At 61.2% G+C, this 113,892-nt stretch carries 102 protein-coding genes, 1 other RNA gene and 1 pseudogene (2 of these 104 cut by a window edge); 24 read left to right on the top strand and 80 right to left on the bottom strand.

The annotated features are described in order from the left end of the window. On the top strand, positions 1 to 471 hold the 3' portion of the coding sequence (locus tag ACZZZU_RS22810; RefSeq protein ID WP_122497040.1) for an RNA polymerase factor sigma-70. The gene continues 63 nt to the left of window position 1, outside the view; 471 of the gene's 534 nt are visible here — the last part of the coding sequence; the start codon falls outside the window, past its left edge; it ends in the stop codon at positions 469 to 471. Positions 472 to 532: 61 nt separating this feature from the next. On the opposite strand, the gene ACZZZU_RS22805 is transcribed toward ACZZZU_RS22810, so the two are convergent. Continuing rightward, a complete protein-coding gene (locus tag ACZZZU_RS22805; RefSeq protein WP_463551882.1) occupies positions 533 to 1,519 on the bottom strand; it encodes a GNAT family N-acetyltransferase in 987 nt (328 codons plus the stop codon). A 141-nt stretch (positions 1,520 to 1,660) separates the two neighbouring features. Here ACZZZU_RS22805 and ACZZZU_RS22800 point away from each other — a divergent pair, with 141 nt between their 5' ends. Then, entirely contained in the window at positions 1,661 to 2,176 is a 516-nt protein-coding gene (locus ACZZZU_RS22800; RefSeq protein ID WP_463551881.1) for a DUF1993 domain-containing protein, read from the top strand. A gap of 198 nt (positions 2,177 to 2,374) precedes the next feature. On the opposite strand, the gene ACZZZU_RS22795 is transcribed toward ACZZZU_RS22800, so the two are convergent. The 5 genes from ACZZZU_RS22795 to tpx all read right to left on the bottom strand — a co-directional run bounded on the left by ACZZZU_RS22795 (position 2,375) and on the right by tpx (position 12,115). Then, on the bottom strand, positions 2,375 to 3,832 hold the full coding sequence (locus ACZZZU_RS22795) for an efflux transporter outer membrane subunit (RefSeq protein WP_463551880.1): 1,458 nt from the start codon (positions 3,830 to 3,832) through the stop codon (positions 2,375 to 2,377). Next, positions 3,829 to 6,939, bottom strand: a complete 3,111-nt coding sequence (locus ACZZZU_RS22790; RefSeq protein ID WP_463551879.1) for a multidrug efflux RND transporter permease subunit — start codon at positions 6,937 to 6,939, stop codon at positions 3,829 to 3,831. The genes ACZZZU_RS22795 and ACZZZU_RS22790 overlap by 4 nt, the downstream gene beginning before the upstream one ends. A gap of 139 nt (positions 6,940 to 7,078) precedes the next feature. After that, complete coding sequence (locus ACZZZU_RS22785; RefSeq protein ID WP_463551878.1) at positions 7,079 to 10,186, bottom strand: MdtB/MuxB family multidrug efflux RND transporter permease subunit; 3,108 nt, start codon at positions 10,184 to 10,186, stop codon at positions 7,079 to 7,081. Continuing rightward, positions 10,183 to 11,460, bottom strand: a complete 1,278-nt coding sequence (locus ACZZZU_RS22780; protein ID WP_463551877.1) for an MdtA/MuxA family multidrug efflux RND transporter periplasmic adaptor subunit — start codon at positions 11,458 to 11,460, stop codon at positions 10,183 to 10,185. Before ACZZZU_RS22780 ends, ACZZZU_RS22785 begins: the two co-directional genes overlap by 4 nt. Positions 11,461 to 11,614: 154 nt before the next feature. Next, entirely contained in the window at positions 11,615 to 12,115 is a 501-nt protein-coding gene (gene tpx / locus ACZZZU_RS22775; RefSeq protein WP_122497025.1) for a thiol peroxidase, read from the bottom strand. A gap of 454 nt (positions 12,116 to 12,569) precedes the next feature. Between tpx and ACZZZU_RS22770 the strand changes: the two genes are divergently transcribed. From ACZZZU_RS22770 to ACZZZU_RS22760, 3 genes are all read left to right on the top strand, one after another. Next, positions 12,570 to 13,739, top strand: a complete 1,170-nt coding sequence (locus ACZZZU_RS22770; protein WP_463549367.1) for an integrase core domain-containing protein — start codon at positions 12,570 to 12,572, stop codon at positions 13,737 to 13,739. Positions 13,740 to 14,118: 379 nt separating this feature from the next. After that, complete coding sequence (locus ACZZZU_RS22765) at positions 14,119 to 14,502, top strand: DUF4124 domain-containing protein (RefSeq protein WP_463551876.1); 384 nt, start codon at positions 14,119 to 14,121, stop codon at positions 14,500 to 14,502. A 99-nt stretch (positions 14,503 to 14,601) separates the two neighbouring features. Beyond that, the gene (locus tag ACZZZU_RS22760; RefSeq protein WP_463382297.1) at positions 14,602 to 16,218 is read left to right on the top strand and encodes an NAD(P)/FAD-dependent oxidoreductase; all 1,617 of its coding nucleotides are present in this window, start codon (positions 14,602 to 14,604) and stop codon (positions 16,216 to 16,218) included. 267 nt (positions 16,219 to 16,485) lie between these two features. Here the strand turns inward: ACZZZU_RS22760 and ACZZZU_RS22755 are convergent, their stop codons facing one another. Next, positions 16,486 to 17,427, bottom strand: a complete 942-nt coding sequence (locus tag ACZZZU_RS22755; protein ID WP_463382296.1) for a LysR family transcriptional regulator — start codon at positions 17,425 to 17,427, stop codon at positions 16,486 to 16,488. A 124-nt stretch (positions 17,428 to 17,551) separates the two neighbouring features. Between ACZZZU_RS22755 and ACZZZU_RS22750 the strand changes: the two genes are divergently transcribed. Then, a complete protein-coding gene (locus ACZZZU_RS22750) occupies positions 17,552 to 18,301 on the top strand; it encodes a 3-oxoacyl-ACP reductase family protein (RefSeq protein WP_463551875.1) in 750 nt (249 codons plus the stop codon). 90 nt (positions 18,302 to 18,391) lie between these two features. Here the strand turns inward: ACZZZU_RS22750 and ACZZZU_RS22745 are convergent, their stop codons facing one another. From ACZZZU_RS22745 to ACZZZU_RS22735, 3 genes are read right to left on the bottom strand one after another with little or no spacing between them, the layout of a single operon-like run. Then, positions 18,392 to 18,910 carry an N-acetyltransferase family protein gene (locus tag ACZZZU_RS22745; RefSeq protein WP_463551874.1) on the bottom strand — a complete coding sequence of 173 codons (519 nt, stop codon included), beginning with the start codon at positions 18,908 to 18,910 and terminating at the stop codon, positions 18,392 to 18,394. Positions 18,911 to 18,913: 3 nt separating this feature from the next. After that, positions 18,914 to 20,038 (bottom strand): PLP-dependent cysteine synthase family protein, encoded by a 1,125-nt coding sequence (locus ACZZZU_RS22740; RefSeq protein ID WP_463551873.1) that lies wholly within the window; start codon positions 20,036 to 20,038, stop codon positions 18,914 to 18,916. Between the two features lie 9 nt (positions 20,039 to 20,047). Continuing rightward, entirely contained in the window at positions 20,048 to 20,911 is an 864-nt protein-coding gene (locus ACZZZU_RS22735; RefSeq protein ID WP_463552177.1) for a DMT family transporter, read from the bottom strand. Positions 20,912 to 21,087: 176 nt separating this feature from the next. Here ACZZZU_RS22735 and nhaA point away from each other — a divergent pair, with 176 nt between their 5' ends. Further along, positions 21,088 to 22,257, top strand: coding sequence for a Na+/H+ antiporter NhaA (nhaA, locus tag ACZZZU_RS22730; protein WP_463551872.1), 1,170 nt, complete (start codon positions 21,088 to 21,090; stop codon positions 22,255 to 22,257). A gap of 254 nt (positions 22,258 to 22,511) precedes the next feature. On the opposite strand, the gene ACZZZU_RS22725 is transcribed toward nhaA, so the two are convergent. From ACZZZU_RS22725 to ccmA, 10 genes are read right to left on the bottom strand one after another with little or no spacing between them, the layout of a single operon-like run. Then, complete coding sequence (locus ACZZZU_RS22725; RefSeq protein ID WP_463382291.1) at positions 22,512 to 22,928, bottom strand: hypothetical protein; 417 nt, start codon at positions 22,926 to 22,928, stop codon at positions 22,512 to 22,514. After that, positions 22,925 to 24,139: a c-type cytochrome biogenesis protein CcmI gene (ccmI, locus tag ACZZZU_RS22720; protein WP_463551871.1), complete on the bottom strand. Its 1,215-nt coding sequence runs from the start codon at positions 24,137 to 24,139 to the stop codon at positions 22,925 to 22,927. Before ccmI ends, ACZZZU_RS22725 begins: the two co-directional genes overlap by 4 nt. After that, positions 24,136 to 24,636 (bottom strand): cytochrome c-type biogenesis protein, encoded by a 501-nt coding sequence (locus ACZZZU_RS22715; RefSeq protein ID WP_463551870.1) that lies wholly within the window; start codon positions 24,634 to 24,636, stop codon positions 24,136 to 24,138. Before ACZZZU_RS22715 ends, ccmI begins: the two co-directional genes overlap by 4 nt. After that, entirely contained in the window at positions 24,633 to 25,169 is a 537-nt protein-coding gene (locus ACZZZU_RS22710) for a DsbE family thiol:disulfide interchange protein (protein WP_463551869.1), read from the bottom strand. Before ACZZZU_RS22710 ends, ACZZZU_RS22715 begins: the two co-directional genes overlap by 4 nt. Beyond that, positions 25,166 to 27,139 carry a heme lyase CcmF/NrfE family subunit gene (locus ACZZZU_RS22705; protein ID WP_463552176.1) on the bottom strand — a complete coding sequence of 658 codons (1,974 nt, stop codon included), beginning with the start codon at positions 27,137 to 27,139 and terminating at the stop codon, positions 25,166 to 25,168. Before ACZZZU_RS22705 ends, ACZZZU_RS22710 begins: the two co-directional genes overlap by 4 nt. Positions 27,140 to 27,150: 11 nt before the next feature. Beyond that, complete coding sequence (gene ccmE / locus ACZZZU_RS22700; protein ID WP_122497000.1) at positions 27,151 to 27,633, bottom strand: cytochrome c maturation protein CcmE; 483 nt, start codon at positions 27,631 to 27,633, stop codon at positions 27,151 to 27,153. Then, positions 27,630 to 27,806, bottom strand: a complete 177-nt coding sequence (gene ccmD, locus ACZZZU_RS22695) for a heme exporter protein CcmD (protein ID WP_122451116.1) — start codon at positions 27,804 to 27,806, stop codon at positions 27,630 to 27,632. Before ccmD ends, ccmE begins: the two co-directional genes overlap by 4 nt. Further along, the gene (locus ACZZZU_RS22690; protein ID WP_162998634.1) at positions 27,803 to 28,567 is read right to left on the bottom strand and encodes a heme ABC transporter permease; all 765 of its coding nucleotides are present in this window, start codon (positions 28,565 to 28,567) and stop codon (positions 27,803 to 27,805) included. Before ACZZZU_RS22690 ends, ccmD begins: the two co-directional genes overlap by 4 nt. 16 nt (positions 28,568 to 28,583) lie before the next feature. Continuing rightward, a complete protein-coding gene (gene ccmB, locus ACZZZU_RS22685) occupies positions 28,584 to 29,255 on the bottom strand; it encodes a heme exporter protein CcmB (protein WP_122496998.1) in 672 nt (223 codons plus the stop codon). After that, positions 29,252 to 29,887 carry a cytochrome c biogenesis heme-transporting ATPase CcmA gene (gene ccmA, locus ACZZZU_RS22680; protein WP_122496996.1) on the bottom strand — a complete coding sequence of 212 codons (636 nt, stop codon included), beginning with the start codon at positions 29,885 to 29,887 and terminating at the stop codon, positions 29,252 to 29,254. The genes ccmB and ccmA overlap by 4 nt, the downstream gene beginning before the upstream one ends. A gap of 201 nt (positions 29,888 to 30,088) precedes the next feature. Here ccmA and fliK point away from each other — a divergent pair, with 201 nt between their 5' ends. Next, positions 30,089 to 31,660 (top strand): flagellar hook-length control protein FliK, encoded by a 1,572-nt coding sequence (gene fliK / locus ACZZZU_RS22675; protein ID WP_463551868.1) that lies wholly within the window; start codon positions 30,089 to 30,091, stop codon positions 31,658 to 31,660. After that, a complete protein-coding gene (locus ACZZZU_RS22670) occupies positions 31,657 to 31,980 on the top strand; it encodes an EscU/YscU/HrcU family type III secretion system export apparatus switch protein (RefSeq protein ID WP_122496992.1) in 324 nt (107 codons plus the stop codon). The genes fliK and ACZZZU_RS22670 overlap by 4 nt, the downstream gene beginning before the upstream one ends. A gap of 102 nt (positions 31,981 to 32,082) precedes the next feature. On the opposite strand, the gene ACZZZU_RS22665 is transcribed toward ACZZZU_RS22670, so the two are convergent. The 40 genes from ACZZZU_RS22665 to ACZZZU_RS22470 form a co-directional block, all read right to left on the bottom strand. Then, positions 32,083 to 32,487, bottom strand: a complete 405-nt coding sequence (locus ACZZZU_RS22665; protein WP_122451110.1) for a DUF2802 domain-containing protein — start codon at positions 32,485 to 32,487, stop codon at positions 32,083 to 32,085. A gap of 3 nt (positions 32,488 to 32,490) precedes the next feature. Next, on the bottom strand, positions 32,491 to 32,970 hold the full coding sequence (locus ACZZZU_RS22660) for a chemotaxis protein CheW (protein WP_122451109.1): 480 nt from the start codon (positions 32,968 to 32,970) through the stop codon (positions 32,491 to 32,493). Positions 32,971 to 33,060: 90 nt separating this feature from the next. Then, the gene (locus ACZZZU_RS22655) at positions 33,061 to 34,095 is read right to left on the bottom strand and encodes a CheW domain-containing protein (protein ID WP_463551867.1); all 1,035 of its coding nucleotides are present in this window, start codon (positions 34,093 to 34,095) and stop codon (positions 33,061 to 33,063) included. A gap of 87 nt (positions 34,096 to 34,182) precedes the next feature. Then, positions 34,183 to 34,971 carry a ParA family protein gene (locus ACZZZU_RS22650; protein WP_122496990.1) on the bottom strand — a complete coding sequence of 263 codons (789 nt, stop codon included), beginning with the start codon at positions 34,969 to 34,971 and terminating at the stop codon, positions 34,183 to 34,185. 50 nt (positions 34,972 to 35,021) lie between these two features. Next, entirely contained in the window at positions 35,022 to 35,894 is an 873-nt protein-coding gene (motD, locus tag ACZZZU_RS22645) for a flagellar motor protein MotD (protein WP_463382286.1), read from the bottom strand. Between the two features lie 14 nt (positions 35,895 to 35,908). Beyond that, positions 35,909 to 36,649: a flagellar motor protein gene (locus ACZZZU_RS22640; protein ID WP_463551866.1), complete on the bottom strand. Its 741-nt coding sequence runs from the start codon at positions 36,647 to 36,649 to the stop codon at positions 35,909 to 35,911. After that, the gene (locus tag ACZZZU_RS22635) at positions 36,649 to 37,794 is read right to left on the bottom strand and encodes a protein-glutamate methylesterase/protein-glutamine glutaminase (protein ID WP_463551865.1); all 1,146 of its coding nucleotides are present in this window, start codon (positions 37,792 to 37,794) and stop codon (positions 36,649 to 36,651) included. Before ACZZZU_RS22635 ends, ACZZZU_RS22640 begins: the two co-directional genes overlap by 1 nt. A gap of 132 nt (positions 37,795 to 37,926) precedes the next feature. Next, positions 37,927 to 40,182 carry a chemotaxis protein CheA gene (locus ACZZZU_RS22630; protein ID WP_463551864.1) on the bottom strand — a complete coding sequence of 752 codons (2,256 nt, stop codon included), beginning with the start codon at positions 40,180 to 40,182 and terminating at the stop codon, positions 37,927 to 37,929. A gap of 11 nt (positions 40,183 to 40,193) precedes the next feature. Continuing rightward, a complete protein-coding gene (locus ACZZZU_RS22625) occupies positions 40,194 to 40,982 on the bottom strand; it encodes a protein phosphatase CheZ (protein ID WP_122496980.1) in 789 nt (262 codons plus the stop codon). A gap of 19 nt (positions 40,983 to 41,001) precedes the next feature. After that, the gene (locus tag ACZZZU_RS22620) at positions 41,002 to 41,376 is read right to left on the bottom strand and encodes a chemotaxis response regulator CheY (protein WP_176947307.1); all 375 of its coding nucleotides are present in this window, start codon (positions 41,374 to 41,376) and stop codon (positions 41,002 to 41,004) included. Between the two features lie 84 nt (positions 41,377 to 41,460). Beyond that, a complete protein-coding gene (gene fliA / locus ACZZZU_RS22615) occupies positions 41,461 to 42,207 on the bottom strand; it encodes an RNA polymerase sigma factor FliA (protein ID WP_162998629.1) in 747 nt (248 codons plus the stop codon). Next, positions 42,204 to 43,034: a flagellar synthesis regulator FleN gene (fleN, locus tag ACZZZU_RS22610; protein WP_108097029.1), complete on the bottom strand. Its 831-nt coding sequence runs from the start codon at positions 43,032 to 43,034 to the stop codon at positions 42,204 to 42,206. The genes fliA and fleN overlap by 4 nt, the downstream gene beginning before the upstream one ends. A 114-nt stretch (positions 43,035 to 43,148) precedes the next feature. Beyond that, entirely contained in the window at positions 43,149 to 44,480 is a 1,332-nt protein-coding gene (gene flhF, locus ACZZZU_RS22605; RefSeq protein WP_463382283.1) for a flagellar biosynthesis protein FlhF, read from the bottom strand. Between the two features lie 15 nt (positions 44,481 to 44,495). Continuing rightward, complete coding sequence (gene flhA / locus ACZZZU_RS22600; RefSeq protein ID WP_122497295.1) at positions 44,496 to 46,613, bottom strand: flagellar biosynthesis protein FlhA; 2,118 nt, start codon at positions 46,611 to 46,613, stop codon at positions 44,496 to 44,498. Between the two features lie 407 nt (positions 46,614 to 47,020). Next, positions 47,021 to 48,157, bottom strand: a complete 1,137-nt coding sequence (gene flhB / locus ACZZZU_RS22595; protein WP_463382282.1) for a flagellar biosynthesis protein FlhB — start codon at positions 48,155 to 48,157, stop codon at positions 47,021 to 47,023. A gap of 3 nt (positions 48,158 to 48,160) precedes the next feature. After that, the gene (gene fliR, locus ACZZZU_RS22590) at positions 48,161 to 48,937 is read right to left on the bottom strand and encodes a flagellar biosynthetic protein FliR (protein WP_463551863.1); all 777 of its coding nucleotides are present in this window, start codon (positions 48,935 to 48,937) and stop codon (positions 48,161 to 48,163) included. Between the two features lie 3 nt (positions 48,938 to 48,940). After that, positions 48,941 to 49,210 (bottom strand): flagellar biosynthesis protein FliQ, encoded by a 270-nt coding sequence (gene fliQ / locus ACZZZU_RS22585; RefSeq protein ID WP_110618444.1) that lies wholly within the window; start codon positions 49,208 to 49,210, stop codon positions 48,941 to 48,943. A gap of 24 nt (positions 49,211 to 49,234) precedes the next feature. Then, positions 49,235 to 49,987 (bottom strand): flagellar type III secretion system pore protein FliP, encoded by a 753-nt coding sequence (fliP, locus tag ACZZZU_RS22580; protein ID WP_122496971.1) that lies wholly within the window; start codon positions 49,985 to 49,987, stop codon positions 49,235 to 49,237. Next, entirely contained in the window at positions 49,987 to 50,436 is a 450-nt protein-coding gene (gene fliO, locus ACZZZU_RS22575; RefSeq protein WP_122496969.1) for a flagellar biosynthetic protein FliO, read from the bottom strand. The genes fliP and fliO overlap by 1 nt, the downstream gene beginning before the upstream one ends. A 3-nt stretch (positions 50,437 to 50,439) precedes the next feature. Continuing rightward, positions 50,440 to 50,901: a flagellar motor switch protein FliN gene (fliN, locus tag ACZZZU_RS22570; RefSeq protein WP_122496968.1), complete on the bottom strand. Its 462-nt coding sequence runs from the start codon at positions 50,899 to 50,901 to the stop codon at positions 50,440 to 50,442. Between the two features lie 58 nt (positions 50,902 to 50,959). Next, a complete protein-coding gene (fliM, locus tag ACZZZU_RS22565) occupies positions 50,960 to 51,925 on the bottom strand; it encodes a flagellar motor switch protein FliM (protein WP_122496966.1) in 966 nt (321 codons plus the stop codon). 39 nt (positions 51,926 to 51,964) lie between these two features. Further along, the gene (gene fliL, locus ACZZZU_RS22560) at positions 51,965 to 52,522 is read right to left on the bottom strand and encodes a flagellar basal body-associated protein FliL (protein WP_122496964.1); all 558 of its coding nucleotides are present in this window, start codon (positions 52,520 to 52,522) and stop codon (positions 51,965 to 51,967) included. A 380-nt stretch (positions 52,523 to 52,902) separates the two neighbouring features. Next, positions 52,903 to 54,204 (bottom strand): flagellar hook-length control protein FliK, encoded by a 1,302-nt coding sequence (locus ACZZZU_RS22555; RefSeq protein WP_122496962.1) that lies wholly within the window; start codon positions 54,202 to 54,204, stop codon positions 52,903 to 52,905. Between the two features lie 154 nt (positions 54,205 to 54,358). Continuing rightward, positions 54,359 to 54,718 (bottom strand): Hpt domain-containing protein, encoded by a 360-nt coding sequence (locus ACZZZU_RS22550; protein WP_122496960.1) that lies wholly within the window; start codon positions 54,716 to 54,718, stop codon positions 54,359 to 54,361. Between the two features lie 30 nt (positions 54,719 to 54,748). After that, positions 54,749 to 56,452 (bottom strand): SpoIIE family protein phosphatase, encoded by a 1,704-nt coding sequence (locus tag ACZZZU_RS22545; protein WP_463551862.1) that lies wholly within the window; start codon positions 56,450 to 56,452, stop codon positions 54,749 to 54,751. A 4-nt stretch (positions 56,453 to 56,456) separates the two neighbouring features. Beyond that, on the bottom strand, positions 56,457 to 56,762 hold the full coding sequence (locus ACZZZU_RS22540; protein ID WP_122496958.1) for an STAS domain-containing protein: 306 nt from the start codon (positions 56,760 to 56,762) through the stop codon (positions 56,457 to 56,459). 89 nt (positions 56,763 to 56,851) lie between these two features. After that, the gene (gene fliJ / locus ACZZZU_RS22535) at positions 56,852 to 57,304 is read right to left on the bottom strand and encodes a flagellar export protein FliJ (protein WP_463382277.1); all 453 of its coding nucleotides are present in this window, start codon (positions 57,302 to 57,304) and stop codon (positions 56,852 to 56,854) included. 25 nt (positions 57,305 to 57,329) lie between these two features. Beyond that, a complete protein-coding gene (gene fliI / locus ACZZZU_RS22530; protein ID WP_122496954.1) occupies positions 57,330 to 58,688 on the bottom strand; it encodes a flagellar protein export ATPase FliI in 1,359 nt (452 codons plus the stop codon). Beyond that, on the bottom strand, positions 58,678 to 59,496 hold the full coding sequence (fliH, locus tag ACZZZU_RS22525; protein WP_463551861.1) for a flagellar assembly protein FliH: 819 nt from the start codon (positions 59,494 to 59,496) through the stop codon (positions 58,678 to 58,680). The genes fliI and fliH overlap by 11 nt, the downstream gene beginning before the upstream one ends. Positions 59,497 to 59,504: 8 nt before the next feature. After that, the gene (fliG, locus tag ACZZZU_RS22520; protein WP_122496950.1) at positions 59,505 to 60,521 is read right to left on the bottom strand and encodes a flagellar motor switch protein FliG; all 1,017 of its coding nucleotides are present in this window, start codon (positions 60,519 to 60,521) and stop codon (positions 59,505 to 59,507) included. Further along, positions 60,514 to 62,310, bottom strand: coding sequence for a flagellar basal-body MS-ring/collar protein FliF (gene fliF, locus ACZZZU_RS22515; RefSeq protein WP_463382275.1), 1,797 nt, complete (start codon positions 62,308 to 62,310; stop codon positions 60,514 to 60,516). The genes fliG and fliF overlap by 8 nt, the downstream gene beginning before the upstream one ends. A 70-nt stretch (positions 62,311 to 62,380) precedes the next feature. Further along, entirely contained in the window at positions 62,381 to 62,710 is a 330-nt protein-coding gene (gene fliE, locus ACZZZU_RS22510; RefSeq protein WP_122496946.1) for a flagellar hook-basal body complex protein FliE, read from the bottom strand. 936 nt (positions 62,711 to 63,646) lie between these two features. Next, entirely contained in the window at positions 63,647 to 64,795 is a 1,149-nt protein-coding gene (locus tag ACZZZU_RS22505) for an acyl-CoA dehydrogenase family protein (protein ID WP_463551860.1), read from the bottom strand. A gap of 131 nt (positions 64,796 to 64,926) precedes the next feature. Continuing rightward, positions 64,927 to 67,425 (bottom strand): TonB-dependent siderophore receptor, encoded by a 2,499-nt coding sequence (locus tag ACZZZU_RS22500; protein ID WP_463551859.1) that lies wholly within the window; start codon positions 67,423 to 67,425, stop codon positions 64,927 to 64,929. 113 nt (positions 67,426 to 67,538) lie between these two features. Continuing rightward, positions 67,539 to 68,492 carry a FecR domain-containing protein gene (locus ACZZZU_RS22495; RefSeq protein WP_463551858.1) on the bottom strand — a complete coding sequence of 318 codons (954 nt, stop codon included), beginning with the start codon at positions 68,490 to 68,492 and terminating at the stop codon, positions 67,539 to 67,541. Beyond that, complete coding sequence (locus ACZZZU_RS22490) at positions 68,489 to 68,998, bottom strand: sigma-70 family RNA polymerase sigma factor (protein WP_277342763.1); 510 nt, start codon at positions 68,996 to 68,998, stop codon at positions 68,489 to 68,491. Before ACZZZU_RS22490 ends, ACZZZU_RS22495 begins: the two co-directional genes overlap by 4 nt. A gap of 87 nt (positions 68,999 to 69,085) precedes the next feature. Continuing rightward, positions 69,086 to 69,685: a recombination mediator RecR gene (gene recR / locus ACZZZU_RS22485; protein WP_122451451.1), complete on the bottom strand. Its 600-nt coding sequence runs from the start codon at positions 69,683 to 69,685 to the stop codon at positions 69,086 to 69,088. A gap of 228 nt (positions 69,686 to 69,913) precedes the next feature. Beyond that, entirely contained in the window at positions 69,914 to 70,240 is a 327-nt protein-coding gene (locus ACZZZU_RS22480; RefSeq protein WP_122451450.1) for a YbaB/EbfC family nucleoid-associated protein, read from the bottom strand. Positions 70,241 to 70,267: 27 nt separating this feature from the next. Continuing rightward, the gene (gene dnaX, locus ACZZZU_RS22475) at positions 70,268 to 72,331 is read right to left on the bottom strand and encodes a DNA polymerase III subunit gamma/tau (RefSeq protein WP_463551857.1); all 2,064 of its coding nucleotides are present in this window, start codon (positions 72,329 to 72,331) and stop codon (positions 70,268 to 70,270) included. A 193-nt stretch (positions 72,332 to 72,524) separates the two neighbouring features. Continuing rightward, on the bottom strand, positions 72,525 to 73,070 hold the full coding sequence (locus ACZZZU_RS22470; RefSeq protein WP_463551856.1) for a WG repeat-containing protein: 546 nt from the start codon (positions 73,068 to 73,070) through the stop codon (positions 72,525 to 72,527). A 114-nt stretch (positions 73,071 to 73,184) separates the two neighbouring features. On the opposite strand from ACZZZU_RS22470, the gene ACZZZU_RS22465 reads away from it, so the two are divergent. Next, positions 73,185 to 74,579 (top strand): DUF1254 domain-containing protein, encoded by a 1,395-nt coding sequence (locus tag ACZZZU_RS22465; RefSeq protein ID WP_122496929.1) that lies wholly within the window; start codon positions 73,185 to 73,187, stop codon positions 74,577 to 74,579. Between the two features lie 308 nt (positions 74,580 to 74,887). After that, on the top strand, positions 74,888 to 76,171 hold the full coding sequence (locus ACZZZU_RS22460; RefSeq protein ID WP_122496927.1) for an arsenic transporter: 1,284 nt from the start codon (positions 74,888 to 74,890) through the stop codon (positions 76,169 to 76,171). 17 nt (positions 76,172 to 76,188) lie between these two features. Here ACZZZU_RS22460 and ACZZZU_RS22455 read toward each other — a convergent pair whose 3' ends face one another. From ACZZZU_RS22455 to ACZZZU_RS22435, 5 genes and pseudogenes are all read right to left on the bottom strand, one after another. Then, on the bottom strand, positions 76,189 to 76,881 hold the full coding sequence (locus ACZZZU_RS22455) for an endonuclease (RefSeq protein WP_463551855.1): 693 nt from the start codon (positions 76,879 to 76,881) through the stop codon (positions 76,189 to 76,191). Between the two features lie 225 nt (positions 76,882 to 77,106). Beyond that, positions 77,107 to 77,203, bottom strand: an RNA gene (gene ffs / locus ACZZZU_RS22450) — signal recognition particle sRNA small type. 123 nt (positions 77,204 to 77,326) lie between these two features. After that, positions 77,327 to 78,760, bottom strand: a complete 1,434-nt coding sequence (locus ACZZZU_RS22445) for a PAN domain-containing protein (protein WP_463551854.1) — start codon at positions 78,758 to 78,760, stop codon at positions 77,327 to 77,329. Between the two features lie 208 nt (positions 78,761 to 78,968). Next, entirely contained in the window at positions 78,969 to 79,673 is a 705-nt protein-coding gene (locus tag ACZZZU_RS22440; protein ID WP_463384668.1) for a methyl-accepting chemotaxis protein, read from the bottom strand. A 201-nt stretch (positions 79,674 to 79,874) separates the two neighbouring features. Next, positions 79,875 to 80,603, bottom strand: a pseudogene (locus tag ACZZZU_RS22435) (MCP four helix bundle domain-containing protein); the annotation flags it as partial. Positions 80,604 to 80,851: 248 nt separating this feature from the next. Between ACZZZU_RS22435 and ACZZZU_RS22430 the strand changes: the two are divergent. Beyond that, positions 80,852 to 81,130 carry an HU family DNA-binding protein gene (locus tag ACZZZU_RS22430; protein WP_122496919.1) on the top strand — a complete coding sequence of 93 codons (279 nt, stop codon included), beginning with the start codon at positions 80,852 to 80,854 and terminating at the stop codon, positions 81,128 to 81,130. A gap of 86 nt (positions 81,131 to 81,216) precedes the next feature. Here ACZZZU_RS22430 and ligA read toward each other — a convergent pair whose 3' ends face one another. The 4 genes from ligA to ACZZZU_RS22410 all read right to left on the bottom strand — a co-directional run bounded on the left by ligA (position 81,217) and on the right by ACZZZU_RS22410 (position 88,938). Further along, the gene (ligA, locus tag ACZZZU_RS22425; RefSeq protein ID WP_463551853.1) at positions 81,217 to 83,589 is read right to left on the bottom strand and encodes an NAD-dependent DNA ligase LigA; all 2,373 of its coding nucleotides are present in this window, start codon (positions 83,587 to 83,589) and stop codon (positions 81,217 to 81,219) included. A 135-nt stretch (positions 83,590 to 83,724) separates the two neighbouring features. Then, entirely contained in the window at positions 83,725 to 84,558 is an 834-nt protein-coding gene (gene zipA, locus ACZZZU_RS22420) for a cell division protein ZipA (RefSeq protein WP_463551852.1), read from the bottom strand. Positions 84,559 to 84,757: 199 nt separating this feature from the next. Further along, positions 84,758 to 88,255 (bottom strand): chromosome segregation protein SMC, encoded by a 3,498-nt coding sequence (gene smc / locus ACZZZU_RS22415; protein ID WP_463551851.1) that lies wholly within the window; start codon positions 88,253 to 88,255, stop codon positions 84,758 to 84,760. Between the two features lie 26 nt (positions 88,256 to 88,281). Next, positions 88,282 to 88,938: a GntR family transcriptional regulator gene (locus ACZZZU_RS22410; RefSeq protein ID WP_463551850.1), complete on the bottom strand. Its 657-nt coding sequence runs from the start codon at positions 88,936 to 88,938 to the stop codon at positions 88,282 to 88,284. 313 nt (positions 88,939 to 89,251) lie between these two features. Here ACZZZU_RS22410 and ACZZZU_RS22405 point away from each other — a divergent pair, with 313 nt between their 5' ends. Further along, positions 89,252 to 90,385 carry an alkane 1-monooxygenase gene (locus ACZZZU_RS22405; protein ID WP_463551849.1) on the top strand — a complete coding sequence of 378 codons (1,134 nt, stop codon included), beginning with the start codon at positions 89,252 to 89,254 and terminating at the stop codon, positions 90,383 to 90,385. A 400-nt stretch (positions 90,386 to 90,785) separates the two neighbouring features. Here ACZZZU_RS22405 and ACZZZU_RS22400 read toward each other — a convergent pair whose 3' ends face one another. Continuing rightward, entirely contained in the window at positions 90,786 to 92,405 is a 1,620-nt protein-coding gene (locus ACZZZU_RS22400) for a phosphoethanolamine transferase (protein WP_463552175.1), read from the bottom strand. Positions 92,406 to 92,772: 367 nt separating this feature from the next. On the opposite strand from ACZZZU_RS22400, the gene xdhA reads away from it, so the two are divergent. The 4 genes from xdhA (at position 92,773) to guaD (ending at position 99,102) form a co-directional block, all read left to right on the top strand. Then, positions 92,773 to 94,224: a xanthine dehydrogenase small subunit gene (gene xdhA / locus ACZZZU_RS22395; protein WP_463382253.1), complete on the top strand. Its 1,452-nt coding sequence runs from the start codon at positions 92,773 to 92,775 to the stop codon at positions 94,222 to 94,224. Then, a complete protein-coding gene (xdhB, locus tag ACZZZU_RS22390) occupies positions 94,217 to 96,613 on the top strand; it encodes a xanthine dehydrogenase molybdopterin binding subunit (protein ID WP_463551848.1) in 2,397 nt (798 codons plus the stop codon). The genes xdhA and xdhB overlap by 8 nt, the downstream gene beginning before the upstream one ends. 277 nt (positions 96,614 to 96,890) lie before the next feature. Next, entirely contained in the window at positions 96,891 to 97,724 is an 834-nt protein-coding gene (gene xdhC, locus ACZZZU_RS22385; RefSeq protein ID WP_122496903.1) for a xanthine dehydrogenase accessory protein XdhC, read from the top strand. Between the two features lie 76 nt (positions 97,725 to 97,800). Beyond that, positions 97,801 to 99,102 (top strand): guanine deaminase, encoded by a 1,302-nt coding sequence (gene guaD / locus ACZZZU_RS22380; RefSeq protein WP_463551847.1) that lies wholly within the window; start codon positions 97,801 to 97,803, stop codon positions 99,100 to 99,102. 517 nt (positions 99,103 to 99,619) lie between these two features. Here guaD and ACZZZU_RS22375 read toward each other — a convergent pair. Beyond that, complete coding sequence (locus ACZZZU_RS22375; protein ID WP_122496898.1) at positions 99,620 to 100,387, bottom strand: GntR family transcriptional regulator; 768 nt, start codon at positions 100,385 to 100,387, stop codon at positions 99,620 to 99,622. 611 nt (positions 100,388 to 100,998) lie between these two features. On the opposite strand from ACZZZU_RS22375, the gene ACZZZU_RS22370 reads away from it, so the two are divergent. Further along, entirely contained in the window at positions 100,999 to 102,342 is a 1,344-nt protein-coding gene (locus tag ACZZZU_RS22370) for an NCS2 family permease (protein ID WP_122496896.1), read from the top strand. A gap of 79 nt (positions 102,343 to 102,421) precedes the next feature. Next, positions 102,422 to 103,051 (top strand): LysE family translocator, encoded by a 630-nt coding sequence (locus tag ACZZZU_RS22365; protein ID WP_122496894.1) that lies wholly within the window; start codon positions 102,422 to 102,424, stop codon positions 103,049 to 103,051. 156 nt (positions 103,052 to 103,207) lie between these two features. On the opposite strand, the gene uraH is transcribed toward ACZZZU_RS22365, so the two are convergent. Beyond that, positions 103,208 to 103,561, bottom strand: coding sequence for a hydroxyisourate hydrolase (gene uraH / locus ACZZZU_RS22360; RefSeq protein ID WP_463541673.1), 354 nt, complete (start codon positions 103,559 to 103,561; stop codon positions 103,208 to 103,210). A gap of 405 nt (positions 103,562 to 103,966) precedes the next feature. Between uraH and puuE the strand changes: the two genes are divergently transcribed. The 5 genes from puuE to ACZZZU_RS22335 all read left to right on the top strand — a co-directional run bounded on the left by puuE (position 103,967) and on the right by ACZZZU_RS22335 (position 108,494). Beyond that, positions 103,967 to 104,896 carry an allantoinase PuuE gene (gene puuE / locus ACZZZU_RS22355; RefSeq protein WP_122451423.1) on the top strand — a complete coding sequence of 310 codons (930 nt, stop codon included), beginning with the start codon at positions 103,967 to 103,969 and terminating at the stop codon, positions 104,894 to 104,896. Continuing rightward, positions 104,893 to 105,408, top strand: coding sequence for a 2-oxo-4-hydroxy-4-carboxy-5-ureidoimidazoline decarboxylase (uraD, locus tag ACZZZU_RS22350; RefSeq protein WP_463551846.1), 516 nt, complete (start codon positions 104,893 to 104,895; stop codon positions 105,406 to 105,408). Before puuE ends, uraD begins: the two co-directional genes overlap by 4 nt. 56 nt (positions 105,409 to 105,464) lie before the next feature. Continuing rightward, the gene (gene alc / locus ACZZZU_RS22345) at positions 105,465 to 106,460 is read left to right on the top strand and encodes an allantoicase (protein WP_122451421.1); all 996 of its coding nucleotides are present in this window, start codon (positions 105,465 to 105,467) and stop codon (positions 106,458 to 106,460) included. 157 nt (positions 106,461 to 106,617) lie between these two features. Next, the gene (locus ACZZZU_RS22340; protein WP_463551845.1) at positions 106,618 to 107,121 is read left to right on the top strand and encodes an ureidoglycolate lyase; all 504 of its coding nucleotides are present in this window, start codon (positions 106,618 to 106,620) and stop codon (positions 107,119 to 107,121) included. Between the two features lie 47 nt (positions 107,122 to 107,168). Continuing rightward, the gene (locus ACZZZU_RS22335; RefSeq protein ID WP_463551844.1) at positions 107,169 to 108,494 is read left to right on the top strand and encodes a urate hydroxylase PuuD; all 1,326 of its coding nucleotides are present in this window, start codon (positions 107,169 to 107,171) and stop codon (positions 108,492 to 108,494) included. 161 nt (positions 108,495 to 108,655) lie between these two features. Here the strand turns inward: ACZZZU_RS22335 and murB are convergent, their stop codons facing one another. The 8 genes from murB to ACZZZU_RS22295 all read right to left on the bottom strand — a co-directional run. Beyond that, positions 108,656 to 109,666, bottom strand: coding sequence for a UDP-N-acetylmuramate dehydrogenase (gene murB, locus ACZZZU_RS22330; RefSeq protein ID WP_463551843.1), 1,011 nt, complete (start codon positions 109,664 to 109,666; stop codon positions 108,656 to 108,658). Continuing rightward, positions 109,663 to 110,127: a low molecular weight protein-tyrosine-phosphatase gene (locus ACZZZU_RS22325; RefSeq protein ID WP_463551842.1), complete on the bottom strand. Its 465-nt coding sequence runs from the start codon at positions 110,125 to 110,127 to the stop codon at positions 109,663 to 109,665. The genes murB and ACZZZU_RS22325 overlap by 4 nt, the downstream gene beginning before the upstream one ends. Continuing rightward, positions 110,127 to 110,891, bottom strand: coding sequence for a 3-deoxy-manno-octulosonate cytidylyltransferase (gene kdsB, locus ACZZZU_RS22320; RefSeq protein ID WP_122496878.1), 765 nt, complete (start codon positions 110,889 to 110,891; stop codon positions 110,127 to 110,129). Before kdsB ends, ACZZZU_RS22325 begins: the two co-directional genes overlap by 1 nt. Continuing rightward, on the bottom strand, positions 110,892 to 111,077 hold the full coding sequence (locus ACZZZU_RS22315) for a Trm112 family protein (RefSeq protein ID WP_108097092.1): 186 nt from the start codon (positions 111,075 to 111,077) through the stop codon (positions 110,892 to 110,894). 45 nt (positions 111,078 to 111,122) lie between these two features. Then, a complete protein-coding gene (gene lpxK / locus ACZZZU_RS22310) occupies positions 111,123 to 112,124 on the bottom strand; it encodes a tetraacyldisaccharide 4'-kinase (RefSeq protein WP_463551841.1) in 1,002 nt (333 codons plus the stop codon). A gap of 13 nt (positions 112,125 to 112,137) precedes the next feature. Then, a complete protein-coding gene (locus ACZZZU_RS22305; protein WP_122496874.1) occupies positions 112,138 to 112,578 on the bottom strand; it encodes an ExbD/TolR family protein in 441 nt (146 codons plus the stop codon). Continuing rightward, the gene (locus ACZZZU_RS22300; protein ID WP_463382241.1) at positions 112,575 to 113,210 is read right to left on the bottom strand and encodes a MotA/TolQ/ExbB proton channel family protein; all 636 of its coding nucleotides are present in this window, start codon (positions 113,208 to 113,210) and stop codon (positions 112,575 to 112,577) included. The genes ACZZZU_RS22305 and ACZZZU_RS22300 overlap by 4 nt, the downstream gene beginning before the upstream one ends. A 125-nt stretch (positions 113,211 to 113,335) precedes the next feature. Next, positions 113,336 to 113,892: the 3' portion of a DNA internalization-related competence protein ComEC/Rec2 gene (locus tag ACZZZU_RS22295; RefSeq protein WP_463551840.1), read on the bottom strand. Its footprint extends 1,669 nt past the window's final position; the window shows 557 of its 2,226 coding nt (coding positions 1,670-2,226); its start codon lies off the right edge, out of view; it ends in the stop codon at positions 113,336 to 113,338.

Here is a 113,892-nt window from a genome sequence, read left to right as displayed (position 1 = left end):
CGCTCGATTTTGGTCAAGGTGGCCACGCGCATTACGGGCTGTCGTTCACGCGCAGAAGATGTGGTGCAAGACGCCTATTTCAGGCTGCATTCGGCACCACAGATCACCTCGTCATTCAAAGCTCAGTTGAGCTATCTTTTCCAGATCGTGCGCAATCTGGCCATCGACCATTACCGCAAAAACGCGCTCGAACAGCGCTACGCCGGCAGCGAAGAAGAAGGCATGAATGTGGTCAACCACAACGCCTCGCCCGAAGCTCTGCACATCAACTACGCAACCCTGGAACACATCGCCGACGCCCTCGGCCAGTTGCCCAGCCGCACCCGTTACGCCTTCGAAATGTACCGCCTGCACGGCGTGCCGCAGAAAGACATCGCCAAGGAATTGGGCGTGTCGCCGACGTTAGTGAATTTCATGATTCGCGATGCGTTGGTGCATTGCCGCAAAGTCAGCAAAGACGCGGCGGCCTGATCCGGCTTCGTTGGGCTTCGCTGCGCTAAGCGAAGCCCTTCGCGATCAACGCACCACCGCTTCAGCGCAACACACACCGATCAAAAAACCGCTCGCGCTCGATACTCATCAGGGCGGCGCGTTTGTGTGGGAAATCGAATTCCTTTTCGCAGTGAAATCCGGCGCTGTGCATGTGGCCGATCATGCGGGCGTTGTCGGCGCGCGGTTCGGCGACGATGCGCTGGGTGCGTGGGTCGTCGAGGAATAGAAAGTGCGTGAGCGCGGTTAACCAGCTCGCCACTTTGTGCGGCCCGCGATGGTTTTCCTCGCCCACCAGCATGTGGATGCCACGGTCGTAATCGCCGGCCGAATAGAAGGGCGCGATGCGATCTTCCTTGGCCCAATAGGCTTCGAAATAGGCGAACGGTTGGTCGTCAAAACTGCCGATCAGCGTCAGCGTGTGCGGGTCGCGGTCGAGCTTTTCCAGGTACTGGCGATGCTGCTCCAGCGTGCCGCTTTCCTGCCAGAATTCAGCTACGCGCGGGCTGTTCTGCCAGCGGCTGAAGCGCGCAAGGTCGGTTTCAATATCCAGCGCGCGCAGGGAAATCCAACTGCCCAAGCGCGCGTCGAAACGCCGGTACAAATCGCCTGTCGGCTTTGGCGGTCGACGTGGGTGGCGTTTGCCGTCGCTGATGATCATCTGCTGCGGATACGCGGCGCCTTGCCCGCTCAGTAGCCACGGTTCAGCCAGTTGCCAAAACGTGGTGCGCGCGGTGGTAAGCGCGCCATCGGCCGCGCGAATCAGCAGGCCGCTGTGCAGCGCGTCCATCGGCGCTGCGGGGAGTACCCAGCTCACTGACTGGCACGCCTCGTCGCGGGCAAACAGCCAATAGCTGACCCACCACAACGCCGGCGCTGACAAGGCTTCACAGGCGCTTACCTGCAACCGCTCACCAGGGCGAACGCGCACGCGAATCGGCTCATGTAAATCCAGCTGCAGATGCAACGAGCCGGTGCTTTCGTCGCCGTGCAGGCATTGGCCGTTGGGGAGTGGCAGGGTGTGCATCATGGGAGGCTCGCGCAGAGGGGTGGTGACTGTGTGACGTCGAAACGCGCAGGAAATTTAGGTGAAGTGCACGCACGGCCTGCATCAGCCCACGCAACAAAGCCGGCGCGCGTATACTCGCGCCACCTTCAACCGGAGACTGCCATGACCATTTCTCTGTACGCCGCATCCGTTCCCGTTTTCAAGCAAATGCTCACCAGCCTCAGCGCCGTGCTGAGCAAGGCTGAAGCCCACGCTAGCGCCAAAAATATCGACCCGGCTGCCCTCCTCCAGGCCCGCCTGTTCCCCGACATGTTTCCCCTGACCCGCCAAGTGCAAATCGCCTGCGACTTCGCCCGTGGCGTGCCGTCGCGTTTGGCAGGTGTGGATGTGCCCAAGCATGACGACGTGGAAACCACGTTCGAGCAGCTGCAAGCCTTGTTGAAAGAAACCCTCGAGTACCTGGGCACGTTCACCTCGGCTCAGGTCGATGGCAATGAAGAGCGCGAAATCGTGACGCGCCCGGGCACGCCGAAAGAGCGCAAGTTCACTGGCCAGTCGTATTTGCTGACGTACGGGCTGCAACACTTCTTCTTCCACGTGACCACCGCGTACGCGCTGCTGCGTCATAACGGCGTTGAGGTGGGCAAGATGGATTATGTGGGTCAACCGCAGGCATAAATCGCACCCTGAGATCGTCCGCTTTTGTAGGAGCCACCTTGGTGGCGAACCCTGGAAACGAAGGTCGAGAATTTCGTTTCCAGGGTTCGCTAGCAAGCTAGCTCCTACGGGGCGGTGTGCTGGTTTGTGATCTGGGTACGCAGGCTCGGCCAATCGCGGCTAAAGCCGCTCCCACAGGTGCACACAACGAGGGAGCTGTTACTCCTTCTCCCCCAACTGCTGCACATTCCACCCCCCGCCCATCGCAGCAATCAGCTGCACACTCGCGATCAGACGACTGCCCTGCAACGTCAGCACCGTGCGCTCGTTCGACAGCGCGGTGGTTTGCACGGTAACCACATCCGAGAAGTCCACGGTTCCCGCTTTGTATTGGTTGAGCATCAACCGCAGCGATTCACGCGCGGAGTCGAGCGCTTCCTGCTGCACCACGTTCTCTTCTTTGAGCACGTCGAGCTGAACCAGGTAGTCCTCCACTTCGCGAAAACCAGTCAGCACGCTCAGGCGGTACGCCGCCACGGTGGCGTCGTAGCTGGCTTCGGCCTGTTCCACGCGCGAGCTGATAAGGCCACCGTCGAATAAGGTCATCGCAAAGTCGGGGCCGATGGACCAGTAGCGGTTCGGCGTGGTCAGTAGTTGCGAGAGGCTGTCGTTGCGATAGCCGCCGCTGGCGCTAAGGGTGATGTCCGGGTAGTACGCGGCTTTGTTCACGCCGATAAGCGCGTTGGCGGCGACCACGTCACGCTCGGCCGAGGCAATGTCGGGACGGCGTTGTAGCAGTTGTGAGGGCACGCTGGCAGGAATAGCCGGCAAGCCTGGAATGTCGTTTGTCTCGGCCAGTTGGAAGCTCGACGGCGGTTCACCCACCAGCACGGCGATGGCGTTTTCCAGTTGCGCGCGTTGGTATTTCAGGTCGATGGCTTGGGCCTGGGTGGTTTTCACCTGAGTGCGAGCCTGGGCCACGTCGGCCTTGGTGACGATGCCGGCGCGGTATTGGTTTTCGGCAAGCTTGAAGGCTTTTTCGTAGGCCGAGACGGTGTCGTCGAGCAGGCGTTTCTGCGCGTCGATCACCCGCAGTTGCAGGTAGTTCTGCGCCAGTTCCGACTGCTGGCTGAGTTTGGTTGCAGCCAGGGTGGCTTGGCTGGCAGCGGCACTGGCGCTGTCCGATTCCAGTTGGCGGCGCAGTTTGCCCCACAGGTCGAGTTCCCAACTCACGCCCAGGCTGGCCTGGTAGCTGTCGCTGATGCCGCCGGAGCTGCCGCTGCTCACCGTCGAGCCGTCAGACAACGACACCGTGCCGCCCCCGCCCGTGGCCTGGCCCGAGCGAGTTTTGCTGAAGGCGGCGCTCAGGCTTGGAAAGAACGAAGCGCGCGCGCCGCGTGCCAGGGCTTGAGCCTGGCGATACTGGGCTTCGGCCTGCGCCAGGGTCTGGTTGGAGGTTTCCAGGCGCTGTTGCAGCTGGTTCAGCGTAGGGTCGCCGTACAGCTCCCACCAGGCGCCACGGTTCAAGGCATCGCTGGGCGCGGCCTGGGTCCACCCGGCCTGGTATTTGAAGCCAGCAGGCACGGCCACTTCTGGCTGCTCATAGTCCGGGCCTACGGCACAACCGGCCACAGCCACAGCCACCGCGAGCAACAGGCTGCGCGAATACAGGCTCATAACGAAGTCTCCAACGAAGCATCAGTGCGCACGCCTCTGCGGCGGTTAACCCAGTGGCGCAAACGATCCAGGTACAGGTACACCACGGGCGTGGTGTACAGGGTGAGCAATTGGCTGGCGATCAGGCCGCCGACGATGGTGATGCCCAGCGGCCGGCGCAAACCGGCGTCGCCGCCGATGCCGAAAATCAGCGGCAGCGCGCCCAGCAGGGCCGCCAGCGTGGTCATCATGATCGGCCGGAAGCGTTTGACGCAGGCTTCCAGAATCGCTTCGCGCGGACTCATGCCCAGGCGCCGCTCGGCTTCCAGGGCAAAATCGATCATCAGAATGGCGTTTTTCTTGACGATGCCGATCAGCAAAATAATGCCGATCAAGGCGATCAAACTCAGCTCGCTGCGGCACAAAATCAGCGCCAGCAACGCGCCAACGCCAGCCGACGGCAACGTCGACAAAATGGTCAGCGGGTGCACATAGCTCTCGTACAAAATGCCCAGCACGATGTACACCGCCACCAGCGCCAGCAGGATCAGCCAGGGCATGCTGTTTTGCGTGTCTTGCACGGCGCCGGCATTGCCTTCGAAGCTGGCTTGCACGTCGAGCGGCAATTGCAGCGGTTCGATGGCGGCCATGATCGCTTCGCGGGTCGGGCCGATCTGCGCGCCGGGCGCCAGGTTGAACGACAGCGTGATCGCCGCGAACTGGCCCTGGTGGTTGACCGACAACGGCGCCGAACTCGGCTCGAAGTAGCTGAACTCGGCCAGCGGCACACTCTGCCCGCCGCTGCCCAGCACGTACACCTGGCGCAGAATTTCCGGGCTCTGCTGGTACTTCGAGCCCACTTCCATGACCACGTGATACTGGTTCAGCGGGTTGTAGATATTGGCGATCTGCCGTTGGCCAAACGAGTTGTTCAGCACCTCGTCGACCAGCGCCATGTTCACGCCCAGCGTGGCGGCGCGGTCGCGATCTACCACCAGCCGGCTTTGCACGCCTTTGTCTTGCGAGTCGCTGTTAAGGTCCACCACTTGCGGCAGCTTGCGCATGGCCGCTTCCACTTTCGGCGCCCACTGGCGCAGCAGCGTGAGGTCGTCGCTGCGCAAGGTGAATTGGTTGCTGGCGTTGCTATCACGCCCGCCCAGGCGCACGTCCTGGCCGGCGTTCAGGTACAGCGCGGCGCCGGGAATCTCCGCCAGTTTGGGGCGCAAGCGGGCAAGGATGGTGTCGACATCGTCGCGCTCGCCAATCGGTTTCAGGGTGACGAAAAACGAGCCGGTGTTGCTCGACTGCCAGCGCCCACCGCCGAGAAAGCCCACCACGTTTTCGATGTCCGGATCAGCGCTGAGAATGGCGCGGAACTTGGCCATTTTCGCCTGCAATCCTTGGAACGAAATGCTCTGGTCGGCGATGGCATAGCCGCGCAACCGCCCCGAGTCCTGCGCCGGCAGAAAGCCCTTGGGCACCACCACGAACAGGTAAACGTTGAGCACGATGCAGGCGAACATAATCACCATCATCAGCCGCGAGTGCGCCAGCGCCCATTCCAGGCTGGCCTTATAGCGCGCCATCAGTTTCTGGAAGCGTTGGCTTTCGAGCTTCGGCTCGGCGACTGGCGCGTTTTTATCGCGGGCTTTGAGCAGACGTGCGCAAAGCATCGGCGTGAGGGTGAGAGACACCAGCAACGACACCAGAATCGCCGCCGACAAGGTCACGGAAAACTCGCGGAACAGCCGACCAATAATCCCGCCCATCAGCAGAATGGGGATAAACACCGCCACCAACGACAAGGTCATCGACAGCACGGTAAAGCCCACTTCGCGCGCGCCATGAATGGACGCCTCCAGCGGCGACTCGCCCTCTTCAATGCGCCGGGCAATGTTTTCCACCACCACAATGGCGTCGTCCACCACAAAGCCCGTGGCGACAATCAGCGCCATCAGCGACAGGTTATTCAGCGAGAAGCCGCACAGGTACATCACCGCGAAGGTGCCCACCAGCGACACCGGCACCGCCAAGGCGGGAATCAGCGTGGCGCGCGGGCTGCGCAGGAACATATAGACGACCAGGATCACCAGCAGCACCGAAATGATGAGGGTGATTTCCGCTTCATCCAGCGAGGCGCGAATACTCGGGCTGCGGTCGTCCATTACCGACAACTGCACCTTGGGGCCGATCAATTCCTGCAGCTCGGGCAGCAGCGCGTGAATGGCGTCGGTGGCTTCGATAATGTTGGCGCCCGGCTGGCGGGTGACGATCAGCAGCACCGCCGGATTGGGCCCGGAGAAGCCCGCGTTGCGCACGTCTTCCACCGCATTGCTGACCTCGGCAATATCGCCCAGGCGCACTGCCGCGCCGGTTTCGGCGTTGTAGTGAACGATCACCGGCAGGTATTCGCTGGCCTTGCGCAGCTGGTCATTGGCGTCCACTTGCCATTGCTTCGTGGCGCCGTCGATGGAGCCTTTCGGGCCGTTGGAATTGGTGTTGGCAATGGCCGTGCGCACGCTGTCCAGAGAGATGCCGTATTTGTTCAGCGCATCCGGATTGACGTCGACCCGCACCGCCGGCAACGAACTACCGCCGATGCTGACCTGGCCAATGCCCTTGACCTGCGCCAAGCGCGGCGACACCAGGGTTGAGGCCATGTCATACATTTCGCCACGGGTGTAGCTCTCGGACGTAAGCGTGAGCACCATCACCGGCATGTCGGACGGGTTGGCCTTGCGGTACGACGGCAAGCTCGGCATGCCGCTGGGCAGCAGGCTGCTGGCCGCGTTGATGGCGGCCTGCACTTCTCGGGCGGCACCGTCGATGTCTTTCTCCAGGGAGAACTGCACGATCACCGTGGTCGAGCCCAGCGAGCTGCTGGAGGTCATTTCGGTGATGCCGGCAATGCGCCCGAGCGCCCGTTCCAGAGGCGTGGCGACCGAGGTGGCCATGGTTTCCGGACTGGCGCCGGGTAACGAGGCGCTGATCATGATGGTCGGAAAATCCACCGACGGCAGCGGCGCCACCGGCAGCAGATTGAACGACAGCCAGCCGGCCAACAGCAGCGCCAGAGTGAGCAGCGTGGTAGCCACGGGGCGGCGGATGAAGGGGGTGGAGATGCTCATTGGGGGAGCACCGTTTGCCTTGCCCTCACCCCAACCCTCTCCCGCGCGCGGGAGAGGGAGCAGACCGCATCGCGCTTGTCTCCCCTCGCCCGCTTGCGGGAGAGGAGCCGGGGGAGAGGGCCGGCCATCACACACTCGCTCATGACTGCACCGACATATCCAACCCACGCTTCTTGCGCCAGCCATTCCAGCGCGTCGCCAGGCGGTCAAACGCGAGGTAGATAACGGGCGTGGTAAACAACGTGAGCACCTGGCTGAGCAGCAAGCCGCCGACCATGGCGATACCCAGCGGCCGGCGCAGTTCGGCACCCGCGCCAGCGGCAAGCATAAGTGGCAAGGCGCCGAGCAATGCGGCCAGGGTGGTCATCAGAATCGGCCGGAAACGCAGCAGGCACGCTTGGTAAATGGCGTCCGGCGCGCTCATGCCTTGGTTGCGTTCAGCGTCCAGGGCGAAGTCGATCATCATGATCGCGTTCTTCTTGACGATGCCGATCAGCAGGATGATGCCGATGATCGCCACGATGCCAATCTCCTCCCCCGCCACCATCAAAGCCAGCAAGGCGCCAACGCCCGCCGAGGGCAGCGTGGACAGAATGGTCACCGGGTGAATAAAGCTCTCGTAGAGAATGCCCAGCACGATGTACATGGTCACCACCGCCGCCAGAATCAGCAGCAAGGTGCTCGACAGCGAGCTTTCAAACGCCAGCGCAGCACCGCGGAAACTGGTTTGCACGCCGACCGGCAATTGCATGTCTTGCTCAACCTGGCGAATCGACTCCACCGCTTCACTCAACGACACGCCGGGCGCCAGGTTGAACGACAGCGTGGCCGCCGGAAATTGCGAAATGTGGTTGATGGCCAGCAAGGTGTTGCGCTCTTCAATCGTCGCCAGCGACGACAACCGCACCTGCGTGCCATCGCTGCTGCTGACGTAGAGGTTCTCCAGCGACTGCGGGCCCAGTTGGAATTGCGGCGCCACTTCCAGTACCACGCGGTACTGCGTGGCCTGGGTGAAAATGGTGGAAATCAGGCGCTGGCCGAAGGCGTTGTACAGCGCGCTGTCGACGTCGGACAACGACACGCCCAAGCGCGAGGCGGCGTCGCGGTCGATGTTAACGAAGGCTTGCAGGCCTTTGTCTTGCCAGTCGCTGGCCACGTCGGCCAGTTGCGGCAGTTGTTGCAGGCGCTCCACCAACAGCGGCACCCATTTGGCCAGCACGTCGGGGTCGGAGTCTTGCAGGGTGAATTGGTATTGCGTGCGCGCAACGCGGTCTTCGATGGTCAGGTCTTGCACCGGCTGCAGGTACAGCCGCACGCCGGGAATCTGGTCCAGCGTCGGCTGCAAACGGCGGATCACTTCGGTGGCGCTGGCGTCGCGTTCACCGTGGGGTTTGAGGTTGATCAGCATGCGCCCGGTGTTAAGCGTGGCGTTGCTGCCGTCCACGCCGATAAACGCCGTGAGGCTTTCCACCGCCGGATCGCTAAGCAGCGCCTTGGCCAACGCCTGTTGGCGCTCGGCCATGGACTGAAACGAGATGGACTGCGGCGCTTCGGCGATCGCCTGAATCACGCCAGTGTCCTGCACCGGGAAAAAGCCCTTGGGCATAAAGGTGTAGAGCACCGCCGTCAGCGCCAGGGTGGCCAGCGCCACCAGCAAGGTCAGAGGTTGATGACGCAGCACCACACGCAGCGCGCGGCCATAGCCGGCAATCATGCGGTCGATGACGTTACCGGCGGCGCGGGCGAAGCGGCCCTGTTTTTCCTCCGGCGTGTGCTTGAGCAGTTTGGCGCAGAGCATCGGCGTCAGGGTCAGCGACACCACGCCGGAAATCAGAATGGCCACCGCCAGGGTGATGGCAAATTCGCGGAACAACCGCCCCGCTACGTCGCCCATAAACAGCAGCGGAATCAGCACGGCGATCAGCGAGAACGTCAGGGAAATAATGGTGAAGCCGATTTGCTTCGAACCCTTGAGCGCGGCCTCCAGCGGCGTGTCGCCTTTCTCCAGGTAGCGGCTGATGTTTTCCACCATGACGATGGCGTCATCGACCACGAAACCGGTGGCAATGGTCAGCGCCATCAGGCTCAGGTTATTGACCGAAAACCCGGCCAGGTACATCACGCCAAAGGTGCCCACCAACGACAGCGGCACGGCCAGACTCGGAATGAGCGTGGCGGAAAAACTGCGCAGAAACAGGAACGTGACCATGACCACCAAGGCAATGGCGAGCACCAGTTCGAACTGCACATCGGCCACCGAGGCGCGGATGGTGGTGGTGCGGTCGGTGAGCACTTTTACGTCGAGGCTGCCGGGCAAGCTGGCTTGCAGTTGCGGCAGCATGGCCTTGATGCTGTCGACCACCTTGATCACATTGGCGCCAGGCTGACGCTGAATGTTCAGCACCACGGCCGGGGTTTCATTAGCCCAGGCGGCCAGGCGCGTGTTCTCGGCCGCGTCTTCTACCGTGGCGACATCTTTCAGGCGCAGCGGCGCGCCGTTGGCGTAGGCCACCACCAACTCACGGTAGGCAGAGGCCGATTTCAGCTGGTCATTGGCATCCAGCGTCGAGGCGCGGGTCGGGCCGTCGAAGCTGCCTTTGGGGCCATTGAGGTTGTTGTTGGCAACCGTGGTGCGCAGGTTTTCCAGGTTCAGCCCCGCCGCCGCCAACGCCGAAGGGTTGGCACGAATGCGCACAGCCGGACGCTGGCCACCGCTGATGCTGACCAGGCCAACGCCGGAAATCTGCGAAATCTTCTGCGCCAGGCGCGTGTCGACCAGATCCTGCACCTGCGGCAGCGGCAGGTTGCTGGAGGTAATGGCCAGCGTCAGGATCGGCGCATCAGCCGGGTTCACCTTGCTGTACGAAGGCTGGTACGGCAGGTCTTTCGGCAACAGGCTGCTGGCGGTGTTGATCGCCGCCTGCACTTCCTGCTCGACCACATCGAGGTTGCTGTCGAGGGTGAATTGCAGGGTGATGACCGAGGCGCCGCCTGAACTGCTGGACGACATTTCATTCAGGCCGGCGATTTGCCCGAGCTGGTTCTCCAGCGGCGCAGTCACCGACGAGGTCATGATTTCCGGGCTGGCGCCGGGGTACGAGGTGACCACCTGAATGGTCGGATAATCCACTTCCGGCAGCGCCGAAATCGGTAGGAACCGGTAGGCAATAATGCCCGAGAGCAAAATGGCGATCATCAACAGCGTGGTCGCCACCGGCCGCAGAATAAACGGGCGCGACGGGTTCATTGCGCGGCTCCGCCCTTGCCTTGCGGCGCGGCGTCATCCTGACCGAAAGGCTTCTGCCCGGTTTCTTCGCTGACGTCTTTCTTCACCTGCTCGGGCGCGGCAATGCGCACCGCCATGCCGTCACGCAGGCGGTCGGTGCCTTCCACCACCACCTGCTCATCGACATTCAAGCCCTTCTCCACCACCACTTGTTCGGCTTCGCTGGTGCCGAGCGTGACCGGGCGCTGAACCACTTTGTCGCCCTCGCCCAGCACATACACATACGTACCTTCGTTACCGCGCTGCACAGCGTTGGCCGGAATCAGCAGCACGTCGTGCAGGGTTTCGGCGAGCAGACGGACGTTGACGAACTGATTGGGAAACAGCGATCGGTCGGCGTTCTCGAACTTGGCCTTGAGCTTGACGGTGCCGGTGGTCGTGTCGATCTGGTTATCCAGCGTCACCAGCTCGCCGGTGGCCAGGGTCACGTCCTTATTGCGGTCCAGCGCCTCGACCGGCAGCGGCTTGGTCGTCGCGCTGGCGCCATTGAGCTGGGCGGCCACGGTGCCAAGTTGCTGTTGCGGCAAGCTGAACACCACAGCAATGGGTTTCACCTGAGTGATCACCACCAGCGGCGTGGTGTCGCTGGACGTCACCAGATTGCCGACATCGACCTGGCGCAACCCCAGACGACCGCTAATAGGCGCACGCACTTCGGTAAACGCCAGATTGAGCTTGGCGTCGTCCACTTGGCCCTGGTTGGTCTTCAGCGTGCCTTGGTACTGATTAAGCAGCGCGGCCTGGGTGTCGAGGGTTTGTTTGGCGATGGAGTCTTCGGCGTACAGGCCCTTGTAGCGATCCAGATCAATCTGGGCATTTTTCAGCTGCGCCTGATTTTGCTGCAGCGTGCCTTCGGCCTGAGCCAGAGCGGCTTTGTAAGGACGGGGATCGACCACGGCGAGCAAGTCGCCAGCCTTCACTTCCTGGCCTTCGGTGAACAACACCTTGACCAGCTCGCCATTGACGCGCGGTTTCACGTTCACCGTGCTGAATGCCGTGACGGTGCCCAGGGCGTGGAAATGCACATCGAGGTTGGCGCGCTTGACCTTCGCCACGCTGACCGTCATGCCAGCTGCAGCGCCGGGCGGCCCCATACCGGGACGCCCGCGCACTTTGCCATCGGGGGCACCCGTGCTTTTCGCGGCGGACAGCCACATAACCAACAACACCACGCCAGCGAAGGCAGCGGCAGTGATCAACCAGGGGCGAAGGGTACGCAAAGTCATGGGCATCATCGATAACGAAATTCGAGCCCGCACGATAAGCACTGCAACCGCTGACGGAAAGCCTCTTTACCGGCTTTTTACCTAAGACTGACCTTGACTAAGCGCTTGAGCCACCAACGAAAACGGCCCGCGAGGCGGGCCGTTCATGTGTTGCAGGGTATGTTTATTTCAACACAGCAACCGCTGCTTCGTAATTCGGCTCGCTGCCGATTTCCGACACCAGCTCGCTGTGCAGGACTTTGTCGTTTTCATCCAGCACCACAACGGCACGTGCAGCCACGCCGGCGAGTGGGCCGTTGGCAATGGCGACGCCGTAGTCAGCGAGGAAATCAGCGCCGCGCATGGTCGACAGGTTCACCACGTTTTGCAGGCCTTCGGCACCGCAGAAACGCGCTTGGGCGAACGGCAGGTCGGCGGAAATGCACAGCACCACGGTGTTGGCCAGTTTGCTGGTTTCGGCGTTGAACTTGCGTACCGAGGTGGCGCAGGTGGGGGTGTCGACGCTTGGGAAAATGTTCAGCACTTTTCGTTTGCCGGCCAGGCTGGCCAGGGTCACGTCGCTGAGGTCAGCGCCCACCAGGCTGAACGCCGGGGCTTGCTGGCCAACGTGCGGCAGCTCGCCGGTGACTTGAACAGGGTTGCCGCGCAAGGTTACTTGGGCCATGAACGTGTTCCTTTTTATGGTGAGTGTTTTGGATTGCTAAGGGGGGCTGAGTTAAGCATGAAAGGGATTACGCGACTATGACTCAGCGGTCAAAAATTTGGGGCGCAGCCCCAAAGCCCGCAGCGCAGTTGAACGACCGCATACTGGATCCCGAATCGTCCGACCGCCGCCTTCGCGGGAATGACGGTGGTGTTGGAAAATTCTCCGTCATCCCCGCGCAGGCGGGGATCCAGAGTTTCGGATCAAACGTGCAGGTCGGGCTTTCGATGGTATTCATTACCGCGTGCGCTGAACGTTTTGGTTTCGCGCCTTACGCGCGAGTCACTTTTGTCATTGCCACAAAAGTAACCAAAAGGTCTAGCTGGTACGACTCACCCACATAGGTAACAAATCAGTTCAACCACATGGGTAACAGTTTTTAACCTAATGGGGTCTCCCTCAGGAGGGTGCCCTCATGCCGTGGCGAGAACTGAAACCTATGGACGAGAAAGTGTTGTTCATTGCTGATTACCTCAGGCAGGTCAGCAGCTTCACTGCGTTGTGCGAGCACTTCGGCATCAGTCGAAAGACCGGCTACAAGTGGGTGGAACGCTACAACTTAGCCGGCATGGAGGGGTTGGCTGAGCAAAGTCGGCGGCGTCGCGAACAGGTGTGCACGCCATTTGTTATCCGCGAGTACATCCTTGATCTAAGGCGCCGATCTGCGGTTGAACTGGGGCCGAAGAAGATCCAGGCACTCGTGGAGCAGCGATATCCTGGGCAAAGTCCTTCCCGGACCACGATCTACAGCATCCTCAAACAGGCGGGATTGGTCACGCCCCGCCGGCTTCGTAAGCGGGTACCTAGCTATCCAAAGCCGCTTAAATCGACCAACGAACCTAATGAACTCTGGAGCGCCGACTACAAAGGTCAGTTCCTGACTCAGGACGGGAAGTGGTGTTATCCGTTGACGGTGATGGATCACGCCAGTCGTTTTCTGCTGGCTTGCGAAGGCATGTCCGGCACACGGCTAAAGGAGACCAAGTCGGCTTTCGAAGATTTGTTTCGCTGCTACGGATTACCTTCGCGCCTGCGAACAGACAACGGCACCCCCTTCGCTAGCGCTGGCAAAACAGGTCTAAGCCAACTCTCCATTTGGTGGCTACGGCTGGGCATCATTCCTGAACGAATAGCACCTGGCCGCCCCGAACAGAATGGGCGCCACGAACGTATGCATCGGACGCTGAAACGGGCCGTCACTCACCCCTGTTCTGCGCATATGGCGGAGCAGCAAAGGCAGTTCGACCTGTTTCGTCATAATTACAATGAGCAGCGGCCGCACGAAGCGCTAAACCAGAGCACGCCCAAAACCCATTACCAGAATTCGCCACGGCCATACCCGGAACGCTTGCCGGAGCCGACATATCCTGGCTATGTCGAACCGCACCGGGCCGACTGCAGCGGGATCATCAATCGCCACGGTATGCGCATTTATGTGGGGTATCTTTTAAGGCACGAACTAATTGGGCTGGAGCAAATTGGCGATGATCTTTGGGCCGTTCATTTCGGCCCGGTTGTGATAGGTAGGCTGGACGAAAGGGAGCAGAAGGATGGGTATCTATCCTTGAAAGTGTCACCCATGTGATTGAACACTTTTGTTACCCATGTGGTTGTCTCGTACAAGCTCCTACCTTGGCCCTCCGCTGCGCTGCGGGTTCCCTCCTTCCGTCGTTACTCCGGGGGCACGGCGAGACGGGCCATCCTTGGCCCGACACGCCTTTCGCGGCTCCCGGCCGCTCAACCCCCTACGCAACGACTCCACTCGGCCTGCGATAAACGGTGCGGGGTAAATCACAAGCCAGATCACAAGCGGTGGATCACAAGCCAGGTCCAGATCACAAGCCAAATGCCGACCTGTAGGAGAGGCTTCAGCCTCGACTCCTGCAAACCTCGACCGGCGCATTTTCCGCGCCTTCGTCCCCTGCTAGCCTTGCACCAACCGCCCACAAAGTGAGGGAAGCACTTTGAAACTCGCTGCAATCGCGCTGATAGTTCTGCCAACCCTGGCCCACGCGCAAGTCTATAAATGCGTAGCCGCAGACGGCAGCACCACCTACGCCACCGTGCCCTGCCCCGAAGGCGCCGGGCAAACCACGCGCATTATCGAACCCGTACCGCCCAGCGGCGTGCTGAACGTGCCGGCGGTGGAATTGCCGGCCGAGCAACAAGCCACCGAGCCCGCCAACAAAACCGCCTCGCCCGTCAGCGGCCTGACTGTTATCCCCGACAGCGAAGACCCGCACCGCGAAACCAAGCGCACGGAAATGCGCGAAGACGCTGAGCAGCACAAGCGCGATATGTATCAAGACTTCGAACGCCAGCAAAATGAGAAGCCGGTTCGCCCGTAGATTGGCCGACGCAGTGGCGGTCATGTAGGGGCTTTCGCGGCTATAATCCGCGCCTCTCCAAGCTGCCGGGTTACCTCCGGCCCTGATACGGACCGCCACATGTTACGAATCACCGAATTCAAGCTGCCTATCGACCACGCCGATGAGGCCCTGCGCCCTGCCCTGGTCGCGCGCCTGGGTATTGCCGATAACGAGCTGCTGGATTTCACCCTGTTCAAACGCAGCTACGACGCGCGGAAAAAATCCGCCGAGCTGTGCTTTATCTACACCATCGATTTTTCCGTGAGCGACGAAGCCGCGCTGCTGAAGCGTTTCAGCGATGACCGCCACATCACTGTCGCCCCGGACACTTCCTATAAATTCGTCGGCCACGCCCCTGAGCAGTTGGGTGAGCGTCCGCTGGTGGTCGGCTTTGGGCCGTGCGGTATTTTCGCGGCCTTGTTGCTGGCACAGATGGGTTTCAAACCCATCGTGCTGGAGCGCGGTAAGGAGGTGCGTCAGCGCACCAAAGACACCTGGGGCCTGTGGCGCAAGAGCGTGCTCAACCCCGAGTCCAACGTGCAGTTTGGTGAAGGCGGCGCCGGCACGTTCTCGGACGGCAAGCTGTACAGCCAGATCAAAGATCCGAAATTTATCGGCCGCAAAGTGCTGCATGAGTTCGTCAAGGCCGGCGCGCCGGAAGAGATTCTCTACGTTGCCAAACCGCACATCGGCACCTTCCGCCTGACGGGCGTGGTGGCGAATATGCGTGAGCAGATCATTGCCTTGGGCGGTGAAGTGCGTTTCGAGCAGCGCGTGACTGACGTGCAAATCGATAACGGCCAATTGACGGGCGTGACCCTCGCCAGCGGTGAGCAGATCAACAGCCGCCACGTGATTCTGGCGCTCGGCCACAGCGCCCGTGACACCTTCCGCATGTTGCATAGCCGCGACGTGTTTATGGAGGCCAAGCCGTTTTCGGTGGGCTTCCGTATCGAGCACCCGCAATCGCTGATCGACCAGGCCCGCCTGGGCCGCTTTGCTGGCCACCCGAAAATTGGCGCAGCGGATTACAAGCTGGTGCACCACGCGTCCAACGGGCGTTCGGTGTACAGCTTCTGCATGTGCCCGGGCGGTACGGTGGTGGCGGCCACGTCCGAGGCGGAGCGCGTGGTGACCAATGGCATGAGCCAATACTCGCGTAACGAGCGCAACGCCAACTCGGGCATCGTGGTTGGCATCACGCCGGAAGTGGATTATCCCGGCGGCCCGCTGGCCGGCGTGGAGTTGCAGGAGCGGTTGGAGTCTCACGCTTATGTGATGGGCGGGCGCAATTACAACGCGCCGGGGCAATTGGTCGGTGACTTTATTGCCGGCAAGGCGACCACGGCGTTGGGCAGTGTCGAGCCGTCGTACAAACCGGGCGTGAACCTGATGGACCTGGCTGACGCCCTGCCCGCCTTTGCCATTGAGGCCATTCGCGAGGCGTTGCCGGCGTTTGACAAGCAGATCAAAGGTTTCGCCATGCATGACGCCGTGCTCACCGGCATCGAGACCCGCACCTCGTCGCCGCTGCGCATTACCCGCGGTGATGACTTGCAGAGCCTGAACGTGCGCGGGTTGTTTCCGGCCGGTGAAGGCGCCGGTTATGCCGGGGGCATTCTGTCGGCTGGCGTCGATGGCATTCGTATCGCCGAAGCGGTGGCGCGGGATTTGTTGGGGATTCGCGAGGGTTGAAACAACATCGCGGCTGAACGGGATGCCGCCCAGTCGCTTCTTCAGGTGCTGTGTTAGCGCCGAGTTTGGCGTTCCCATTCACCACTCTGGATCCCCGCCTGCGCGGGGATGACGGAGTTGGGTTGGAGGTCTCAGGTCATTCCCGCGAAGGCGGCGGTCCGACGACTCGGAATCCAAAATGGCAAACCCGGCGCACCTCTAAAAGCCACACCTCGTTCTGGGAATGGCTGGGCGGCATTCCGATTAGCCGCAATGCTGTTGGTCCGCTTACCCCGCCGCCGGCCCTTCCAGGGCCGACAATCGCTTGTCCAGTCCCAGCGCTTTAAAGCGCTCCACAACAAAGTCCACAAACACTCGCGTCTTCTGTGGCAGCAGCTTCTGCCCGGCGAAGTACAGCGTGGTCGCCCCGGTGTCCACGTACCAGTCGGGCAGCACGCGCTGCACCGTTCCACGTTCCAGATACGGCAAGGCATGCGCCACGCTGACTAACGCCAGGCCCAAGCCAATTTGCGCCGCCGCGCACGCGGCCTCGGGGTCGCTCAGGGTCATGCGCGGTTGAATGTCGATGGGCGCCAGCACGCCTTCGCGGTTGCGCAGGGTCCAGGGTCTTACGCGGCCGGTTTGCGGTGAGCGAATAAGAATGCCGGCGTGCAGTGGCAAGTCGGCCGGCGAGCGAAGGGCCGGCGCGTTTTCCAGATAGGAGGACGAGGCCAGCAATATCCGGTGCGCTGGCGCCAGTTCGCGGGCCACCACGCCCAGCGGCAGGTCGAAGCCGCCGCCCACCGCGGCGTCGAAGCCCTCGGCTATCAGGTCGACGGGGCGATTGTCGAAGTGCCAGTCCGGCACCACGCGTGGGTAACGCTGAAGGAATTCCCCTAGCAACGGCACCATGTATTCGCGCCCGAACGACAAGCCCATGCTCACTTTCAAGGTGCCCGCCGGCTGGCTTTTCAGGGTGGTGAGGTTGCCCATTGCCAGCTGCAGGGTGGTCAGGCCGCCCGCCGCCTCGGTCAGAAAATACTCGCCCGCTTCGGTCAGGCTCAGTTTGCGCGTACTACGCTGGAACAGCCGCACGTCCAAGGTCTGTTCCAGGCGGGCGACATTCTTGCCCACCGCCGCAGGCGTCAGGCCCAGGCGCCGCGCGGCCTGGGCGAAACTTCCGGCTTCGGCGCTGCGCACAAAACATTCGATGCAGTTGAGGGTGTCCATGGCGCATTCCATACCGTTTGTATCGAAAGCATATCCGTATTACCGACTATTCGCCGACTAATCCGCCGCTGATACTGGCGCCACACCAAACGACACACCCTTTACTAACTTTTGGAGAATCACCATGACGACTCAAACAGCACTCACCGGCAAAGTGGCATTTGTACAAGGCGGTTCGCGCGGTATCGGCGCAGCCATCGTTAAACGTCTGGCCCGTGAAGGCGCCGCCGTTGCCTTCACCTACAGCCAGAGCGCACTGCAGTCAGAAGGCTTGGTGGCAGAAATCGTCGCGGCCGGCGGCAAGGCCTTGGCGATCAAGGCAGACAGTGCCAGCGAGCAAGCCATTCGCGGCGCCATCGGCCAAGCAGTAGAAGCCTTTGGCGGCCTCGACATTCTGGTCAACAACGCCGGCGTGTTGGCCGTAGCGCCCATCGAACAACTGAGCATGGAAGACATCGACCGCACGCTGTCGATCAATGTGCGCAGCGTGGTCATCGCCAGTCAGGAAGCCGCCCGCCACCTGCGCGACAACGGCCGCATCATCACCATCGGCAGCACCAACGCTGAGCGCATTCCGTTTGCTGGCGGTTCGATTTACGCCATGAGCAAATCGGCCATCGTCGGCTTTACCAAAGGTTTGGCCCGCGACCTGGGCGGCCGTGGTATCACCGTCAACAACGTGCAGCCTGGTCCGGTCGACACCGACATGAACCCGGACAGCGGCGACTTCGCGGACACCTTGAAACAAGGCATGGCGCTGGCCCGTTACGGCAAGGTGGAAGAAATCGCCAGCTTCGTCAGCTACCTGGCAGGCCCGGAAGCCGGCTATATCACCGGGGCCAACCTGACGATTGATGGTGGGTTTGCGGCGTAAGCGAAAACGCGGCCACCCTTAAAAGCTCGAGGCTAAAGCCTCTCCTACAGGAATTCGTTTCTGTAGGAGAGGCTTTAGCCTCGATTGCTATTACGCACTGAACCGCTGGTAGCACACCGTCGTTCGCCGCGAGCCGTTGGGCCGGCGTTCGGGATCCGAATAGGTGTGCAGTTCGCTGAAACCGGCTTTGCGCATCATGCCGGCGGAGGCGACGTTTTCTTCGTGGCGGTCGATGAAGATGTCGACCAAGCCCTTCTCGCCCAACCGGGCCACTGCTTTTTCCAGTAGCACCGAACCCAGGCCCTGGCCGGCCAGGTCTTTGTGCACCACGGCTTCGCAGATATAACCCTGCGCTTCGTCGCGGCGCGCGGCGGGTTGTTGGTCGGCGAATTGGTAGGTTTGGATAAAGCTGACAAAGCCGACGATGCGCCCGCCCTGCTCGGCCACCACCGCTTCCACTGAGCCGTGGGCGATGCCTTGCAGGTGCTCGCGCACGCCGTCTTCGGGCAGGTAGTTCCAGGGGTTGGGGCCGTGTTCGAGGAGCAGTTCGGTCAGCGCCGGTACGTCGTCAGGTTCTGCGAATCGAATGGTCGGTGCAGCGTCGCTCATGGCTCAGATTCCTGCGGTGGGCAGATCGGGCAACGCTTCGCCCCGTTCGGCGCAAGCGGCGATCTGGTCGATCAAGGGTTGTAAGTGGTAGCCCTGAGCGGCGAGCCAGTCAGGGTTGTAATAAGAGGTGGCGTAGCGTTCGCCGCCGTCGCAGAGCACGGCAACTATCGAGCCCTGCTCGCCGGCCGCAACCATGCGCTGGCCGACCAGCAACGCGCCGACAAGGTTGGTGCCGCTGGAGCCGCCGACGTGCCGGTCCAGGCGCTGCGCCAGGTAGTGCATGGCGGCGAGCGACAGGGCGTCGGGCACTTTGCACATGGCGTCGATTACGGCAGGCACGAACGAGGCTTCCACGCGCGGGCGGCCGATGCCTTCGATGCCCGAGCCGTGGTCCAGGCGCAAGCTGGCGTCGCCGGTGCGGTAGTAGTCGAAAAACACCGAGCGCTCGGCATCGGCGCACAGCACGCGGGTGGCGTGACGACGGTAGCGCACGTAGCGGCCGAGGGTGGCGAGTGTGCCGCCGGTGCCGGGGCTGGAGACCAGCCAGCTGGGTTCGGGGCAATGTTCAAAGCGCATCTGCTGAAAAATCGATTCAGCGATGTTGTTGTTCGCGCGCCAGTCGGTGGCGCGTTCGGCGTAGGTGAATTGGTCCATAAAATGGCCGCCGCTTTCCTGCGCCAGGCGTTCGGATTCGGCGTAGATCTGCGTTGGGTCTTTAACCAGATGACTCTGGCCGCCGTAAAAGGCGATTTGCGCGATCTTCTCTTTCGAGGTGGTGGCCGGCATCACGGCAATAAACGGCAAGCCCAGCAGCCGGGCGAAATAGGCCTCGGAAATGGCCGTGGAACCGCTGGAGGCTTCAATCACCGGCGCACCGGGTTTCAGCCAGCCGTTGCACAGCGCGTACAAAAACAGCGAGCGCGCCAGGCGGTGTTTGAGGCTGCCGGTGGGATGGCTGGATTCGTCTTTGAAATACAGCTCGATGCCCGGCAGGCCCGGCACCGTCAGAGGAATAAGGTGGGTGTCGGCGCTGCGCTGGAAGTCGGCCTCGATGATGCGAATGGCTTCTCGCGCCCAGGCGCGGGCGGCGATTTGTTTGTTGGGGTCGTCGTTACGTGAACCGCTCATGGCTTACCTTCAGTCGAGAATTCCAGCAGGGGCCGGCACCTTGGGGTCACGCCGCCATTGGCTGAGTGCTACGCCAATAAAGACCAGCCCGACCGCTAACAGTTGCCATGCATTCAAGCGCTCGCCGAGAAACAGCGCGGCCATCAGCAAGGTGAACACCGGTATCAAATTGGTGAAGCCAGAGGCCTGACTGGCAGGCAGGCGGCCGACGCCAAAGTTGTAAAGCCCGTACGCGCCGACCGTGACGACAATGCCCAGGTACACCACCGCGCCCCAGCCTTTGACCGTGACCTCGGATGGCACGTCGGCACCCAGCAACGCCAAGGGCAGAAAAAATACCGAGCCCACAAACGCCTGCAGCGCGGTCAGCGCAAACGCCGAGTAGCGGCTGGATAAATGCTTAAGCAGCAAGGTGTAGCCGGTGGCGCAGAGCATCGCCACGAATTCGAAGAAGTTACCCAGCAGCGGCGCCGGCGCATGGGCGTCGGCCTCGCCCGCCAGGCTTAGCCAGGTGGCGCCCACTACCGCGAGTAGAAACCCGGCGAGCGTGGTGCGGCTGATGCGTTCGCGCAATGTCAGGTAGGCGCCCACTGCCACCAGCAGCGGCAACAGCGCGGTGATCATGCCGGCTTGGGAGGCGCTGGTGCGTTGCAGCGCCAGGGCTTCGAAGATGAAGTACAAGCAGGGCTCGCAGGCGGCCAGACCGAGCAGGTATTTCCAGTCGCCGGCGCGGTAGTGGATGCGGCCTCGCCAGCGCCAGGCCAATAGGAACACCACGCTGCCCAAGGCCATACGGCCGAAGATCACCCACATCGGTGGCATCTCGCTGAACGCGAACTTCAACGCAATAAACGAACTGCCCCACAAGGCCATGGCGACTACCAGACAACCCCAGGCAAGCGCCTGGCCTTCACGCTGTTGCACACACACCTCCGCATTTTCTGACGGCCAGTATAGGAACCGTGCACCCGCCCGCCCAGCTACAGTGGAGCAGCTATCCTCAGCGCAACTGTTTTACCGGTTTCAACCGCCCTATCAGGAGCACGCCATTGTCTGTTCGCCACGCACTGACCCGTTTTTTTCGCTTGGAAGCGGCTAGCGGCCTGCTGTTGATAGCCGCTGCGGTGTTGGCGCTGATCATCAACAATTCGCCGCTGGATTTTCTCTACAACGGCTTGCTGGAAACGCCGGTGGTGGTGCAAGTCGGCGCGCTGAAAATCGCCAAACCGTTGCTGCTGTGGATTAACGACGGGCTGATGGCGCTGTTCTTCCTCACCATCGGGTTGGAAGTGAAACGCGAGGTATTGGAGGGGCATCTGTCCCATCCCTCGCAGATTGTGCTGCCGGGCATGGCGGCGATTGGCGGCATGGTGGTGCCGGCCTTGGTCTACTGGGCCATCAACCGTCAGCACCCCGAGGCCATGGACGGCTGGGCGATTCCCATGGCCACCGACATTGCCTTCGCCCTGGGCGTGCTCGCCTTGCTGGGTAAGCGCGTGCCGCTGACGCTCAAGTTGTTTTTAATGACGCTGGCGATCATCGATGACCTCGGCGCGATCATCGTTATTGCGCTGTTCTATTCCGGCGACCTGTCGACCCTTTCGCTGCTGCTGGCGGGCGCGTGCCTGGCGGTGCTGATTGGCATGAACCGCGCGGGGGTGCAAACCCTCAGTCCGTATGTGCTGGTGGGCCTGATTTTGTGGGTGTGCGTGCTCAAGAGCGGCGTGCATGCGACGCTGGCTGGCGTCGCCCTGGCCTTCACCATTCCCCTGCGCACCCGCGATGGCGTGCCCTCCCCGGCTCGGGCGCTGGAGCATGGGTTGCATCCGTGGGTGGTGTTTGGCGTGTTGCCGCTGTTTGCCTTCGCCAATGCCGGCGTGCCGCTGGCGGGTGTGGGGCTCGACAGTTTTCTGCATTCGGTGCCGTTGGGCATCGCCAGCGGCTTATTGCTAGGCAAAACCGTGGGCGTGTTTGGCATGGCCTGGCTGGCGATTGCCGTGGGCATCGCCAAGCTGCCTGAAGGCGCGAATTGGGGTCAGGTGCTCGGCGTAGCGGTGCTATGCGGCATCGGTTTCACCATGAGCCTGTTTGTCGGCTCGTTGGCGTTCGAGCCGGGCGAAAGTGCGCTGGCGGGCATGGACCGTATCGGAATTTTGACCGGGTCGTTTTTTGCGGCAGTGATTGGTTATGGCGTGATGATGAAAGCGAGCAAGCGTTGAAATGGCGTCGCGGCTATCGAGGCTAAAGCCTCTCCCACAACAGCACCTGACCTCTGTAGGAGCGGCTCAACCGCGAGCTTTTGCCTCTCCCACAACAGCATCTAACCTCTGTAGGAGCGGCTTCAGCCGCGAGCTTTTGCCTCTCCTATAACAGCACCTGACCTCTGTAGGAGCGGCTTCAGCCGCGAGCTTTTGCCTCTCCCACAACAGCATCTGACCTTTGTAGGAGCGGCTTCAGCCGCGAGCTTTTGCCCTTATGGATGCAGTCGATTCAAGCCCGGCGGCAGGCCGGTGGCGTCAACCGGCAACCACGGGCCGTTGGCGTAGGTGGCCCAGGTCCAACCGTCGTTCCAGCGGTAGTAGGTGCGTTGGCGATAATAAAGGCCCGGTACTTTATCCAGCACGTAAACGCCCAGTTGCGTATCCCAGTAGCTGCTCACGCCGGGTGGCGGAGCGAAGTGCGGGTGGGCTTTAAGACGTGTGCTGGCCGGTGCCTGGGTCGGCAACGGTGCGCTTTTGGGTTGCTGCGTAGTTTTGCCCGGCGGGGTTTGCGGCAGGTTGCCGGGCGGCACAGGAATCGGTTCGCTGCTGGGTTGTTGCACGGCCGGCGTGGTGCAACCGGCCAAAGCCAAAATCATCAGCGCTGCTGCGCCCCGTGCCCATTTGCTCATTGTGCTTGTCCGTCCGCGGAGTCGATGGTCAGCTGCTGCTGATCCTTGCTGCTACTGGCCAAGGGCTGGCTGCGGCCGATCCACTCGCCTGCCTTGGCATTGCCTGCCCGCGAAATGCGAGCTTGCAGTATGACCTGAGGGAAGTTGGAGAGTTTCAGCTGCGGCATCATCGCATCGCTGTCGGCGAGGCTGACCTCGGCAGGCAGGTCGGCCACGGTTAGGCGTTTGACCGCCAACGGCATCGGCGGACCCGAAGCGGCGCGGGCAAACACGAACACGCTGTCGCCCGGTTGCACCTTGTCTTTGAGTGCTGGGGCCAGTTCAACCCGCACCTTCAACACCGTGCCAGTCTCGGTGGCGGCTGGCGGCTGTTGCGCTTGCTGCTGATCGGCGGGCAATTGTTCGCGGGCGCGGGCGATGCCGCCTTCAATGGCAGCGCGCGACGGATCTTCGGGCGGCAGCAAGGCAACCAGCCGGCCCCAAAACGTCACGGCGTCCTGGAAGCGTTTGTCTTCAAACGCGGCGATGCCGAGCAAGCCAAGGCTGGTGACTTCCTGGGGATTGGTTTTCAACGCCTCGTCGGTCAGGCCTTGCAACTCGGCCGACCACTGTTTGTCGTTGGCGAAGTACTTGGCTTGGGCCAGTTGCCCGAGCAATTCAGGCTGGCGACCGGCCAGGCTGATGGCCTTCTCGAACGCGCCCACCGCATCACCCGGACGCTCCTGGCTCATGTAGGCACGGCCGAGGTAGTACCAGGCTTCGGCAGAGTCGGGCTGCGCTTTCACCGCTTGCTCAAGGCGCGCCGTCATTTCTTCGATGGTGCGTGGCGCCTGGGTGGCGTCTTGTGCGAGCTGAACTTTGTCCAGCGAGCCCCAATGCCAATACATGCCCACTGCCAATACCGGCACCAGCACGGCGGCCAGCAACGGCACCCATTTGCCGAGCTTCGAGGCCCGCGCCTGATCGGCGCCTTCGGTGTCGGCCAGTAGTTCGCGCGCGGCTTCGGCTTTGGCGGCTTGCAGTTGCTCGTCGGCGAGCGTGCCCGCTTGTTGCTGGGCTTGCAGTTCAGCGACGCGCTCCTGATACAGCGCCACGTTTAGGGCGGTGCGGTCTTCTTCGCGCTGGGCGCGGCGACCACGCAAAACGGGGATTAACAAAAACGCCAAGGCCACCAGCAACAGCAGGCCGGCAGAGAGCCAGAATTCAATCATTGGGAAGTTTTGTCCGCAGCCACAGAAGAAGAGTTGTCGGCGCTGAGCAGCGCATCAAGGCGCGCTTGTTCATCGCCCGACAGGGTCACATCGCTCGCCGCGACCGGCTTGCGACGGCGCACGCCCATCACCACCATCACCAGCAAACCGGTGCCCAACAAGGCAGCCGGGCCGAACCACAGCAGCCAGGTGCGCGCAGTGACGGCCGGCTTGTAGCGCACGAATTCACCGTAGCGATCGACCATAAAGTCGACGATTTGCTCGTTGCTTTTGCCCTCGCCGAGCATGCGGAAAATCTCTTTGCGCAGGTCGGCGGCAATCGGTGCGTTGGAGTCGGCAATGTCCTGGTTCTGGCACTTGGGGCAGCGCAGTTCCAAAGTCAGCTGGCGGAAGCGTTCGCGCTCGGCCTCGTTGGCGAATTCGTAGGTGTCGATGGCAGCCTGAGCCACCCCGACCAGGCTCAAGCCCAGCGCCATTGCGGCAAGCCAACGCTTCATTGCGCGGCCTCGTCGACCAGTTCCTGGTATTTGCTGGCCAGTTGTTCGCGCCAAACCACTTCATCAATCACGCCGACATACTTGTGCCGGATGATGCCTTTGCTGTCGATCAAAAAGGTTTCCGGCGCGCCGTACACGCCCAAGTTCAACCCTAGGCTGCCTTCGGCGTCGTTGATGTTCAGTTGGTACGGGTTGTGGAATTCCTTGAGCCATTTCAGCGCGGCGGCGTTTTCGTCTTTGTAGTTGACGCCGTACACACGCACGCCCTGCTGGGCCAGTTTGTTCAGCACCGGATGTTCCACGCGGCAGGAAATGCACCACGTCGCCCACACGTTCAACAGTGCAGGTTTGCCCAGCAGGTCGGCGCGGGTCAGGGTTTTCTGCCCATCCACGGCCGGCAGGGAAAACTCCGGCACCGGCTTGCCGATCAGGGCCGACGGCAGTTCCGACGGATCGAGAAACAGGCCGCGGTACAGAAACACCGCGCCCACCAGAAACACCGCCAACGGCAACAGCAACAACGCGCGCTTCATGCCTGCGCTCCTTCCAGGCCCAAGGCTTCACGCACTCGGGTTTTGACTTTGACGCGGTAGCGCCGGTCCATCGCCGCCAGCAGGCCACCGAAGCCGGTGAGCAAGCCGCCGAACCAAATCCAGCGCACAAAGGGTTTGACGTGAATGCGCACGGCCCAGGCGCCGTTGTCCAGCGGCTCGCCGAGGGCGATATAGATGTCGCGGGTAAAGCCGGCGTCAATGCCGGCTTCGGTCATCACCGACTGCTGCACGGTGTACAGGCGTTTTTCCGGGTGCAGTACGGCGACTTCCTTGCCGTCTTCGATGACGCGCACGGTGCCACGGTCGGAAGTGAAGTTCGGGCCCTCGAAGTGCTCGGCACCGTCGAACACGAAGTGATAGCCGCCCAAGTCAGTCGACTCGCCGCGCTCCATGCGCATGTCGCGTTGCGCGCTGTTCTGGCTCGAGAGCACCACGCCCAGGGCGCATACGGCGATGCCAAGGTGAGCGAGCTGCATGCCCCAGTAGCTGCGGGTCATTTTGCCCAGTCCTTTGAGCAGGCCGGTGTGGCGGGTTTTATCCAGCAAGTCGCGCGCGCCGGCCAGCAGCACCCAGGCGGCCAGCAGGCATACGGCGAGCACGGCCCAGTTGAAGTCGCCGAGCACCATGGAGGCCACGCCGCCAAGCACAACGCTGGCGATCAGCACCGGACTGAGCATGCCGAGCAACCATTTCACCGGCGTGTCTTTCCAGCGCACCACTACGCCCACGGCCATCACAATCATCAGCAAGCTCATCAACGGCACGAACAGCGCGTTGAAGTACGGCGGGCCGACAGACAGCTTGGCGCCAGTCAGCGCGTCGAGCACCAGCGGGTACAAGGTGCCGAGCAGAATCATCGAGGCGGCCACCACCAGCACCAGGTTATTGCCCAGCAGGAGCATTTCCCGCGACCAGGGCGCAAAGCCGACCTGGCTTTTCACCACGGGTGCGCGCAGGGCAAACAGCGTTAGCGAGCCGCCGACCACGACCAGCAGGAACGCCAGGATAAACACGCCGCGCTCGGGGTCCGAGGCGAAGGCGTGAACCGAGGTCAGGACGCCGGAACGAACCAGGAAGGTGCCAAGCAAGCTCAGGGAAAACGCGGCAATGGCCAGCAGCACGGTCCAGCTTTTGAATACGCCGCGTTTTTCCGTGACCGCCAGGGAGTGGATGAGCGCCGTGCCCACCAGCCAGGGCATAAACGAGGCGTTTTCTACCGGGTCCCAGAACCACCAGCCGCCCCAGCCCAATTCGTAATACGCCCACCACGAACCGAGGGTGATGCCGATGCCGAGAAAGGCCCACGCAACGATGGTCCACGGCCGCGACCAGCGTGCCCAGGCGGCGTCCAGGCGCCCGCCGAGCAAGGCGGCGATGGCAAAGGAGAAGGCAACGGAGAAGCCGACATAGCCCATGTACAGCATCGGCGGGTGCACGATCAGGCCGATGTCTTGCAGCAGCGGATTGAGGTCGCGGCCGTCTACCGGACTCTGTGGCAGCAGGCGCTCGAAGGGGTTGGAAGTAACGATGAGAAACAGCAGGAAACCGATGCTGATCATGCCCATCACGCCCAGCACGCGGGCCAGCATCACTTGCGGCAGCTGGCGGGAGAACACCGACACGGCGAAGGTCCAGCCGCCGAGAATCAACGCCCAGAGCAGCAGCGAGCCTTCATGCGCGCCCCACACGGCGCTGAACTTGTAGTACCAGGGCAGCGCGCTGTTGGAGTTGTTGGCGACGTAGGCGACGGAGAAGTCGTCGGTCATAAACGCCCAGGTCAGGCAGGCAAAGGCCAGCACCAGAAAACTGAACTGGCCCCAGGCGGCCGGCTGGGCCAGGCCCATCCACTGCCGATCCCCGCGCCAGGCGCCGATCATGGGCAAGGTGGCCTGCACCAGCGCCATGCACAGGGCGAGGATCATCGCCAGGTGACCAATTTCGGGAACGATCAGGGCGGCCATCATGGTTGTTTATCTCCACTTGCCGGGGCATAGGCGGCGCCATCTTGGGGCGCCGATTGGCCGCTGTCTTTCAGCGCTTTGGTGACTTCGGGCGGCATGTATTTTTCGTCGTGCTTGGCCAGCACTTCGTCGGCGATCAGCACGCCGTCGGCATTCAGCTTGCCGAGGGCGACGATGCCCTGCCCTTCGCGGAACAGGTCGGGAAGAATGCCGCGATAACGAATGGTCACGCTTTTGGCGAAGTCGGTGACCACGAACTGCACGTCCAGCGAATCGCCGCTGCGCACCAGCGAGCCTTTTTCCACCATGCCGCCGGCACGAATGCGGGTGTCATGCGGCACCTCGCCGTTGGCGATTTGCGTGGGTGTGTAGAACAGGTTGATGTTCTGCTGCAGGGCGCTCAACGCCAGGCCAACGGCAATGCCGACGCCCGCGACGATGGCGAGGATGATCAACAGGCGCTTTTTACGCAGCGGATTCACTTCTGACTCTCCCGGCGCAAACGGCGCGCCTCTTCTTGCAGATAACGACGGCGCGCCAGAACCGGCAGCGCGACGTTGAGCGCCAACACCGCCAGGCTGATGCCATAGGCGGTCCAGACATAAACACCATGGTGGCCCATGGCGAGAAACTCGCTGAACGAGGCAAAGCTCATCGCACGCCTCCTTTTTCAATCTGTTGCGCCACTTCGGCTTTCACCCAACTGCTGCGGGCTTCGCGCTTGAGCACTTCCAGGCGCATGCGCATCAGCATCACGGCGCCGAAGAAGCAGTAGAAACCGAGCACCATCAGCAACAGCGGAATCCACATTTCCGACGGCATGGCCGGACGTTCGGTGATTTTGAACGTGGCGCCCTGGTGCAGGGTGTTCCACCACTCCACCGAGTATTTGATGATCGGAATATTCACCACGCCCACCAGCGCCAGCACGGCGCAAGCCTTGGCGGCGCTGTCGCGGTTACTGATGGCGTTGCCCAAAGCGATGATGCCGAAATAAAGGAACAGCAGAATCAACATGGAGGTCAGGCGCGCGTCCCATACCCACCACGAGCCCCAGGTCGGCTTGCCCCAGATGGCGCCGGTGAGCAGCGCGATGGCGGTCATCCAGGCGCCAATGGGCGCGGCGGATTGCAGGGCGACGTCGGCGATTTTCATCTTCCATACCAGCCCGACCAGACCGGCAATCGCCAGCAGCACGTAGCACGACTGCGCCAACATGGCGGCCGGCACATGGATATAGATGATGCGAAAGCTGTTGCCCTGCTGGTAATCCGGCGGCGCGAAGGCCAGGCCCCAGACCAGACCGGTGGCAATAAGCAGAACGGCCGCCACGCTCAACCAGGGCAGCCAGCGGCCGCTGATCTGGTAGAACCATTTGGGCGAGCCCCATTTGTGAAACCAAGTCCAATTCATCAGGGTAACCACGTCATTTTTATTCGCCGACGCTAATGGCCAGGCCTGCGGCGGTCGCAAAAGGTGTCAGGGTAACGGCCAAGGCAGCAAGGCTGGCCATCCACAGCAAGTAACCGATCACTGGTAAGCCCTGCAACGCGGCTTGCAGCGCCCCGCTGCCGAGAATCAGCACGGGGATATAAAGCGGAAGAATCAGCAGCGCCAGTAACAGGCCACCGCGTTTGAGGCCGACGGTGAGCGCCGCACCCACCGCGCCCAACAGGCTGAGCACCGGCGTTCCCAATAATAAAGTGGCGAGCAGCACGGGAATGCAGTGCCCCGGCAAGCCCAGCATCAGCGCCAACAAGGGCGCCAGCAGCACCAGCGCCAGACCGGAAAACAGCCAGTGTGCCAGCACCTTGGCCAATACCAGAAGAGCCAACGGGTGCGGCGAAAGGACCCACTGCTCAAGCGAACCGTCTTCAAAATCGCTGCGAAAAAGCCCGTCCAGCGAGAGCAAAACCGCCAGTAGCGCCGCCACCCAGATCAACCCGGGCGACAGGGTTTGCAGCAGTTGGCTTTCAGGGCCAACGGCCAGCGGGAACAAGGCGATGACAATGGCGAAGAACACTAACGGGTTGGCCAGCTCAGCCGGACGGCGGAACAGCAAGCGCGCCTCGCGGGCAACCAACAAGGTGAAGACGTTGCTCATGGGCGGCGCTGCCCCAGGTCCAATTCGCGGTAACCGCTTGGCCGGTGCGCCAAGGTGTGGTGCGTGGTCAACAGCACCATACCGCCGTGTTCGCAGTGCTCGGCCAAATGGGCTTCGAGTTGGGTGACGCCGGTTTTATCCAGCGCGGTAAACGGTTCGTCGAGGATCCACAACGGTGGTGGGTTCAGGTACAAGCGCGCCAGGGCAACGCGACGCTGCTGGCCGGCAGACAGGGTGTGGCAGGGAACGTCTTCAAAACCGCGCAAACCCACCTGTTCCAGCGCCTGCCAAATGACATCGCGCGTGGCCGGTTGATGCAGGGCGCAGAGCCAGGTGAGGTTTTCTTCAGCGGTAAGCAAACCCTTGATGCCTGCCGCGTGGCCAAGCCATAACAGGTTGCGGGCCAGCTCGTTGCGTTGCGTGGTCAGCGGCTGACCATTGAGCAACACTTCGCCAGCGGTCGGTTGCATCAGCCCGGCGAGCAAGCGCAGCAGGCTGGTTTTGCCGCTGCCATTGGGACCGCTAACTTGCAGCATGTCGCCAGCCGCCAACCGCAGCTCCAACTGTTCGAAAAGCATGCGCCAGTCCCGCTCACAGGCGAGTGCTACAGCTTCGAGGAAGGGGCTCTTCAAGGTTAGGCTGACCTGCGGGCTAAGGGGCCGGAGGAAAATTCCGGACGGGCTGGTTCTGGCGCTGCTTTTGCTATCAAGTCCAGGCAAGCTTGGCCGCTATACTCAGGCAAGCCACTTGCACGGCCGACCCGGACGGGGCGGCATTATACATGTCACGCCCGCCCCTCGAAGCTGGCTTTTTCGACAGGTTGTAAACCGCCGATGAGCGAAATCAGTAGCACTCGCCCACTCTCCCCCGTTGCGCCGACCCCACGCCCGAACACCTCGGTGACCGATGCGGCGGTGAAACTCTTGCAGCCGCTGGGCAACCTGCTGGCGGTAGGCGATAGCACCACCGCCGAAGTGGTCAGCGTGAAAGACCTGGCGCAGAACTTCCAACAAGTGCTGCTCAGGCTGACTGTGAACGGCGGCCAGCAAGCCACCGTGCAGGCAACCACCAGCCAACCGCTGATCCAAGGCAGCACCGTGGCGGTGACGGCGCTTTCCGATACGCGTTTGTCCGTGCTGATGCAGGTGGCCGCTGGCGGCAATCCGCTCACCAGCCTAGATGGCGAGGCCATGCCGCCGGGCACGGTGATTCAAGGCAAGGTCGAGTCCAGCCAACCGTTTGTGCAGCCGCAAACGTTGCAGGTGCTGAATAAAGTGCTGGTCGCCCTGCTCAACACGCCGTTGGCCGGCAGTAAATTGTCGATTGAAACGCCGCTGAACTTGCCCGTCGGCAGCCTGTTGACCGCGCAGGTGCAGAGCAACCAATCGCTGACCTTTCTGCCACTCAGCGGCCGTCTCGATCAACTTGAGCTGGGCCAACAGTTGGGCAGTCAGCAAGCGCGTCAAGGCTCGCTGGAGAATCTGCTGAAATCGCTGCAAGGCCTGAGCGGCAAGGAAGGCCTGCCCGAAGGCATGCGCGGCGCCATCGATAAGTTGCTTGGCTCGCTGCCCGACGGCGCGCAGTTGAGCGATTCCAAAGGCCTGTCGCAAGCGCTGGAAAAGAGCGGCATGTTCCTCGAAGCCAAACTGCTCAGTGGCAACACCGCCGGGCTTTCGCAAGACATGAAAGCCAACCTGCTGCGCCTGATCGCGCAAATTCTGCCGGCACTGCCCAGCGGCGCGGCCATCAACCCGAACAACATCGGCGCCAATCTCGGCCAGGCGTTGCCGGTGTTTCTGCGCAACGCCCTCGGCGCGCTGGGGCAAACCGGCGTTAAGCAGCAAGGACTGACTTTCCCGCTGCCAAGCAAGCTGCAACAGGAAATGGAAAACGAGGGCGACCTGGAAGGCCTGCTCAAACTCGCCGCCGCCGCCGTGGCCCGCTTGCAGACGCATCAACTATCGAGCCTGGCGCAGAGCCAGCTAACGCCGGAAGGCAATCTGCTAACCACTTGGCAGATGGAAATTCCCATGCGCAACGGGCAAGACCTAGTGCCGCTGCAACTGAAAATGCAGCGTGAAGATGCGCAAGAGGAAGAGAAATCGGGCAAGGGCGGCAAGAAAGGTCAGCAGCAGGAGCCGGTGTGGCGCATCGAATTGGCCTTCGACATTCCGCCGCTGGGCCCGCTGCAAGTTCAGGCGCAGCTGGCGCGCGGCAGCCTGACCAGCCAGCTGTGGGCAGAACGGGCCAGCACCGTGAACCTGATCGATAACGAACTGGGCACGCTGCGTGATCGCCTGACCGCTGCCGGCTTGAATGTCGGCGAACTGGCCTGCCAGCAAGGCGTGCCGCCGCAAGGCCCGCGCACCACCCTCGAACAACGCTGGATTGACGAAAAAGCATGAAACGTGAAGCTCCCCGCCAGGCCATTGCGCTCAACTACGACGGCAAGAGCGCACCGAGCCTCACCGCCAAGGGCGACGATGAATTGGCGGAAGCCATTCTGGCCGTGGCTCGGGAATATGAAGTGCCGATTTACGAAAACGCCGAACTGGTGCGCCTGCTCGCGCGCATGGAATTAGGGGATTCGATTCCCGAAGAGCTGTACCGCAGCGTGGCCGAGATCATCGCGTTTGCGTGGTACTTGAAAGGCAAATGCCCGGAAGGGTTTACCCCGGATGATGGCGGCGAGAAAGATGTCACGCCGCAGCGGTTGCTGGATTAACGCGTCCGTCGTAGGAGCCAGCTTGCTGGCGAATCCTGGAAACGGTAATTGCCGAGGTTTGCAGGGTTCGCCAGCAAGCTGGCTCCTACAGCACAGGCGGCTTTAGCGCTTGGCTTGATGCAACTTGCTCACCAGCTCCGCCTCGGCGCGGCTGAGGCCGCAGGATTGGGTGAGGTCGTCGACACTGGCGCCCAGGCCGACTAAACGCGCTGCCTGGGTGAAGGAGAGATTGCTGGGGTCGCGCTGTTCAATCTGGCTGAGTTTGTCTGGAATCGGCGCCAGGGTGCGGCGCAATTCGTAGAGCTCTTCACCCATGCGGATGCTACCGGTGAGGTAGGTGTCCAAACGCTTTTTCAGTTCTTTGATGGCTTGGTCGCGCAGTGCGTCGCGCTGTGCCTGGTGTTCGAACTGACGAGCGAATTCTCGCTGTCGTCCCGCCAGCCAGATGCAGGTGCCGCCCAGCGAGACGCAAGCCAGGGCAAGCACCAACAGCGCGATGTCGAGCATGGGTTAGATGCTCTCCAGTTCGGACCACTCTTCTTCGGACATCATTTTGTCCAGCTCAACCAGAATCAGCAGTTCGCCGTTCTTGTTGCAGACGCCCTGGATGAACTTGGCCGACTCGTCGTTGCCGACGTTAGGCGCGGTTTCCACTTCCGATTGGCGCAGGTAAACCACTTCAGCAACGCTGTCGACCATGATGCCAACCACTTGCTTGTCGGCTTCGATGATGACGATACGGGTGTTGTCGGTAACCGAACCGGAGTCCAGGCCGAAGCGCTGGCGGGTGTCGATCACGGTCACCACGTTGCCGCGCAGGTTGATGATGCCCAGCACGTAGCTAGGGGCACCCGGCACCGGGGCGATTTCGGTGTAGCGCAGCACTTCCTGCACCTGCATCACGTTGATGCCGTAGGTTTCGTTATCCAGACGGAACGTCACCCATTGCAGAATGGGATCTTCGGAACCTTGCGCGGACGTTTTCTTCATATCCCTAGCCTCATCAATGCCACTGTCATGGCGTACGGGTGTAACCCGCCGTTTACTTTAGCGCCCCGATTTGCGGGGCCGTTCAATCGGTTACTGCACGCGACCATCGCTGCCTAAGCGCTTGGCGGCGCCGCTGGCGATCAACTCGGCCAAAACGGCCACATCCACCAACGCACACATATGTTCGATAACGGTACCTGCCAGCCAAGGCCGCTGGCTGCGCTGACTGCGCCACTTGACCTCTTTGGGGTCCAGGCGAATCGAGCGACTGACCTGATGCACCGCCAGGCCCCATTCGTAGCCTTGCACGGAAATCACATACTGCAAGCCCTGGCGGAAATCATCGCGGTAGCGGTCGGGCATCACCCAGCGCGCGGTGTCGAGCACGCGAAGGTTGCCAGCCTGGCACGGGAGGATACCGAGGAACCAGTCGGGCTGGCCAAATAGTGGCGTCAGCTCCTGGCCGACCAGCGGGTAGATCGAGCCCAAACACACCAACGGCACGGCCAGCGTCAGGCCGGCAACGTCGAACAGCAGGCATTCGAACGGCTCTTCGCCCCAGCTCGGCTGACCGTCTAATTTCAACGGCGGCGGCGTTGGCGTCATGTCGGTCTGAATTTGCTGCTCGACCACCGACTCGACCACCGGCGGCGCGAGCACCACAGGTTTTTCGACGACGGGTTTTGCTTCAATCGGTTTTTCCGCGACTGGTTCAGCCTGCTCGACCAGCAAGGTTGGCATCAGCAGTGGCTTGGGCATTTCCAGGGTGGGCAGGACCAGCGTTGGCCGTTCCAGCTTTACCGCAGCAGGTCGAGCAGCCACAGGCGGCGCTTGCAGACGCGCGTCGCGCACCTGTTCTTCCAGCACGGCGGCTTCGAATTCATCGAGGGAAACGGCGTCGGACTCAACCACAACCGGCGCCGGTTTGCTGACGGGCGCTGGCTGCACCGCACGCACGGGTGCGGCAACTGGTGCCGGTGCCGGTGCTGGCGCAACGACGGCAAGGCTCAGCGGCTCAGCGGGAAACGCGTCGGCCAGTTCGGCAGCCGCTTCCTGCAGCAAGCCGTCCAGATAGGACTGCAAGGCCAGCTGCGGGCGATTAGCGGTGGCGGTAGGACGACTCATAGAACAAACCTGGTGAAATGGACTGACTCATATATCGGCAGCATGCGCTGCAGACTTGAGCCAGCCCTGATAGCAAAAATCGCCATGCTATGCGACCTGCGCAGAGAGTTCATGGCTGAGCAAATGCTTGAGCAGCGCGCGATACGCCAGTACACCCCGGCTCTTGTCATCGAATTGTGAAGGCGTCTGCCCGGCCCGACTGGCGTCGCGCAAACGGGTGTCGACCGGAATGTAAGCCGGCCACAGGTGGTCCGGGTAGGCATTGCGCAGGGTGCGCAAGGTGCTTAACGAGGCCTGGGTGCGGCGGTCGAACAGGGTCGGCACGATGGTGTACGGCAGCGCTTGTTTGCGCGAACGGTTGATCATCGCCAGCGTGCTGACCATACGCTCCAAACCTTTCACGGCGAGAAACTCGGTCTGTACCGGAATGGCCAACTGCTGACTGGCGGCCAAGGCATTCACCATCAGCACGCCAAGCAAGGGCGGGCTGTCGATGATGGCGTGGTCGAAGTCATCCCACAGCTGCGCCAGGCTTTTGGCGATTACCAGGCCCAGGCCACTCTGCCCCGGCGACTGACGCTCAAGGGTGGCGAGCGCCGTGCTGGAGGGCATCAGCGAAATAAGCGGATGGCTGGTGGGCAGCAACAATTGCCCCGGCAACCCTTGCGGCACACTGCCTTGGTGCTGGAACAAATCGAATGCGCTGTGCTCCAGCGAATCGGGGTCATGCCCGAAATAGCTCGTCATGGAGCCATGTGGATCGAGATCGACCACAACCACACGCTTGCCCGCATCGGCCAACAGCCCTGCGAGTGCGATGCTTGTGGTGGTCTTGCCGACCCCACCTTTTTGATTGGCTACTGCCCAGACTCTCATGTTCGTTATCCTCCCGGCGCACCAAGGGCTTACCGAGAACAAGCGCCAACCTAAGGGGCCGGCGACGGGGAATTGACAGCACCGCCCGAAGGCGGCTGCACCGCAGGCGGTTGTGCAGGTTGTGTGCCAGCCCGCTCTAACGCGGCGTCGGGCTGTGCATGGCCACTGCCTACACCACTCACACTGCGCCGCACATCCAAGTTGCGTGACACCACCAGAACCACCCGGCGGTTGCGCGCTCTTCCCTCTGCCGTCGCGTTATCCGCGATTGGCTGAAACTCTCCATAACCGACCGCTGCCAGGCGCCCGGCGTTAACGCCATCCATGGCCATCATTCTTACAATGCTAGCTGCCCGCGCCGTAGACAACTCCCAGTTCGTAGGAAATTGCGCGGTCTTGATCGGAAGGTTATCTGTGAACCCTTCCACATGAATCGGATTCTCGTAAGGCGCCAGAATTTTGGCAACTTTTTCAATGATGGTGAAGGCGGTGTCGTTGGGTATCGCGTCGCCGCTGGGAAACAGCAGGCTTGAGTTCAGCTCGATTTCAATCCACAACTCGTTGCCACGCACCTTCAATTCATCGCTTTTGATCAGGTCGCCAAATGCCGTTTTTACCGCGTCGCTGATTTCTTGCAGGGCCTTGCTCGGGTCTTCGCCGTGGGCTTCGTCTTGGTCCTGCATCTTTTCCGGCTCGGTGGTCAGCGGCCGCTCTTCGCCGACCGGAATCGGTTTGACGGCGCGGTCCGGCTGATTGAAGACGCCCACCAGCGTGTCGGAAAGAATTTTGTACTTGCCTTCGTTGATCGACGAAATCGAATACATCACCACAAAAAAGGCGAACAGCAGCGTAATGAAGTCGGCGTAGGACACCAGCCAACGTTCATGATTTTCGTGTTCTTCCTGATGCCGCCGACGCGCCATAGTGAGCCCGACCTTTAGTCCATGAAGCCTTGCAGCTTGAGCTCGATGGAGCGCGGATTCTCACCCTCGGCAATCGAGAGAATGCCTTCCAGGAGCATTTCCCGGTAACGCGACTGACGTAAGGCGATGGCTTTGAGCTTGTTGCCCACGGGTAGAAAAAACAGGTTGGCCAACGCCACGCCGTAGATGGTGGCGACAAACGCCACGGCGATGCCGCTGCCCAGCATGCTCGGGTCGGCCAGGTTGCCCATCACATGAATCAGGCCCATGACCGCGCCGATGATGCCGATGGTGGGCGAGTAGCCGCCCATGCTGTCGAACACCTTGGCGGCTTGAATATCGCGGCCTTCCTGGGTGTAGAGATCGACTTCGAGAATGCTGCGAATGGCTTCGGGCTCGGCGCCGTCCACCAGCAATTGCAAACCTTTGCGGGCGTAAGGGTCAGCCTCGACGTCAGCGACCGCTTCCAGACCGAGCAGGCCTTCCTTTCGCGCCGTCATGCTCCAACCCACCACGCGGCTGATGCCGCCAGCCAGGTCGATGCGCGGCGGGAAGAAAATCCAGCGCACCACGGCCAGCGAACGCTTGAACACCGACATCGGCGTTTGCAGAAACGCCGCGCCCAAGGTGCCGCCCACCACAATCAGAAAAGCCGGGCCATTGACCAGTGCGCCGACGTGGCCGCCTTCCAGGTAGTTGCCCCCCAGAATGGCAACGAACGCCAAAATCACCCCGATAAGGCTAAGTACATCCATCAGACACAGGCCTCCACCAGGTGTCGACCGATGTCATCAAGGCTGTAAACCGCGTCTGCGAGGTTGGCTTTCACGATGGCCATGGGCATGCCGTAAATCACGCAACTGGCTTCGTCTTGTGCCCACACCTGGCTTCCGCCCTGCTTGAGCAGGCGCGCGCCTTCGCGACCGTCGGCGCCCATGCCGGTGAGCACCACGGCGAGCACTTTGTCGCCATAGGCTTTAGAGGCGGAGCCGAAGGTGATGTCTACGCAGGGGCGATAGTTAAGGCGCTCGTCGCCCGGCAGGATTTTCACCGTGCCACGGCCGTCGACCATCATCTGTTTGCCGCCGGGTGCCAGCAAGGCCAGGCCGGGGCGCAATTGATCGCCGTCTTCCGCTTCTTTCACGCTGATTTTGCACAGTTTGTCCAAGCGCTCGGCAAACGCCTTGGTGAAGGCGGCCGGCATGTGCTGAATAAGCACGATGGGCGCGGGAAAGTTGGCCGGCAGCTGGGTCAGTACCCGTTGCAGCGCAACCGGGCCGCCGGTCGAGGTGCCGATGGCCAACAGCTTGTAAGCCTTGCGCTTGGGCGCTGCGCTAGAGCTGGCAGCAGGCGCTGCAGCAGCCGGCCGTGGCGCAACTGGCGCGGGGCGCGCAGGCGTGCTGCTGGTGGCGGTGCTGGTGGCGGTGCTGGAAGAGCTGGCGGCAGGCGCATGACTGGGCGCAGGTGCCGGCGCGGCAGCAGGCATACCGCTGTAGCGGCGGTTGCTGCGGGCGATGGTATGCACCTTCTCGCACAGCAGTTGTTTGACTTTCTCGGGATTGCGCGAGATGTCTTCGAAGTTCTTCGGCAGGAAATCAACCGCACCGGCATCCAGCGCATCGAGCGTGACACGCGCGCCTTCGTGGGTGAGCGAGGAGAACATCAGTACCGGAGTGGGACAGCGCTGCATGATGTGACGCACGGCCGTAATGCCATCCATCATCGGCATTTCGTAGTCCATGGTGATCACGTCAGGCTTGAGGGCCAGGGCCTGATCGATCGCTTCGCGACCATTGGTGGCAGTGCCAACGACCTGGATATTCGAGTCGGCGGAGAGAATCTCCGAGACACGCCGGCGGAAAAAGCCGGAATCGTCCACCACCAGAACCTTAACTGCCATAACCGCTCCTTTGAACCCGCCCGAGGCCCGGTTGGGCCGTCGCGCTTGGTGCTGCGCAAGCAGGCGGAGCGCTTATTTACGTCCCGTAAATGCCACGCTCCATGCCTTATCTACGCTGAGTGACACACCGCATCAGATGCGGCGTGCGTAACGCTTGAGCATGCTCGGCACATCCAGAATCAGGGCAATGCGCCCATCACCTGTAATGGTGGCCCCGGACATTCCCGGAGTGCCTTGGAGCATCTTGCCCAGCGGCTTGATCACGACTTCTTCCTGGCCCACCAACTGATCGACGACAAAGCCGATACGCTGCGTGCCCACCGACAGAATCACTACATGGCCTTCATGCTGCTCTTCGTGCTGGGCGCTGCTGATGAGCCAGCGCTTGAGGTAGAACAGCGGCAAAGCTTTGTCCCGCACAATCACCACTTCCTGACCGTCGACCACGTTGGTGCGCGACAGGTCGAGGTGGAAGATTTCGTTGACGTTAACCAGCGGGAACGCAAACGCCTGGTTGCCGAGCATGACCATCAAGGTCGGCATGATCGCCAAGGTCAGCGGCACCTTGATGACGATTTTGGTGCCTTGGCCTTTGGCCGAGTAAATGTTGATGATGCCGTTGAGCTGGGAAATCTTGGTTTTCACCACGTCCATGCCCACGCCACGGCCCGACACGTCGGAAATCTCGGTTTTGGTCGAGAAGCCCGGCGCGAAAATCAGGTTGTAGCATTCGGCTTCGCTGAGGCGGTCGGCGGCGTCTTTATCGAGCACGCCCTTCTCCACCGCTTTGGCGCGCAAGACGTCGGGGTCCATGCCGTTGCCGTCGTCCGAAATCGACAGCAGGATGTGGTCGCCCTCTTGCTGCGCCGACAGCACGATTTTGCCGCCACGGCTTTTGCCGGCGGCTTCGCGTTTTTCCGGCGACTCGATGCCGTGGTCGACCGAGTTGCGCACCAAGTGAACCAACGGGTCGGCCAGTGCCTCAACCAGGTTTTTGTCGAGGTCGGTTTCTTCACCGACCAGCTCCAGGTTGATTTCTTTCTTAAGGCTACGGGCCAGATCGCGAACCAGACGTGGGAAGCGCCCGAACACTTTCTTGATGGGCTGCATGCGGGTTTTCATCACCGCGGTTTGCAGATCCGCCGTGACCACGTCGAGGTTGGATACGGCCTTGGACATGTTCTCGTCGCCGCTGTTAAGCCCCAGGCGCACCAGACGGTTACGCACCAGCACCAACTCGCCGACCATGTTCATGATTTCGTCCAACCGCGCGGTGTCGACGCGCACGGTGGTTTCCGCTTCGGCAGCTGGGCCGGCTTTATCAGCGGCAGCAGCAGCGGGCGCAGGGGCCGGCGCAGCGGCAGGTTTAGCCGGGGCGGCAGGTTTGGCCGGCTCGGCTTTCGCGGCAGGCTTGGGCGCAGGTGCAGCGGCTTTCGCCGGCGCGGCGGCGGCCGGCACTGGCGCCTGGGCAGCGGGTTCTACGAATTTGCCTTGGCCGTGCAGTTGATCCAGCAAGGCTTCGAATTCGTCGTCGGTAATGTTGTCGCCAGCGCCACTCGCCGCCGGCGTTGCCGCTGCTACTGGCGCGGCGGGTGCTTGCGGTTCAGCGACGGGCTCAACAAATTTGCCTTTGCCATGCAACTGGTCCAGCAGCGCTTCAAATTCGTCGTCGGTAATTTCATCGCCACCACCGGCAGCAGCCGGGGCTGCACTGGCAGGCGGTGCGCTAACCGGCGCAGCGGGCGCGGCCGGGGCAACAGCGAACTGGCCCTTGCCGTGCAACTGGTCGAGCAGCGATTCGAATTCGTCGTCGGTAATTTCATCACCGCTGGCAGCTGCCACGGGCGCTTTGGGCTCGTCGTGCAGGGCATCGAGCAACTGCTCGAATTCGCTGTCGGTGATATCGCCAGAGGCCTCTGCCGCAACGGGCGCCTCGGCAACGTCGGGTTCGGGTTCAGCCTCTGGTTCGGCAGTCGCACCGGCCAATTCTGCGGCGCTCTGCGGCTCGGCCAAACGCGCCAGCGCCGCCAACAGCTCTGGCGTAGCCGGTGTCGGCGTGGTGCGTTCGCGCACTTCAGAAAACATGCCGTTGACGGCATCAAGAGCTTCGAGAACGACGTCCATCAATTCCGAGTCAACGCGCCGCTCACCCTTGCGCAGGATGTCGAACACGTTTTCGGCAATGTGGCAGCACTCCACCAGCTCATTGAGCTGGAGGAAGCCGGCGCCACCTTTGACGGTGTGGAATCCGCGGAAAATCGCATTGAGCAGATTGGAATCATCCGGGCGGCTTTCCAGCTCGACCAATTGTTCCGATAACTGCTCAAGAATTTCGCCGGCCTCTACCAGGAAGTCCTGGAGGATTTCTTCATCGGCGCCGAAGCTCATCTGTGTGCTCCCTAGAATCCCAAGCTTGATAGCAGATCGTCCACGTCGTCCTGATTGGAAGCGACGTCTTCACGCTTATCGGCATGAATCTGCGGACCTTCACCATGAGAAGGCTCTTTTTGTTGTTCTTGCTCGGCGCGCAGCACGGCATGGTCGTGCTCGATACCTGCGAAACGGTCCACTTGGCTGGCCATAAGCACCAGTTTCAGCAGGTTGCTTTCCACTTCGGTAACCAGTTGCGTAACGCGCTTGATCACCTGACCGGTGAGGTCCTGGTAATCCTGGGCGAGCAAAATGTCGTTGAGGTGCCCCGACAATTTGCTGCTGTCACGTTCGCTTCGGGCGAGAAACAGTTCGATGCGTTTGGCCAATTCGCGGAACGCTTCGGCACCCAACTCGCGGCGCATAAAGCGACCCCAGTCGGCGCCCAGCGCAGTGGCTTCATCGTTGAGATCGTTAACCAGCGGCGCACTCTGCTCCACCAGATCCATGGTGCGATTGGCCGCTTTCTCGGTCATCGTCACGACATAGTTCAGGCGTTCGGTGGCATCGGTGATTTGCGACACTTCCTTGGCATGTGGAACGCGTGGGTCAAGTTGGAAGTTGACGATGGCGTTGTGCAGCTCACGCGTCAGTTTTCCCACTTCGTGGTAAAGACCACGATCACGCACTTTGTTGAGCTCATGAATGAGCTGCACCGCTTCGCCAAAATTACCTTTTTCAAGGCTATCAACGAGCTCGCGGGCATTGGATTTTAGGGACGACTCAAGGTCGCCCATGGGTAGATCGTCGTGCGCCATATTGCCCCCACGGCCGGGATCAGCCGTTAACACGCTCGAAGATTTTTTCGATCTTCTCTTTCAGCACTTGAGCTGTGAACGGCTTCACTACGTAGCCATTCACCCCGGCCTGCGCCGCTTCGATAATCTGATCGCGCTTGGCCTCGGCGGTCACCATCAGCACCGGCAGGTGCTTGAGACGGTCATCGGCGCGAACCGCACGCAACAGGTCGATACCGGTCATACCCGGCATGTTCCAGTCAGTGACGAGAAAGTCGAAGCTGCCGCTTTGCAGCATGGGTAAAGCGGTGGTTCCGTCATCAGCCTCAGCGGTGTTGGTGAATCCCAAGTCACGCAAGAGGTTCTTGATGATCCGTCGCATCGTTGAGAAGTCGTCAACGATGAGGATTTTCATGTTTTTGTCCAAGTCGACCTCCGTACAGTCCTAAACGCACCCAGCACCTGGATGCGCGTTGAATCGAGAAACTGGCAGTGCCGCTCAGCTAGCGCGCCACTCGCTCAAGCGTGCACGCAAACGAGCGGCACACTGGCTATGCAACTGGCTGACCCGCGATTCGCTGACCCCCAGCACTTCGCCAATTTCCTTGAGATTCAGTTCTTCGTCGTAATACAGCGACAACACCAACTGTTCACGTTCAGGCAGTCCAGAGATGGCCGCCGCCAATGCCGATTGGAAGCGTTCATCTTCCAGATCGCGCGAAGGCTCGAAGTGGGTAATGCCAGCGTCTTCACGCAGACCTGTGTGCTCGCCGTCCTGAAGAAGGTCGTCGAAACTGAACAAGCGGCTGCCCAAAGTGTCGCCAAGAATGCCGTAGTAATCCTCGAGACTCAATTGGAGTTCGGCCGCAACTTCTTGATCTTTAGCGTCTCTACCCGTTCGGGCTTCAATTTTTCGGATTGCGTCACTGACCATGCGACTGTTGCGGTGCACCGAACGCGGTGCCCAATCGCCCTTGCGTACCTCATCCAGCATAGATCCACGTATGCGAATGCCGGCGAAAGTTTCAAAACTGGCGCCTTTGCTGGAGTCGTATTTCTTTGACGCTTCAAGCAGACCGATCATGCCGGCCTGGATCAGATCTTCCACCTGCACGCTTGCCGGCAAACGTGCCAGCAAGTGGTAGGCGATGCGTTTGACCAGAGGCGCGTAACGCTCGATCAACTGGTGCTGGGAGTCCTGCGCCTGTGCCTTGCTATACATACGGAGCCCATTGCCTGATGTCATACGGCCGTATCAGCAAGCGGTTGCTGGACCAGACGCTCCACGAAGAACTCCAAGTGCCCACGCGGATTGGCTGGTAACGGCCAGGTGTCGACCTTCTGCGCGATGGCCTTGAATGCCAGCGCGCACTTGGAGCGAGGGAAGGCCTCATAAACTGCGCGTTGCTTCTGTACCGCCTTGCGTACCGACTCGTCGTAAGGCACAGCGCCGACGTATTGCAAGGCGACGTCGAGGAAACGATCAGTCACTTTGGTCAGCTTAGCAAAGAGGTTGCGACCTTCCTGTGGGCTGTGCGCCATATTGGCGAGTACGCGGAAACGGCTCATGCCGTGGTCGCGGTTCAGCAGTTTGATCAGGGCGTAGGCGTCGGTGATGGAAGTGGGCTCATCGCACACCACCACAATCACTTCCTGGGCCGCGCGCACAAAGCTCACCACCGCATCGCCGATACCGGCGGCGGTGTCGATCACCAATACGTCGAGGTTGTCACTGATGTCGCTGAACGCCTGAATCAGGCCAGCGTGTTGCATGGGCGTGAGCTGCACCATGCTTTGCGTGCCAGAGGCTGCCGGCACGATGCGGATGCCGCCCGGCCCTTGCAGCAGCACGTCGCGCAGTTCGCATTCGCCACTGATGACGTCGGCCAGGGTGCGCTTGGCCGACAGGCCCAACAGCACGTCGACGTTAGCCAGGCCCAGGTCGGCGTCCATCAGCATCACACGCCGACCGAGGTCAGCCAGGGCCAGGGAAAGATTGACCGATACATTGGTCTTGCCGACGCCACCCTTGCCGCCAGTCACCGCGATCACCTGTACGGGATGCATACCCATGTTATCTACACACCTTGTCTAGCTCGACTGAGGCCACTTGGCTGATTACGTTCAGGCCCGGCACCGGGCCCACCTGAACGACTAAATTTCGTTACTGCCTTGCTCTACAGCGAATCAGCCTGCGCGACGCGCCGGGTTCTGGTACAGCCCGGCGAACATGTCGGCCATGGCGTCTTCGCTGGGCTCCTGAGGCGCCTGCAAACTCACGGCGCGGCTCACCAACTGATGACTGCGTGGAACGTGCAAGTCATCTGGAATGCGCGGACCGTCTGCCAGATAGGCTACCGGTAGATGCTGGCTTATAGCCAGACTTAAAACCTCGCCCAAACTGGTCGCTTCATCGGCCTTGGTAAGAATACAGCCAGTCAGACCGCAACGCTTATAGCTATGGTAGGCCGCCTTGAGCACTTGGCTCTGGCTGGTAGCGGCCAGCACCAGATAATTTTTCGATTTGACCCCACGACCCGCCAAGGTTTCCAACTGCATGTGCAGCGCCGGATCATTGCCCGGCAAGCCAGCGGTATCGATCAGCACCACACGCTTGCGCGCCAACGGCTCCAGCGCTTGGGTCAACGAGGTACCGGGGTCCACCTGGGTCACTGACACATTAAGAATGCGGCCCAAGGTTTTCAGCTGTTCCTGAGCACCGATGCGGTAGCTGTCCATGCTCACCAGCGCCACGTGTTGCGCGCCGTATTTCAAAACATAACGCGCCGCCATTTTTGCCAGTGTAGTGGTTTTACCCATACCAGCCGGGCCAACCAGCGCGATCACCCCGCCCTCTTCCAGCGGCTCGACTTTCGGCGTTTTGATCGCGTGTGCCAGGTGCGCAAGAATCATGCGCCAGGCCTGACGCTGCTCGGACACGGCAGACACCCGTTCCAACAACACGCGCGACAATTCTGCCGGCAAGCCCATGCGTTGCAGACGACGCCACAGCGCAGCCTGTTGCGGACGGCGACTTTGCATCTGACCCCAGGCCATCGAGCCCAGTTGCACTTCAATCAGCTCGCGCAGGCCGTTCAATTCGAAACGCATGGCATCAAGGCTGCGCTGGTCGGTTGCCACCGCCTTCGCAGGTTCTGGCGCAGGCGCGGCAGCCGGTTTTGGCCGCTCTGGGCGCACGAACGAGGCCGGCAATTCTGGCGCAACGATCGATTCATTGGCGAACAACTGGCCGTCTTTCATTTTTTCGCCGGCCACACGGGTCGCCAGATCGGCTTGCGCCGACACCAGCATCGACTGCGTGCGACGCAGCTCGTTCTCAAGCTCAGGGTTCGGCTGGCGGGCAGGCATCACCGGCGCCTGGTAGTCCAGGGCCGCGGTCAGTTCCACGCCTCCGGCGACACGGCGCGTGCCGATGATGGACGCATCGGCGCCCAGCTCATCGCGAACCAACTTCATGACTTGACGCATATCGGCGGCGAAAAAGCGTTTAACTTGCATGACCTAAGCCTCAGTTCAGTTCTGACCCACCGTGGCAACGATGGTGACCTGCTTGTTGTCTGGGATTTCCTGGTACGCCAACACGTGCATGGTCGGTACTGCCAACCGTGCGAACCGCGAGAGCATCGCCCGAACCGGACCGGCTACCAGCAGAATCGCTGGCTTACCGAGCATTTCCTGGCGTTGCGCGGCGTCCACCAGGGAACGCTGCAGCTTCTCGGCCATGCTCGGCTCCAAAAGAATGCCATCCTCGGAGCCTTGACCGGCCTTCTGTAGGCTATTGAGCAATATCTGTTCCAACCTGGGTTCCAAGGTGATCACAGGCAGCTCCGGCTCTAGTCCCACAATGCCTTGGACGATTGAGCGCGACAGCGCGACGCGAACTGCGGCCACCATGGCGGCGGGATCTTGACTCTTCACGTTGCTGATGGCTTCGGCAATGGAACGGATATCCCGCACCGGTACCTGCTCTTGCAGCAACGATTGCAGGACCTTGAGCAGGGTCGACAGCGACACCACGCCCGGCACCAGTTCTTCCGCCAGTTTCGGCGAGCCTTTGGCCAGCAACTGCAGCAGTTGCTGCACTTCCTCGTGGCCGAGCAATTCATGGGCATGTTTGTGCAGCACCTGATTCAGGTGCGTGGCGACCACGGTGCTGGCGTCCACCACGGTGTAGCCCAACGACTGCGCCTGATCGCGCTGGAACTGGTCGATCCACACCGCTTCCAGACCGAACGCCGGATCTTTGGCGGCCACGCCGTTGAGCGTGCCGAACACCTGGCCAGGGTTGATCGCCAATTCGCGATCCGGGTAGATCTCGGCTTCGGCCAGGCTTACGCCCATGAGCGTCAAACGGTAGGCGTTGGGCTGCAAATCGAGGTTGTCGCGGATGTGCACCGAGGGCATGAGGAAGCCCATCTCTTGTGAGAGCTTTTTGCGCACGCCTTTGATCCGCGCCAGCAACTGCCCACCCTGGTTACGGTCCACCAGCGGAATCAGGCGATAACCCACTTCCAGGCCCACCATGTCCACCGGCGTTACGTCGTCCCAACCGAGTTCTTTCACTTCCTGGGCGCGCTGGGCTGGCAGCAGTTCCTGTTGGCGCTGCACTTCCGCCACTTCGGCGACTTTGGCTTTGCGTTGCTTGTTGGCGATCCAGTAAGCGCCGGCAGCGGCAACCAGGCCGAAGCTGAGGAACGAGAAATGCGGCATGCCGGGCACCAGGCCCATGGCGATGATCAGCCCGGCCGCCACGCCCAAGGCTTTCGGTGAGGCGAACATTTGCCGGGTAACTTGCTGGCCCATGTCTTCCGAGCTGGAAACACGGGTCACCATGATCGCGGCAGCGGTGGACAGCAGCAGCGATGGAATCTGCGCCACCAAACCGTCACCGATAGTCAGCAAGGTGTAGATGCGGCCGGCGTCGCCAAAACTCAGGTCGTGCTGGACGATACCGATGGCCATGCCACCGATCAGGTTGATAAACAGAATCAGCAGACCGGCAACGGCGTCACCGCGTACGAACTTGCTCGCACCGTCCATGGAGCCGTAGAAGTCGGCCTCTTGCGATACTTCGCTGCGGCGCAGCTTGGCTTGCGCCTGATCGATCAGGCCAGCGTTGAGGTCGGCGTCAATCGCCATTTGCTTGCCGGGCATGGCGTCGAGGGTGAAGCGCGCGCTCACCTCGGAGATACGGCCGGCACCCTTGGTCACTACGACGAAGTTGATGATCATCAAAATCGCGAACACCACGATACCGACCACATAGTTACCGCCGATCACCACCTCACCGAAGGCCTGAATCACCTTACCGGCCGCGTCGTGGCCTTCCTGACCGTGCAGCAATACAACGCGGGTCGAGGCCACGTTGAGCCCCAGCCGCAGCAGCGTAGCGGCCAGCAAAATGGTCGGGAATACGGCGAAATCCAGCGGTCGCAAGGCGTAGATCGCCACCAGCAGCACGACGATGGCGAGCGCCAGGCTGAAGGTAAACAGCACGTCCAGAATGAACGGCGGCACCGGCAGCATGACCATACCGAGCATGACCACCAGCAACAGCGGAATGCCGATATTGCCCTGACGCAACCCCGCCAGGTTGCCCCGAAAATCCCCGATCAGTTGTGCGCGATCTATTGCCACAAGCCCATTCCTCGCCATTCAAACTTTTGACGCAAACGCGTCGCTAGCGGGGCTTTTGCAAGAAGTCGTCCAACTTCTTGAAGGGAGGCAAGGTTCTTTGTTTTCAGGTCCGGCCAATCGAGGCTGAAGCCTCTCCCACAATGGAATTCGCGAGCCTGTGGGATTTGCAAGAAGTCGTCCAACTTCTTGAAGGGAGGCAAGGTTCTTTGTTTTCAGGTCCGACCAATCGAGGCTGAAGCCTCTCCCACAATGGAATTCGCGAGCCTGTGGGATTTGCAAGAAGTCGTCCAACTTCTTTAAGGGAGGCAAGGTTCTTTGTTTTCAGGTCCGGCCAATCGAGGCTGAAGCCTCTCCCACAATGGAACTCGCGAACCTGTGGGAGAGGCTTCAGCCTCGATTGGCTATTCGTCGCGACGCAGGTCTGGCGGAATGGGCAGATCTTTCAGGGGATCAGGCCGCTTGCCTTTGCCTGAACGGAATTGGCGCAATTGGTAGACGTAGGCCAACACCTGCGCCACCGCCAGATAAAGCCCCGCCGGAATCTCGCGGTCCAGATCAGTGGAGTGGAAAATCGCCCGCGCCAGGCCAGGCGATTCCAGCACCATCACTTTGTGTTCGTTGGCGATCTCGCGAATCTTCAGCGCCACAAAGTCGCCACCTTTGGCCAGCAGCACCGGCGCCCCGCCTTGCTGCGGGTCGTACTTGAGCGCGACGGCAAAGTGCGTCGGGTTGGTAATGACCACGTCGGCCTGGGGCACGGCGGCCATCATGCGGCGCTCGGCCATTTCCCGCTGCATCTGGCGAATGCGCTGTTTGACCTCGGGCTTGCCCTCGCTGTCTTTGTATTCGTCGCGCACTTCCTGCTTGGTCATCAGCATTTTTTGCCGGTTGTCCCAGAGCTGGAATGGCACGTCCACCGCCGCAATGAAGATCAGCCCCCAGGCCATCCACATGGCGCTGCGCCCGACCACCGTGATGCTGTGCATGATCGCCGCTTCTAGCGGTTCATGGGCCAGGGCCAACAGGTCGCGCTTGTCGGCGTTGAGCACCGCCAGCGCCACCATCAGCACCAAGGCGAACTTGGCCAGGGCTTTGAGCAGCTCCAGACCAGCCTTGGCCGAGAACATGCGCTTGATCCCAGGCAGCGGGTTGAGCCGCCCGAAGTTGGGCGCCATCGACTGCGGCGAAAACAGCCAGCCACCCAGGCCAATCGGCCCAAGAATCGAGGCCACCAGCAGCACGACGAAGAACGGGAACAGCGCCATTAAGGCGATGTAAATGGCATTTTCAAATTGCAGCGCCATGCTGCCGTTATCCATCAACAGCTCGCGGCTGAGGGAGAAATTCTCTTTCATGATGGTGGCCATGGCATCGCCCATGGCGCCGCCGTAGCTCATCAGCGCGCCAACGCCCGCCACCAGCACGACAAAGGTATTGAGCTCGCGCGAGCGCGCGATCTGGCCCTTCTCTCGCGACTCGCGGCGTCGCTTGTCCGTGGGCTCTTCACTCTTCTCCGCGCCATTCTCGTTCTCGGCCATGGCCTATTTCGCCTGTACCAATTCGCGTAGCAACTGCAGGGCATCGCTGACCATCAGTTGATAGTGAGAGAGAAAGTCCGACAGGCTGATCCAAATGATCACAAAGCCCATCACCAGGGTGAGCGGAAAACCAATCGAGAAAATGTTCAGCTGCGGCGCCGCCCGCGTCATCACACCAAACGCGATGTTAACGATCAACAGCGCAGTAATGGCCGGCAACACCAGCAACAAACCGGCGCCCAACACCCAGCCTAGACTGGTGGCGATGTTCCAGTAGTGGTTGCTGGTCAGGCCGGTGCCGATAGGCATGGTCACAAAGCTTTCGGCCAGGATTTCAAACGCCACCAGATGCCCGTTCATGGCCAGGAACAACAGCGTCACCAGCATGGTGAAAAACTGCCCGATGACCGCCACCGACACGCCGTTGGTGGGGTCGACCATGGAGGCAAAACCAAAGCCCATCTGCGTGGCAAGAATTTGCCCGCCCACCACAAATGCATGAAAGAACAATTGCAGCACAAAGCCGAACATCGCCCCGACGAGCACTTCCTTGGCTACCAGAAACACCGTGGCCAGGTTCAACGCATCGACGGCGGGCGCAGGCGGCAGGCTGGGGTAGATCACAAGGGTGAAGGCCAGCGCCAGATAGATGCGCACGCGCATCGGCACCAGCTGCGTGCCGATGATCGGCATCGTCATCAGCAAGCCGGCGATGCGGAAAAACGGCAGCAGAAAACCGCCCACCCAGCCGCCGATCTGCTCACCGCTCAGCTCAAACATGGCTTAGCCGATCAGGAACGGAATGTTGGTGTAGAGGTTGGTGATGTATTCCATGAACGAGCGAATCAGCCAGGGGCCCGCCCAGATCAAGGTCACCAGCATCACCAGCAGGCGTGGCAGAAAGCTCAGGGTTTGTTCGTTGATCTGCGTGGCCGCCTGGAACATGGCGACGATCAGGCCGACCACCAGGCTCGGCACCACCAGAATGGCCACCATCACGGCAGTCAGCCACAGCGCTTCGCGAAACAGGTCTACCGCTACTTCTGGGGTCATGTGCGTTCTCCCGGCCCGGCTCGGCTAAGTGCCGCCGAAGCTGCTGGCCAAGGTGCCAATGATGAGGGCCCAACCGTCGATCAACACGAACAGCATGATTTTGAACGGCAGCGAAATGATCAGCGGCGACAGCATCATCATGCCCATGGCCATGAGGATACTGGCGACCACCAGGTCGATGATCAGGAACGGAATAAAGATCATAAAGCCGATCTGGAACGCCGTTTTCAGCTCCGAGGTTACGAACGCCGGCACCAGAATGGTCAGCGGCGCCTGGTCGGCAGAGGGAATGTCGGTGCGCTTGGACAGCCGAATAAACAGCTCAAGATCCGAGGAGCGGGTTTGCGCCAGCATAAAGTTCTTAACCGGCACTTCGGCCTTGGCAATCGCGTCGCGGGCGGTCATCTGCTCGTTCAAATACGGCTGCAAGGCATCGCGGTTCACCTGATCGAACACCGGCGCCATGATGAACATGGTCAGAAACAGCGCCATGCCGGTGAGAATCTGGTTCGAGGGCGTCTGCTGCAAGCCCAAGGCCTGACGCAGAATCGAGAACACGATGATGATGCGGGTGAAGCTGGTCATCAGCATGACGAACGCGGGAATAAACGTCAGCGCGGTCATCAGCAGCAGAATCTGCAGGCTGACCGAATACTCCTGCTGTCCCGCCGGGTTGGTGGTCATGGTGATGGCAGGCATGGTCAGCGGATCGGCCGCCAGAACCAGAGGTGCCGCCAGGCTCAACCCAATCGCCAGCAGCAGGCGCAACAGACTCATCACGGTTTGTCCTTCTGATCCTTGCCCAACAGCTCCATCAGGCGCTGGGCGAACTCCGGCGTGGCGGCTTGGGGGTCGGCCACGTAAACCGGCTCTTTCAATGTGTGCAGCGGGGTAATGCGCCCGGCCGTAAGGCCCAGCAGAATTTGCTCATTGCCCACCTGCACCAGCACCAGCCGCTCACGCGGGCCAAGCGGTTGGCTGGCAACCAGTTTGATCACCTGGCCGCCGCGCGGGCCGATCTGCTGCACGCGGCGCAGCAGCCAGGCCAGCACGAAAATCATGCCGATCACCAGCAGCAAACCCAGCAGCACCTGAACCAGCTGACCACCCATGCTGCCTTCGGCCATGGGCGTGGCCAGGGTTTTGCCCGGCTCGGCCGCGCTGGCCAGCAGCGGCAACGCCGCAGCCAGCAGCGCCGCCAAGCGGTGGGGAAACAATCTGTTCATGGTTTAGCGCAGCTTCTTGATGCGTTCGCTTGGGCTGATCACGTCTGTCAGGCGGATGCCGAACTTCTCGTTGACCACCACCACCTCGCCATGGGCGATCAGGGTGCCGTTGACCAACACGTCCAGCGGTTCACCGGCCAGGCGATCAAGTTCGATCACCGAGCCCTGGTTGAGCTGCAACAGGTTGCGGATGGTGATTTCGGTGTTGCCCACTTCCATGGAAATGGACACCGGAATGTCGAGAATCACATCCAGGTTCGGGCCTTCCAGGCTCACCGGCAGGTTGTTTTTTGGCGAGCTGGCGAACTCTTCCATCGAGGCGCGCGGCGCGCTGCTCTCGCCGGCGCTCTGGTTGAGCATCGCGTCGATGTCGTCCTGGTTAGCGTCACCGGCCTCAGAGAGCGCAGCCGCCCATTCGTCTGCCAGTGCCTGCTCTTCCGGGGAGGTTTCTTCTTCGTCTGCCATGTGTTCCTCGCCTTGCATTATTCGGTGGTGCTAATGGGTTTAAAGCTGGCGCAATCGCTCAGCGTTCAATCGGTTCCAGCACCTGGAAGGCCAGGTTGCCTTTGTGGGCGCCGAGCTTGACCTTGAAGGCCGGCACGCCGCTGGCCCGCATGATCATTTCTTCGGGCATGTCCACGGGAATCACATCGCCGGGCTGCATATGCAGGATGTCGCGCAGCCTCAATTGACGGCGCGCGATGGTCGCGGCCAAGGGCACGCTGACGTCGAGGATGTCTTCGCGCAGGGCCTTGACCCAACGCTCGTCCTGGTCGTCGACATCGGACTGGAAGCCGGCGTCGAGCATGTCGCGAATCGGTTCGATCATCGAATACGGCATGGTCACGTGCAGGTCGCCGCCACCGCCGTCCAACTCGATGTGGAAGGTCGACACCACCACCACTTCGCTGGGGCTGACGATGTTGGCCAGCGCCGGGTTTACTTCCGAGTTCATGTACTCGAAGTTCACATCCAGCACCGCGTGCCAGGCTTCCTTGAGGTCGATAAACGCCTGGTCGATAACCATGCGTACCACGCGCAATTCGGTGGGGGTGAATTCCCGGCCTTCGATCTTGGCGTGACGGCCGTCGCCGCCGAAGAAGTTGTCCACCAGCTTGAACACCAGCTTGGCGTCGAGAATGAACAGGCCGGTGCCGCGCAGCGGTTTCATCTTCACCAGGTTGAGGCTGGTCGGCACGTACAGCGAATGCACGTACTCGCCGAACTTCATCACCTGCACGCCGCCCACGGCGACGTCGGCCGAGCGGCGCAACAGGTTGAACATGCTGATACGGGTGTAGCGCGCGAACCGCTCGTTGATCATTTCCAGCGTGGGCATGCGCCCGCGCACGATGCGGTCCTGGCTGGAGAGGTCGTAACTTTTGACGCTGCCGGGGATGGCGGCGTCTTCGGTTTCCACCGCGCCGTCGTCGACACCATGCAACAGGGCATCGATTTCATCCTGGGATAACAGGTCTTGGACGGCCATCTGCGTTACCTACTGAAAGACGGTGACTGAATAACGGGTTTATTGCAGAACGATATTGGTGAACAACACTTGCTCGACCGTGGTATCGCCCACTTCTTTCTTCGCCAGTTCCTGCACGCTGGCAGTGGCCAACTGACGGAGCATTTCCTTGCCGACCGGCGTCGTCAGGTTGTCAAAATTCTGCCCCGAAAACAGCAACACCAGGTTATTGCGCAGCACCGGCATATGGGCCTTGAGCGCGTCGACTTTATCTTTATCGCGCGCCATCAAGGCGACGCTGACCTGCATATACCGCTGGCGCCCGTTGACGTTGAAGTTCACCACAAAGGCTGGCGCCAACACTTCGTAAATGGCTTCTTTCTTCAGCGGTTTGCCGTCCGGGCCTTTGCCCTCTTCGGCGCCGCCGTGCTCGCCTTCCTTTGCCGCTTCGGCAGCCGGCGCGCTCTTGTGCATCAAAAACCAGGTGGCGCCGACCGAGCCACCGATGGCGATCAGCAGGCCGACCACAATCAGGATGATCAGCTTCAGCTTGCCCTTGCCGGGAGGCGGTGCGGAGCCATCGGCCGCTGGTGCTGCTGCTTTTTCTTTCTTAGCCATGCCAATAATCCGTCACTGATCGGAAATCTATCCGTGTTCAAAGGGTTAGGAGCAAGTGTTATGCCAGCTTGCCAGGCACGAGTGCTAACAAGCTGTTTGCACGACAATTGCTGCCAGCAGTACAGCAAACATAGCGGAGGACGCTCTGGGAAACTACCTACAACACAGACCGTTTAATGCAATTGCCCACCTAGTACAGGTCTGAAGCCCAACTTCAGCGTTGGTTCTAACGCAACGGGCGCAGCGATATATCAGCCGCGTCTGGCGCTGTCACTGAAAAAATGCGGCAGAAACGACAACGCCCGCTTACCGAATCAGTAAGCGGGCGTTGTCAGTCTAGATCACATGCGCCTGGCGACCCGGCCGCCGCCAGTGTCAGCTTAGGCGTAGTAGTCCACCAGACCACGGCCACCGGTCACGGCGCCGTTGCTGCGAATTTCGCTGGTGCCGACGCTGATTTCCTCATCGCCCCCACCGAAACCGCTATTGCTGGAACCGCCACGGCTCTGCTGGCCGTCGCCGCCGTTCTGCCCGGCCCAGCCGCGATTGAGCGACTGATCAGACACGTTGACGTCCATGGTCATGCCTTGCTGCGTGAACATCTCACGCAGGCGGTGCATGGACTCTGTCACCGCATCGCGTACCGCCATGTGCGGGCTGGCAAAGGTCACTTGGGTGGCGGCGTCCTGAGCCATGTTGATGCGCACTTCCAGGCGGCCAAGGTCTGGCGGATCGAGCTGAATGTCGGCCGATTTCAGGTTCTGGCTGGACATCCACATCACTTTGTCGACCACGTCTTCGGTCCACACGCCCTGCTGCATCGACACCGGCGCGCCTGGCACCAGCGGCGTGCGCTGCGCCTGGGTGACCTGCTGATTGACCGCCTGATTCAACGCGCTGAGCTTGTTGGCAAACGAATCGCTGGGCACATCGACGCTGCTGTCTTTCAACGCCTCGATGCTGTCTTTGCCGTTATCCAGCAAACCCAGCTCGTCGGTAATCTGGCTTTCGCCGCCTTCGGTTTTGCCCGTCAGCTGCGCCATGGCAGCGGCGAAATCCTGGCCACCGGTTTGCCCAGCCTGGGCGGCGGATGGATTGCTGCCGCCCTTCTGATTCGCCGCTTGCGCCTTGGCCGCCAGGTCGAGCACCAGGTCGACGCCCGGCAACTCGCTCATGGCATCCACTTGCGGGTCGTGGCCGGTGTCTTCGGTTTGCGTGATTTGTGGCGTCACCATGCCGGTGAGCGACAACGGAATGTCGAGCGTTTCTTCGCCCTCCCCCGTGGTCGGCAGCGCCGTGTCTTCGGTGGTCGGCTGCTGCATCTGCTGCCCGGCCATGGCCAGCAGAATCATCGGATCGATTACCGGCTCGCCGACTGCCGGCTCGGTCGGCAAGGGATTGCCGCTATCGGCAACGGCCGGCTCGTCCGTGGTTGCCGCTGTAGCAGTTTGCTCGGCGGGTTTGCTGTCGTCAGCCTTGTCGTTGGACTTGGCATTTTTGGACTTGGCGGCCGCTTCATTACGGTCGACAGCCTTGTCCTGACGCTCCTTGGCATACACCTTGGCGAAGCTGGAAGCATCGTCCTTGCTGGGCTCGGCCTGTTTAGGCTGAGACTTTGCAGGCGCTGCTTGCGGCTTGGCCACAGGGGCGGAATTCAGAAGTGGATCTGAGGCAACGGACATTTAGCACTCTCTCCGTGCGGGTGGGTCGTGATGGAGAGATAGCAAGGGATGGGCCAACTTTGCGTCGCCCGTGTTTTGCGTAGGAGCCAGCTTGCTGGCGAACCGTGGAAAAGGCGCTGAACGAGGTTTGCAGGGTTCGCCAGCAAGCTGGCTCTTACAACGACGAAAACCGCTGACGCTCGGACTTCAGCAAAATGCGCACAATGGCGAATTCCCGTTCGATCTGCTCCAGCACCGCAGGCGCATCCGCCAGTACGGTGGCGCTGCGCGAATCGTCTTCCAATTGCTTGCACAGGTTCGCCAACAGCGGCGCGCCCATGTTGCTGCAGCTGCCTTTAAAGCTGTGGGCCGCCAGGCGCAGTTCGTGGGCATCGTTGTTGGCGAGGGCTTGGTGGAGCAGGCGTAGGCGTTCTTCGGAGTCGGCGATAAAGGTATCCAGCAGCAAGGGATACTCAGCCTCCATGATGTCCTGTAGGCCGGCCAATACCGCACTGTCGAGATGAATGTCAGCCACCGGAACGCTCCCTGAGCAAAACGCTCAAGATTATGCCTGATCGATCCACGAGAACTCCACGCTCACCCCGCGTCCGTCGTCTGCCCAGGTCGAGCGGTCGCTTAGCCGACGGATCAGGCTCAGCCCGCGCCCTGACAAGCTTTGCGCGGTGCGCTGGCGTTCCAGAATGGTCGACACATCGAAGCCGGGGCCGCTGTCTTCGACCTTGACCACCAGGCGCCCACCGTTGGCTTCGGGCAGCAGTTGCAAGTGAAAGCGCACGTAGCCGTGGTCCAGCTCGGCCAGGCGCAGGCTGCGTTGGCGGTAGTACTCGGCAAAGCCGGCGGCATCGCATTTGAGCCGTGAATCCAAACCCAACACGCCGTGTTCAAGGGCATTGGAGTACAGCTCGGCGAGCACGCTGTATAACGCGCCACCCTGGAAACGCAGGCCGTGCACTTCCAGCAGCAGTTGCAAGAGGAACGGCAAAGGATTGAAGCGTTTGAGGGTTTGCGCGCGGAATTCGAAGCTGGCGGCCCAGTCCAGCGGGCTGCTGTGGCCGTTGTCGACAAATGCCAGTGCCGGGCGCGGCAAGGAGTCGGGTTCGACCATGCACACTTCAACCATGCTGACGTCGTCATGCGCCTCACCGCGAAAGGCGGTGAGCGCTTGCTGGATTTCCTCAAACAGCAGGTCGGGTTGGCGATTGGCAGCGAATACATTCAGCAGCCGCGACTCGCCAAACATCTGCTCGCCCGGATTGGCCGTTTCCAGCACGCCATCGGAGAGCAGGAACACGCGGTCGCCCAGCTCCATCGGATAGATTTCGCAGGCGTCTTTGAAGTCCGCCGGGTCCAGCACGCCAAGCGGCAAATGCCGCGACACCAACGGCAAACGCTCGCCGGTAGCGATGCGATGCAGGTAACCGTCCGGCAGACCGCCGTTCCACACTTCGCACACGCGGCGCTGAAAACTGATGTTAAGCAGCGTGGCGCAGCAGAACACGCCCACCGGCAGAATGCGTTTGAGCTTGGCGTTTACCTCGCGAAGAATTTCCGTCAGCGAATATCCCTTGGCAGTCATGCCGTAGAACACTTCGGCCAGCGGCATGGCGCCGATTGCGGCCGGCAAGCCGTGGCCGGTGAAGTCGCCGAGCAGCACATGCATACCGCCCGAGGGCTTGAACGCGGCCAGCAGCAGGTCGCCGTTGAACACCGCAAACGGCGATTGCAGGTAACGAATGTTGGGCGCGTTCAGGCAGCCCGAGTGGGCCACTTTGTCGAATACCGCTTTGGCCACGCGCTGCTCGGTGAGCAGGTGCTCGTTGTGCCGGGCAATCAGGTCGCGCTGTTCCAGCACGGTGGCCTGCAACCGGCGCAGACGGTCCATGGCTTTGATCTTGGCTTCGAGAATGACGCGGTTGTAAGGCTTGGCCAGAAAGTCGTCGCCGCCGGCGTCGAGGCAGCGCACCAGCGCTTCGCCCTCGGTCAGCGAGGTGAGAAAGATGATCGGCACCAGCGCTTCGCCGGCCTTGAGTTTGATCCGTCGCGCCGCCTCGAAGCCGTCCATCACTGGCATCAAGGCGTCCATCAGCACCAGGTCAGGCCGCTCCTGCTCGAACATCGCCACCGCTTCCAAACCATTGGCGGCGGTGATGACGCGATGGCCCTGACGGCTGATGATGCTCGACAACAACATGCGGTCGGCCGCGTTGTCTTCGGCAATCAGTACGGACAGGCGCGGATCCAGCGGCATGGTGTCAGATGATCTTGAACAGCTGTTCGAAGTTGGAGATCGCGAGAATTTTGCGCACGTCGGCGTTGCAATTCACCAGGCTGATCTGCGCGTTGTCGCCACCGGCATGGTCACGCAACAGCAGCAACATGCCGAGCGCCGAGCTATCCAAATAGGTGGTGTGGTCCAGGTCGACCACATAGCGTTTGGGCGTTACGTTCACGCGCTCGTAAGAGTCGCGAAACGCCTGATGGGTGCCAAAATCGAAACGTCCTTGAATGCGGATGGTCAGCTCTTGCCCGTCGTCAGACGGTAATGAAGTGATGGCCATGAGAAGCTCCCCTACCCCAAATGAATCTGGTTATTTATAAATAAGAAAAAACAAACGGTTGTGGCTTTTCCTCACTCTAGCAGCTGAATTCAATCACGCTCACGTTGCAGTAAACGCTGTGATAACTCGTCGAGTAATTTCTGCTCGCGCTTGTCGGCGGCCACCCGCGCTTCGTCCATGTACTTCTGCACCAGCTTGCGCAGCCCTTCGAGCCGCGCGTATTTCTGCTGCCACAACTCGCGGGCCTTATCGAGGTTGGTGCGGTGCCAGTCGACGCTCTGGTTCTGCTGTTTGATGGCGGTTTCCAGCTGCGCCAGAAAGCGCTGGTAGTTCATCATCCACTGCCCCGACACGCCGTTGCGGCCTTCGGTAATCCACTGCTGCTGGTAATCGCCCAGGTAGCGGTGCAGGTCGCTGAGTTTGCCTTCGGCCTGGTTCATCAGGGTTTGGCATTGGCCCAGGGCCCGTGCGGCTTCACGCTCTTCGCGTTCGGCCATGTCGACCACCGGGGCCAGACGTGACGCTCTGCTTGGCAACGCCATTTAGTACAACGTCCTTAGCAACCCATCAGCGCGGCGGCGCGGGTGCGAATACCGCTGCGAGTGCGTCTTTGCTTTGCTGCAGGCTTTCATTGTCGTTAAGCCCCTGGCGCAGGTAATTGACCATCGCGGCGTGCCGGGAAATGGCCAGGTCGGTTTCCGGATCGCCGCCGGGCACGTAGGCGCCAACGCTGATCAGGTCGCGACTTTGTTGGTAGCGCGACCACAACTGCTTAAAGCGTTGGGCGTTGCGCATATGGTCAGCGTCGACCACCGCCGGCATTACCCGGCTGATGGACGCTTCAATATCAATGGCCGGGTAATGCCCTTCTTCGGCCAAGCGCCGCGACAGCACGAAGTGGCCATCGAGCACACCACGCGCCGAGTCGGCGATGGGGTCTTGTTGGTCATCACCCTCTGACAACACAGTGTAGAAGGCGGTGATCGAGCCACCACCGGCTTCGGCATTCCCGGCGCGTTCCACCAGCTTGGGCAGCTTGGCGAACACCGACGGCGGATAACCCTTGGTGGCCGGTGGCTCACCGATGGCCAGGGCGATTTCCCGCTGCGCCTGGGCGAAACGGGTGAGCGAGTCCATCAGCAGCAATACGTTCTTGCCTTTGTCGCGGAAGTACTCGGCGATGCGTGTGCAATACATGGCAGCGCGCAGGCGCATCAAGGGCGCGTCATCCGCTGGCGAGGCAACGACCACGGAGCGCTTGATGCCCTCCTCGCCCAGAATGTGTTCGATAAACTCCTTCACCTCACGACCCCGTTCGCCGATCAGCCCCACCACAATGATGTCGGCGTTGGTGAAGCGGGTCATCATGCCCAGCAGCACGCTCTTGCCCACGCCGGTACCGGCGAACAGGCCCAGGCGCTGGCCGCGACCGACGGTGAGCAAGCCGTTGATGCTGCGAATGCCGACGTCCAGCGGGGTGTCGATGGGGTGGCGATTGAGCGGGTTGATGGTCGGGCCGTCGAGCGGCACCCAGTCTTCGGCTTTCATGCCGCCCTTGCCGTCCAAGGCCCGCCCGGTGCCGTCGAGCACCCGGCCGAGCATGGTCATGCCCATCGGCAAGCGGCCGGAGTCAGGCAACGGCACCACCCGCGCGCCCGGTGCAATGCCGGCCAGGCTGCCGACCGGCATCAGGTAAATTTTGCCGTCGCCAAAGCCCATCACTTCGGCTTCAACCTGCACGGGGTGATAGCTGCCGTTGTTGATCACCAGGCAGCGGCTGCCCAGCGCGGCGCGCAAGCCTTCGGCTTCAAGGGTGAGGCCGACCATGCGCAACAGACGCCCTTCAACGATCGGCTGGGCCGGCAACTGGATCGCCTCGCTGTAGCCCGCCATGCGTTTGGCGAAGCTCAGGCGCTCAAGTCGCATGAATAACCTCTGGCGCGTCGCCGTCCAGATCAATCTGGATATCCGGTTCGGCTGGCGAGGTCGCCTGTTCGCGCTGCTGCTCGAACAGTTGCTTGAGCATCTGCGCCAAGCGGGTTTCGATGGTGGCGTCGATTTGCGATTGCTCGGACTCCACACGGCAGCCGCCGGGCTGCAAGGTTTCGTCTTCGAGAATGCGCCAGGTTTCTTCATGGCGATCACGCAGGGCTTTGATCAACTCAAAGTCCTGCGGGTGAATATGAATGCGCACATTGGCCGCGCCCATGGGCAACAGCTTCAGCGCCTCGCGCAGCACTTGGCGGATTTGCGTGGAATCGATGGTCAGCTCGCGCTGCACGACTTGGCGCGTCATTTGACTGACCAACTGCACCAGCGCCACTTCGAGCTTCTGGTCTTGCTCGGCGATGGGATCGAACAACTGCGCCATGACCTGTTCAAGGCTGGCCACTTTAGCCGCCAGAGCGGCGTCGGCCTCTTGTTTGGCTTTCACCTGCCCGGAACGGAAGCCGTCTTTCTCGCCGGTTGAGAAGCCCTCGTTGTAAGCCTCCTGGCGGATGACCTCCAACTCATCGAGCGTCAAGGGTTTGACATCCTCGATCTGCACCTCTTCGCCCTGGGCGTTCACCTCCGGCTCAGGTGCGGCGGAGGCGGCGCTGTGTTCGCTGGGCGGCGGCGTCAACGGTTCGGCAGGCTGTTCACCTTCGGGGTCGAAACTGGGCAGCGCCCAGCGGGCCAAACCGCTGACGTCTTTGGCGCGAATCAGCTCGCTGGGGCCTTCCTTGTTGCTCATGCTGTGCCTTAAACCATTTCTTCGCCGCCTTTACCACCGAGGACGATTTCCCCGGCTTCGGCCATGCGGCGGGCGATGGTGAGAATTTCTTTTTGCGCCGCTTCGACGTCGCTGACCCGCACCGGACCGCGTGCTTCGAGGTCGTCGCGCAGCAGCTCGGCGGCACGTTTGGACATGTTCTTGAAGACTTTTTCCTTGATCGCTTCGTCGGCGCCCTTGAGCGCCAGCACCAGCACGTCGGACGATACTTCGCGCAGCAGCGCCTGGATGCCACGGTCGTCGACATCGGCCAGGTTGTCGAACACGAACATCAGGTCTTCGATCTGCGAGGACAAGTCTTCGTCGACTTCGCGGATCGAGTCCATCAGTTGGCCTTCAACCGAGCTGTCGAGGAAGTTCATGATGTCGGCCGCGCGCTTGACGCCGCCCATGGTGGCGCGCGAAGTGTTGGCGCTGCCGGAGAATTGCTTCTCGAGAATCTGGTTGAGTTCTTTGAGCGCCGCCGGTTGCACGGTGTTGAGCGACGACACGCGCAGCACGATGTCCAGACGCACTTTATGGTCGAAGTGGCCGAGCACTTCGCCGGCCTGGTCGGGGTCGAGGTAGGCGACCACGATGGCTTGAATTTGCGGGTGTTCGTAGCGAATGACGTCGGCCACCGCGCGCGGCTCCATCCACTTCAAGCTGTCGAGGCCGCTGGTGCTGCCGCCGAGCAGAATGCGGTCGATGAGGCTGCCGGCTTTGTCTTCGCCCAGCGCCTGGGTGAGCATTTTGCGGATGTAGCTGTCGGCGCCGACGCCCACGCTGGTCTGGTCGCCGACGGTTTCGACGAACTCGCCCATCACCTGCTCAACCTGCTCTTTCTGCACGTTGCGCATGTGCGCCATGGCCACGCCGACTTTTTGCACTTCCTTGGGACCGAGGTGACGCAGCACTTGCGCGGCGTCGGTCTCGCCGAGGGAGAGCAATAGAATCGCCGCCTTGTCGACCTTGGTCAGCTTGGCGGGGGCGCGGTTGTCATTCATCGGCGTTGATCCACTCTTTAACCACTTGTGCCACGCGACCCGGGTCTTCGGCTACCAGACCTTTAATCGCATTCAGTTGCGCATCATAACCTTCGGACGGACTCGGCAGCATGATGCTCGCGGGTCCACCAAGGCTTACACGATCAGCGGACAATTCGCCGTCCAACCCGCCCATGGCGCCCAGGTCGACATCGCCGCCGTGACCGTCATTGCCCAGTGCATTGTTCTTGCCGCCACCGGTAATGTTGTTCAACACCGGACGCAGCACACCAAATACCAGTACCAGAATAAACAGCACGCCCAGTACTTGCTTCACCACATCCCAGAACCAGGGCTGGGTGTAGAACGGAATCGACTCGATTTCTTCGCCCTGACTGGCCGCGAATGCCGAGTTGATCACGCTGACGCTGTCGCCACGGGCGGCATCGAAGCCCACCGAGTCCTGCACCAAGCGGGTAAAACGCGCCAGATCGGCGGCGCTCCACGGCGTGCGTGTGGTCTCGCCGGTCTGTGCGTTCACGTTCACCTGATCGTCCACCACCACCGCGACAGAAAGCCGACGCAAACGGCCCTGCTGTTGCTTGGTGTGGCTGATGGAGCGGTCCAGCTCATAGTTACGGGTGGCTTGTTCGCGTTTGTCGGCCGGATAAGGCGCGAGTTTAGGCTGGCCAGTGGCCGGGTCGACGATCTGCGTGCCGTTGGCATCGAGCAGCGGCTGACCAGCGGCGATCGGGCCGGCGGGCGCAGGCGCAGCGGCGGCCGCTTGTTGCGGCGCAGAGGCCGGGCCTGGCGGCTGGTTGCTGACGGCGCCGGGAATACCCTGCGAGCCGGCGGCGCTGGAGCGTTCTTCGTTTACTTTCTGCTCGCTGCGCAGCGCTGGCTGGTCGGGGTTGAACATTTCCGACGTCGACTCGACGGCGCTGAAATCAACGTCGGCCGACACTTCAGCCTTGTAACGGCCGGCGCCCAACACCGGTTGCAGAATGCTGTCGACGCGCTGGCTGAACATGCCTTCCATGCGGCGGCTGTAATCGAACTGCTTGCCGGCCATGCTCAACTCGGACAGTTCTTGCTGGTCGGAGAGCAGGTTGCCTTTCTGGTCGACCACCGTAATTTGCGATTTGCTCAGTTCCGGCACGCTGGTGGCGATCAGGTTAACGATGGCCATTACCTGACTCGGCTCCAGCGCGCGACCCGGATACAGCTCCACCAGCACCGAGGCGCTAGGCTTGCGCTCATCACGCACGAACACTGAGCTTTTCGGAATGGCCAAATGCACGCGGGCCGCTTTAACGTTGTTCAGGCTCGACACGGTGCGCGCCAACTCGCCTTCCAAACCCCGGCGATAACGGGTGGCTTCCATGAATTGGCTGGTGCCCAGCCCTTGCTCGCCGTCGAGAATTTCAAAACCGATGTTCGCATCACGCGGCGACACACCGGCCTGCGCCAGTTGCAGGCGGGCACGGGACACGTCGCTGGCTTTAACCAGCAGCGCGCCAGAATTCGGTTCCATGGTGTACGGAATATTGGCGGCGGTGAGGGTTTCCGTCACTTGTTTGGCGTCCATACCTTCCAGGCTGCCGTACAGCGGACGGTAATCCGGCTGTTGCGACCACAGCACCACGGCAAAGCCGATGGCCACGCTGGCCGCCAGACCGACCAAGAGGCCAACCTGCCGCAGCATGGTCATCTGCGACAGGTTATCCAGGAACGCCAAGCCGAACAGCGGCTTCTTGGGCTCGTTGGAATCTGCCTTGACGGGTACGTTGCTGATCGCTGCTTCTGCCATGTCTTAACTCACTGTTGCGTCTTGCTGCTTAACCCGCTGCGGGCCCTGAGTTTGCTGTAACGCCAACCACTCAGACGGGCATTTGCATGATGTCCTGGTACGCCTGAACCAGCTTGTTGCGCACCTGCGTAATGGCCTGGAAGGACACGCCGGCCTTCTGCGAGGCGATCATCACGTCAGTGATATCCACGCCGCTTTTGCCGATTTCGAAGGCTTCGGCCAGTTGGCTAGAAGCTTGCTGGGTTTCGTTCACCTTGTTGACCGCTTGCCCGAGCATGTCCGAAAAGCTCGGCGCCCCGACTTCTGCCGGTGCTGCCGCGACTTTAGGACGGGCCATGGCCTCCATTTGCATGGAGCGCATTTCCAACATTAGGCGATTGAACTCGACACCCTGACTCATGACGCTTCTCCGGTGACCGCAGGTTTTTTGACGCAATGCGGTAGGTAACCGGGTGATTGCAACAAGGGTGCCAAAAGAGGAAAGGGACTACACAGTTTGAGGATCGGGATGCTTTTGTTGGTAAAACCACCCTCCCCTGTGGGAGCGGCTTTAGCCGCGATGCTCTTGGTTTCTGGCCGTAAGCCAAAAGCGAAGCCCAACACTGGGGGGTGGGTGTGATTAAAGACCGGAGATTGGTCCGAAACTCTGGATCCCGAATCGTCGGACCGCCGCGTTCGCGAGGATGACGGAGTTTTTCTTAAGTTCACCGTCATCCTTGTGGAGGGCCGCCTTCGCGGGAATGACGATGGTCTCTACGACGACACCGTCATCCCCGCGCAGGCGGGGATCCAGAGTTTCAAGCCGAGCGCGAAAACGGGAGTCGGGTTTTAGCTCGTAGGATGGGTCATTCCGCAGGCGGCGAAGCCCCCATGGCTGGGTAGGTTTGATTAACGACCGAAGACCAGTCCGAAACTCTGGATCCCCGCGTTCGCGAGGATGACGGAGTTTTTCTTAAGTTCACCGTCATCCTTGTGGAGGGCCGCCTTCGCGGGAATGACGGAGTTTTTCTTAAGCCCACCGTCATCCTTGTGGATCCCCGCCTTCGCGGGAATGACGATGGTCTCTACGACGACACCGTCATCCCCGCGCAGGCGGGGATCCAGAGTCTCAAGCCAAGCGCAAAACTGAAGTCGGGTTAGCTCGTAAGCCAATGGCGAAGCCCAGCACTAGCTTTGATTAGCGACCAAAGACCCATCCGAAACTCTGGAATCGTCGCACCGCCGCCTTCGCGGGAAGGACGGAGTTTTTCTTAAGCCCACCGTCATCCCCGCGAACGCGGGGATCCAGAGTCTCGGGCCGAGCGCAAAAGCCGAAGCCGGCGCTCTAGCCCCAACCCTAAATCCCCATCTGCTTACTAATAATCTCGTTCATCACCTCACGCGTCCCTCCCCCAATAGAAAGAATGCGGTTATCGCGATACAGCCGCTCCACCAAGCTCTCGCGCATAAAGCCCATGCCCCCCGCTATTTGCACCGCGTCATAAACGATGCGATCGGCAATGTCGGTGGCAAAATTCTTGGCCATGGAAATTTCTTTAATCACCGACTTGCCCGCCGCCATCTTCGCCGCCTGGCGGTAGGTGAATTCGCGGGACACTTCCAGCTGCGTGGCCATCTCCGCCAAGCGGTGTTTCAGCACTTGGAATTTGCCGATGGGTTTGCCAAACGCCTCGCGCTGCCTGGCCCAGTTCAGGGATTCTTGCAGCGCCAGCTCGGCAGTCATGTTGGCCATGATCGCCAGCGCCAGCCGCTCCGATTGGAAGTTGGCCATGATGCCGGCAAAGCCCATGTTCTCGGCGCCGATCAGGTTGCCCACCGGCACTTTGCAGTCGTCGAAAAACAGCTCGGCGGTGTCCGACGCCCACCAGCCCATTTTCTTCAGTTGCCGGCCCACGGTGAAACCGGGCGTGCCCTTCTCCACCATCAGCAAACTGACGCCGCCGAAGCCTTCGCCGCCGGTGCGCACGGCCACGGTGTAGTAATCCGCGCGTACGCCGCTGGTGATAAAGGTTTTGCTGCCCGTCACGCGGTAAAAATCACCGTCGCGCACGGCGCGGGTTTTAAGGCTGGCCACGTCGGAACCGCCGCTGGGCTCGGTAACGGCCAGCGCACAGATTTTTTCGCCGCTGAGCACTTGCGGCACCACGCGGTCGCGCACGTCGGGGCGGGCCCATTTGAGAATTGGCGGCAGGCCGATATCCAGCGAGCCCAGGCCGGCGACCAGGCCACCGGAGCCGCAACGCATCAATTCCTCGCTGGCCGCGACCTTGGCGAACAGGTCGCCTTCATGGCTGCCGCCAAACTGTTCCGGGTAACCAATCCCCAAGATGCCCGCGGCCCCAGCTTTCAGGTACAGCTCGCGAGGAAAGCTTTCCGCCTCTTCCCACTCCGCCACATAAGGAAGGATTTCGCGCTCAACGAACCGGCGTACCGAGTCGCGAACCAGCTGGTGCGAGTCGTCGAAGTATTCTTGAAAGGCAGACATGGCGAGCTCTCGGAAAGGTTTGGCCGACCTTACCGAGCGCTTGCTTGGTTTTCAACAGGGATCAGGCGGCAGTTCGGCCAAAAGTCGAGATCGTGGGTCTTCGTTGGGCTTCGCCAACAAAGCTGGCCCAATCAAAACTTCTGAATAACGGTCGCCATCACGTTGCGTTCTTCGCCGTAATAGCAAAAGTTGAGGTTGCCGCACGAGGCCACGTACTTCTCGTCGGTGAGGTTGTTGGCGTTGACCCGAACCGAGGTGCCCTTCAGTTCGGAAAAGTCGTAACTCACCGACGCGTCATACAGCGTGTACGACGGCACATAAACGGTGTTCTCCGCATCCGCCCAGCTTTTGCCCACGTAGCGCACGCCAGCGCCTACACCGAGTCCGGCAAGCCCGGTGCCGTCAAAGCGGTAATCGGCCCACAGGCTCGCCATATGTTTCGGGGTTTGCGACGGCGTGTTGCCCTTCACGTCGCTCTCCACGCCGAAGCTGTCAAAGCTGAAGTAGCTCTTGGCGTACTCGACCTTGGTGTAGGTGTAACTGCCCAGCAGGCGCAGGTGGTCGGTGACGTGCAGACGCCCTTCCAGCTCGACGCCTTTGGATTCCACTTCGCCAGCGTTGCGGTAGAAGTTCTCGTTGGCCAGCTTGGTCGCCACGTTTTCCTGACGGATGTCGAACAGCGACAGCGTGTACAAATCGTCGGTGTCGGTCGGCTGGTATTTCAAACCCACTTCCCACTGCTTGCCTTCCGACGGCTCGATCAGACTGCCGGCCGCATCGCTGTAGGTAGACGGATTGAACGACTCGGAATAGCTGATATACGGCGCAATGCCGTTATCGAACTGATACAGCACGCCCGCGCGGCCGGTGACTTTGCTGTCGGTCAGCGAATTCTCGGTACCGGCCGGACGGTTCACCAGCCCGGTGGTAGCGCTGAATTCATCGACGCGGTTTTCTTCCGACACGTCAAACCAGTCTTTGCGCAGCCCCAGCGAGATATTCCAACGGTCGAGTTCGATCAGGTCCTGCACGTAAGCGCCGGTCTGCTCTTTGCGGCGCAGATAACTGTTGAGCTGGAAGTTGGGCGTGAAGGTGATGCTGTCGTCGCCGTATTGCGGGTCGAAGGCGTTCAGCGTACTGGCCGTGCCGTAGGGCCAGTCGACGACGTTTTTGATCCGCTGGTAGTCCAGGCCGGTGACCACCGTGTGCTCGGCGGCGCCGGTGAAGAATTCGGCTTGCAGCATGTTGTCGACGATCCAGGAATGCAGCTTCTCATCCGCTGCCGAATACGGCCGGTACAGCTCATCGCCCGCCGCATAGCCGTAGGCGTAGACCTGTTTCTGCTCCAGGTCCGAATCCAGGTAACGGAAGTTTTGCCGCACGCTCCATACGTCATTGAAGCGGTGCTGCAACTCGTAGCCGAACATTTGCTGCTCGCGCTTGGCAGTGTCGTTGTCCGGTTCGCCTTCGAAAAACGAGGTGGAAATGCGCTTGCCGTTGCGTGTGTACAGCGTGCCCGAGGCTGGCAAACCGCCGTGGTAGCCAGCTTGCGGGTCGCTCTGCAAATAGGCGTAAACATTCAACGAGGTGTCTTCACTGAAGTTGACCAGCAGGCTGGGCATCAGGGTGTAGCGGGTTTCCTCGGTGTAGTCGAACTGGGTGTCGGTGTCTTTGGCAAAGCCCACCAAGCGGTACGCGATGTTGTCGGTCAGCGGCCCGGTGGAGTCGAAGCCCAGCGCTTTGTAGTCGTGGCTGCCGGCGGATAGCTGCACCTCGTTGCTGGCCTCGAACTTCGGCCGCTTGGTGGTCAGCGCCACCAGGCCGCCGGGGTTGCTGCGGCCGTACAGCACGGAAGACGGACCTTTGAGCACGTCGATGCGCTCGATGAAGTACGGGTCGACTTGCAGGCTGCTGTAGGTGCCGGCGTCGCTCATCGACTTGAGGCCGTCGACGATGATGTTGTCGACCGAGCCGTCGTTGAAGCCGCGCATGGCCACGTAGTCGTAGCGATGGGTAGCGCCGTACGGATTGGTCAGCACGCCGGGCACATAACGAATAGCTTCGGACACGGTTTGCGAGCCCTGATCGTCCATTTGCTCGCGGGTAACCACCGACACCGACTGCGAGGTATTCACCAGCGCCTTGCTGGTTTTGGTCGCCACGCTGCTGTGGGTGGCGTTGTAGCCTTCCATGCTGCCGAGGGCGTTGCCCAGGGCGAACGCCTTCACCGAAGCTGCCGGCAACTCCACCGCCGCCCCGCTATCGCCGCCACTCAGGCTGTAGCCGCCCAGGCCGTCGCCAATTACGCGCAAACCGCTGCCCGCCAGCAGGCGATCGAAGCCTTCGCTGACGCTGACGCTGCCTTGCAGGCCCGGCGTGGTTTTACCTTCGGTCAAGCGGCCGTCCACCGACAGCAGCACGCCCGCCTCGGCAGCAAAACGGCTTAATGCGGACGACAGCGGCCCGGCCGGAATCTGGTAACTGCGTACGGTTTGCTGGCTGGCCGGCACGTCGGCGGCCTGGACCACAAGCGGCGCCATGACCGTCATGGGAAGTGCAAGCAGCGCCAGGCGCACAGCCGGGCGCAGACGGCGGCTGGTGACAGCTAACGGGAAGGTATTCGAAGCCATGAACTGTTCCGTTTGGTGGGTGGCTGCACGCGTTGCGCATGCCCTATGCACCTGAAGCCAAGCGAACGGCAAAAAGGGGAACCGCCGATTGAATATATTTTTCCGGCGCGGTGCTAGGCCGGCTCAACGGTGATCCACCAGGGCGTGCGCTGGCGAATGCGCACCGGCAGACTGGTTTGCAAGGCGGCGAAAATTTTCTCGCGGTCGGCCAGCGGATAAGCACCCACCAGGCGTAAATCGGCAATACCCGGATCGCAGCCCAGATACCCCGGCGTGTACTCGGCCAGTTCGGAAATGAAATCGCCCAGGCGCATGTTGTCGGCCAGCAGCACGCCCTTGCTCCAGGCTTGGCGCCCGGCCTCGGCGAGCTGCACCGCGCCATCGCCTGAAGCGCCGAAACGCAGCTGTTGGCCGGCCTCGATTACCCGGATTGCGCCGCCCGCTGCCGGCGTAATTTCTACCGCGCCGTTGAAAACGCTGAGCTGGGTGATGCCCTCGCCCTGACGCACGCTAAAGCGCGTACCGAGCGCCCGCAGACGCCCTTGCCGCGTATCGACCACCAGCGGGCGCAAGCTGTCGTGGGCGCTTTCGAGCAACAGCTCGCCACGGAACAACTGCACGCGACGCAGGCTGGGGCTGTAGTCGATGTCGGCGGCGCTGTTGCTGTTGAGCCACAGCTGCGTGCCGTCGGCCAGGCGCGTTTCGCGCACTTCGCCGACCGCCGTACGTTCGCTTGCCACCCACGCTTGCAAGGTACTGCGGCGAACGGTGGCCAGGCCTAACACGCCGCCACCGCAGAGCAACGCCAGCATGCCAATCGCCCGGCGCCTGCTCTGGCCCGCGACGCTTAGCGCCTGGGCGGCTGCGCGGCGGCGCTCGCTGGGCAAGCGTTCAAACTGGCCGCTAATGGCTTGTACCCGCTGCCACGCGGCGGCGTGGTCCGGGCTGGCCGCCAGCCACAAGCGCCACGCTTGGCGTTGATGCTCGCTGACGCCACCGTCACTCAAGGTGGCAAACCAGTCGGCGGCCTGTTGCAGCACTGCATAGTCGAGCGTCGGCGAAGTCATGCGCCCTGCTCCAGCATCAGGCAATGCAGCATGGCCTGCGCCATGTACTTTTTCACCATGCGCTCGGACACCTGCAAGCGCGTGGCAATGGCGGCGTAGGTCAGGCCATCCAGCTGCGACCACAGGAACGCCTGGCGCACCTTGCTCGGCAAGCGCAGCAGCATGGCGTCGATGGCCAGCAAGGTTTGCATAATCAATTCGCGCTCCTCCGGCGAGGGCGCGTAGTGCTCGGGCTGGGCGGCCAGGGCGTCGAGATAGGCGCGCTCAAGGGCTTGGCGGCGCCAGAAGTTCACCAGCAGCGAATGGGCGATGGTCGACAAGTAAGCGCGCGGCTCGCGCAGCGTCGGCAGGTCGCTGTCTTTGCTGAGCACGCGCAGGAAGGTGTCTTGAGCCAGGTCCGCCGCATTCTCGGCGCAGCCCAGACGCTTGCGCAGCCAGCCGCTCAGCCAGCCATGATGCTCGCGGTAAAGCTGCTGCAGGGATTGCTCAGCGGTGTGTGACTGCACCTGAAGATCCATTGCTCAAGATTAATGCGCAAATGGTAATTCTTCTCAAGCGCGAATTGCTAGCTCTAGATGTGCTGCCCTGGAAAACTACAGATTGATCGGCCGCCGCCCCGCCAGCGCGTGCGCCAGGGTGCCGCCATCGACCAGCTCCAGCTCGCCGCCCAGTGGCATGCCGTGGGCAATGCGCGAGGCGATCAGGCCTTTGTTGCTGAGCAACTGCGCGATGTAATGGGCCGTGGCTTCGCCTTCCACCGTCGGGTTGGTGGCGAGAATGACCTCGGCGAAACTGCCCGCCTCGATGCGCGCCAGCAGTTCCGGCACGCCAATGGCTTCCGGACCCAGGCCGTCGAGCGGCGAGAGATGGCCCTTGAGCACGAAGTAGCGGCCACGAAAGCCCGTCTGCTCGACCGCGTTCACATCCATTGGCCCTTCCACTACGCACAGAATGCTGTCGTCGCGGCGCGGATCCTGGCAGGTCTGGCAAATCGCATCTTCGCTGAGCGTGCGGCATTGCTGGCAATGGCCTACGCCCTCCATCGCCTGGGTCAACGCCTGCGCCAGGCGCAATGCGCCGCTGCGATCACGCTCGAGCATCTGCAACGCCATGCGCTGGGCAGTCTTCTGCCCGACGCCGGGAAGAATGCGCAGCGAATCGATGAGTTGGCGAATCAGCGGGCTAAAGCTCATTGAAGGAAATCCAATACCGTAAGAAAAAGCGGGTAACTCTCGTAGGAGCGGCTTTAGCCGCGATGCTTTTTGCATCAAGAGCATCGCGGCTAAAGCCGCTCCTACAAAATCCAGTGCTTGTACAGGGCAAGGCGCCGGTGAGCGAGGCCCCGCAGTGGGCTCAAGCCCATGAGGACGCCGAGTTCACCGGCAACGCCGCCCTGTGCATCGCATGGGCGCGTCGATCAATCAAAAAGGCATTTTGAAGCCGGGGGGGAGTTGCATGCCGGCGGTCATGCCGCCCATTTTCTCCTGGCTGCTTTGCTCAACCTTACGCACGGCATCGTTAACGGCTGCGGCGATCAGGTCTTCGAGCACTTCCTTGTCTTCCTGCATCAGGCTGTCGTCGAGGGTGATGCGTTTGACGTCATGACGCCCGGTCATCACCACGCTCACCAGCCCAGCGCCGGCTTGGCCGGTCACTTCGGCGTTGGCCAGTTCTTCCTGCATCTTGGCCATCTTTTCTTGCATCTGCTGCGCCTGTTTCATCAGGCCGGCCATGCCACCTTTCATCATGGGAATCACCTCAGGTTAAGTAATGCTTCACGACGCCACGGGGGCGTCCACAGGCTCAATGGTGCCGTCGCGAATGGTCGCGGCGAATTGCTGAATCATTTCTTTGATCAGCGGATCGTCATGAATCGACGCCTCCGCCGAGCGCTGGCGATTGGCGCGTTTGCGGGCTGCGGCCTGGGCCGGGGTTTCCTGCTCGGGCGTGCGCAGCTCGATTTCCAGTTTGATCGGACGCTTGTGGTAGGCATCCAGCGCCTCGTTCAAACGCCGCTGCTGGGTTGCATTAAAGAGCGCGCTTTGGCCGGGGTCCAGGTGCAGCGTCCAGGTGTCGCCGTCTACTGCCACCAGGCTGCAGTTGGCAGCGATGCTGCCGGTCAGGCCGGTAATGCCCAGACGCGGAAACAGCTCCAGCCACTCGGCAGCCAGACCCGTGGCCGGTTTGGCGGCAGGCAATGGCGCCAGGTCTGCCGGGGCTGGGGCGTCAATGCCCAAGGAATCCAGCGCATCGAGATAGGCGTCGGTTTCGCCTTCGGCAATGTAGTAATCGTCATCGCCGGGTGGCGGCTCGTCGTCATCGTCGTCGCTGACATCGGCTGGTGTATTGATGACCACGGCGGCTTCAGTTTGCACGGCGACCGGCGCAGGCGCCGGCATCAGCGGCGCCGGGGCGACCTCGGCAGGCACTGCGATCAGTTCGGGAACCGGAACAGGGGCAACGGCCGCAGGCTTCTGCTCTTCCCAGGGCAAATCGATGGGGGCGGCGGCAACGGCTTCGGGTTCCGGCTTGGGCTCGGGTTGAGACTCAACCGGGGCAGCAACAGGCGTAGGTTCCGGCTCAGGCGCAACAACCTGTGGCTCAAGGACCGGCGCTGGCGCGACCGGTTCAGGCGCTGCAATAGGAGCAACCGGCGCGGCCATAGCTGCGCCGGCCACTGGGTTAGGTCGGGGATCAGCAGTGGCCTGGCTAATCCCGAGTGGCTTTAGCGCCACCCTCGGCACATCGCCCGTATCCGCCGGGCGGAAGGCCAACATGCGCAGCAGCACCATTTCAAAGCCACCACGCGGGTCCGGCGCCAGCGGCAAATCGCGGCGGCCGATCAGGCCCATCTGGTAATAGAACTGCACGTCTTCGGCAGGCAATGCCTGAGCCAGTGCCAACACGCGGTCGCGGTCGCCCTGGCCGTTGTCCACCGCTTCCGGCAACGCCTGGGCGATGGCGACGCGGTGCAACACGTTAAGAATTTCTGCCAGCACGCCAGCCCAGTCCGGCCCCTGCTCGGCCAGGTGCCGAATCGCTTCGATTAGCGCCCGCGCGTCACCTTCCAGCAGCGCATGCAACACGCCGTACACCTGGCCGTGATCCAGCGTGCCGAGCATGGCCCGCACGTCGGCGGCCAACACTTTGCCCTCACCAAAGGCGATCGCCTGGTCGGTGAGGCTCATGGCGTCGCGCATCGAACCATCGGCGGCGCGGCCCAGCAACCACAGGGCGTCGTCTTCAAACGGCACCTGTTCCACGCCCAGAACGTGGGTCAAATGCTCGACCACACGCTCAGGCGGCATGTTCTTCAGCGAGAACTGCAGGCAGCGGGAAAGAATGGTGACGGGCAGCTTCTGCGGGTCGGTGGTGGCCAGCAGGAATTTAACGTGGGGTGGCGGCTCTTCGAGGGTTTTCAGCAAGGCATTGAACGAGTGCGACGACAGCATGTGCACTTCGTCGATCAGGTAGACCTTGAAGCGGCCACGGCTGGGCGCGTATTGCACGTTGTCGAGCAGCTCGCGGGTGTCTTCCACCTTGGTGCGGCTGGCGGCGTCGACTTCGATCAGGTCGACAAAGCGGCCTTCATCAATCTCTTTGCACACCGAACAGGTGCCACACGGCGTAGAGCTGATTCCGGTTTCGCAGTTCAGGCACTTGGCAATGATGCGCGCGATGGTGGTTTTGCCCACCCCGCGGGTGCCGGTGAACAGATAGGCGTGGTGCAGGCGCTGGCTGTCCAGCGCGTTGATCAGAGCCTTGAGCACATGGGTCTGGCCGACCATTTCGCGGAACGAGCGCGGACGCCATTTACGTGCAAGAACCTGATAACTCATCGAAAACCGTCGCAACTGGGGGGCAAGAAAAGTGGGGCTAATCCTAGCGGAGCACGGGGCAAATTGCATCCGACTTGGCACACAGCCCGGCAGGTCGTGGCTTAACGCGTTGATATGTCCATTCTCGGTGGCAGCGAGGGGGCGGCCCAATCAAAAAAGCTTCGCGAACAAGCTCGATCCTACAGGGAGGGGCCTAACGCAACGGCTCCACCAGTTTCCCCGTGCGGTCGATAACGCCCCACTTCCCGCCGCCCATTGCCCAATGCCCATCGCCGTCGGACGGGCCACGACTGCAGCCTTGGCACACTTGGGCGCGGCCTTGTTCGAAGGGCGTGCCCCAGTCGAAGGTGGCTGCAATAACGGGGTTCAGGTTTACGTCGTAATAGCCGACCTTGCCGTTCACCCATGCGCGTACCAGCCCCTCTTCGAAATAGTCGGCGCCGTTGTCGAAGGTCAGCACATGCAGAAGCTTGGCCTGGCGGTTGATGTAGTACATCTCGCCGTCGATGCCCACGCTGGCAAGGCCGTTTTTGTCGAAGTCCATGCGTTTGAAATGTTCAGGCGCCAGTTCCACAGAGGTACTGGTGCGTCGGGCGCAGTGTTCGAATGGGGTCAGGCCTTCGTCGCTATCGCCCGGCGAATAAAAGCACTGCAGCGGCCACTCGGCTGCCTGCGCGCCGCTGATAAAAAGCACAAATATCAGCGCCGAGCGCAAGAGTGCGGCGGGAATGCTAGACATATACACGGAACCCCCTTAACGGAACGCTGCTCTTTATCCCTGAAGCCAGGACGGTTCGACAATGGTAGTGCAGCGAATACGTGAAACCGCCCCCATCTGCTACAGGCGCCCTGCATGAAATCACTTGCGTTGTTTGCGCTGTACCTAAGCCTGTCGCTGGGCAGTAGCGCGCAAGCCGAAGTAAAAGTTGAGCCGTTGGAAGCCGAGGCCATTGCCAAAGACGCCTACATTTACGGCTATCCCATGCTTGAGCTGTACAAAACGCTGTATATCCAAGCCGTCGACACCGAAAGCACGGCGTACCAGGCACCATTCAATCGGGTGTCGCACAACAGCGATGTCTACAACGGCAAAACCACGGCGGTGCAGTCACCCATTGCCGACACCCGTTACTCGTTCGCCTGGCTTGATCTGCGCGCCGAACCCATCGTCATGACCTTGCCGGCAGTGGACAGCAACCGCTACTTCTCGGTGCAACTGACCGATATTTTCACCCACAATTTTGCCTACCTCGGCAGCCGCACCACCGGGCGCAAAGGCGGCCGCTACTTGATCGCGGGACCCGACTGGCAAGGTGCAACGCCGGCAGACGTTGACCAGGTAATCCGCAGCGAAAGCAGCCTTGTGTATGCGCTCTATCGCACCCAACTGTTCGACCCCAGCGATATGGCCAAGATGCGCCGCGTGCAGCAGGGTTACACCCTGAAACCGCTGAGCAGCTACCTCAAGCTGGAGGCCCGGCCCACGGCGCCAAGGCTCGACTGGCCGGTGCCAAGCCCCGACACCACTGCCACGCCGACGGCCTTTCGGCTGATGGATTTTCTGCTGCGCTTTGCACCGCCGCACCCTTCTGAAGTCGGCCTGCGTCGGCGCTTTGCCAATATCGGCATCGACAGCGACCAGCCATTTATCGAAGACCGGCTGACGGCCACGCAATACAAAGCCCTGCAAGCCGGTATCGATGCGGCGCGGGCCGAATTCGCCGCGTTTAAGAGTTCGGAGGTCGACACCGGGCTGATTCCCACCACCGAGCTGTTCGGCGACCGCGAGCATTTGGCCAACAATTACCTGGGCCGATACGCCGGCGCCGCCGTTGCGCTGTTTGCCGCCTCGGCCGATGAAGCGAACTTCATCGGCTACTTCAACGACGAATACCAGCAACCGCTTAATGGCCTGCGCAAGCGATACGCCCTGCACTTCGCCAAGGACGACTTGCCGCCCGTGGATGCGTTCTGGTCGCTGACGCTGTACGACGCCAACACCAAACTGCTGATCGACAACCGCCTCAACCGCTACCTGGTGAACTCGCGAATGCTCAACCGCCTGCAACGCGACCCTGATGGCGGGCTGACCTTATACCTGCAACGCCTAACGCCGGGCATTGCGCTTGAAAGCAACTGGCTGCCCGTGCCGCCCGGCCCGTTTTACGGCGTGCTGCGGTTGTACCAACCCCAACCCGAAGTGGCCAACGGCCAGTGGAAGCCGCCGGTCATTACGGTGCAACCGTAGCCGCTGCGCAAAGACAGCAAGCCTGAATTCTGAATGGGCAAACCACCGCCCATGCAGAAATAACGAAAGTTCCCGCCACAACCACCGTCATCCTCGCGAACGCGGGGATCCAGAATTCCGAACCGGACCACGCCTCCAAAAATCCCGCGTCACCCTGTAGGAGCGGCTTCAGCCGCGATGCTTTTAGCGCCCCCCGTTCCCAAGCCACTTCGACCACACGCCCGCAGCCACGCGCCCCAGAGAACGGCGCTTGCGAACCCGCACGAAATACGCTGATATCGCCCACCCGTCCCCGCCCGAGCCGAACCATGCTGACCGCTTTCCTCATCTTCGCCTTCACCATGCTCTTGGTTATCTGGCAGCCCAAAGGCCTCGGCGTCGGTTGGTCGGCGTCGGTCGGCGCGCTGCTGGCGTTGGCGTTTGGCGTGGTCGGGCTGCATGACATTCCCACGGTGTGGGCAATCGTCTGGAACGCCACCGCCACCTTTATTGCCCTGATCGTGATCAGCCTGATTCTCGATGAAGCGGGCTTTTTCGAGTGGGCGGCGCTGCATGTGGCGCGTTGGGCGCGGGGCAATGGCCGGCGACTGTTTGCCTTTACCGTGCTGCTGGGGGCGGCGGTGTCGGGCTTGTTTGCCAACGACGGCGCGGCGCTGATTCTCACGCCCATCGTTATTTCCCTGCTGCTGGCCCTGCGCTTTTCCCCCGCTGCGACCCTGGCATTTGTGATGGCAGCCGGCTTTATCGCCGATACCGCCAGCCTGCCGCTGGTGGTGTCGAACCTGGTGAACATCGTCTCGGCCGACTATTTCAAGCTCAGCTTCAACGACTACGCCGCCGTCATGGTGCCGGTGAACGTGGTCAGCGTGGCCGCCACGCTGGGCGTGCTGTACCTGTTTTTTCGCCGCGACATTCCGCTCGCCTATGCCACCGAAGACCTCAAGCTGCCGGCCGATGCCATTCGCGACCGGCCGACCTTTGCCGTCGGCGTCGGCGTGCTGGTGGTGTTGCTGATCGGCTTGTTTGCGCTGGAACCGCTGGGCATTCCGGTGTGCGTGATCGCCGGCGTTTGCGCCGCCGCGCTGTACGCCGTTGCCGCCCATGGCCACGTGATTCCCACGCGCCGCGTGCTGCGCGACGCACCGTGGCAAATCGTGGTGTTTTCGCTGGGTATGTATTTGGTCGTGTACGGCCTGAAAAACGCCGGCCTTACCGCCTACCTGACGCAACTGCTGAATTATTTTGCCGAACACGGCGTGTGGGCTGCGGCCATGGGCACCGGCGTGACCACGGCACTGCTGTCATCGGTGATGAACAACCTGCCCAGCGTGCTGATCGGCGCCTTGTCGATTCAAGACTCCGCCGCCGTTGGCGTGGTACGCGAAGCGATGATTTACGCCAACGTCATCGGCTGCGACCTGGGCCCGAAAATCACCCCCATCGGCAGCCTGGCCACCTTGCTATGGCTGCACGTGCTGGCGCGCAAAGGCATTCGCATTACCTGGGGTTATTACTTCAAGGTCGGCATCGTGCTGACCTTGCCGGTGCTGCTGATCACCCTCGCCGCCCTGGCCGTGCGCCTGGGCGGCTGACAGCACTCAAGGCGTGTTCAGCGACACGCCTTGAGGTCGACCTTGCCCACATACGGATTGCCGCGCCCCATCACGCACGCCACCTTTTGGTTGCGCGCCAATTCCCACGGCTTCACCGGGTACTGCTTATTCCACGCCGCATAAAGCTGCTTGTCCTGCTTGGACAAACGCAGGCCGTAACGCTGGCTCATATAAAAATACGTGCGCGCCACCATGCCGCGCACCTGCGGCCGGGGCATGGCCTTGCGCGCCTTGAAATCCACCACCATCGGACAGGCGCCGTACTGCGTTGGTTTTTGCGGCAGCCAGCCGTAGCCGAAATTGCTGCGGTCGCCGTTCACCTCGCCAACGCTGGGCACCAAATTGTGCAAATCGGCCTCGGCCAGGCGATAGGTCTGGTCCGAGCGCGCGCAGTTGGAACGTCCACCCTTCTGCCAGCATTGGCGCTGATGCCCTATCACCCACGCCGGCACAATGTGCTCCCACTCCACCCGCGAAGCCCGCTGGGCATTCTTGCGCGGCACGTAGCCGCAGCTTTTCAAATCCACCTTGTTCCCGGAAAACCGACACCCGCAATAGAACTCAACCGGGTCGGACGCATACAGCTTCCAGCCGGCTTTCTTGGCTTCGGCGAACGTACGGGGTGCGGCGTGGGAAACATTCAGGGCGAGGGAAAACAGCAGGCACAACAGGAACAAACTACGCGACATCGGGGCGTGTCCTTGGCAGCGAGGGAGAAAGCGAAAGACTGTATGCGCATACAGCTATTTCGTAATCTTCCTACAAAGTTGTAGGACCGTTCAATGGTGGCAGATTAGTTTCCCGGCGCTGGATGCGAGACACCCACACGCGGGACGACAAGCGCGCGCCGGACAGGGCGTTTTAACAGGAGAGGGAAACAAAAGAGAAAAACCAGGACTTCAGAAGGAGGCAACCCCCACCAGCCACACCCCGGCACACAATGTTCCCGCTGTGGCTGCTTCCTTCCGGACCTGACCAGGTTAACGGGTAATCGTTGCGGGGGGACCGATGGGGGTCACCATAACGCGTGCCTTCAAGGCTGAAGGCCGCGCCATTGTACCGGCTTGTTTGGAACTTACAACCGCCTCGTGCGGTTTAAAAACGCATCCACTACAAGCACTTGCGATGCACGGCTTAGAGTCCGCAGCCGGGGTATTTTTTCCCGGCGGTGGCGTTCGGCAGGCCGAGGAAGTCGAGGACGTGCGGCGTCACGCCATCCACTTGCAACAGCGGGGTGGCGCTCAGGTCGCCGACGCAGTACGCGGTTTTGCCGGGGTTCTGGTAGCTGTTGTTGAGGATCAGGATGGTGCTGCGCTCGCCCGCGCTCTGGCCACCGTGACCGCTACCAGTGCCGCCATGATCGGAGGCAACCACAATCAGCCATTCTTCGTTGGCGTAGTTCGGACGCGCAGCAAGGGTGTCGAGCACTTGTTGAATTTGCGCATCTTCGCCACGGATTTTGCTCTGGTAGAACGCGTTCAACGGCTCGTAGCTGGCGGCGTGAATGTCGACGTTGTGCAGGTAGTAGAAAATCGCGGTCGGCGGGTTCGTCCAGCCGAGCCAGCCCTTCACGGTGTCGGTGGCCTGCTGGGAATTCTTCGCGCTGTTGGCGACCACAAAGTCAGCGCCTACGGGCTTCAAGTTATGGGTGATGTTGAACCAGTCGCCCACCACGCCAACGGTTGCGGTCGGGTACTGCTGCTTCAGCAGGTCGAACACGTGCGGCTTGAGCATGGGCAGGTCGGTGGCGTTGCTGGTTACGCCATGGGCGCTGGCCCAGAACCCGGTGAACGCGGTGGCCCAACCAGGGCCGCTGAAGGTGTCTTGCACGCCGCCAGCCAATACGTTGCGGTGAAACGCGCCACCATCAGCCAACGCACTGAGGGCCGGCGTGGCCGCGCAGCCCGGGCAGAACAAGGCATCGCCACGCAGGCCATCCATGCCAATAAACAGCACGTGTTTGTTGCCGGGCACCGGGTTGGCAACGCCCTCGCCAGCTACCAGAAAATAGTGGTCGTACGGGTTGCCGGCGTAGTTAGTTTTCAACCCACCGACGTCGCTGGCGCGTTTGTCGCTGAGGTCGCAGGCGCTGGTGGTTTTGTTGAAGTCGAAGGATTTGCACCAACTGCTGCGGCTGGCATCGGTGCAGGCGGTTGCGCAGTCTTTCGGTGTGACGTCTTTCAGATTCTCGACGTTGTAGCCGGAAATGGCTGCGTTGATGACGCGCGAGAAATTTACCAGCGGGTCTGGCTTGAGCGAGTAGTGGTCGTAGGGGTTGCCGCTGTAGTCGGTTTTCAGCCCGCCCACATCGCTGGCGCGTTTGTCGCTGAGGTCGCAGGCGCTGGTGGTTCGGTTGAAGTCGAACGACACGCACCAGCCGGCGCGATCCGTGCTTTCGCACGCATCGGCGCATTGCTGCGGGGTGACGCCTGTCAGGTTCTCGCGGTTGTAGCCGGAAATGGCTGCGTTGGGTGTCAGGGTGAAATCAGCCAGCCCGCTGGCGTGGACAGCGGGTGCCAGCCAGGCGGCGGCGAGGGTTAAGGTCAGGCGCAGAAAGACAGGTTTCATGGCGGTTCCGTGGCGATGAAGGGAGCTCGCACGGTAGAAAAGCCAGATGACCGGGACGCTATCAAATCCATACGTAAATTGGCGGTTAAGTATTGAGCGCAGCTATGCCAACTGTGCTGTAGGAGCCACCTTGGTGGCGAACCCTGGAAACGCCGATACCGAAGTTTTCAGGGTTCGCCACCAAGGTGGCTCCTACCAAAGGATCGCGCTAGACGCGGAAGCTGCCGACCAATTTCGCCAACCCCGAAGACAACTCCGACAACCGCTGACTCGCCTCGGTGCTTCGCTCCGAGGTGCTGGCCGCTTCGTTGGACAGTTCGCGAATGTCGCTGATGTTGCGGGCGATTTCTTCGGTGACGCTGCTCTGCTCTTCGCAAGCGGTGGCGATTTGCGCGGCCATGTCATTGATGCGTCCGACCGAGTCGCTGGATTCGGACAAAATCTGGTCGACACCCGCCGCGCGGTCGACGCTGTCGCGCGCTTTGATGCTGCCCGAGTCCATCGCCTTCACGGCGTTCTGCACGCCCACCTGCAAGCGTTCGATCATGTTCTGAATGTCTTTGGTCGAGTCTTGCGTGCGGGCAGCCAGGGCGCGCACTTCATCAGCGACCACGGCAAAACCGCGCCCCTGCTCCCCTGCCCGCGCGGCTTCGATAGCGGCGTTCAGCGCGAGCAAGTTGGTCTGTTCGGCGATGCCCTTGATTACGGCCAGCACCGCGCCAATGTTGGCGGTTTCCTGTTCCAGGGTCTGAATAGTGCCGGAAGCGCTTTCCACTTCCTGGGCCAACTGGCGCATGGCGCTAATGGTCGCGCCCACCACCTGAGCGCCCTCGCGCGATTGCACTTCGGCAGTACGCGCGGCGTCAGCGGCATTCTGGGCGTTGCGCGCCACTTCGTTGACCGCTGCGCTCATTTCGGTGGCGGCGGTGCTGACCTGGTCGACGGCGGCGTGTTCGCTGCTGATCAAGCGATCGTTGGCGGCGGCCATGCCGGCCAGGTTTTGCGCCGAGGCAGCCACTTCGCCGGTGACGCGGCCAACCTCTTTGATCAGCGGCTGCAGCTTGTCGAGGAAGCGGTTGAACGCCGCGCTTAGCTGGCCCAACTCGTCACGGGACAACACGTCCAGGCGCACGCGCAAATCGCCGTCGCCATCGGCGATCTGTTCGATGCGGTGCAGCAGGTTTTCCAGAGGACGGGTCACCAGAATCGGGAAGCCCACCACCAGAATCAGGCACACCAGCAGGCCGAACGCGACGATGCCGCCTTGCTGCCAACTGAGCTCTTTACCTTGGGTGATGGCGGCGGTGCCTTCAGCATTGGCGGCGGCATCTTCCAGCTCGCCGAGCTTGTCGATGGCGTCACGCATGGCTTCGAACTGCGTTTCACTGGTGCCGAAACTCAGCGCGCTGGCGGCGTCGGGGTCGCTGCCTGCCAACTGCACGACATTGAGCGAGGTGGCCTTCCAGGTCGCATAACCCTGGTCGAACTGGGCGACCAAGGCTTGGGCCTCGGGGCTGGGGTCCATGGCGGCGTATTTATGCACGCGGTCGTAAGCCTGCTGCATGTTCTCGCCATGGGAGGTTTTCAGCCCGGCGATGTGCTCGCCGGCGGCTTCATCAAGCAAGCTGCGTTCGGCCACGAACGCTTGATACAGATCGCGGTCGGCATTGAGCAACAAGCTGATGGCGGGCAGATAACGGTTGGTCAGTTTGCCGCTGGAATCGGCGACCTGAGTAATGCCTCGCACCCCCAGCACGCCCATCAGTACCAGCAGCACCGCCAGCACCAGAATGGGCAGGGCAATTTTCCAGCGGAAACCCAAGTCGGCAAACACGCGCAGCATGATGATTCTCCAAGCGACAGAACAACTCTTTGCAAGCGTAGACGCTCGCCGCGTTTTTATCGGGGCGTGTTGGAGGCATTCTGAGATCACCGCCGCACACCACGCTTGTGAGGCTATCGGCCAGCCGTGGCGGCGCCTGAAGGTCGCAGGGAAAAATGCCCGAGGTGCCTGATCGGCCAAGGCTTTTGTGCTAGCGTGCCGGCTTTCGCGCAGCACCCTTTCCGTAATCGTTTAAAGGAACAGCCAGCATGGCCATGAGCAAAGACCAGTTGATCACCGATATCGCCGAAGCCACCGACGCCTCCAAGGCGACCGTGCGCGCCGTGTTGGAGCAACTGAGCGAGATCGTCAGCGACGCGCTAGAGAACTACGACGAAATCACCCTGCCGGGCATTGGCAAACTGAAAGTCGCCGACCGCCCTGCCCGCACCGGCCGCAACCCGCAGACCGGCAAGGCGATCGAAATTGCCGCGAAGAAAGTCATCAAATACGTGCCGGCCAAGGCATTGAATGACGCGATTAATTGAGGATTGGCTGAACAGCATCGCGGCTAAAGCCGCTCCTACATTGCACCATCTGTAGGAGCGGCTTCAGCCGCGATTGGTTAGCAGGGTCAAGCCTCGATGCCATACCCCGCCAACGCCCGCAAAAACTCGGCTTCGTCGAGCACCTTCACACCCAGCTCATTGGCTTTAGCCAGCTTCGAACCCGCTCCCGGCCCGGCCACTACGCAGGTGGTTTTCGCCGACACCGAACCCGCCACCTTGGCGCCCAGGCTTTCCAGTTTTTCCTTGGCGATGTCGCGGCTCATGATTTCCAGGCTGCCGGTCAGTACCCAGGTTTGCCCAGCCAGCGGCAGCCCTTCGACCACGCGCTTTTCACTGTCCCAGTGCATGCCAAATTCGCGCAGCTGCGCTTCGATTTTCAGCGCGCGTTCGCGGTTTTCGGCGACGGCGAAGAACTCGCGCACGGCATTGGCCGGCTTCTCGCTCAGGGCTTGACGCAGGTCGAGCCAGTCGGCGTCGAGCACCTTTTGCAGCGACTCACCAAATTTGGCTGCCAAGGTTTTTGCGCCGGTGGGGCCAACGGAAGAAATATGCAATTTGTCGAGCAACCCGGCCAGGGTGGTGCTGGCGGCATACTCGGCGCCCAGTTCGCCCTGGCCCTGAATATCGAGCACCTGTTCAAGCTGCTCGATCACGCTCTGGTTGTGGCTGTCGCTGAAGAATTCGTGAATTTCATAGGCCACCTCCAGGCCCACGTCTGGCAGGTAGGTGAGCACTTCGGGTAACGCTTGTTTGATGCGCGCCACCGACGCCAACGAGCGGGCCAGGACCTTGGCGGTTTCTTCGCCGACGTCGGGAATGCCGAGGGAAAAGATAAAGCGCGCCAGGTCCGGCTTGCGGCTGTTTTCGATGGCGGCCAGCAGGTTTTTGCTCGACAGCTCGGCGAAGCCTTCGAGTTCTACGATCTGTTCGAAGGTCAACTTGTACAGGTCGGCTGGCGAATGAATCAGGCCTTCGTCCACCAACTGCTCGATGGTTCTGTCGCCAAGCCCGTCGATGTCCATGGCACGGCGCGAGACAAAGTGAATAATCGCCTGCTTGAGCTGGGCGCCGCACGCCAGACGGCCAACGCAGCGGTACACGGCCCCTTCGCTAACGGTTTCGCGGCCCTTGCTGCGTTTGATCAGCTGCGTGCGTTCAACATGAGAGCCACACACCGGGCACTGCTCCGGCACATGCACGGGTTTGGCATCGGCCGGGCGGCGGTCGAGCACCACTTGCACCACCTGCGGAATCACATCGCCGGCACGGCGAATGATGACGGTGTCGCCGACCATTACGCCCAGGCGCGCCACTTCGTCCATGTTGTGCAGCGTGGCGTTGGCGACCATCACGCCGGCCACTTTTACTGGCCGCAGGCGCGCCACCGGCGTAACCGCGCCGGTGCGGCCGACCTGGAATTCCACGGCGAGCAACTCGGTGAGCTCTTCGCTGGCGGGGAATTTGTGAGCGATGGCCCAACGCGGCTCACGGGCGCGAAAGCCCAGCTCGCGCTGCCAGGCCAGGTTGTTGACCTTGAACACCACGCCGTCGATTTCGTAGGCCAGCGCGTCGCGCTTCTCGCCGATGGCGCGGTAGTAGTCCAAACATTCCTGCGCGCCCTTGGCCAGTTTCAGCTCGCGGCTGATGGGCATGCCCCAGTCTTTGAGCGCATTAAGAATGCCGATGTGCGTGTCGGGTAATTCGCCTTGGACCTGGCCGATGCCGTAGCAGCAGAATTCCAACGGGCGCTTGGCGGTGATGCTGGAGTCCAGCTGGCGCAAACTGCCAGCGGCGGCGTTGCGCGGGTTGGCGAACGTTTTACCGCCCTGCTCCAACTGGCTGGCATTAAGGCGTTCGAAACCGGCGCGGGACATAAACACTTCGCCGCGCACTTCCAGCACGCTGGGCCAGCCGCTGCCGTGGAGCTTGAGCGGGATGTTGCGCACCGTGCGCACGTTGGCGCTGATGTCTTCGCCGGTGCTGCCGTCGCCGCGTGTGGCGCCGCGCACCAGCTTACCGTCGCGGTACAGCAGGCTTACGGCCAGGCCATCGAGTTTGGGTTCGCAGCTGTACTCCACCGTAGCACCGGCACCGAACAGGTCGCCGGCCGGAAGTTCGTCGGCCAGGCCCTCGCGCACGCGGCGGTCGAAATCCAGCAGGTCTTCTTCAGCGAAGGCGTTGCCGAGGCTGAGCATTGGCACCTCGTGTTTCACCTCGCCAAAGGCCGATTGCACCAGGCTGCCGACGCGTTGCGTGGGCGAGTCGGGGCTGACCAGTTCCGGGTGTTCGGCTTCCAGCGCCTTCAGTTCGTGGAACAGGCGGTCGTACTCGGCGTCCGGAATGCTAGGTTCGTCCAGCACGTGGTAGCGGTAGTTGTGCATGTCCAACTCGCTACGCAGTTGGGCGATACGGGTGGCGGCGGTCTGGGCGTCGGTCATAACGGAAGTCTCGAAACGAAAAAGAGCAGCCGAAGCTGCTCAGTCATTCTAGATCTGCGTAGGAGGTAGCTTGCTGGCGATTGCTCTAACAGCTTCGCGAGCAAGCTCGCTCCTACAAAAAACAGCGGCTGGCTATCAGCGCTTATTGGTCAGCGCTTTGCGCTCGAATTCAACGATGCGCTGGCGGTAGTGTTCGATGGTTTGCGCGGTCATCACACTGCGTTGGTCATCTTTCAACTCGCCGCTCAATTCATGGGCCAACTTACGGGCCGCCGCAACCATCACATCAAATGCCTGTTTAGGATGACGCGGACCCGGCAAGCCAAGGAAGAAACTCACGGCGCGGGTGCTGAAGTGGTCGATGTCGTCCAAATCAAATGTGCCGGGTTTAACCCCGTTGGCCATGGAGAACAATACTTCGCCATTGCCGGCCATGCTTTCGTGACGGTGGAAAATATCCATCTCGCCAAAACGCAGGCCACTTTCCAAAATGTTCTGCAACAGCGCCGGGCCATTAAAGCCTTCGCCTTCGCGGGCAACTACGTTGATGACCAACACTTCTTCTACGGGCGGCAGGTCTTTGCTGTCTTGCGGCACGCTGGGATTACGTTTTTTCGGTTCAGCATCGTCAACCGGATTAAGCAGGGTTGGCACCGGCTCTTCGATGCCCAGATTCAAATCGCCCTGGCTTGGCTCAACCACTTTGCCGCGACGACGATTCAATTCGCGCGGGCTCATGGCCGGCAAATCTTCTTCTTCGACTTTGGGTTCAGTGTGGCGGTCGAGAACACGCGGCGGGCCCAGCAATTCAGGGGCGCCGTCGTCGTCCGGAAGGTTGGAGAAACTGCGGTCCAACTTGAATTTCAACTTGCCTTTACCACCGCGCATGCGCCGCCAGCCATCAAACAGAATGCCAGCGATAACAATGATGCCGATGACGATCAGCCACTCCCGCAGACCGATTTCCATGTAATTCTGTAGCCCCTGAAAAAATAATAATAAAGAAGGGCATCCGCCCTGTGACTCAACCCGATGATCCGATAAAAACTGCCGTCAGAACTTCAGCCTGCGTGTATCAACTCCATGTTCTGACAGACATTTCCTGCATATAAAAAATAGTGGGCAATAAGCTAGCACGACGAAAGGCAACTTTACACCGCTGTACGCGTTATGCCTCCACCAAAGCCAAGGCTTCTTCGACATCTACTGCGACAAGCCGCGAGCAGCCAGGTTCATGCATTGTTACGCCCATCAACTGATCGGCCATTTCCATGGCGATTTTATTGTGGGTGATATAGATGAATTGCACCGTCTCGGACATCTCTTTTACTAGACGCGCATAGCGCCCGACGTTGGCGTCGTCCAGCGGCGCATCCACTTCGTCGAGCATGCAAAACGGTGCCGGATTGAGTTTGAAAATGGCAAACACCAGGGCCAACGCGGTGAGTGCCTTTTCGCCACCGGATAACAGGTGGATGGTGCTGTTCTTCTTGCCTGGCGGGCGCGCCATGATGGTAACGCCCGTATCGAGCAAGTCTTCGCCGGTCAGTTCCAGGTAGGCATTGCCGCCGCCAAACACTTTCGGGAACAGTGCCTGCAAGCCGCCGTTGATTTGGTCGAAGGTTTCTTTGAAGCGGTTGCGGGTTTCCTTGTCGATTTTGCGGATCACGTTTTCCAAGGTGTCCAGCGCTTCAACCAGGTCGGCGTCCTGCGCGTCGAGGTAGCGCTTGCGCTCGCCCTGCTGTTGATATTCGTCGATAGCCGCCAGGTTGATCGGCCCGAGCCGCTGAATGCGCGCAGCCAGGCGCTCAAGCTCTTCTTCCCACGATTTCTCGTTGGCCTCGCTCGGCAACGTGCCCAGCACGCCGTGCAGGTCGTAGTTGTCTTCCAGCAGTTGATCCTGAATGGCTTTGCGGCGCACGGTCAGCGATTGCCATTCCATGCGCTGCTGTTCCAGCTGGGTGCGCAGCAATTGCGATTGCTGCTCGGCCGAGGTGCGGCGCTTTTCGGCGTCGCGCAGTTGGCGGTCGGCGTCTTCCAGGGCCAGGCGGGCGAATTTCAGTTCGTCTTCCACGCCCATGCGTTTGTCGAGCAACTCTTCGAGCTTCATGCGCAGCTCTTCCAGCGGCGCAGCCCCTTCGTCGAGGTTGAGGTTCAGCTGTTCACGTTTTTCGTGCAGGCGTTCGGCCTGCAATTCCAGACGCTCAAGCGCCTGGCGCGTGGAGTCGTGTTGAGCCTTGAGCGAGCCGAGGCGCACGGCCAACTGGTGCGCATGGTCTTTATGCTGGCGGGCTTCCTGGCGCACACGGTCGAGGCGTTCGCGCAGGGCGTCGCGCTGGGCCATCAATACTTCGCGTTGTTCGGTGTCGAGGGCCATGGCGTCGAGCGCATCTTGCAGCTGAAGACGCCCTTCGCCGAGCTGTTCGGCCTCGATGGCGCGCTGCTCGCCCAATTCAACCAGTTCTTCGTCGAGCCGACGACGGCGCAGGGTCAGTTGTTCGACCTTGGCTTGGCCTGCCGACAATTGCGCCTTCAGCTCGCCCTGACGGCGCGCTTCGTCTTGCAGACGGCGGCGTTGGTCTTCGCGGGTTTGTTCTTGCTGCTGCTGGGTTTCGCGCAATGTTTGCAAGTGTTCGTCGAGGCTCGCCAGGCTGGCTTCGCGCTCGTCACGCTCAAGCCCCAACCGCTCGATTTCCTGACCGCGGGCCAGCACGCCACTTTCGGCTTCGCTGGCGCGACGCACCCGTAGAAAGTGCCGGCCGACCCAGTAGCCATCGCGGCTGATCAGGCTCTCGCCCTCGCCCAACTGAGCGCGCAGCGTCAACGCGTCATCCAGCGTGTTGACCGGTTTGACCTTACCCAGCCAGGGCGCCAGATCGACGCTGGCTTCGACTTTATCGAGCAGGCTGCCAGCCACCCGCGCGCCGCCCTTGGCGGGGCTGAGCAGGCGCAGATCACCTTGGTCGAAGCTGGCGAAATCGAGCGCACCTAGCTGCTGCGAATCGTCCAGCAACACGGCTTGCAGATCGGCGCCTAGCACGGTTTCCACCGCCAGCTCCCAACCGGCTTCGACCCGCAAGCCTTCGGCGAGCCGTGGACGTCCGTTGAGTTGTTGTTCGCGCAGCCAGTCGGCGGTGCCTTTGCCGGGGTCGAGGGCGGCTTGTTGCAGCGCTTCCAGCGAGGCCAGGCGGCCGTTCAAGCGTTGCAGCTCGCCTTGGGCTTGCTGCTGCGCCTGACCGGCTTGCAGCAGTTCTCCGCGCAGTTGTTCCAGGCGTTCCACCATGGCCTGCTCGGCGTGTTGCAGCTCTTCAAGGGTCAGTTCGCTGCTGGCCACTTGCTCGCTGAGTTCGAGAATGGCGGCGTCTTCGGGGTCTGCCGAAAGCAACACCAGTTCGTCGTTCAGCCGACGCTGGCGCTCGGCCAGGCGTTCCAGGCTTTGTTCCAATTGCTGAATGCGCGACTGCTGCACCTCGGCCTGCCGCCGTGGCTCGGCGGAGCGCAGGTTGAAATCGTCCCACTGGCCTTGCCAGCCCTGCATGGCGCTTTCGGATTCTTCCAACGCGGCGGCAGCTTCTTCAGCGGCGGCGTGGGTGATTTCCTGCTCCGGCTCCAGCAGCGCCAACTCCTCGCCGAGGGTGGCGAGCAAGGTGCGGTCGTGGCCCAGGTGAGATTCAGTTTCCAGGCGCGCGCGTTCGGCTTCGTTGAGGTCGTCTTGCAACTGGCGCAGGCGTTGCTGGCCGTGCTGGATGCTTTGCTCGACACGGGCGATATCGCCGCCCACCGAATAAAAACGGCCCTGCACAAGGTTGAAGCGTTCAGACAATTCATGGTGGCCATCGCGCAAGCGCTCGATGCTCGCATCAGCGTTGCGCTGCTCGGCCACCAAGGCTTCGAAACCGATTTCCTGGTTGCCGATGATTGCTTCGCGCTGCCCCACTTGCTCGTTCAGCGCCTGCCACTTGAGCGCCGACAATTGCGCTTTGAGCTGACGTTCTTCGGCTTTGTATTCCTGGTACTTCTCCGCCGATTGCGCCTGGCGATGCAGACGGTCGAGCTGACGTTCCAACTCTTCACGCAGGTCGGTCAGGCGTGCCAGGTTTTCATGGGTGCGGCGAATGCGGTTTTCGGTTTCACGGCGGCGTTCCTTGTACTTCGAGATGCCGGCCGCTTCTTCGATGAAATTGCGCAGGTCTTCGGGCTTGGCTTCGATCAGCTTGGAGATCATGCCCTGCTCGATGATCGAGTAGCTGCGCGGGCCCAGGCCGGTGCCGAGGAAAATATCAGTGATGTCGCGGCGCCGGCATTTGGTGCCGTTGAGGAAATAGGTGTTCTGGCTGTCGCGGGTGACGCGGCGGCGAATGGAAATTTCGGCGTAGCCGGCGTATTCGCCCACCAGGGTGCCGTCGCTGTTGTCGAAGATCAGCTCGATGCTGGCTTGGGTGACCGGCTTGCGGGTGTTGGAGCCGTTGAAGATGACGTCGGTCATCGACTCGCCGCGCAAATTCTTCGCCGAGCTTTCGCCCATTACCCAACGCACGGCGTCGATGATGTTCGACTTGCCGCAGCCATTGGGCCCGACCACCGCCGCCATATTGCTGGGGAAGTTCACGGTGGTGGGGTCGACGAAGGATTTGAACCCCGCCAGCTTGATGCACTTGAGCCGCATAGCGCGCTGTCCTTAGCCGGGTACGGTTAGCGTTCTGCCATGGCGGCAAGCACCATCTGGCAGTTGTGTTGGCTATAGGCCGTAAGGGTTTCGCGCACCTGGGCCGGGTCGCGTGCGATCACGGCTTGCAGCAAGCCGGCAAAGGCGTTGAGGAACTGGCTCATCTCGCTTTTGCGTTTTTCCAGCGCCAGGTGATACGTGCGGCTCATGGCCGGCAGCAGATTTTCCAGGGTTTCTTGCAAATACGGGTTGTTGGCGAACAGGAACGCAGCGCGCATGACGTCGAAGCTGCTCTGCACAAAACTGTCGATATCGCGGGCTTCGGCATGGGCCATCAATTGCTGCTGGATGGCCACGAAAGGCTGCAGATCGGCCTCGGTTTTCCAGCGCTCGGCCACCGCGTAACCGAGCAGGATATAAAGCTCGATTACCAGGGCATAGAGGCTTTTGACGTTATGTGGCGTCAGCTCGCTAACGTGCGCGCCACGACGCGGAAGAATGGTGATCAGGTGGCGACGCTCGAGAATCAGCAGCGCTTCGCGTACCGAGCCACGGCTGACATTCAGCGCCAGGGTGACCTTCTGCTCCTGAATGCGCTCACGCTCTTTCAATTCCCCACGAATAATGCGCTCGGCCAGGTGATGAGCAATCTGCTCGGCAAGGCTGTCAGGTGCTTTGAACATAAGCGTCCTTAGGGGAAAGGTAGTTGCAAGCGTAGCGAGCGACGGGTAGGCAAGGCAAAAAGCTGGGGAAAAAGCGGAGTTGGCTATAGCCAATGAGCATTTTTCACCTGCTTTTTAACGCCGCATAACCGAGCGCAGTAGCTTGCCAAAACGGGCGCGAGTGTAACACAGCGTGTTACCGCTCCAAGCGGCGGCAAGCGTTACAGCCAAGCGGCTTGCCGTCCAAAAGGTGGGGCTGGGAACGGCGTTTGCCGAGGGTGATTGTCCTACAATTTCAGGTGTCGACTCCCCTCTAAAAACAATGGAGCTCACCATGTTTGCTTTCCTGCCCTCCTCTTGGATGATCGCCCTGAAAAAAGCCGGTTATTGGATTTGGCTGATCCCCGTGCTGGGCGTGCCCATGAGTTATTACTGGTCGGTGGGTAGCGCCCACGCCGACGTCTGGGCCTATCTGGTGGTGACCGTGGTGTTCGGTGTTATTCCAATTCTGGACGCCATTGTCGGCCGCGATCCGGCCAACCCCGATGAAGTGGCCGACGTGCCGAAAATGGATAAGCAGGGCTACTACCGCCTGCTCAGCCTGGCCACGGTGCCGTTTCTGCTGGGCATGTTGGCCTGGGCCGGCTGGGCGTTTGTGCATTACGAGGCCTGGAGCTGGGTTGGCCGGCTGGGTTGGGTTCTGTCGGTGGGCACGGTGACAGGCGCCATCGGCATTACCGTGGCGCACGAGTTCATTCACAAGGACCCGCAACTGGAACAGAACGCTGGCGGATTGCTGCTGGCGGCGGTGTGTTACGCCGGTTTCAAGGTGGAGCATGTGCGCGGCCATCATGTGCACGTGTCCACACCGGAAGACGCCTCGTCCTCGCGCTTCGGCCAAAGCCTGTATGCCTTTTTGCCGCACGCCTACAAACACAACTTTTTGAATGCCTGGGCGCTGGAGAAAGAGCGCCTGCAACGCCGTGGTTTGCCGGTGCTGCATTGGCGCAATGAGCTGATCTGGTGGTACGCCATCAGCAGTTCGTTTCTGCTCGGCTTCTGCCTGGCATTTGGCTGGATGGGCGCGCTGTTTTTCCTCGGCCAATCGTTCGTCGCGCTGACGCTGCTGGAGATCGTCAACTACGTCGAACACTACGGTTTGCATCGCCGTAAACAGGCCAACGGCCGCTACGAACGCACCAATCCGCATCACTCATGGAACAGTAATTTTTTGCTGACCAACCTGTTCCTGTTCCACCTGCAACGCCACTCCGACCACCACGCCTACGCCAAACGCCGCTACCAGGTGCTGCGGCACTTCGACGACAGCCCGCAGTTGCCCAATGGGTATGCCGGAATGATTGTGCTGGCACTGTTTCCGCCGCTGTGGCGCCGCGTGATGGACCCGCGTGTGCGGGCGTATTACGCGGGGGAAGAGCATCAGTTGAGTGAATCGCAGCTGGCCTAACAAACTCAACGGCTCTGCTCCCCTCGCCCGCTTGCGGGAGAGGGGCCGGGGGTGAGGGCCGGGCCCAACGCAAACCCAAAAATCAAAGGCCCCTCTCCCTAACCCTCTCCCGTAAACGGGAGAGGGGACTGGACGGTGCGCGGCTCTGCTCCCCTCGCCCGCCTGCGGGAGAGGGGCCGGGGGTGAGGGCCGGGCCCAACGCAAACCTAAAATCAAAGGCCCCTCTCCCTAACCCTCGCCCGCCTGCGGGAGAGGGGCTGGGGGTGAGGGCCGGGCCCGACGCAAATCTGAAATCAAAAGCCCCTCACCCTAACCCTCTCCCGTAAACGGGAGAGGGGACTTGGCCGTACGCGATTCAGCTCCCCTCGCCCGCCTGCGGGACTGACGGGGACAACGGTCGTTACGTCCGGCACCCCGCAAACATATCCAGCCCCTTGTCGTACACCTTGGTATTCACCTGCAACAGCCCAAGCATCGAGCTGAACAGGTTGTCCTGGCTCACCGGCTGCTCGCGCTGGCCTCTCAAGCAATCGGCGTTGAGCTGAAATTCCTGCTGATAGCTGTCGGAAAACCAGGCCAGCATGCCGATGTGTTTCTGCTGGTCGGGCGCCATCATGTACGGCGTGCCGTGCAGGTACAGGTTGTATTCGCCCAGCGACTCGCCGTGATCGGACATATACAGCATGGCGCTGTCGACGTTGTCCTGGTTGGCGCGCAGCACGTCGATCAGGCTCGAGAGCACGTGGTCGGTGTAAAGAATGGTGTTGTCGTAACCGTTGACGATGCTTTCACGCGAGCACTCGTTCAGCGCATTGCTGGTGCACACCGGGGTGAATTGTTCGAACGCTTTCGGATAGCGCTTGAAGTATTCCGGGCCATGGCTGCCCATCTGATGCAGCACCAGCACGGTGTCGTCTTTCAGGTTGTCGAGGGTGTTCTGCAAACCTTGCAGCAGAATTTCATCGTGGCATTCGCTGTTGGCGCACAGGGCCGGGTCTTTGAGGTCGCTGACGTCGACGAAATTCACTCGGTCGCAGGTGCCTTTGCAGCCGGACTGGTTGTCACGCCATTGCACGTTGAGCCCGGCACGCTTCAACACGTCCAGCAGTCCTTCTTGGGAATAGGCTTTGCCCGCGCTGTAGTTGCTGCGGCCCAGGTTGGAGAACATGCACGGCACCGACACGGCGGTTTCCGTGCCGCAGGAATGGGCGTTGGGGTAAGCGATAACGCCGGGCTGGGCTTTGAGTTTCGGCGTGGTGTCACGGTCGTAGCCCAAAATGCCGAAGTTGTCGGCGCGGGCGCTCTCCCCGACCACCAGCACGGTTAACGACTTGTGCCGATGGCTCTGCCAGGCCGGCGCTTTTACGGCGTCTTCGCCGAGGGTGCGAAACGGCTGTTTGCCGGTGGCGATTTCTTCGCGCAGCAAGTTGAAGGAAGCGCCCACGTAGTTGCTCGGCACCACCATCAAGCGCAGTTCATGGTGGTTGCGGAAAAACGAGGCCAACCCTTGGTAGTTGGCCATCGCCACCACGCCCAAAACCGCTACGCAGCCCACCGTCACCAGCAGTTTGCTCAGCAGCTCGCGAGGCCAGGTGCGGTAACTCACGGGAATAAGCCAGAGCACCGCCACCGGCAAAATGCCCAAAAACAGCACATAGGCCGCCAGCTTGAACGACAACAGGTCACGCACTTCGGTGGCGTTGGTCTGCGCGGCGTTGCGCAGCATTTCAAGATCGACCACCACGCCGTATTCGTTCATGAAATAGGCAGCGCCCGCGCTCACCAGTAGCAACAAGGTGAGCACCGGTTTGAGCACCCAGCGAAACGCCAGCAGCGTGAGCACCAGGTTGAACAGCGCCAACACGATCAGACCAAAGGCCACACGCGTGATCAAACCCGCGCCCGTGCTCGGCGTAATGCTGAACACGTGCGCCCACAGCACGGGGTTGCAGGCTAATAACAGAAAGGCGCTGCCGACCAGGGTCAGCAATTCAGGGCGTATGGCCTTTACTTTAAGCAGTGAGTTCACGGTGCGATTCCGCCCAGGTTGAAGTGGGGCAGATGCTAGAAACGCAACGATCAAAAATTCGTTAAAAAAACCTCAACGTTTGGTTGGCCGGAAAATACTTACAGCCAAGAAAGATCGGGCCTTACAGGACTACAGGAAACGACTGCTTGTCGGGCACGCGGATTGCTTGACCAAAGAGTCAAATATTTTATTGACCCAAAAGTCAGAATTCTCTAAATTCGCAAAACAAACCCATCGGCTCTTCACCCCTCTCCCGCCTGCGGGAGAGGGGCCGGGGGTGAGGGCCAGCCGTTACGCAACCTCGCTCCCTCAAAAAGTTGCGTGCCATAAAAAACAAGAAAGTGCCTGGAGGTCGTCCTTGATCCAGTTTTTACTCAACCGTGAGCTGCGCACCGAGCAGCGTCTCGACCCGAATGTCACCGTGCTGAATTACCTGCGTGAGCACCTGGCCAAACCCGGCACCAAGGAAGGCTGCGCTTCCGGCGACTGCGGCGCGTGCACCGTGGTGGTGGGCGAGTTGGACGAGTCGTCCGGCACCCCGCGCATTCGCTACCGCACCCTCAACTCCTGCCTCACGTTCGTTTCGTCGCTGCACGGCAAACAACTGATCAGCGTTGAAGACCTCAAGCATCAAGGCCAACTGCACAGCGTTCAGCAAGCCATGGTCGACTGCCACGGCTCGCAGTGCGGCTTCTGCACCCCGGGGTTTGTGATGTCGTTGTTCGCGCTGCAAAAAAACAGTGACGGCTTTGACAAGGCGCAAACCATGGAAGCCCTGGCCGGCAACCTGTGCCGCTGCACGGGCTACCGCCCGATCATCGACGCCGCCGAGCAAGCCTGCTGCCAGAAACAGCCGGACCAATTCGACGCTGCTGAAGCTGAAACCATCGCCAAACTGCAAGCCATCGCCCCGCAAGAAACCGCCGAGCTGAACAGCGGCGACAAGCGTTGCCTGCTGCCGCTGACCATTTCCGATCTCGCCGACCTCTACGCCGCCAACCCGCAAGCACGCCTGCTCGCCGGTGGCACCGACCTGGCGCTGGAAGTCACCCAGTTCCACCGCGAGCTGCCGGTGATGATTTACGTTGGCCACGTGGAAGCAATGAAACGCGTCGAGTTCACCGACGATGCCATCGAGATCGGCGCCGCTACGCCGCTGTCCGACTGCTACGGCGCGCTGGCCAAGGAATACCCCGACTTCGGCGAACTGCTGCACCGCTTCGCCTCGCTGCAAATCCGTAACCAGGGCACCTTGGGCGGCAACATTGGCAACGCCTCGCCCATCGGCGACGCCCCGCCGCTGTTGATCGCCTTGGGCGCTCGTGTGGTGCTGCGCAAAGGCAACCAGAGCCGCAGCCTGCCGATCGAAGATTACTTCCTCGATTACAAAGTCACTGCTCGCCAGGAAGCCGAGTTCATCGAAAAGGTGGTGGTGCCGCGTCACCAGAGCAATCAGGCGTTCCGCGCTTATAAAGTGTCGAAACGACTGGACGACGACATTTCCGCCGTGTGCGCCGCCTTCAACGTGGTGGTGGCCGATGGCGTGGTGCAAAGCGCCCGCGTGGCCTTTGGTGGCATGGCCGCCATCCCGAAACGTGCCGCCGCCTGCGAAGCCGCGCTGCAAGGTGCCCAGTGGGATGCCGATGTGATCGAACACGCCTGCGACGCGCTGGCCAACGATTTCAGCCCTCTGAGCGACTTCCGCGCCAGCAAGGAATACCGCCTGCTCACCGCACAAAACCTGCTGCGTAAATTTTTCCTCGAGCTGCAAACTCCAGACGTCGAAACACGGGTGACCGCTTATGTCTAACCACCACGCCCCGAAAAGCCAGGAAGAACTGGCCGAACTGTTCCGTGCCGGCATCACCACCGGCGTAGGCCGCAGCGTTAAACACGAAAGCGCCGACAAGCATGTGTCGGGCGAAGCCGTTTACGTTGACGACCGCCTGGAATTCCCCAATCAGCTGCACGTTTATGCCCGCCTGAGCGACCGCGCCCATGCTCGCGTGACGAAAATTGATGTGTCGCCCTGCTACCAAGTGCCAGGCGTGGCCATCGCCATCACCCATAAAGATGTGCCCGGCCTGCTCGACATCGGCGCCGTCGCCCCCGGCGATCCGCTGTTGGCCGACGGTCTTGTGCAATACGTTGGCCAAGTGGTGATTGCCGTGGCCGCCGACACCCATGAGAACGCCCGCAAAGGCGCCATGGCCGCGGTCATCGAATACGAAGACCTGGAACCGGTGCTCGACGTGGTCGAAGCGCTGCGCAACAAGCACTTCGTGCTCGACAGCCACCAGCACCGCATCGGCGACTCGGCCAGCAGACTGGCCACCGCCCCGCGTCGTTTGCAGGGTTCGCTGCACATTGGCGGCCAGGAACACTTCTACCTGGAAACCCAGATTTCTTCGGTCATGCCCACCGAAGACGGCGGCATGATCGTCTACACCTCCACGCAAAACGCCACCGAAGTGCAGAAGCTGGTGGCCGAAGTGCTGGACGTGCCGATGCACAAAGTGGTCATCGACATGCGCCGCATGGGCGGCGGTTTTGGCGGCAAGGAAACCCAGGCGGCCAGCCCGGCGTGTTTGTGCGCCGTGATCGCGCACCTGACCAAGCGCCCGACCAAAATGCGCCTGCCGCGCGTTGAAGACATGCAGATGACCGGCAAGCGCCATCCGTTCTACGTGGAATACGACGTCGGCTTTGACGAAAACGGTCTGCTGCATGGCATTGAAATCGAGCTGGCCGGCAACTGCGGCTACTCGCCGGACCTGTCGAACTCCATCGTCGACCGCGCCATGTTCCACTCCGATAACGCCTATTTCCTCGGCAATGCCACGGTGAACGGCCATCGCTGCAAGACCAACACCGCCTCGAACACCGCGTATCGCGGCTTCGGCGGCCCGCAAGGCATGGTCGCCATCGAGCAGATCATGGACCACATCGCCCGCGACCTCGGCAAAGACCCGTTGGAAGTGCGCAAGCTCAACTACTACGGCAAAACCGAGCGCAACGTCACCCACTACCACCAGACGGTCGAGCACAACGTTATCCACGAGATGACGGCCGAACTGGAAGCCAGCAGCGACTACGCCAAGCGCCGTGTCGAAATTGCCGAGTTCAATAAAACCAGCCCGATCCTGAAAAAAGGCCTGGCCCTGACGCCGGTGAAGTTCGGCATCAGCTTTACCGCCAGCTTCCTCAACCAGGCCGGTGCGCTGATCCACATCTATACCGACGGCAGCATCCACCTGAACCACGGCGGCACCGAAATGGGCCAGGGTCTGAACACCAAAGTGGCGCAGATCGTTGCCGAAGTGCTGCAGGTGGACATCGCCCGCATCCAGATCACCGCGACCAATACAGACAAGGTGCCCAACACCTCGCCGACCGCCGCTTCCAGCGGTGCCGACCTCAACGGCATGGCCGCCAAGAACGCGGCGGAAACCATCAAGGCGCGCCTGGTGGACTTCCTCACCCGCGAGTACCGCGTGACGCCGGAAGACATTGAATTCCGTAACGGCCAGGTGCGCGTGCGCGACCAATATCTGTCGTTTGAAGAGATGATTCAGAAGGCCTATTTCGGCCAGATTTCTCTGTCGGCCACCGGCTTCTACCGTACGCCGAAAATCTTCTACGACCGCAGCAAGGCAGCGGGTCGGCCGTTCTACTACTTCGCCTATGGCGCGGCGTGCATTGAAGTGATCGTCGACACCCTGACCGGCGAATACAAATTCCTGCGCGGCGACATCCTCCACGACGTGGGCGATTCGCTGAACCCGGCCATCGACATCGGCCAGGTGGAAGGCGCGTTCGTGCAAGGCCTGGGTTGGCTGACCATGGAAGAGCTGGTGTGGAACGCCAAAGGCAAGCTGATGACCAACGGCCCGGCGAGCTACAAGATTCCCGCCATCGCCGACATGCCGCTGGATCTGCGCGTGAAACTGGTGGAAAACCGCAAGAACCCGGAAGACACCGTGTTCCACTCCAAAGCCGTGGGCGAGCCGCCGTTCATGCTCGGCATCGCCGCCTGGTGCGCCATCAAAGACGCCGTCGCCAGCCTGGCTGACTACCGCGTGCAACCGCAAATCGACGCCCCCGCTACACCGGAGCGCGTGCTGTGGGGTGTGGAGCAGATGAGGAAGGTGATGAAGGAACAGAAGGCCAAGGCAGCCGCAGCAGTCGAGACCGCCTGACGCAAACCTACTGTGGGAGCGGCTTTAGCCGCGATGCTCTTGAAGATCACAAGCATCGCGGCTAAAGCCGCTCCTACAGGAACAACGATTGACCCAATACCCGGTGAACAACAATGACAACACACACCGCACACACAACCACCCCAGCCGCGCCGCAGAGCCCCGAAGCCCTGCCGCGTCTGGTGTTACTGGAACAGCCCGCCGCGCCCGCGAAAGCCGATGACGACTGGCGCCTGTCCCGTTCCGCAAAACCGCTTCGCACTTGGAGGCTGAGCAAATGAGCTGGATCAGCGCCCTCGCCGACTTGCAGCAACAGGGGCAACCTTGCGTGCTGGTGACCATCATCGAAGAACTGGGTTCTACGCCGCGCAATGCCGGTTCGAAGATGGTCGTCACTGCCGACCGCATCTACGAAACCGTGGGCGGCGGGCACCTGGAATTCAAAGCGATGGAGCTGGCCCGCGAGATGCTCGCCAACCGCACCCAGGACACGCGCCTGGAACGCTTCAGCCTCGGCGCCAGTCTGGGTCAATGCTGCGGCGGCGCCACGGTGCTGCTGTTCGAGCCCATGGGCCAGCCGCAAGCGCAAATCGCCGTGTTCGGCGCCGGCCACGTCGGCCGCGCGTTGGTGCCGCTGCTGGCAAGCCTGCCTTGCAAGGTGCGCTGGATCGATTCGCGGGAAAACGAGTTTCCCGAACACATTCCGCAAGGCGCCACGAAAGTGCTGAACGACGAGGTGGTCGATGAAGTGGAGAACATGCCAGCCGGCAGCTACTTCATCGTCATGACCCACAACCACCAGCTCGACCTGGAACTGACCGCCGCCATTCTCAAGCGCAACGACTTCGCCTACTACGGCCTGATCGGTTCGCAAACCAAGCGGGTGAAGTTTGAACACCGCCTGCGCGATCGCGGCTTCAGTGCCGAAGTGATGCAGAAAATGCGCTGCCCAATGGGCATCGCTGAAGTGAAAGGCAAGCTGCCCATCGAGATTGCCGTGTCCATCGCCGGCGAGGTGATCGCCACCTACAACGCCAACTTTGGCCAGGGCGAAAAGAGCGGCGAAAGCGTCGCCAAATTGATGCCCGCCTCGCGTCGCGCCAAGGCGTAGATCGCTTTATTGGGCTGAGCCGCACGCGACGCCCAACGACACCGCATACCAATAAATACGTACAACGAGACTGCCCATGACAAGCCACGTGAAAGCCTACCGCGCCGCCATCCTGCACAGCATTGCCGACCCCGCCCTGGTGGGCGACGCGCAGTCCTATGAGTATTTCGAAGATGGCGTGCTGGTGGTCGACAATGGCCACGTCGCCAAAGTCGGCCACGCCAAGGATCTGCTGCCCACGCTCAACGGCGTGGACGTGATCGAATACCGCGACGCGCTGATCACCCCGGGCTTTATCGACACCCATATCCACTACCCGCAAACCGGCATGATCGCCGCCTATGGCGAGCAGTTGCTGGACTGGCTGAACACCTACACCTTCCCCACCGAAAAACAATTCGCCGACCCGGCCCACGCCGCCGATGTGGCGAATATTTTCCTCAAGGAACTGCTGCGCAACGGCACCACCACCGCCCTGGTATTTGCCAGCGTGCACAAGCAATCGGTGGACGCTTTCTTCACCGCCAGCGAGGCGCTGAACCTGCGCATGATCGCCGGCAAAGTGATGATGGACCGCAACGCCCCGGACTACCTGACCGACACCGCGCAATCGAGCTACGACGACAGCAAAGCGCTGATCGAGCGCTGGCACGGCAAGGCGCGTTTGCACTACGCCGTGACCCCGCGCTTCGCCCCGACCAGCACGCCCGAACAGCTCACCGCTGCGGGCAAGTTGCTGCAGGAATACGACGGGCTGTACATGCACACGCACTTGTCCGAGAACGTCGACGAAATTGCGTGGGTGAAATCGCTGTTCCCGCAGCAGAAAGGCTATTTGGATGTGTACGACCACTTCCAACTGCTGAGCGAACGCTCGATGTTCGCCCATGGCGTGCACCTGTGCGACGAGGAATGCCAGCGCCTGGCAGAGACCGGTTCGGCTGTTTCCCATTGCCCGACCTCAAACCTGTTTCTCGGCAGCGGCTTGTTCAACCTCAAGCAGGCCGAGCAGTTCGGCGTGAACGTCGGCCTGGGCACGGATGTGGGCGCCGGGACCAGTTTCTCCATGCTGCAAACCTTGAACGAGGCCTACAAAGTGCAGCAACTGCAGCGCAACAAATTGAGCCCGTTCAAATCGCTGTACCTCGCCACCCTGGGCGGCGCGCAGGCACTGCGTCTAGACGACAAAATCGGAAGCTTCGCCAGCGGCAACGACGCCGACTTTATCGTGCTCGACTACCACGCCACGCCACTGCTGTCGTACCGCTTGCAGCAGGCCAAGGATTTGGAAGAGAAACTGTTTGTGCTGATGACCATCGGTGATGATCGCGCCGTGAAGGAAACCTTTGCGGCTGGGCGGTGTGTGCATAAGCGCTGAGGGCAATTGCTGGCAGGTTTCGTGGTTGACCGACAACTACGGTCAGTCCCCTCTCCCGCTTGCGGGAGAGGACTAGGGTGAGCGGAGCGATTTGCGTCTAATCCGAAACTCTGGATCCCGAATCGTCGGACCGCCGCGTGCGCGAGGATGACGCGTGTTTAAACTGCGCGCACGTATTCCTGTCGGAGCGGCTGGGCGGCATTCCGATTAGCCGCGATGCTTTTGATCTTGTCGCCGATGGCCCGTCATGCGCGGACCGATCGCACCCACAATCAGTCCCCTCTCCCGCTTGCGGGAGAGGGTTAGGGTGAGGGCAGCGATGTTCGACTCATCCGAAATTCTGGATTCCCGCCTGCGCGGGAATGACGGGTGTTTTTGCGGCCACCGCGCGCAGGCGGCGGTCCGACGATTCGGAATCCAAAGTCTCAAGCCACACACTGTCCGCAGCACCGACGAATCAACCAGCCCGAAAAAAGAAAAAACCGCCCGAAGGCGGTTTTTTTTGCACCAGAAACAACTACCGAGGCGCCGCCGAACGCGGTGCCTTCTTCTTGGTTTGCAGCAAGTGCGAGAACACCGCATGCAAATCATCCGAGGCGCTGTCTTCGTCGAGGTTGAGCTTGCTGTCGATGTGATCCATGTGATGCATCATCAAACTCACAGCCTTCGCCACGTCGCGCGCCTCAATGGCATCGATAAGCTGATTGTGTTCATCGTAGGAACAGTGCGAGCGGCTGCCGCTTTCGTACTGGGCGATGATCAACGAGGTCTGCGAGACCAGGCTGCGCTGGAAGCTGATCAGCGGGGCGTTCTTCGCAGCTTCGGCCAGTTTCAAATGGAATTCGCCGGAAAGACGAATGCCAGCACCACGATCCCCACGGGAAAAGCTCGCTTGCTCATCCGCCACCATCTGGCGCAGTTCAGCCAGTTGCTCGGCGCTGGCGTGTTCAACGGCCAATTCGGTAATGGCGCGTTCAACCAGGCGGCGCGAGTAGAAGATCTGTCGCGCATCTTCAACGCTTGGGCTGGCCACCACGGCGCCACGGTTGGGGCGCAACAGCACCACACTTTCGTGAGCCAGACGCGACAGCGCGCGACGAATAATGGTGCGGCTTACGCCGAAAATTTCGCCCAACGCTTCTTCGCTCAGCTTGGTGCCGGGCGCCAGGCGCTGTTCCAGAATCGCATCAAAAATATGCGCGTAAACGACGTCATCCTGAGTGCCGCTGTGGCTGGCTTTGCCAGTACGCGGTTGCTTCTTGAGGGGCTGCAATTGTTCGTTCATTCGGGCTCGCGTCAGAAGTTCTGCGGTCATGCGCGACTCTACTGCTTCTCCCCCCAGGGCTGGCAAGCCTCGGCGGGTAAATAGAGAGGGTAAAAATACCGGCGCATTGTACACAATCTAGCCAGCAGCTCCTAACTGCACGAGCTAGACGTCAGACAGATCACTAGGCAAATACAGACCCCACCTACAGCCTTCTTAGTTTTTTCGGGCGTAACCGGACAAAAACTCCGGCGTTTTTACGCTTAAAGCGTCGCTATTCAGCTAAAACCGAGGCTCAGATGGCCCCTCCTCCCTCGACCATTGCACAGTCCATAAATCTATAAACCATTGATTATTAAAGAATTAAGCCAAATACATTGCGCAAACTGTCGCATACAATTCGCTTATCCCTTTAAGAACAATCAATCCGTTCGTTTTGCGCAACAATAAAAACATTAATTGCTTTTTTTGTATACAAACGCATAATCGCGCTCGAGTGACTTCCTGACCAAAGAGTCAACAAAGCACCTGCAAGCGCACCACGTAAGCCACCTACCTCAGAGCACCGCCACCCTTCTTACAGGCGCGCAGTACTCGGTGACCAAAATAAGAGAAATGAGGAGTACCCCGCTGTGGAAAGCACCAAACAAGAACAACTCTATGCTGCGAAGCCCGCGCGCACTGGCCTGTTGGAACGGCTGTTCAAGCTGTCCTTTCACGGCACCACCGTCAAAACCGAGCTCGCCGCCGGCCTGACTACGTTTATCACCATGGCTTACATCATTTTCGTTAACCCCAACATCATGGCCGACGCCGGCATCGATCACGGCGCGGCCTTCGTGGCCACCTGTATCGCCGCTGCTTTCGGTTGTTTCCTGATGGGGCTCTACGCCAACTGGCCAGTCGGCCTGGCGCCGGGCATGGGGCTGAACGCGTTCTTCACCTACACCGTGGTCGGCACCATGGGCTACAGCTGGCAGATCGCGCTGGGGGCAGTATTCCTCTCGGGCATTCTGTTTATGATTCTGACCTTCTCGCGCATCCGCGAATGGCTGCTCAACAGCATTCCGGCGAGCCTGCGGTTTGCCATGGGCGCCGGGGTTGGTCTGTTTCTCGGCCTGATCGGGTTGAAGACCGCAGGCATTGTGGTGGCCAGCCCTGAAACCTTGTTGAAGATGGGCGACCTCACCGCCGCTGGCCCGCTGCTGGCTGCCATCTGCTTTCTGATGATTGCGGTGCTGGAATACCACCGCGTGTTCGGCGGCATTCTGATCAGCATTCTTACCGTCACGCTGGCGGGCTGGGGTTTGGGTATCGTCGAGTTCGGCGGCATCTTCTCCATGCCACCAAGCCTGGCGCCGACCTGGCTGGCGATGGACATTTCCGGCGCCCTTAACGTCGGCATGATCAGCGTGGTATTGGCCTTCTTATTCGTGCACATGTTCGACACCGCCGGCACCCTGATGGGCGTGGCGCAACGGGCAAACCTGGTGGACGAAAACGGCCACATCGAAAACCTCAGCCGGGCGATGAAAGCCGACAGTACTTCCAGCGCCTTCGGTGCCCTGGTGGGCTGCCCGCCGGTGACCAGTTACGTAGAAAGCGCCGCGGGCGTGGCCTCGGGCGGTCGCACCGGGCTGACGGCGGTAACCGTTGGCGTGCTGTTTATTGCCGCGATGTTCTTCGCCCCGCTGGCCGGCATGATTCCCGCCTACGCTACGGCCGGTGCGCTGATTTACGTGGCCATGTTGATGATGAGCGGCATGGCGCACATCGACTGGGAAGACCACACCAACACCATCCCGGCGATTATCACCGTGGTGATGATGCCGCTGACCTTCTCGGTTACCGACGGCCTGGCCATGGGCTTTATCACCTTCGTGGTGCTGAAACTGGCCACCGGCAAACACAAGGAAATCACCCCGAGCCTGTACGTGTTGGCGATTATCTGCGCGTTGAAATTCGCCTTCTTGTAATCTTCGCCAACGCTCAAAACTGCTCCACGAGCCCCGACGTTAAAGCGTCGGGGCTTTTCTACATCTGAAGAGGCCCGCAATGAACCTGGACACCTGGCTGTTATTTAGCAGCGCCGCGCTGATCGTCATTCTGATTCCCGGCCCGTTGTCGCTGTTAATGGTCAGCAACAGCCTGAACTACGGCCTGCGCCGCTCGGCGCCGGCATTTCTCGGTGGCGTCAGCGCCTCCATCTGCCTGCTTAGCGCTTCCGCGCTCGGCCTGGGCGCCCTGCTGCTGGCGTCGGAAAAACTGTTCAGCATGCTGAAAGTGTTGGGCGCGTTGTACTTGTTTTACCTCGCCTACCAGAGCTGGCAGGAATCGCGCGAAGCGGCGAAACCGGCCAAGGCCGACGACCAACCGCTGACCGCACCGAGCCGGCGCAGCATGTTTCTGAAAGCGTTTGGTTTGGGCGCGAGCAACCCGAAAGACATCCTGTTCTTCGCCGCTTTTCTGCCGCAATTCATCAGCGCCGACCAGCCCATGGGCAATCAGCTACTGGTGATGATCGCCACCTGGGCGGCGCTGGATTTGGGCTGCAAATTGTTCTACGGCCTGAGCGCACGCGGCGCTGCGACGTTTTTGCGTTCGGGCAAGGGGCAGGTGTGGTTTAACCGGGTGAGCGCGGGGTTGTTTGCGGGGGCGGGGACGGCTTCGTTGTTGAGTCGCTGAGACGCGGAGGGAGCGGCTGGGAAGTCGCGGTGCTGGCAGTTCAAAAAGCATCGCGGCTAAAGCCGCTCCCACAGAATGTATGCATCCGCAGAAGCGCGGGACCGGCCACTCACCCTGTGGGAGCGACTTTAGTCGCGATGCTGTTGATCTAACGTTCTAGCTACCGCGATACGTCGAATAGCTATACGGCGAAATCAGCAGCGGCACGTGGTAATGGTCCTGGCCGGCATCGATGCCGAAGCGCAGTACCACCACATCCAGGAACGCGGGTTCTGGCAGTTGCACACCACGGGCGCGGTAATAATCGCCGGCGTGGAAATGCAGCTGATAAACGCCCGAAGCGTAGTCCTCACCCTGTAGCACCGGCGAGTCGCAACGACCGTCGTCATTGGTGTGCAGGGTATTAATCAACACCACGGACGACCCTTCTACACGATACAGCTCAACTTTGATGTTGCTACCTGGGCAGCCGTGAGCGGCGTCCAAAACATGCGTGGTTAAACGTCCCATCGGTTCCGGGCAACTGCGCCAAACGCAGCCGCCGCGCCTCCTCTATGCAGGTGAATTCGGAGCGCCACACCGGCATCAAGCCAGGGCGCAGCGGGAGCATACCATGCGCATTTAAGATTTCGAGACATTCCATACGAAAATTGTACACAATCAACCACAACAATTTTTCCGCGCAAGACCTGCCCGTTCGCAGCGCGCCAATGGCGTCCGTGCACCGCATTGGCACACCGCAGGGCCAAGCACGGGCCTTGAGCTAAGCTTCATGGCAATCAGAAAGTGGATAAATTGGTGAAATTTTCCATTTACAAAACATCCATCACTTTGTATACAATCAACCCATCACGGTCGCCTACGCTTACCCGGCCTTCGCTGCGACCGCACCATTCATAAGAAGGAACACCTGCAGTGAGCGCTGACTACCCTCGCGACCTGATCGGTTACGGCAACGACATCCCCCATCCGCACTGGCCGGGCAACGCCCGCATCGCCATTTCCTTTGTGCTCAATTACGAGGAAGGCGGCGAGCGCAACGTGTTGCACGGCGACAAAGAGTCCGAGGCGTTTCTGTCGGAAATGGTCGCCGCTCAGCCGCTGCAAGGCGAGCGCAACATGAGCATGGAGTCGTTGTACGAATACGGCAGCCGCGCCGGGGTGTGGCGCATTCTCAAGTTGTTCGAGAAAACCGGTATTCCGCTCACTGTGTTTGCCGTGGCCATGGCCGCGCAACGCCACCCGGATTTGATTCGCGCCATGGCCGCCGCCGGTCATGAGATTTGCAGCCACGGCTACCGCTGGATCGACTACCAGTACATGGACGAAGCGCAAGAACGCGAGCACATGCTGGAGGCCATTCGCATCCTTACTGAAATTACCGGTGAACGCCCGCTGGGCTGGTACACCGGCCGCACCGGCCCGAACACCCGGCGCCTGGTGATGGAGGAAGGCGGTTTCCTCTACGACTCCGACACCTACGACGACGACCTGCCCTACTGGGAACAGAACAACCCGACTGGCAAAGCCCACCTGGTGATCCCGTACACCCTCGACACCAATGACATGCGCTTCACCCAGGTGCAGGGTTTCAACAGCGGCGACGACTTCTTCAATTACCTCAAAGACGCCTTCGACGTGCTTTACGCCGAAGGTGCCGAGGCGCCGAAAATGCTCTCCATCGGCCTGCATTGCCGGCTGATTGGCCGCCCTGCCCGCCTGGCGTCGTTGCAGCGTTTTATCGAATACGTGCAGGGCTTCGAGCAGGTGTGGTTCGCCCGCCGCGTCGACATCGCCCGCCACTGGCACGCCACCCACCCCTTCAGCCAAGAGAGCGCGAAATGAGCCGCTTCCAGACCCTGACGCCTTCCACACTGAGCCGCGAAGATTTCGTGCGCGCCTTTGCCGACATCTACGAGCACTCGCCATGGGTGGCCGAGAAGGCCTACGACCTGGGCAGCGACAGCAGCCTCGACGACATCGAGGGCCTGCACAGCCGCATGGCCGACATCCTGCTCAGCGCCGATCACGCCGCACAATTGGCGCTGATCAACGCTCACCCGGACCTCGCCGGCAAAGCCGCCGTGCGCGGCGAACTGACAGAAGCCAGCACCTCGGAGCAATCCGGTGCGGGCATCCACGAATGCACGGCTGAAGAGTTTCAACGCTTCACCGAGCTGAACGACGCCTACAAAGCGAAGTTCGCGTTTCCCTTCATCATGGCGGTCAAGGGCAGCAATCGGCACCAGATTCTCGCAGCGTTCGAGGAGCGTATTCACAACTCCAAGGAAGCTGAGTTCGAGCGAGCGCTGGCCGAAATCAACAAGATCGCGCTGTTCCGTTTGCAGACCCTATAAGGCCTGCAGTTCCTGACGCCGCCACCTCTCCCCGCCCCATCTAAGGCAGACAAACAATGAAAGCTTACGCCGTACCCTTCGAGAAATACGTCAACCTCGCCGACGCCCGCCTGGGCACCAAGGCCATCTCGGTTACCGATGACTGGTTCGCCGACGTCAACCGCCTGTTCCAGCCGACTCCGGCCGTGTGGAAGGAGGGCGTGTTCGATGACAACGGCAAGTGGATGGACGGCTGGGAATCGCGCCGCAAGCGCTTCGAAGGCTACGACAGCGCGGTGATCAAACTCGGCGTGCCGGGCTCGATCAAGGGTGTGGACATCGACACCAGCTTCTTCACCGGTAACTTCCCGCCGTCGGCGTCCCTGGAAGGCTGCTTTGTAGCCGAAGGCGACCCGAGCGACAGCACCGAGTGGACTGAAGTACTGGGCGCCGTGGAGTTGAAAGGCGACAGCCACCACTACCACGAAATTGCCAACAGCCAGGCGTTCACGCACCTGCGCTTCAACATTTATCCGGACGGCGGCGTGGCGCGTCTGCGCGTGTACGGCGTGCCGTTCCGTGACTGGTCGAACGTGGGCGACAACGAACAAGTCGACCTCGCCAGCGCCTTGAACGGCGGCCGTGCCCTGGCCTGCTCCGACGAACACTTCGGCCGTATGAGCAACATCCTCAACCCAGGCCGTGGCATCAACATGGGCGACGGCTGGGAAACCGCACGCCGCCGCACGCCAGGCAATGACTGGGTTATCGTCGCGCTGGGCCACCCGGGCGAAATCGAACGCATCGTGGTCGACACCCTGCACTTCAAAGGCAACTACCCGGACAGCTGCTCGATTCAAGGCGCCTTCGTTAAAGGCGGCACCGACAGCCAGATCGAAACCCAAAGTCTGTTCTGGCGCGAACTGCTGCCAAGCCAGAAACTGCAGATGCACGCCGAGCACGAATTCGCCGAGCAGATCAAAGCCCTGGGCCCGATCACCCACGTACGCCTGAACGTGTTCCCGGACGGTGGTGTTAGCCGTCTGCGGTTGTTTGGCAAGGTTGCGAAATAACACACGGTCAGTCCCCTCTCCCTCAGGGAGAGGGTTAGGGTGAGGGGCTTTTGCGGGTCAAGATTCGCGTTTGACTCAGCCCTCACCCCCAGCCCCTCTCCCGCCAGCGGGAGAGGGGAGCTTTAAAGCCTCACTCACGAATAATGTAGAAACCAACATGCGCACACTGATCATCGAACCGCTAACCAAAGAAGCCTTCGCCCCGTTCGGGGACGTTATCGAAACCGAGGGCAGCGACTATTTCATGATCAACAACGGCTCTACCCGCCGCTATCACAAGCTGGCGACGGTTGAGACGGCGCAGCCGGATGACAAGGCGATCATCAGTATTTTCAGCGCTGAAAAGCTGGAATACCCGCTCACCATCCGCATGTTGGAGCGCCATCCGCAGGGCAGTCAGGCGTTTATTCCGCTGCTCGGCAATCCTTTTCTGATCGTGGTCGCGCCACTTGGCGATGCACCTGTATCAGGTTTGGTCCGTGCTTTTGTCAGCAATGGCAAGCAGGGCATTAATTACCATCGCGGCGTTTGGCACCACCCGGTGCTGACGATCGAAAAGCGGGATGACTTCCTGGTGGTTGATCGCAGCGGTTCTGGCAACAACTGCGATGAGCATTTTTTTACCGAGGATGAACAGGTTCTCCTCAACCCCCACCAATAAGAGAAGCTCGGCAACCGGCCAGCCGGTTCCGGGAAGAGGTAAACACTGTGGAAGCACATTTGATTGAATGGGCGAACCTGGCGGTGCGCTGGGTTCACATGATTGTCGGCATCGCCTGGATCGGTGCGTCGTTCTATTTCGTCTGGCTGGAAAACAACCTCAACCGCGCCAATCCGCGTGATGGGCTGGCCGGTGATTTGTGGGCGATTCACGGTGGCGGTATCTACCATCTGGAAAAATACAAACTCGCCCCGCCGAAAATGCCGGACAACCTGCACTGGTTCAAATGGGAAGCCTACTGGACCTGGATGTCGGGCGTTGCCCTGCTGATGATCGTCTACTACCTCAACCCTTCGCTGTACCTGATCATGCCCGGCAGCGACCTCAGCCCAGCGGCCGCCATCGCCATCGGCGTGGGTTCGCTGGTCAGCGGCTGGTTTATCTACAACTTCCTGTGCGACTCGGCGCTGGGTAAACAACCGGCCCTGCTCGGCCTGGTGTTGTTTGTTCTGTTGGTTGCCGCCGCCTATGGCCTGAGCCAGGTGTTCAGCGGGCGCGGTGCGTACATCCATGTCGGCGCCATCATCGGCACCATCATGGTCGGTAACGTGTTCAACACCATCATGCCGGCCCAGCGCGCGCTGGTGAAAGCCATCGAAGAAAACCGCACGCCCGACCCGGCCCTGCCGGCCAAAGGTCTGCTGCGTTCGCGCCACAACAACTACTTCACCTTGCCGGTGCTGTTCATCATGATCAGCAACCACTTCCCGAGCACTTACGGCAGCCAATACAACTGGCTGATCCTGTCGGGCATCGCGGTATTGGCCGTCATCGTGCGTCACTACTTCAACACCCGTCACCACAGCAACAGCTTCAGCTGGGCCTTGCCGGCCGGCGCGTTGGGCATGATCTGTCTGGCGTTCGTTACCGGTCCGAGCCTGTCGACCATGAATGGTGCGGGCAACGAGCAAGCTGCTAAAGCCGTCGAATACCAACCGCTGCCCGCCAGCGCCATTGGCGGCAAGACGGCCAAGGAAGCAGCCGAAGAAGCGGCCAAGCAGCCAGCTCCAGCCGAGCAACCGGTAGCCCAGGCCAGCGCGCCAGCCGGCGCTCCTGGGTTCGACAAGGTGCATGAAGTGATTCAAGTGCGCTGCACGGTGTGCCACTCGCAGAAGCCCACCAACAGCATGTTCAGCGCGGCGCCAGCCGGGGTGATGTTCGACACGCCTCAGCAGATTCAGCAAATGGCACCGCGTATCCAGGCGCAGGCTGTGGCGACCCAAGCTATGCCGCTGGGCAACCTGACCCAGATGACACCGCAAGAGCGGGAGTTGATTGGGGCGTGGATTGCCAAGGGTGCGCAGGTGAATTAAGCCTGCCGCTGTAAGCAAAAAACCGCGCCTTGTGCGCGGTTTTTTATGGCCTATCGCCGATTAATTGTAGGAGCGACCTTGGTCGCGAACCCTGCAAACATCAGTGACCCGGGGCTGCAGGGTTCGCTAGCAAGCTAGCTCCTACAGGTCTGTGTAACGGCCTACAGCACGTTCGGCTCGATCTCCAACTCCACCCCAAACCGCTCCAGCACATCCGCCTGAATGCGCTTGGCCAATGCCAGCAGTTGCTCGCCGGTCGCGGTGCCGTAGTTCACCAGCACCAGCGCCTGAAGCTTGTGCACGCCAGCATCGCGGTCGCGAAAGCCTTTCCACCCTGCCCGCTCGATCAGCCAGCCGGCCGCTAATTTCACCTGGCCATCGGCCTGCGGATAAGCCACCACATCGGTATGTTCTTCACGGACCTTGGCGGCCAACTCAGCACTCACCAACGGATTTTTGAAGAAGCTGCCCGCGTTGCCGAGCACGGCCGGGTCGGGCAGTTTTTCGGCGCGGATGGCGCAGATGGCGCGGCTGACGTCGGTGGCGGTGGGCGTGTCGATGCCCTGCTCCGCCAGGCGCTGGCGCACCGGTCCGTATTCCAGATGCAGGTGCTGCTGACGGTTCAAAGCAAAGCGCACGCGTAGGATTAGCCAACGACCGGGCTGCTGTTTGAACACGCTGTCGCGGTAGGCGAAGTTGCAGTCGGCCAGGCTGAAGTCGCGCAGCGCGCCGGTCTGGCGGTCGAGCGCGGTCAGGCTGTGGAACACGTCTTTGATCTCGACGCCATAGGCGCCAATGTTCTGCATCGGCGCGGCGCCGACGGTGCCAGGAATCAGGCTGAGGTTTTCCAGGCCGCTCAGGCCCTGGCTCAAGGTGGTTTGCACAAACGGGTGCCACGGCTCGCCCGCCTCGGCTTCTATCACCACCTGCTCGGCGTTTTCTACAATGCGAATGCCGCGACTGGCCATGCGCAGTACCAAGGCCTGCACATCGCCGGTGAGCAGCAAATTGCTGCCGCCGCCGATCACCAGCAGCGGCAGTTGACGCTCTTCAGCCAGTTTCAGCGCAGCGCGAACGTCGTCATCGTTATGGGCCTCGGCAAACTGCGCCGCTTTCACGTCCACGCCAAAGGTGTTGAAGGGTTTGAGCGACACCTGCTCGACCACGTTCATAGCCGGCCTCGCACTTCGTTGAGCAATTGCGCGCCGGCTTGTTCGAGCAGGTCGAGTACGTGTTCGAAGCCGTCAGCGCCGCCGTAGTACGGGTCGGGCACTTCGTCGGCATCCAGTTGATAACGGCGCAGATAAAGGTCGAGTTCAGCGCGGCTGTTGGCCGGCTGCAGGGCTTTGAGGTCGGCGAAGTTGCTGTGATCCATGGCCAGGATCAAGTCGAACTGCTCGAAGTCCGCCCGGCTCACTTGCCGCCCACGCAGGGCGGAAAGGTCGTAGCCGCGCTGCAAGGCGGCGGCGCTGGCGCGACTGTCGGCGGGTTTGCCGACGTGCCAGGGGCCGGTGCCGGCAGAGTCGACATGCACCTGGCCATCAAGCCCGGCGTTAAGCAGTTGCTGGCGGAATACGCCTTCGGCCGAAGGCGACCGGCAAATGTTGCCCAGGCACACGAACAACACGCGCATCAGGCCCCCAGCAGGCGCCGAACGCGCTCCAGGTCTTCCTGAGTGTCGACGCCCGCTTGCGGCGCTTCCAGGGCATCGGCGACATGAATGCGCTCACCGTGAAACAGCGCGCGCAGTTGCTCCAGGCATTCGGTGTCTTCCAGCCAGCACGGCCCCCAGCTCACGAAGTTGTGCAGAAACTGCGCGCGGTAGGCGTAGATGCCTATATGGCGACGGTACGGCACGCCTGCCGGCAACTGCTCGCGGCTGGCGGCAAAAGCATCACGGGCCCACGGCAACGGCGCGCGGCTGAAGGTCAGGGCCAGGCCGTTTTGGTCGGTGACGACCTTGACCACGTTGGGGTTGAACAACGCGGCAACTTCTTCAATCGGCTCGGCCAGGGTCGACATCGCCGCTTCCGGATGGGCTGCCAGGTTGGCGGCCACCTGATCGATAACGGCAGGCGGAATCAGCGGTTCGTCGCCTTGCACGTTGACCACAATCGCATCACCAGCCAGCCCCAGCGCGCTGGCCACTTCGGCGAGGCGGTCGGTGCCGGAGTTGTGGTCCACGCGGGTCAGCACCACTTCAGCGCCAAAGCCCTTGCAGGCCTCGACAATGCGCGCATCGTCGGTGGCTACGACCACGCGCTGGGCGCTGCTTTTGCAGGCTTGTTCCCACACGTGCTGGATCATCGGCTTGCCGCAGATGTCTTGCAGCGGTTTGCCAGGCAGGCGGGTGGAGGCGTAACGGGCGGGAATGACAACGGTGAAGGCTGTGCTCATTTACTTATCCAGGCGCTCGTCGACGTTCAGGCTGCGGGCTTCGGTTTCCAGCATCACCGGAATGCCTTCGCGCACGGGGAAGGCCAATGCGTCGGCCTTGCAGACCAGCTCGGATTTATCGTCAGCCAGCTTCAGTGGGCCTTTGCACAGGGGGCACGCGAGGATGTCGAGTAGTTTGGGGTCCATTGCGAATTCCTTTAACGGGTGAATGGAGGGGCGGTCTGCGCAGGCTTAGCGCGCCGGCAGCAGACCCGCAAGACGATGGTCGAACCAGGCCAGAAATGCCGGCGACGGCACGGCGTCGACCGCCAGGTACCACCAACTGTCAGCGGCGAAGGCGCGGCATTTCACGGCGTCCTTCTCGGTCATTACCAGTGGCAGCGCGGGGCTGAAGGTCAGCTGCTCGGCGGTGTACTCGGCATGGTCGGCGAAAGCATGGGAAATCGGGCGCCAGTGTAACGCCTGCAACGTGTTGAAGAAACGCTGCGGGTTGCCGATGCCCGCCACCGCGTGCAGCGCCTGACCGGGCGGAAAATGCTCAAGGCCCACCCGCTCGCCGCTGCGCAGATTGACCAACGCCGTGGGCTGCAAGGTGAAGCCAAAGCCGTCTTCAGTGTCGGCAGTGGCACCGTTGAACAGCACCGCGTCGACACTCTGCAAACGCTCCACCGGCTCGCGCAGCGGCCCGGCGGGCAGGCAGCGACGATTGCCGAGGCCGCGCGCCGCGTCGATCAAGACCAATTCGATATCCCGCGCCAGGCGGTAATGCTGCATGCCGTCATCGCTGAGAATCAGATCCATCGGTTCGTCGGCAAGCAAGGCGCGCACGGCGTTGGCGCGGTTGGGGTCGATCATCAGCGGCACGCCGGTGCGTTGCACAATCAACAGCGGCTCGTCGCCGGCCTGGTCGGCCGACTGCTCGGCGCGAACGCGCCAGGGGAACTGCGGGGGTTTGGCGCCGTAGCCACGACTGACCACGCCAACCTTGAGGCCACGCTGCTGGCAGTGAGCGATCAGGCTGAGGATCATCGGCGTTTTGCCGGTGCCGCCAACAGTGATATTGCCGACCACCACCACCGGCACGGGCGCGTGGTAACTATCGCCCTCGCCGGCCAGGAAACGCTGACGTTTACGCGTGACCACCGCCCGGTACAACCACTCCAGCGGCCACAACAGACGCAGCGCGGAATGGCCCTGGTACCAGGCGTTTAAGAGTTTGTCTGAGGCAGCCATCAGCGGCGGACCATCAAGGCGCCTTTGGCGCCTCAATGGTGGTAATGCGCAGTTGACTGAAGCCCAGCTTGCCGGCCGCATCCATGGCGGTAACGACCGCTTGGTGGGTGGCTTTGCCGTCGGCATTGATGGTCAGTGGCAGGCTGTTGTCGCCGGCCGACTCCCGCTGCAGCGCGGCCATCAGCGTGGCCAGATCGCTTTTGCTCAGCACCTGATCGTTCAACGAGTAGGTGCCGTCGGCAGCAATCGCCACTTCCAGTTGCTTCAGTTCGGTGGCTTCCGGCGGCGTGCCGCTGGCCGCTTCCGGCAGCTCGATTTTCAGCTGGGTCGGGCGGCTGAAGGTGGTGGTGACGACAAAGAACAGCAGCAGCACGAAGATCACATCGATCAGCGACGTCAGGTTCAGGAACACCTCGTCACGGGCGACACTGTTGGCTCTGCGGCGGAATTTCACGGCTTGCTGTCCTCAACGAAATCGACTTCGCGATCACCCTGGGTCACTTCCACCAACTTGATGGCTTCCTGTTCCATGGTGACGACGATTTCGTCGACGCGGCGCAGCAGGTAACGGTGGAAGAACACCGCTGGAATGGCCACGATCAGGCCCGCCGCCGTGGTCACCAAAGCTTTGCCGATACCGCCAGCCAGTTGCCCGGCGTTGGCTTGGCCGTTGTCCATAAAGCCGCTGAAAATTTCGATCATGCCGAACACCGTGCCGAGCAAGCCGAGCAGCGGCGCCATGGCGGCAATGGTGCCCAGGGCATTGAGGTAGCGTTCCATCTCATGGATGACACGGCTGGCGGATTCTTCGATGCACTCTTTCATGATCTCGCGACCATGTTTGGAATTGGTCAGGCCGGCGGCGAGGATTTGTCCCAGCGGCGAGCTGTTGCGCAGTTCCTTGAGCTTGTCTTTGTTCAGCTGTTTGTCTTTGATCATGCGCCACACCTGCCCCAGCAGATGAGGCGGCGCCACGCGGTTAACGCGCAGGGTCCACAGGCGTTCGGCAACGATGGCCACGGTAGCGATGGAACACAGAATGATCGGTAGCATCATCCAGCCACCTGCTTTGACTAGCTCCCACACGGTGTCAACTCTCCTGGGTTTAAAACGGCCTGGTATAGCCGGGTTTTACGGGCCTTATCGGATAGCCCCTACAAAAGTGGCGCCACTCTAGCATAGGGCCGGGGGCGCGCCGACCGTCGCGGTTCTCATTTTTCCCGCCAGAATCGCGCTTCTTTGCGCAGGCCGCTGGCCGGTTCGAAAGCGCCCAGTTGAATACGCAGCGCGCCCTGCTCCACGCTGTCGAACACCTGCAAACCCAACGCTTGATAACGGCCCATTACCTGCGGGTGCGGATGACCGAATGCGTTGTGCGCGCCGCGCGACACCAGCACCGAATGCGGCGCCACGGCGCGCAAAAAAGCCAACGAAGACGAGCTGCGACTGCCGTGATGGGGCGACTGCAACCAATCGGCGCCAAGGCCGGGATGCGCCGCCAGCCACGCGGCTTCGGCGGCGACGTCGATATCGCCGGTGAGCAGCAAGCGCTCGCCGTTGGCCATCACCCACAAAACGCACGAGGCCTGATTGCCGGTTTTCGCCTGGGGCCAACGCCAGGTTTGGAAGTACACACCGTCCCATTCCCAGTGCGCGCCGTTGATGCAGGGCTGGGCGGCGAGCGAAGCGGGCAATTCGTCCGGTTCGCCGCTGAGCACATGGGCAACGGATAAACCGCGTTGCACTGCCAGCGCGCCACCGGCGTGAT

The sequence above is a fragment of the Pseudomonas sp. AC136 genome, from assembly GCF_979258585.1.
Note: the sequence above shows the minus strand (reverse complement) of the source record. Positions and strands in the feature narration are given on the sequence as shown.

Bases quoted from the DNA above. Each gene is read 5' to 3' on its own strand.
- ACZZZU_RS22805 (WP_463551882.1), bottom strand. From the start codon at position 1,519: ATGATGCACACCCTGCCACTCCCCAACGGCCAATGCCTGCACGGCGAC.
- ACZZZU_RS22800 (WP_463551881.1), top strand. From the start codon at position 1,661: ATGACCATTTCTCTGTACGCCGCATCCGTTCCCGTTTTCAAGCAAATG.
- ACZZZU_RS22795 (WP_463551880.1), bottom strand. From the start codon at position 3,832: ATGAGCCTGTATTCGCGCAGCCTGTTGCTCGCGGTGGCTGTGGCTGTG.
- ACZZZU_RS22790 (WP_463551879.1), bottom strand. From the start codon at position 6,939: ATGAGCATCTCCACCCCCTTCATCCGCCGCCCCGTGGCTACCACGCTG.
- ACZZZU_RS22785 (WP_463551878.1), bottom strand. From the start codon at position 10,186: ATGAACCCGTCGCGCCCGTTTATTCTGCGGCCGGTGGCGACCACGCTG.
- ACZZZU_RS22780 (WP_463551877.1), bottom strand. From the start codon at position 11,460: ATGATGCCCATGACTTTGCGTACCCTTCGCCCCTGGTTGATCACTGCC.
- tpx (WP_122497025.1), bottom strand. From the start codon at position 12,115: ATGGCCCAAGTAACCTTGCGCGGCAACCCTGTTCAAGTCACCGGCGAG.
- ACZZZU_RS22770 (WP_463549367.1), top strand. From the start codon at position 12,570: ATGCCGTGGCGAGAACTGAAACCTATGGACGAGAAAGTGTTGTTCATT.
- ACZZZU_RS22760 (WP_463382297.1), top strand. From the start codon at position 14,602: ATGTTACGAATCACCGAATTCAAGCTGCCTATCGACCACGCCGATGAG.
- ACZZZU_RS22755 (WP_463382296.1), bottom strand. From the start codon at position 17,427: ATGGACACCCTCAACTGCATCGAATGTTTTGTGCGCAGCGCCGAAGCC.
- ACZZZU_RS22750 (WP_463551875.1), top strand. From the start codon at position 17,552: ATGACGACTCAAACAGCACTCACCGGCAAAGTGGCATTTGTACAAGGC.
- ACZZZU_RS22745 (WP_463551874.1), bottom strand. From the start codon at position 18,910: ATGAGCGACGCTGCACCGACCATTCGATTCGCAGAACCTGACGACGTA.
- ACZZZU_RS22740 (WP_463551873.1), bottom strand. From the start codon at position 20,038: ATGAGCGGTTCACGTAACGACGACCCCAACAAACAAATCGCCGCCCGC.
- ACZZZU_RS22735 (WP_463552177.1), bottom strand. From the start codon at position 20,911: ATGGCCTTGTGGGGCAGTTCGTTTATTGCGTTGAAGTTCGCGTTCAGC.
- ACZZZU_RS22725 (WP_463382291.1), bottom strand. From the start codon at position 22,928: ATGAGCAAATGGGCACGGGGCGCAGCAGCGCTGATGATTTTGGCTTTG.
- ccmI (WP_463551871.1), bottom strand. From the start codon at position 24,139: ATGATTGAATTCTGGCTCTCTGCCGGCCTGCTGTTGCTGGTGGCCTTG.
- ACZZZU_RS22715 (WP_463551870.1), bottom strand. From the start codon at position 24,636: ATGAAGCGTTGGCTTGCCGCAATGGCGCTGGGCTTGAGCCTGGTCGGG.
- ACZZZU_RS22710 (WP_463551869.1), bottom strand. From the start codon at position 25,169: ATGAAGCGCGCGTTGTTGCTGTTGCCGTTGGCGGTGTTTCTGGTGGGC.
- ccmD (WP_122451116.1), bottom strand. From the start codon at position 27,806: ATGAGCTTTGCCTCGTTCAGCGAGTTTCTCGCCATGGGCCACCATGGT.
- ccmB (WP_122496998.1), bottom strand. From the start codon at position 29,255: ATGAGCAACGTCTTCACCTTGTTGGTTGCCCGCGAGGCGCGCTTGCTG.
- fliK (WP_463551868.1), top strand. From the start codon at position 30,089: ATGAGCGAAATCAGTAGCACTCGCCCACTCTCCCCCGTTGCGCCGACC.
- ACZZZU_RS22670 (WP_122496992.1), top strand. From the start codon at position 31,657: ATGAAACGTGAAGCTCCCCGCCAGGCCATTGCGCTCAACTACGACGGC.
- ACZZZU_RS22665 (WP_122451110.1), bottom strand. From the start codon at position 32,487: ATGCTCGACATCGCGCTGTTGGTGCTTGCCCTGGCTTGCGTCTCGCTG.
- ACZZZU_RS22660 (WP_122451109.1), bottom strand. From the start codon at position 32,970: ATGAAGAAAACGTCCGCGCAAGGTTCCGAAGATCCCATTCTGCAATGG.
- ACZZZU_RS22655 (WP_463551867.1), bottom strand. From the start codon at position 34,095: ATGAGTCGTCCTACCGCCACCGCTAATCGCCCGCAGCTGGCCTTGCAG.
- ACZZZU_RS22650 (WP_122496990.1), bottom strand. From the start codon at position 34,971: ATGAGAGTCTGGGCAGTAGCCAATCAAAAAGGTGGGGTCGGCAAGACC.
- motD (WP_463382286.1), bottom strand. From the start codon at position 35,894: ATGGCGCGTCGGCGGCATCAGGAAGAACACGAAAATCATGAACGTTGG.
- ACZZZU_RS22640 (WP_463551866.1), bottom strand. From the start codon at position 36,649: ATGGATGTACTTAGCCTTATCGGGGTGATTTTGGCGTTCGTTGCCATT.
- ACZZZU_RS22635 (WP_463551865.1), bottom strand. From the start codon at position 37,794: ATGGCAGTTAAGGTTCTGGTGGTGGACGATTCCGGCTTTTTCCGCCGG.
- ACZZZU_RS22630 (WP_463551864.1), bottom strand. From the start codon at position 40,182: ATGAGCTTCGGCGCCGATGAAGAAATCCTCCAGGACTTCCTGGTAGAG.
- ACZZZU_RS22625 (WP_122496980.1), bottom strand. From the start codon at position 40,982: ATGGCGCACGACGATCTACCCATGGGCGACCTTGAGTCGTCCCTAAAA.
- ACZZZU_RS22620 (WP_176947307.1), bottom strand. From the start codon at position 41,376: ATGAAAATCCTCATCGTTGACGACTTCTCAACGATGCGACGGATCATC.
- fliA (WP_162998629.1), bottom strand. From the start codon at position 42,207: ATGACATCAGGCAATGGGCTCCGTATGTATAGCAAGGCACAGGCGCAG.
- fleN (WP_108097029.1), bottom strand. From the start codon at position 43,034: ATGGGTATGCATCCCGTACAGGTGATCGCGGTGACTGGCGGCAAGGGT.
- flhF (WP_463382283.1), bottom strand. From the start codon at position 44,480: ATGCAAGTTAAACGCTTTTTCGCCGCCGATATGCGTCAAGTCATGAAG.
- flhB (WP_463382282.1), bottom strand. From the start codon at position 48,157: ATGGCCGAGAACGAGAATGGCGCGGAGAAGAGTGAAGAGCCCACGGAC.
- fliR (WP_463551863.1), bottom strand. From the start codon at position 48,937: ATGTTTGAGCTGAGCGGTGAGCAGATCGGCGGCTGGGTGGGCGGTTTT.
- fliQ (WP_110618444.1), bottom strand. From the start codon at position 49,210: ATGACCCCAGAAGTAGCGGTAGACCTGTTTCGCGAAGCGCTGTGGCTG.
- fliP (WP_122496971.1), bottom strand. From the start codon at position 49,987: ATGAGTCTGTTGCGCCTGCTGCTGGCGATTGGGTTGAGCCTGGCGGCA.
- fliO (WP_122496969.1), bottom strand. From the start codon at position 50,436: ATGAACAGATTGTTTCCCCACCGCTTGGCGGCGCTGCTGGCTGCGGCG.
- fliN (WP_122496968.1), bottom strand. From the start codon at position 50,901: ATGGCAGACGAAGAAGAAACCTCCCCGGAAGAGCAGGCACTGGCAGAC.
- fliM (WP_122496966.1), bottom strand. From the start codon at position 51,925: ATGGCCGTCCAAGACCTGTTATCCCAGGATGAAATCGATGCCCTGTTG.
- fliL (WP_122496964.1), bottom strand. From the start codon at position 52,522: ATGGCTAAGAAAGAAAAAGCAGCAGCACCAGCGGCCGATGGCTCCGCA.
- ACZZZU_RS22555 (WP_122496962.1), bottom strand. From the start codon at position 54,204: ATGTCCGTTGCCTCAGATCCACTTCTGAATTCCGCCCCTGTGGCCAAG.
- ACZZZU_RS22545 (WP_463551862.1), bottom strand. From the start codon at position 56,452: ATGCCGCTGGATCCGCGCCTGTCCGTACTGATTGCCGAAGACAACGCG.
- ACZZZU_RS22540 (WP_122496958.1), bottom strand. From the start codon at position 56,762: ATGGCCATCACTTCATTACCGTCTGACGACGGGCAAGAGCTGACCATC.
- fliJ (WP_463382277.1), bottom strand. From the start codon at position 57,304: ATGGCGTTGCCAAGCAGAGCGTCACGTCTGGCCCCGGTGGTCGACATG.
- fliI (WP_122496954.1), bottom strand. From the start codon at position 58,688: ATGCGACTTGAGCGCCTGAGCTTCGCCAAACGCATGGCGGGCTACAGC.
- fliH (WP_463551861.1), bottom strand. From the start codon at position 59,496: ATGAGCAACAAGGAAGGCCCCAGCGAGCTGATTCGCGCCAAAGACGTC.
- fliG (WP_122496950.1), bottom strand. From the start codon at position 60,521: ATGAATGACAACCGCGCCCCCGCCAAGCTGACCAAGGTCGACAAGGCG.
- fliF (WP_463382275.1), bottom strand. From the start codon at position 62,310: ATGGCAGAAGCAGCGATCAGCAACGTACCCGTCAAGGCAGATTCCAAC.
- fliE (WP_122496946.1), bottom strand. From the start codon at position 62,710: ATGAGTCAGGGTGTCGAGTTCAATCGCCTAATGTTGGAAATGCGCTCC.
- ACZZZU_RS22505 (WP_463551860.1), bottom strand. From the start codon at position 64,795: ATGTCTGCCTTTCAAGAATACTTCGACGACTCGCACCAGCTGGTTCGC.
- ACZZZU_RS22500 (WP_463551859.1), bottom strand. From the start codon at position 67,425: ATGGCTTCGAATACCTTCCCGTTAGCTGTCACCAGCCGCCGTCTGCGC.
- ACZZZU_RS22495 (WP_463551858.1), bottom strand. From the start codon at position 68,492: ATGACTTCGCCGACGCTCGACTATGCAGTGCTGCAACAGGCCGCCGAC.
- recR (WP_122451451.1), bottom strand. From the start codon at position 69,685: ATGAGCTTTAGCCCGCTGATTCGCCAACTCATCGATTCGCTGCGCATT.
- ACZZZU_RS22480 (WP_122451450.1), bottom strand. From the start codon at position 70,240: ATGATGAAAGGTGGCATGGCCGGCCTGATGAAACAGGCGCAGCAGATG.
- dnaX (WP_463551857.1), bottom strand. From the start codon at position 72,331: ATGAGTTATCAGGTTCTTGCACGTAAATGGCGTCCGCGCTCGTTCCGC.
- ACZZZU_RS22470 (WP_463551856.1), bottom strand. From the start codon at position 73,070: ATGTCTAGCATTCCCGCCGCACTCTTGCGCTCGGCGCTGATATTTGTG.
- ACZZZU_RS22465 (WP_122496929.1), top strand. From the start codon at position 73,185: ATGAAATCACTTGCGTTGTTTGCGCTGTACCTAAGCCTGTCGCTGGGC.
- ACZZZU_RS22460 (WP_122496927.1), top strand. From the start codon at position 74,888: ATGCTGACCGCTTTCCTCATCTTCGCCTTCACCATGCTCTTGGTTATC.
- ACZZZU_RS22455 (WP_463551855.1), bottom strand. From the start codon at position 76,881: ATGTCGCGTAGTTTGTTCCTGTTGTGCCTGCTGTTTTCCCTCGCCCTG.
- ACZZZU_RS22445 (WP_463551854.1), bottom strand. From the start codon at position 78,760: ATGAAACCTGTCTTTCTGCGCCTGACCTTAACCCTCGCCGCCGCCTGG.
- ACZZZU_RS22440 (WP_463384668.1), bottom strand. From the start codon at position 79,673: ATGAGCGCAGCGGTCAACGAAGTGGCGCGCAACGCCCAGAATGCCGCT.
- ACZZZU_RS22430 (WP_122496919.1), top strand. From the start codon at position 80,852: ATGGCCATGAGCAAAGACCAGTTGATCACCGATATCGCCGAAGCCACC.
- ligA (WP_463551853.1), bottom strand. From the start codon at position 83,589: ATGACCGACGCCCAGACCGCCGCCACCCGTATCGCCCAACTGCGTAGC.
- zipA (WP_463551852.1), bottom strand. From the start codon at position 84,558: ATGGAAATCGGTCTGCGGGAGTGGCTGATCGTCATCGGCATCATTGTT.
- smc (WP_463551851.1), bottom strand. From the start codon at position 88,255: ATGCGGCTCAAGTGCATCAAGCTGGCGGGGTTCAAATCCTTCGTCGAC.
- ACZZZU_RS22410 (WP_463551850.1), bottom strand. From the start codon at position 88,938: ATGTTCAAAGCACCTGACAGCCTTGCCGAGCAGATTGCTCATCACCTG.
- ACZZZU_RS22405 (WP_463551849.1), top strand. From the start codon at position 89,252: ATGTTTGCTTTCCTGCCCTCCTCTTGGATGATCGCCCTGAAAAAAGCC.
- xdhB (WP_463551848.1), top strand. From the start codon at position 94,217: ATGTCTAACCACCACGCCCCGAAAAGCCAGGAAGAACTGGCCGAACTG.
- xdhC (WP_122496903.1), top strand. From the start codon at position 96,891: ATGAGCTGGATCAGCGCCCTCGCCGACTTGCAGCAACAGGGGCAACCT.
- guaD (WP_463551847.1), top strand. From the start codon at position 97,801: ATGACAAGCCACGTGAAAGCCTACCGCGCCGCCATCCTGCACAGCATT.
- ACZZZU_RS22375 (WP_122496898.1), bottom strand. From the start codon at position 100,387: ATGAACGAACAATTGCAGCCCCTCAAGAAGCAACCGCGTACTGGCAAA.
- ACZZZU_RS22365 (WP_122496894.1), top strand. From the start codon at position 102,422: ATGAACCTGGACACCTGGCTGTTATTTAGCAGCGCCGCGCTGATCGTC.
- uraH (WP_463541673.1), bottom strand. From the start codon at position 103,561: ATGGGACGTTTAACCACGCATGTTTTGGACGCCGCTCACGGCTGCCCA.
- uraD (WP_463551846.1), top strand. From the start codon at position 104,893: ATGAGCCGCTTCCAGACCCTGACGCCTTCCACACTGAGCCGCGAAGAT.
- alc (WP_122451421.1), top strand. From the start codon at position 105,465: ATGAAAGCTTACGCCGTACCCTTCGAGAAATACGTCAACCTCGCCGAC.
- ACZZZU_RS22340 (WP_463551845.1), top strand. From the start codon at position 106,618: ATGCGCACACTGATCATCGAACCGCTAACCAAAGAAGCCTTCGCCCCG.
- murB (WP_463551843.1), bottom strand. From the start codon at position 109,666: ATGAACGTGGTCGAGCAGGTGTCGCTCAAACCCTTCAACACCTTTGGC.
- ACZZZU_RS22325 (WP_463551842.1), bottom strand. From the start codon at position 110,127: ATGCGCGTGTTGTTCGTGTGCCTGGGCAACATTTGCCGGTCGCCTTCG.
- kdsB (WP_122496878.1), bottom strand. From the start codon at position 110,891: ATGAGCACAGCCTTCACCGTTGTCATTCCCGCCCGTTACGCCTCCACC.
- ACZZZU_RS22315 (WP_108097092.1), bottom strand. From the start codon at position 111,077: ATGGACCCCAAACTACTCGACATCCTCGCGTGCCCCCTGTGCAAAGGC.
- lpxK (WP_463551841.1), bottom strand. From the start codon at position 112,124: ATGGCTGCCTCAGACAAACTCTTAAACGCCTGGTACCAGGGCCATTCC.